Source organism: uncultured Pseudomonas sp. (assembly GCF_913777995.1).
Taxonomy (GTDB): domain Bacteria; phylum Pseudomonadota; class Gammaproteobacteria; order Pseudomonadales; family Pseudomonadaceae; genus Aquipseudomonas.
In genome coordinates this window covers 112,639-224,707 of sequence record NZ_CAJYVE010000034.1, presented here as the reverse complement: position 1 = coordinate 224,707, position 112,069 = coordinate 112,639, and the positions used below count along the sequence as shown (strand labels likewise).

The following is a 112,069-nucleotide window of genomic DNA, read 5'->3' as shown; positions in this document are numbered from 1 at the left end:
TTGGCGAAGCGACCACGGTGCCGTTGAGTTTCGGGGCGGCCGGTGCGGCGTCGGCGGCTGGAGCGGCAGCAGCAGGCGCTGGCGCGGCAACCGGTGCGGCGGCAGGGGCTGGAGCGTAGTAGGTCTGGGCCGGAGTCTTGCTGTGACGGCTGATTCGTACGGACTCTTCGCCTTCACGGATTTCCAGTTCGTCGATACCGGACTCTTCCAGCAGCTCGATCAGTTTCTTGACTTTACGGATATCCATTAATCATCAACTCCCAAAGGGTTTTCAATGTGCGGTTCGGCAGGCGTCCAGGTCATGCCAGGCTGTTCGACGGCGGGCTGGTTGCCAGCAATGTCGCGCAAACCGTCGTGACGGTCTGCGTTGCCTGACGCGGCGTGGTCACGCTCGTGCCGGTCAAGGCTTGGCGTTCTTGGCCAAATGTTCCAGGGCGGCTTCGAGGGCCATGCGGTAACCGCTGGCGCCGAGGCCGCAGATCACTCCTACCGCAACGTCGGAGAAGTAGGAGTGATGACGGAAAGGTTCGCGTTTATGTACGTTCGACAGATGCACTTCGATGAATGGGATGCTCACTCCCATGATCGCGTCACGTATTGCCACACTTGTGTGCGTGAACGCCGCCGGATTGATGATGATGAAATCCACGCCTTCGCCGCGCGCGGCATGGATGCGGTCGATCAGCTCGTACTCGGCGTTGCTCTGCAGGTACATCAGATGATGGCCGGCGTCGCGGGCCCGCTGCTCGAGATCCTGGTTGATCTGGGCCAGGGTCGTGGTGCCGTACACGCCGGGTTCACGGGTGCCCAGCAGGTTCAGATTCGGGCCGTGCAGGACCAGCAAGGTCGCCATCGTCAGTTCCTTTTTGTTGTTCACGAACGTTTGGTGCCCGCGACTATGCCGCAAGGGGCTTTAACTGTCCAGTTAACAACAGTAGCCAACACGATAAGCGATATTCGCGAAAAGTTTGTGACCCGGACGTTAAATCTGGTCATTTGCCCCTTTCAGACGCTCGATCAGGCCCTGAGCGTCGATTTCGCCGACAACCCGCACGTTTTCCAGCTCTTCGCCGCTTTTGCTGAAAAATAGCAGTGCGGGAGGGCCGAAAAGTTTGTAGCGATCAAGCAGGGCGCGTTGCTCCGCATTGCTTTCGGTCACATCCATGCGAATTCGCTCCAGACCCGACAGGCGGGCCTGCACGGCAGGATCGGGGAGTACTTCGTGCTCGATGACTTTGCAGCTGATGCACCAGTCGGCGTACCAGTCCAGTACCAGCCCCCGGCCTGCGTCACGGGCCTGCGCCAGCGCCTGGTCCAGTTCTGCAGCGGTGCGCACGGTCTGCCACTGGCTGGCCGGCTGCGCACCTGGCGATGCTACCGCCACGACCTGGGGGTGGCCTAGCGGGCGCAGGGGATCGGTTTCACCCTTGAGGGCGCCGTACCAGCATGCCAGAGCGTAGACCAGTAGAAACAGGCCGAGTAGTTGCGCGAGGGTTTGCCGGGTGGTTTTTTCGCTGAAATTCAGTGTGCCGAGGAACAGCGCCACCCCGGCGGCCAGCAGGCCGATCAGCAGCAAGGTCAGCGCGCCGGGCAGGACGCGACTGAGCAGGCCGATGGCCAGGCCCAGCAGCAGTACGCCGATGGCGTTCTTCACGGTGACCAGCCAGGCGCCGCTCTTGGGCAGCCAGGCCGCGCCGCCGGTGCCAACCAGGATCAGCGGCAGGCCCATGCCCAGGCCCAGGGCAAACAGCTTGAGCGCGCCGCCCAGGGCGTCGCCGGTGGCGCTGATGTACAGCAGCGCGCCGGCCAGCGGTGCCGACACGCAGGGTGAAACCAGCAGGCTGGACAGCACGCCGAGGACCGCTGCGCCCCACAACGAACCGCCCTGGGTCTTGCCAGCCAAGCGGTCGAGGCGCGAACTCAGGGCCTGCGGCAGGCGCAGTTCGAAGGCGCCGAACATCGCCAGGGCGAAGACCACGAAAAACAGCGCGAAAGGCACCAGCACCCAGGCCGATTGCAGGCGTGCCTGCAAGTTCAGGCTAGCGCCGAATACGCCCATCAGTGCGCCCAGCACCGCGAAGCAGGCGGCCATTGGCAGTACGTAGGCCAGCGACAGGCTCAGGCCACGCAGGCCACCGACCTGGCCACGCATCACCACGCCGGACAGGATCGGCAGCATGGGCAGTACGCAGGGGGTGAAGGTCAGGCCGATACCGGCCAGCAGGAACAGCGCCAGTTCCTTCCAGCTCCAGGAAGCCGTTGCGGGGTGTGGGGCTGCGGCGCTGAGGGCGCCGCCGGCCGTGTCGCCGTCGATGCTCAGGCGCTCGGTTTCCGGCGGGTAGCACAACCCGTGGTCGGCACAGCCCTGGTAGGTGACCGCCAGGGTGAAGCCGCGCCGCTCTTCGGGCTTGCGTGGCAGTTCGATGTCGAGAATGCCGTGGTAGACCTCGACATCACCGAAGTATTCATCGTGCTTCTGCTCGCCGTCCGGCAGGCGCGCCTCACCCAGACCGATGTCGGCAGGCTCGGTGCGGAACTGGAAGCGATGGCGGTACAGGTAGTAGCCGTCGGCGGCCACCAGGCGCAGCTTGATGCTCTGCTCGGTGGTTTCGACCAGGCTGAGCTGGAAGGCCTGGCGCACGGGGAGAAATTGCTTGCTGTTATCCAGCGTCGAACCGCCCAGGGTGGCGGAGGGCCGGCTGTCCAGCAGGCTGGAGGCATGGACGGGCAGGGCGATGAGCAACAGCATCATCAGAAGCAGGCGGCGCATGGCAACCTCGGGTCGCGGAAGATCGGCGCATGATAACCAAGTGTGCCGATGCCTGCTGGATGCAGATGTGTAAGAGCAAATGTTGGCTGCGCTGCCCGGTGCGACGACGCCGAACTGTCATCCGCGCTCAGGCGTCGACCGCCGGCAGTTCGACATGATAAGGCGCGGCGTTGAGCGCCGACTGCACCTGGTTGCGCCCGGCCTTCTTGGCCCGATACAGCGCCCCGTCTGCCTGGGCGGCGAGGGTCTGGCTGTCGTCCTGCGTCCCGAGGGTCACCAGGCCGGCGCTGAACGTACAGGCCAGGCTCACCGGGTCGGCCGGATAGCGGATTTCCGAGAAGCGCTGGCGAATCTCTTCGAGCACCTTGTGGGCATTGACCAGCTCGGTATCGGGCATGACGATGGCGAACTCTTCGCCGCCGTAGCGGCCGATCAGATCGTTCTTGCGCAAGCGTTGCTTGAGAAACAGCGACAGACTCTTGATCACCCGGTCGCCCATGGGGTGGCCATGGCTGTCGTTGACCCGCTTGAAGTGGTCGATGTCGAGCATGGCGAAGCACAGCGGCCGGTTGTCGCGCCGCGCCTGGAAGCAGCTGTCGTCGAGCAGCTGCAGGATGTGCGTGTGGTTGTACAGGCCGGTAAGGCTGTCGCGCACCATGCGCGCCTTCAGGCGGCGGGCGCGGGCGGCACGGTTGCGCACCGTGCTGACCAGGTGCCGGGGCTGGATGGGCTTGGTCAGGAAGTCGTCACCGCCTTCGCTCATGGCGTCGAGCTGCTTGTCCAGGTCGTCTTCGGCAGACAGGTAGATGATCGGCACGCTGACATAGCGGTCGTTGTGGCGAATCACCTTGGCCAGTTCGGGACCGGTGCAACCGGGCATGTACATGTCGAGGATGATCAGGTCGGGCTGGAAGTGCGACAGCTCGGTCATGGCCTGGATCGGGTCGAGCAGGATGCGCGTGACGATTCCGGCATTGTTGAGCACCCGCTGGGTAAAGGCGGCCTGGGCTCGTGAGTCGTCGACGATCAGCACCTTGATCGGGTCGTAGCGATCGGCACGGCCAAGCAGTTCGATCTTTTCCAGCAGCACCGATGCGTCGAGCGTGCCGCAGAGAAAGTCCTGGCCCCCCGAGCGCACGGCGGCCAGGCGGGTCGGGGTGTCGGCGTCGGTCTCGCTGAAGAACAGCAGCGGCAGGGTATTTTCCAGCCCTTGCTGAATGCGCGCCGCCAGGTTCAGGCCTTCGCCGCGGCCGGCGAAGTCCACGTCCATGACCATCGCCGCCGGCAGGCATTGCTGCAGTGCCGCGCCCACGCAAGCGATGCTCTCCAGTGCCAGGGCCGACCAGCCGAAGAACTCCAGCTGACGAGCCAGCTGCTCGCCGGCTTCCTGATCCTGTAGCGCGATGTACACCGGTTTGCGCAGCGGCGGCAGCACCGTGCGCTCCAGTTGGTCGCCCTGGCGCAGGCCGGTCTGCGACAAGGCTTGCATCAGGTGGCTGAGCTGGTTGATCAACTCGCTGTTGAGCCGCCCCCGGTTGGCCTGCATGGCGTCGAGAAGCTCGTTGAGTTGCTGGGCGAGGCGGATGTGCTCGGGCTGCTCGAAACGTTCCGCGAAGCGTAACAGGCCCAGGCTGGCCTCACGCAGTTCGGCCTGGTCCTCGGCGCTCCATTCGCGACGATGCAGGCGTTGCCAGATCTCCAGGATCTGCCGCGCCTGGTGAATGACCCGTTGGGCGAAATGGTGCTTGAGACGCTCGCGACTGGGGTCAAGTGCTTCGGTCATAGGCTGGCGTCTGCTGGGCGGCTGAGGAACGTTGATGGCCGCATGCTATCACCGTGCTGGCGGCTGTGGCGCGCTGCAAGTCAACAAATTGTCAAAAAAATGCTGTCCGTTTTTCGGCGGTTCGCAATGTTTTCGACCATTTTCATTGGAATCAATGGCTTAGCCGCTACTGCCGTTCATCGCGCAAAAAAAGGCCGCCCGGTAGTAGGCGGCCAATCGGGGTCGAACAGGTTAGGCGACGGCTTTACGCGGGGTTTCAGCCGTTGCTGGGGAAGGCGAACTGCGCCGCTTCATGGCTGGTACGCTGCGGCCAGCGCTGGGTGATGGCTTTCTTGCGGGTGTAGAAACGCACGCCATCCGGGCCGTAGGCGTGCAGGTCGCCGAACAGCGAACGCTTCCAGCCGCCGAAGCTGTGATAGCTCACCGGGACGGGCAGTGGCACGTTGACGCCGACCATGCCCACTTCGATCTCGTCGCAGAACAGCCGCGCCGACTCACCGTCACGGGTGAAGATGCAGGTGCCGTTGCCGTATTCATGGGCATTGATCAGGGCGATGGCCTCTTCCAGGCTGTTGACGCGTACCACGCACAGCACCGGGCCGAAGATCTCTTCCTTGTAGATGCGCATTTCCGGGGTCACGCGGTCGAACAGGGTGCCGCCGACGAAGAAGCCGTTCTCGTTGCCGGCCACCTGGTAGCCACGGCCGTCGACCACCAGCTCAGCGCCGTTGGCCAGGCCGTCGTCGATGTAACCGACCACCTTGTCACGCGCTGCCGCTGTCACCAACGGGCCCATGTCCAGGCCGCTGCAGGTGCCGGCGCCGATTTTCAGGGCCTTGATCTGCGGCACGATCTTCTGCACCAGGGCGTCGGCGATCGCGTCGCCCACGCACACGGCCACCGAAATGGCCATGCAGCGCTCGCCGCACGAGCCGTAGGCCGCACCCATCAGAGCGCTGACCGCGTTGTCCAGCTCGGCATCAGGCATCAGCACCGCATGGTTCTTGGCGCCGCCCAGGGCCTGCACGCGCTTGCCGCGCTTGGTGCCTTCGGCATAGATGTATTCGGCAATCGGGGTCGAGCCGACGAAGCTCAAGGCACGGACTTCCGGCGCTTCGATCAGCGCGTCCACGGCTTCCTTGTCGCCGTGCACCACGTTGAGCACGCCTTTGGGCAGGCCCGCTTCGTGCAGCAGCTCGGCGATCAGCAGGGTCGAGCTGGGGTCGCGCTCGGAAGGCTTGAGAATGAAGCAGTTGCCACAAACGATGGCCAGCGGGTACATCCACAGCGGCACCATGGCCGGGAAGTTGAACGGGGTGATGCCGGCGACCACGCCGATCGGCTGCAGGTCGCTCCAGGCATCGATGTTCGGGCCGACGTTGCGGCTGTACTCGCCCTTGAGAATCTGCGGGGCGGCAGTGGCGAACTCGACGTTCTCGATGCCGCGCTTGAGTTCGCCGACGGCGTCTTCCAGGGTCTTGCCGTGCTCTTCGCTGATCAGCTGGGCGATGCGCGCTTCATTGGCTTCCAGCAGTTGCTTGAAGCGGAACATGACCTGCGCGCGCTTGGCCGGTGGGGTATTGCGCCAGGCCGGGTAAGCGGCCTTGGCCGCGTCGATGGCCTGCTGCACGGTGGCACGGCTGGCCAGGCCGAGGCTGTGGATAGCCTCGCCGGTGGACGGGTTGAAGACGTCGGTGGTGCGGCCTTGCGCGACGACGTGTTCACCGTTGATCAGGTGCGCGATGGTGCTCATGCGTTGGGTTCCCGTAATGCGTGTTGTTCGGGCCGCGCCTTCAGAGTTGCGGCCGTTTGAGTTCGGTTTCGACAAAGATCACCGGGTGGTCACTGGCATTGACCACGTTGTGATCGACGCCGGCCTTGCGAAAGTAGGACTGCCCAGCGACCAGCGGGGCGAAGCGGTCGCCCTGCGGGGTTTCCAGCAGCAGCGTGCCGTCGGTCATCGGCACCACCACGTAGTCATAGCCGTGGCAGTGCCGGCCGGTTTCCGCGCCGGGCGCGAAGCGCCATTCGGTGACCACCACTTCGGCGGTGTCGACCTGGACCGTGGCGATCGCCTTGGGGCGCAGGCTCATCAACTGACGCCTTGCAGGGCCTGGCCGACGGCGTCGAAGACGCGGTCGAGGTCTTGCGGCTTGGCGTTGAAGGCCGGGCCGAACTGCAGGGTGTCGCCGCCGAAGCGCACATAGAAACCGGCTTTCCACAAGGCCATGCCGGCCTCGAACGGACGCACCACCGGGTCGCCGTCACGCGGTGCCAGCTGCAGGGCGCCGGCCAGGCCGCAATTGCGGATGTCGACCACGTGTTGCGCGCCTCTCAGGCCATGGATGGCCTTCTCGAAGTAGGGCGCCAGCTCGGCGGCCTGCTGAATGAGGTTTTCCTTTTCCAGCAGTTCCAGCGAGGCGAGACCGGCGGCGCAGGCCACCGGGTGGGCCGAGTAGGTGTAGCCGTGGGCGAACTCGACCGCGTGCTCGGGCAGCGACTGGCTCATGAAGGTGTCGTAGATCTCGCGGCTGGCGATCACCGCGCCCATGGGGATGGCGCCATTGGTGATCTGCTTGGCGACGTTCATGATGTCCGGGGTCACGCCGAAGTACTCGGCACCGGTCCACTTGCCCATGCGGCCGAACGCGGTGATGACCTCGTCGAAGATCAGCAGGATGTTGTGCTGGTCGCAGATTTCTCGCAGGCGCTTGAGGTAGCCCACAGGCGGCACGATGACACCCGCCGAACCGGACATCGGCTCGACGATCACCGCGGCGATGTTCGAGGCGTCGTGCAGTTCGATCAGCTTGAGCAGCTCATTGGCCAGGGCCACGCCGCCAGTGGCGGCCGCGCCTGGAGTGAACGCCAGGTCCGGTTGCAGGGTGTGCGGCAGGTGGTCGACGTCCATCAGTTGGCCGAACATCTTGCGGTTGCCGCCGATGCCGCCCAGCGAAGTGCCGGCGACGTTGACGCCGTGATAGCCACGGGCGCGGCCGATCAGCTTGGTCTTTTGCGGCTGGCCTTTCAGGCGCCAGTAGGCGCGGGCCATTTTCACCGAGGTGTCGGCGCTTTCCGAGCCGGAGCCGGTGAAGAACACATGGTCCAGGCCGGCTGGGGTGTGCTCGACCATTTTCTCGGCCAGGCGGAACGACAGCGGATGGCCGTACTGGAAGCCCGGCGAGTAGTCCAGGGTGCCCAGCTGTTTGGCTACCGCCTCCTGGATTTCCTTGCGCGAGTGCCCGGCACCACAGGTCCACAGGCCCGACAGGCTGTCATAGATCCTGCGCCCCTGGTCGTCGGTCAGCCAACTGCCTTCAGCGCTGACAATCAGTCGCGGGTCGCGCTTGAAGTTGCGGTTGGCGGAGAACGGCATCCAGTGCGAGTCCAGCTTGAGCTGGCTGGCCAACGGCGGGGTTTGCTGCAGGATCTGGTTCATGGCGGGGCGAATCCTGTTGTTGGGGATGGGCAGAGCTTGTGCTTGGGCGATGGGTGGGTTAAATCCATTTTTTCTCACGTTCAGTTATTGGAAAACTCACCCATGTCGCGCCAGCCTCCTTTCAGCCAGGTCAGTGATTTCGACCTGCGTTTGCTACGGCTTTTCAAAACGGTAGTCGAATGCGGCAGTTTTTCCGCTGCCGAGGGCGCACTGGGCATCAGTCGCTCGGCCATCAGCCTGCACATGAGCGACCTGGAGAAACGTCTGGGTATGCGCCTGTGCCAGCGCGGGCGCGCCGGCTTCGCTTTGACCGACGAAGGCAGCGAGGTGCTGCGTGCCAGTGAAACGCTGCTGGCGGCCATCGAGGGGTTTCGCAGCGAGGTCAACCTGCTGCACCGGCAACTGCGTGGTGACCTGAACATTGGCATCGTCAACAACCTGGTGACGCAACCGAAGATGCGCATCACCCGCGCGCTGAAGGCCGTACGCGGAGCCGGCGCCGGGGTGCGTATCAACCTGAGCATGAGCACCCCTGGGGAGATCGAGCGTGGCCTGCTCGACGGGCGTCTGCATGTCGGTGCCATTCCGCTGATCTCGCCGCTGTCGGGCCTGGACTACACCCAGTTGTACGAGGAACGCTCCAACCTTTACTGCAGCCATGAACACCCGTTGTTCGCACGGGCGGCTCAGGTGACCGACGAAGAGCTGCTCAGCGCCGACGCCGTGGTGCCCAGCTACCGCATGCCGGTGGAAGCCATCGGCCTCTACCAGTTGCTCAACTGCGTAGCTTCGGCCAGCGACCGTGAAGGCATCGCGTTCCTGATCCTGACCGGCAGCTACATCGGCTTTCTGCCCGACCACTACGCCGCCGCCTGGGTGGAAAAGGGCCTGATGGCGCCCATGAGCCCGCACCGCCTGTCATTCGACACGCGCCTGGCCGTCGCCACCCGCAAGGGGCGTCGGCAGAACCTGGTGCTGGACCGCTTTCTCGAAGCGCTGCAGCACACGCAATGAGTACGCTGCAACGCAGGCAGCCCCGTTCGCCGATAGCGACGCCCAGTCGCCGGTCAGCGACAGGCACACAGAAAAAGCCGTCAACCGGTGATCGTGGGATGCACCTTGGGGTAAGGTTGCGGTCACACTCCCTGAGCACTGTTTATCAAGACCGAAAGGACACCTGACATGCTGGATTGGAAGAACCGGGCAGGCAGCGCACAAGAACGGCCCGCCGACACTGCAACGGTCAAGCGCCGCGGCTACCTGGGCAGCATTTTCTTCAGCCGTGCGCTGGGCCTGCTGGTACTGGTCTACCTGCTGATCACCCTGCTGATCGGCTGGTACTGGAGCAAGGAGCCAGCCCTGTTCCCGGTGCAGCAGAATGCCCAGGCGGCTGCCGAGCGCGAAGGCAAGCAGATGGTGATCGGCTACACCACCGTGGAAACCCTCAAGTCGGTGACCGCCACGCTGCTCGACAAGCCGGGCGGCTACCTGTCCAACGACCGCATGCCACCCGGCGTGTGGCTGGACAACATGCCCAGCTGGGAGTACGGCGTGCTGGTCCAGGTGCGTGACCTGAGCCGTGCGCTGCGCAAGGACTTCGCCCGCTCGCAGTCGCAATCGGCCGAAGATGGCGACCTGGCGCGCGCCGAGCCGCTGTTCAACTTCGACAGCCGTAGCTGGCTGATGCCCTCCAGCGAGTCGCAGTACCGCGAAGGCATCAACGCACTGAGCCGCTACCAGGCGCGCCTGAGCGATCCGAACCAGAAGACCGCGTATTTCTATGCCCGCGCCGACAACCTCAACAACTGGCTGGGTGACGTCGGCACCCGCCTGGGCTCGCTGTCCCAGCGTCTGTCGGCCAGCGTCGGGCGGGTCAAGCTCAACGCCAACCTGAAGACCGAGAGCCTGGCGCTCAAGCCCGGTGAGGTGCCGCAGGTCGACGAGGAAATCGTCGAGACCCCATGGATGCAGATCGACAACGTGTTCTACGAGGCCCGTGGCCAGGCGTGGGCGCTGTCGCACCTGCTGCGTGCCATCGAGGTGGACTTCGCCGACGTGCTGGCCAAGAAGAACGCCACGGTCAGCGTGCGGCAGATCATCCGCGAGCTGGAGGCCTCCCAGGAGGCAGTGTGGAGTCCGATGATCCTCAACGGCAGCGGCTTCGGCGTGCTGGCCAACCACTCGCTGGTCATGGCCAACTACATTTCCCGCGCCAACGCTGCCGTCATCGACCTGCGCCAGCTGCTGTCCCAGGGCTGAGTCGTGAGTTCTTCCCTCGACATCTCTGCGCAAGAGGCCGCCCACCGGGCGGCTTCGGACGCCGAGCGGGTGGCCTGGGTCGATGAACAGGATCGCTTGCTTGGCGGTGTGCCGCGTGCCGAGCTGCGCGAGCGCGGGCTGATCGGCCGCGGTACGTTCATTCTGCTGTTCAACACCGCCGGCGAGCTGTGCGTGCACCGCCGTACCCTGAGCAAGGCCGTCTATCCCGGATACTGGGACGTTGCCGCTGGCGGCATGGTCGGGCCGCAGGAGAGTTACGCCGAGTCCGCCGCCCGCGAGCTGGAAGAGGAGCTGGGTGTTGCCGGCGTATCCCTGCGCGAGCATGGCCGCTTTCTCTTCGATGAACGTGGCAACCGCCTGTGGTGCGCGGTGTTCTCGGCGGTTTCGGACAGCCCGCTGCGCTTGCAGCCCGAAGAGGTACTGGAAGCGCGCTTCCTGGCTCTGGACGAGGTGCAGCGCCTGGCCCGTGAACAGCCCTGCTGCCCGGACTCCCTGGTGGCCCTGGCCACCTATCTGCAACAAGTCGCAAAAGCTCAGTAAATTGGCGCATTCCCACCCTTAGCAAGCAGGTGGTTTGCCGTTACACTGCGCGGCCTCTGGGGCCGTAAGCGCCCTCTTTAGTGCTGCCCCTGCCCGAGTGGGGCTTCGCCGCCGATGCCCAGTGCATCGGCTCATCATCAGGTCCTCAAGCAGAGGATTTCCCATGGCCAAGAAAGCCACTTCCTTCGCAGCCCTTGGCGGCCTGGTGTATTCCACCGATGCCGGGCGCCATTGCCCTGATTGCAGCCAGCCCGTCGATGCCTGCATCTGCAAACAGACCGTCGTCCCCGCTGGCGATGGCATTGCGCGTGTGCGCCGTGAAACCAAGGGCCGTGGTGGCAAGACCGTGACCACCGTCAGCGGCGTGCCGCTGGCCGAAGACGCCCTCAAGGACCTGGCCAAGGCGCTCAAGCAGCGCTGCGGCACCGGCGGCTCGCTCAAGGACGGCGTGATCGAGATCCAGGGCGATCATGTCGAACTGCTGGTGGCCGAGCTGGTCAAGAAAGGTTTCAAGGCGAAGAAATCCGGCGGCTGAGCCGGATTCTCAAAGCGCCAGGGCCGCAGGCCTGGCGGCCGCCAAATCGTAATTTGCGCACCCTACACTGCGCCCAGTCGGCCCCGTGCCGATGTCACCGACTTATCTATAGGGGACTTCGATGTCCGTACGACGCACACGTAAAGACGATGGCAGCCAATGGACCGTTGCGGACAGCCGCAGCGTTTACGGAATCCGCCATTGGGGCGCCGGTTATTTCGCGATCAACGACGCAGGTCGCGTCGAGGTTCGTCCCAACGGTGAAGGCAGCACGCCCATCGACCTCTACGAGCAGGTCGACAACCTGCGCAAGAGCGGCCTGAGCCTGCCGCTGCTGGTGCGCTTCCCGGACATTCTGCAAGACCGCGTACGCCAGCTCACCGGCGCGTTCGACGCCAATATCGCGCGCCTGGAGTACCAGAGCCGCTACACCGCGCTGTACCCGATCAAGGTCAACCAGCAGGAAGCGGTGGTGGAGAACATCATCGCCACCCAGGACGTCTCCATCGGCCTGGAAGCCGGCTCCAAGCCGGAGCTGATGGCCGTGCTGGCGCTGGCGCCGAAGGGCGGCACCATCGTCTGCAACGGCTACAAGGACCGCGAGTTCATCCGCCTGGCGCTGATGGGCCAGAAGCTCGGCCACAATGTGTTCATCGTGATCGAGAAGGAGTCCGAGGTCGAACTGGTCATCGAGGAAGCCGCCGACCTGAAGGTCGCGCCCCAGGTCGGCCTGCGCGTGCGCCTGTCGTCGCTGGCGTCGAGCAAATGGGCCGACACCGGCGGCGAGAAGTCCAAGTTCGGCCTTTCGGCGGCGCAGCTGTTGTCGGTGGTCGAGCGTTTCACCAAGGCCGGCCTGGACCAGGGCATCCGCCTGGTGCACTTCCACATGGGCTCGCAGATCGCCAACCTGGCGGACTACCAGCACGGCTTCAAGGAAGCCATCCGCTACTACGGCGAGCTGCGCAGCCTCGGCCTGCCGGTGGACCACATCGACGTCGGCGGCGGCCTGGGCGTGGATTACGACGGCACGCATTCGCGCAATGCCAGCTCGATCAACTACGACATCGACGACTACGCCGGTGTGGTGGTGGGCATGCTCAAGGAGTTCTGCGATGCCCAGGGCCTGCCGCACCCGCACATCTTCTCCGAGAGCGGCCGCTCGCTGACCGCCCATCACGCCATGCTGGTGGTGCAGGTCACTGACGTCGAACGGCACAACGACGACGTGCCGGAGATCGCCGACAAGGAAAGCCTGCCGGAAACCGTGCAGTGGCTGATCGACCTGATCGGCCATAACGACATCGAGATGGTCACCGAGACCTACTGGCGCGCCACCCACTACATGAGCGACATCGCCGCGCAGTACGCCGATGGCAAGATCACCCTGGCCCAGAAGGCCCTGGGCGAGCAGTGCTACTTCGCCCTGTGCCGCCGCCTGCACAACTCGCTGAAGGCGCGCCAGCGCTCGCACCGCCAGGTGCTCGACGAACTCAACGACAAGCTGGCCGACAAGTACATCTGCAACTTCTCGGTGTTCCAGAGCCTGCCCGACACCTGGGCCATCGGCCAGGTCCTGCCGATCATCCCGCTGCATCGCCTGGATGAAGAGCCGGTACGCCGCGCGGTGCTGCAGGACCTGACCTGCGACTCGGACGGCAAGATCAACCAGTACGTCGACGAGCAGAGCATCGAGACCAGCATGCCCGTGCATGCCCTCAAGGACGGCGAAGACTACCTGCTGGGCATCTTCCTGGTCGGCGCCTACCAGGAAATCCTCGGCGACATGCATAACCTGTTCGGTGACACCGACTCGGTGAACATCTACCAGAACCAGGACGGCAGCGTGTACCACGCCGGTATCGAGACCCACGACACCATCGAGGACATGCTGCGCTACGTGCACTTGTCGCCTGAAGAGCTGATGACCCACTACCGCGACAAGGTCGCCAGCGCGCGCATCACCCCGCGTGAACGCACTCAGTACCTGGACGCCCTGCGCCTGGGCCTGACCCGCTCCTCCTACCTGTCGTCCTGATCCACACCACAGAGCCGCTCCGACCGGGCCTCCATGGCCGGGTGGGGGCGGTTTGAGCGACGAGGGTGCGGCTGCGCCCCTACCGCTTGCTCATCTATGCCGCTCAGGGCAACGCCTTGATCAAGGCCGGGTTCTTGGCCGAGGCGGCGTTCTCGAACAGGAACGAAAAATCCGAGGCCAGGCCGCTGGGACCGGCGATGGTTGCGCCCTTGTGGCAGGCATCACACGACTTGTTCTGGATATAGGTCTCCAGGGTCGTGTTGGCCACGGGCACGCTGGCATCGCTGTTGAAGGTGCCATACACCAGGGGAGGCTTGGCGTTGGCGCCAGGTTCATGGACGGGTGGGTTGGGCGAGCCGTCCCACAACACGTTGATCAGCTTGTAGTACTGAAACACCGACTGACCGCTGGTCTGCTGCGCGATGGCTTGCTGCACGGCGCTGTTGAGGGCGTTCATGTTGCTGCTCAGCGGGTACTCGCGGGTCACCTGTACCGGTTCGCTGCGGGGGTAGTTGTCCTTGCATCCCGAGGCATCGCAGGTAATGCGCTCCTGGTTTGGGGTGCAGTCATTGCCGGTGCAGTTGGGGTTGTTGAAGGTATAGCCGGCCGCCGGCTTCGGACCACCGTCGGGAACGTTGTCCACGTGCTCGAACGTGGTCCAGACGAAATCCGGCAGGCTTTCCGTCTTGTGGATGATGTGCAGTCCGACCAGACCCACCACTTCCTGAGAACATTCGCCGGTATCGGGGCGCTGGAGCCAGGTCACGCTGGTGAGGTAGCGCGGGTACAGCTGTGGCTTGCCGGTGAGGATGCGCCAGGCAGCCTTGAGCTCGAAAGCGCCCAACTGCTCTTGCGCGACCGGGGTGGCCGGTGGGTTGCGAAAGTGAGCGCCGGCCGGCAGCGAAATGCCTTGCGGGCTCTGGCCGTCCTGGTTGCTGGCCACGCGCAGTTGATCGGCCGCATCGTACAGCGAGTTAGCGACGATATAGTCGAACTCGGCCTTGCCGACCTTGCGCTCGAAGTAGATTAGGTTGCCGGCCTGGTCGGTCAGCCAGCCGCCGGTGGCCTCCAGGGTGGAGTCGGGGGTGGTCACCGGTGTGCTGGAGGAAACATGGAAGCGGTGCCGGGCGCTCACCGCGCTTTCCGAGGTGGCGGTGAGGAACTTGCGCGCGCCGCTGCGCAGGTTGCGCAGCGCACTCTTCGGCTGGCAGCCCACCGGTGCCGGCGCCTGTACACCCCAGCCGCTGGGCGTGGCCGCACCCGGTAGAAAGATGTCGTTGGCATCCTTGTAGCTGGCCCATAGCGGCGCGATGCTCATCGGCTGCCCCGCTGTGCCGGGCACGCCGAACCGAGCGGCCGGGCTGTGCCTATCAGGCTCGCCGGCCAGCGACGGGTTGGCGGGCCAGCCCGGGTTCACCGGCCAGTTCATGGCGATGAACATCTGCCAGGCGTAGCAGTTGAGTGTGTTCTGCGACAACAGAAAGGGGTTGTCGCTGGTCAGGAAGCTGCCGCTAGTAGGGTCGAAGACCAATTGCTGGACGCACTGGGCGGGCGTCTGTGGATTGGCTGCGGCCTGGCTGTCCGGCATGGACAGCACGCCGGCCAGTGCCGTCAGGATGATGGCGCACAGGCTGCTGCGGCCCTGGGCAGACGAGGTGCTCGTAGACATGTCCTACTCCTTGGAAAAGCCGAGGCCTGCCCCGACGAAGCAGGGCAGGCCATCTGTCGACGCTCGAACGTCGTGGATCACACGCCCGGCACGACCGCGAGGGCGCTGGCCCAAGGGTGCTCGGCGGCGCTGGGGTTGGCGGACTCGTCAGGATTCAGGGCACGCAGTTGTACCAGGCCTGGCGCGGCATCCTTGGCCACACTGATGGTCAGTACATAGCCCTGGGTGCCGCTGTCAGTGGTCTTGCCCGGTACTGGCGTAGCGTTTTCCAGGAACTCGGTCACCTGCGCTGTCACCCCCGGGTTGGAGAACTGGATGCGCGCATTGGCGGCAGTGGTGTTGGCCGCAGCGCCCTGGACCACCAGCACGAAACTGTGGCTCGTACCCGGTGCCAGCCAGGCCGGGAGGTCACTGGGCGAGGCACCGTAGAACAGCTCCAGTGGCACGAGTTGCACCGGATACGGCTGGATACCCGTGGTGCGGTCGGCTACACAGGGGGTGATCGCCGGGCTGAGGTTGCCCATCCCGGTGGCGGACAGGGCAACCTTCATCTGATTGGCTATCTGTCCAACGTATTCGATGGGCTGGCCATCGATGGTGATATCGTTGATCGAGAAGCCGGCGCTGACCGGTACTTCGAGCACGGCGTGGAGAATCTGGTCCTTGCCGTTGGGGCCGGTGCCGGCGGTGCCGCGGGTGATTTTCCAGTACTGGCTGACATCCTGGCCCTGCGGACCTTTCCAGTTGGCGAAGCTCAGCGGCTGCTGTAGATACAGGCCGACCGGGTTGGTCAGCGAGATGCGTGTGCTACCAGCCAGCTGGTTGGCGTTGAAGCCGATGGTCGGGTCCGAGTTACGGAAGTTCTGCCCGTATTGGGAGCAGCAGATCAGCGCCTGCGGGTTGGCGCTGCTGGCATCCGGACGCTGGATGGTCGCGGCTCCGGCGAGGTAGATTTCGGCGCTCAGCGTGTTGGGCGCGGATGTCAGGTGCAGGGCGCCGCCATACTGGCCGGGAACCCGGGCAGTGCCCGAGTTCCACTTGTTGGTCACGTCGTAGGCTGGCTGCCCGGTGGTGGGGTCCAGGACCGGCTCGCCTTTCTTGCCGGTGGGCTGGTCGTACTGGTAGCGCAGGTACAGGTCTTCGAGCTGCACAGCCGGATCGATGTATGTCTGATACAGACCCAGCACCGCCCGCGGATCGATACGCCACATGGTCAGGTAGTAGGCCGGGTTCTCACAGGTGAACATCACACTGCGCATCTTGCCGTCCGCGTCGCGGGTGATCGACCACTCGCAGTACTCGTCCAGCCAGCCGCGCGGGCCGTAGGGGCTGAAGGGTTTGTAAGGGCCGTTCCAGTCGATCTGCGGGCAGCGGATGGTCGGCAGATTGAGCAAGGTGCCGCTCGCTTGCGGATCGTAGAGACTGAGGGTGGTGCCGTTGACCTCGATTTCGCCGTTGTCGGCCAGGGCCATGACCTGCTGCATGCTCAGAGGGCTGCCGCCGAGCTGCGGGTTGGCCGCTGAACCGGGCTGGGTGAGGTAGGCGATCAGTCGGTTGGGGAAGGGCGTCCACTCGATCGGTGCGACATCATCCCCGAACCCCTCCACGAGCGGGTTGTAGTAGCCCGAGCGAGGTGCATCGTTGAGGCCGGTCCAGGGGTTGCCGATAATGGCCGACTCGGTCCAGCCGGCCAGGTTGTTGTTCCAGTCGGTCTCGAATTGCGGCAATTCCTGTTCCAGACCCAGTTGCTGGTAGTCCTTTGGGGCCTGCTCGGCGGGCGAGGTGAATTGCTTGAAGGGTGTGCTCATCAACTATCTCCAATGGCGAATGATGCGTCTTGGGGGAGCAGCGACCGGCGTCGGAAACGAGCCGGCCAGGAACGGGAGCGCATCCTTTGCGCACCCGCAGAAAAACAACGGCCAGGTGGCGGGGGGTGTTCAGAGGTGCTCTGTCGCTCTGGGGGTTTCGCGGATCGGCACGTGACGCGCAGGCAGGGTGAGTTCCAGCGGTCTGATCGTGAATGCCTTGCGACCGTGGGACGCCAGGCGGGCATGGCCCTGCCAGGGATGTACGGGGGGCAGCGCCACGCCGTGGCCCCGGGCAATCCGCTCAGCCATCTTCACCGGGGCCTCTGGATCCAGGCGCCAGCCCTGATTGACCCAGCGGCGGAAGATTTCCAAGGCGTCTTCGAGACGAAACGACGAGCATGTCGGTGCAGGACAGGGCGGCTGACTGGCCAGGTGCTGGTAGATCAGCAATGACCACTGCCTAATGGCTGTCGGGTTGTGGAGGTCGACGGCCTGTCGTTCCAGGCGTTCCTGCCAGCCAGACTCGCGAAGAGCCTGTTGCAGGGGCTGCAGCCAGCAAGGATTGCTGAACAGCCGGTGGATATCCGTCGTCCATGTCGGTCTTGTCGCGCTCATCGGTCCATCTCCGGGTCATGCCTCTTCAATAGGGCTGACGGTGGGTCGCATGATGATGTTAATTTGATGTTGCGAAGGTTTTTTGCAAAGAGTTCCATTCGAATGCAGGATTCATTGCATTCTTTTCAGGGAGTGCGCAGCACCATGGCAGACGCGATTGACCTCAGGATTCTGGGCCGGCTGCAGAAGGATTGCACCCAGAGCCTTGAGCTGCTCAGTGACAACGTGGGGCTGTCGGCCACCAGTTGCTACCGGCGCATCAAGCGCTTGGAAGACAACGGTGTGATTCGCGCCCGAGTGGCGGTGTTGGACGAGAAGAAGCTGGGGCTGCAAGTGACCGCGATGTTCATGATCAAGCTGGACAAGGACACGCCCGACATCGACCGGCGCATGCAGCAGATCCTGGCCACCCGGCCCGAGGTGCAGGAGTGTTATCTGGTCACCGGGGAGTTCGATTTCGTCATGATGACCAAGTTGCGTGATGCCAATGAGTACACCGACTACATCTATCACTTTCTGGAGACCTATCGGGATATCCCGATCAGGAACTACTCCTCGACCCTGGTGATTCGCACCGTGAAGAAATCCTTCGAACTGCCGCTCGGCGGACTGGAGCAGGCACAGTAGGGGCGCCTGGCTGGTTGGCGGGCGGCTCTGAGCCGGGTCGCCAGATCCGTTCCGGTTTCAGCCTGCGCGGCTGGACACGCTGCGGCTGGCCAGCAGGCCCACTTCGAAGAGCATCCACATCGGCACCGCCAGCAGGGTCTGCGAGAACACGTCGGGCGGGGTGAGGATCATGCCGACCACGAAGCAGCCGACGATCACGTAGGCGCGGCTGCGCGCCAGGGTCTGAACATCGATCATGCCGGCCCAGACCACCAGGAAAGTCGCCACGGGAATCTGGAACGCCAGGCCGAAGGCCAGGAACAGCGCCAGGATGAAGTCCAGATACAGGACGATGTCGGTCATCATCGCCACGCCCTCCGGGGTCACGCTGGCGAAGAACCCGAACATCATCGGGAACACCAGAAAGAACGCGAAGGCCATGCCGCCATAGAACAGCGACACGCTGGCGATCATCAACAGCACCGCGATGCGGCGCTCGCGGCGATACACCACCGGTGCCAACAGGCCCCAGGCCTGATAGAGAATCACCGGCATGGCGATGAACAGCGCCAGCATCATGCTCAGCTTGAATGGCGCCATCAGCGGCGAGGTGACGCTGGTAGCGATCATGCTCGCGCCCGCTGGCAGGTAGGCGCGCAGCGGCGCGGAAATCGCCGTGTAGATCGTCTGTGCGAACGGAAACAGCGCGGCGAACACCACCAGAATCGCCAGCAGGCAGCGCAGCAGGCGCGTCCTGACCTGGCGCAGGTGGCCGACCACCGCCAAGGGCGCCTGGTATTCGATGGCCTTCATGGTGTGTGCTGTCCTTGGCTGGCCGGGGCTTGCGCATCCAGGCGAATGCCTTCGCGCAGTTCCTGTTCAAGCTTGAGCAGCGGCTGCTGGTCAAGCTCCTTGCGCAGCTGCTCGGCATCCAGTTCGCGTTCGACCTGAGCCTTGATGCCGCCGAGCATGCGCTTGCCCTGGCCGATCCAGCGGCCGGCAGTTGCGGCAGCCTTGGGTAGCCGTTCAGGGCCCAGTACCAGCAGGGCGACGATGCCGACCAGCAGCAGTTCGCTGAAACCGATCTCGAACATCAGTGCTTGTTATCCACAGGCGACTGTGGCGCGCGATTGGCGTCGTTCAGGCTCGCGGTGCGGGCCATGTTGTCGTCGCCCTTGGGGTCATCGCTGCCCATGGAGTTACGAAAACCCTTGATGGTTTCGCCCAGGTCCGAGCCCAGGGTCTTCAGGCGTTTGGTGCCAAACAGCATGAACACCAGCAGAAGAACGATCAGCAGTTGCCAGATTCCGATACCACCCATGTGCAGCGCTCCAGGTCATTGATTTACAACGTGAGCAGGCATCTTGCCGGGGCTTTGTGACGCCAGCGTGACGTTTTTGCGTGCTTTACATGAGCCTGCAACATTTGCTGTGTTGACTGATGCCTCGCAGCACGGGAGCGGGCGGGATGAGCGACGGCAACACACAGAAAGGCGCGGCGCTGCTGATGGTGCTGGTCGCCCTGGCGATGCTGGCTGGTGGCCTGACCTGGCTGGCGCAGCAGGGGCGTGAGGAGGTGGAGGGCGTACGGCTGGTGCAACAGCGCATCCAGGCCCGCGCCATCGAAAAGGCCGCCCTGGCCTTCACCGAGCAGGCGCTCAAGGACCCTCTGTGGCGGGCCAGCCCGATGTTCTGGCAGGCGCTGCGTGGCCAGCCGCTGAGCTACGACTTCAAGGGCGGGCGTTCGAGCATCCGCATCATCGACCTGCACACCTGTTTCAACGTCAACAGCCTGATCGGCCCCGAAGCCGAGCGCGCCCGCGGGCAACTGCTGCATCTGCTGGGTGGCGACATGGCCGCCCAGCGTTACGCCGACAGCCTCAGCGACTGGCTGGACAGCGATCACCAGACGCGCCTGATGGGCGCCGAGAACCACGAATATGCTCGTGTGTCGCCGCCACGCCTGGCCGCCGATCAGCCAATGGCGGATATCAGCGAACTGGGCCTGCTGCCCTTGCCGCTGCCTGTGGCCGCCGCTGCATTGTGTGCCCTGCCGGACACCGAGGGCTGGCGCCTGAACGCCAACGCCCTGAGCCTGACGCACCTGCCATTGCTCGAGGCGCTGTACCAGGGCGAGGTGCCCCGCGCCCAGCTCACCCGCCTGATCACCGCACGCCCCGCCGGTGGCTACAAGGACGCCAGCGACCTGCGCCAGGCGTTCGGCACCGTCGACGACGCCACCTTCGCGCGCCTGAGCGAGGGGCTGCTGCTCAACGGTGACCATTTCCTGCTGCAGATCGAAACCCGCCTTGACGACCAGGTGTTCCGCAGCCAGTACCGTGTCCAGGCCCGCGGCGTGGTCAAATGGCACAGCCGCGTACCCGCGCAGCAGATGCGCGTGTGGGGGCGGGAGGTAGGGATATAGCGAGCCTCGGCCGGGATACGAAGGCGCTACGGGAAGAACCGGCTTTAGCCGCAATGCTGGTCAGTTAGGCCGGGTAGGAGCGGCTTCAGCCGCGAAGCGATCGCCTGTTCACCACAGATGCAGTGAGTCTCCCGGCGCTTTCGCGGCTAAAGCCGCTCCCACCGGTCCACAAGCCGCTTAACCAAACAGTATTGCGGCTAAAACCGCAGGTATTCAGCGGCGCAAGCCGCGCCCACCAAGGTGGGGCGGTTTGCGCGAGCGAGGCGGGGTATCAGACGCCCAGCTCACCACCATCGGCGCGCTGGATCACCACGGTCGAGGAGCGCGGACGCACCGTGCCGACGGTCACGTCGGTGGCCACTTGGGTGGACGGCCAGTTATCCGGGTGCTGGATATTGATGAACACGCTCTTGTTGTCCGGGGTGAAGGTCACGCCGGTCACTTCGCAGCCATTGGGGCCGACGAAGAAGCGGCGCAGGTCGGCCTGGTTGCTGGCGTTGACCGGTACCTGCTTGCCGTTGGCATCGACCAGGTTGCTGGGGATTACCGCCAGCATCTGGTCGTTGGTGTAGCTGGTGATGGTCGACTCGCCATTGTCGGTCTGGATCCACAGGATGCCGCGGCTGTCGAAGGTCATGCCGTCGGGGCTGGCGAACTGGTTCAGTTCGGTCAGGCCGGAACGGTTGAGGTCGGCAGTACCGGAGGCGTTGGCGCCGTAGACGAAGATGTCCCAGGTGAAGGACGTCTGGTTGTCGGCGTCATGCCAGCGGATCACGTGGCCGTGGCGGTTGGGCACGCGCGGGTTGGCCGGGTTGGCGGTGGTACGGCTGGTGTTGTTGGTCAGGGTCAGGTACGCATCGCCGTTGAGCGGGTTCACGGCGGTCCACTCCGGGCGGTCCATCGGCGTGGCGCCCACGGCGTCGGCAGCGCCACGGGTATTGAGGATGATGCCCGGCAAGTCGGTGAACTTGGCGCCCAAGGTGCTGCCATCGGTGGTCGGCGAGGTCACGTCGAGCAGCAGCCAGGTGCCGGTGCCGTCAGCGTTGAACTTGGCCACATAGAGCTTGCCGCTGTCCATGTACTTGGCGCCGGTGGCCAGGCGGTCGGTAGGGTTGGCGTCTGCCGCGCTCCACAAGGCGGTGGAGACGAACTTGTACAGGTACTCGTTCTGCGAGTCGTCACCCATGTAGAACACCACCGGCTTGCCTTCGGTCACCAGCCCTGGCCAGCAGCCTTCGTGACGGAAGCGGCCCAGGGCGGTGCGTTTGACCGGCGTGCTGGACGGGTTGTACGGATCGATCTCGACGATGTAGCCGTAGGTGCTGGCTTCGTTGCGGTAGTCGGCCGTGGCACTGGCACCGGTGGGGGTGATGTCGAAGCGGGCGAACTCGTCGTTGACCTCGGAGCTGTCACCGGCCGCGGTTTCCCAACGGTAGTTGGTCTGTGAGGTGGCGACGCCGATGCGGCGCTGGTCGGCCGGCAAGGTGCCCTTGTTGATGAAGATGCCTGGCCAGTTCTCTTCACAGGTCAGGTAGGTGCCCCATGGGGTGTAGCCGTTACCGCAGTTGTTGTTGGTGCCACGGGTACGGGTGCCGTCTGCCGAGAACTTGGTCTTCACGTGGTCGGTGCCACGCAGGGGGCCGGCAATGTTCATCACCGAAGCGGTGGTGAAGCGGCGGTTGAGCGGGTCGTTGTTGACGATCTGCCAGCGGCCGTCGACCTTGCGCACGTGCATCACACCGGCACCGTGGGCGTTGATTTCCTTGCGCACTTCTTCCACCGGGCGCTTGCCGCTGACCGTGGTGGCACCGTTGGGGTGCAGGGCGGCCTGGTCGATGTATTCGTAGTTGATGGCGATGATGCCGTCGGTGGAACTGCCATTGATCGGGAAGTAGCGGATGCCGTCATGGTGCATGCCCGCTGCGTTGGCCTGGTCGGTGGAAGTGTTGGTGCCGTCGCTCTTCCAGGGGTTGGCAGTGGCGTTGAACGGCGTGCCCCACGGCGCGAGGATGTGCGCGACGTAACCGGCGGCCACCACGCAGGCGTCGGTGCGCGAGCCGGGGATGGAGTTGAAGCCCAGCTTCAGCTTTGGCTGCTCGGGGGTTGGTGTGACCGGATCGGTCGGGGTCGCCGGCGCATCGTTGGAACTGCCGCCACCGCTGTCGAAGCAGCCGGTCAGGCCGGTGCCGGCGATCAGCGCGATGGCACCCGCCAGGCCACCACGAACCACGCTGCGGCGGCTGAGGTAGGTGTCGATCACCGACGCCATGGGTTCGTTGACGCTGGGGTTGCGGTTCAGGTTATCGCCGGTATCACGACTCATTCATCAGGTCCTTTTTTTGAAGTCAGGATTGGATAAGGAGACGCGGACTTTAGGTGGCGAGTGTGATGATTAGTTGGCAGTTTGGTTAAGTTATGCAACGGCTCGGCCTGTATATGTTTCAAGTTGTAACTGGCCTGACAAAAAGACGATCTTGCGAGTGGCCATATGCAAGCCACTGACCTGGATAGGGTTTTCCAGAGCGCCCGGCGCAGGGCGCTGTTATTCGTCATGGCTGATTTATTCAATGAAAGTTCCGCCTGATTATTTCCTACTTGCGCGCGTCATATGGCTGCTCGGTTGTAAAACTGCCATCAAACTGTCATTTGCCCTCGCCAATATGCCGCCCCTGTACTGCAACGGCCACAAGGTGCGCGAACGATGGTTTCAATGGGGCGGCGCGATGTTCTGGGATGGATGACGGTCGGTGCCATGGCGCCCTGGCTGTCGGCCTGCTCGACGCTGCCGAGTGCTGGCGGCAGCGGCGGCAGCCTGGACCTGCTGTACGTTGCCGATACCCTCGACGCACGCCAGCCCGGCCTGCCGGTGGTGCCCGCCACGCGCCTGGGGCCGGCAACGCGTATTGGCCAGGCACCCTGGATCAGCGGCCAGGACGCCCGCGCTGCTGGCAGTGTGGATGCCAGTCTCGCCGGGCTGCTGGATGCCAGCCTGGTCGGCCAGGTGCAAACCGGCGGTTATCCGGTGCTGGGTGCTGTGCTGCAGCGTCTGCGCCGTGAGGCGGGCGAGGGCAACAGCCTGACCCTGGAGAACGGCCAGTGCTGGAATGGCAGCGGCCTGGCCTACCTGACCCAGGGTGTGTCTGGTGTGCAGGGCAGTGCGCTGCTGGGCAGCGAGGTGCGAGTCAGCAGTGACGAGCGCCTGCTGTGGCCCGAAGCCTGCGCCGGGTTGTACCGTCAGTTCGCCCAGCCGGTGCTGGGCGCGGGCCTGGAGCCTGGCCTGGCGCAGCGCCTCGGCACCCGGCCCGTGACATTTTTCAAACGCGGGGGCGTGCGCATCGCCGTCGTCGGCATCACCGACCCTTATGCCCGTGACCAGAAGGCTTCACTGCGCCAGTGGCTGGGCAGCCTGCGCCCGGCCTTCGAGCAGGCGCGCGCCGAAGCGGAGTTGGTGGTGGCCCTGGCTGACGTCGGCACCGGGCCGGGTTTGTGGCTGGCCGAGCGGGTCAGTCACGTCGACCTGTTGCTCTGCGCCCGTGGCCAGGACTTCTGGCCGCAACCGGTGCAGGCCCTGCAGGCCTCCGGCAAGCGCGTGCCGGTGCTGTTCGGCGGCAGCCGAGCCAGTGGCGCGTTTCGCATTCGCTGCCAGCAGGCTGGCGGGCAATGGCAATTCACGGCGCAATTCCAGCCGGCCTTCGAGGGCGCCCTGGGCGTGTCGGAACAGGCCGAAGCCCAGCGCCTGCGCCAGCTGGCCCACCAGCAGCGCGCCGCACATGCTGGCTGGCTCGACCAGCCGCTGGCGCGGGCACCGGAGCACCTCTGGCGCCGCGATGTGCGTGGCGGCAGTTGGGACCGCCTGCTGCACCAGGCCCTGTCCGACCAGTCCGAGCGTGCCGTGCTGCTGCCGGGCCTGCGCTACGACAGCCCGCTGCCCCGTGGGCAGATGATTACCCGCGAGCACCTGCTGAGCCTGACCGGTAGTTATCCGGCACCGGTGGTCGAGGTCTCCGCCAGCCAGGTGCCGCAAGTGCTGGAGAATGCTGCCGAGCAGCTGTTCGGCGAGCCGTTGCTGCTGGACAACAGCCAGGACCTGCCGCGCTGGTTCGGTCACCCCTGGGAAGTCACCTACAGCGCCAGCGGCCAGCGTGTCAGTGGCCTTGGCCAGCCGGCCGGTGCCTGCCGCACCTTCGGCCTGGGCTTCGATGCCCGTGCCGGCCAGCCGTTGTGGCAACACCTGGAAGCCTGGCTGCGCGAGCGGCCCGAAAGTTGGCAACTGGCTGCACAGACGCCGCCGCCCATGCGTTACGTGCAGGGGCACCCTGGCTGGCATCCGCGTGAGGTGGCCGGTTGAGCCGCCTGCGCAGTGCCAGCCATCTGTTGCTGGTCGCCCTGTGCGGCTGGCTGGCGGCGCAATGCGTGCTGCAGCTCACTGACGGCCAGGCCGTCGCAGCGCTGCCGGCGCCCGCTCTGGTAGCGCTGCCGCAGTTGCTTGACGGGCATTGGCATGGCCGCGCCGCGAACAGCGGCGAGCTGCCCCTGACCCGCCTGCCGGTGGAATACATCGGCAGTTTCAAGGCTCGCGAACTGGCCGCCACGGTGGTGGTGCTGCGCTTCGAACAGCGCCAGCGCACCCTCACGCGCGGCCAGCGCCTGGCGCCCGGCGTGGTGCTGCAGGACATCGACGAGCGCGGGCTGATCTTCGACAACCACGGCCAGCGCGAGCGCCTGCCGTGGCCGGCGCAACGTCCTCCATTCGGCATCAAGCAACAGGGTTGAACATGGTCCCCACTCGCATTCGTCACCCACTGCGTATCGCCCTGCTGTGCGGCCTGCTTGCCACCGGCGGGGTCGGCGCCGAAGAAGAGCCGGTTTACGAGGTCAATTTCGTTGACACCGAGCTGTCCGAGTTCATCGACAGCGTGTCGCGCATCACCCACACGACTTTCATCGTCGACCCCCGGGTCAAGGGCAAGGTCACCGTACGCAGCCTGGAGATGCTCGGCAGCGACGAGATCTACGCCATCTTCCTCTCACAATTGCGCGCCCAGGGCTTTGCTGCCGTGGACCTGCCCAATGGCAACGTGAAGATCGTCCCCGACGAATCGGCGCGCCTGGAGCCGGTGCCGGTGGAGTCGCGGCGCAGCAACGGCCAGGCCAACGACGGCATGGCCACCCGGGTGTTCAACGTGCGCAATGCCGCCAGCGAGCAGATGCTCAACATCCTGCGCCCGCTGATCGACCCCCGGGTCGGGGTCATCACCCCATATCCGTCGGCCAACCTGCTGGTGGTTACCGACTGGCGCAGCAACCTCGACCGCATCGACAACCTGCTGGTGCAGCTCGACCAGGTCAGCCAGGAGCCGCTGGAAGTGGTGCCGCTCAACCACGCCAGCGCCAATGACACCGCGCAACTGGTCACCCGGCTGCTGGCCCGCGAACAAGGCGCCGACAGCGCCCAGGTGGTCGCCGACCCGCGTAGCAACGCCTTGCTGGTGCGCGGCAGCAACGACAGCCGCCAACGCGTGCGCGCACTGCTGCGCCAACTGGACAAACCGCGCGACGCGCAGCACAACAGCAACACCGTGGTGATGTACCTGCGCCACGCCAACGCCGCCGAAGTGGTCAAGGTGCTGCGCGGCCTGGGCCAGGAGGACAGCGCCGCGCCGCCCGGCACCGCTGCCGAGGGCGAGAGGCCGCTGCTGGTGAGCGGCAATGGCGTGCGCATGGAATACGAAGAGGGCACCAACGCGGTGGTGATGGTCGGCCCGGACAGCGAGCTGGCCAATTACCGCAGCATCGTCGAGCAACTGGACATTCGCCGTGCCCAGGTGGTGGTCGAAGCGATCATCGCCGAGGTCTCCGACACCCGCGTGCAGGAGCTGGGCGTGCAGTGGCTGTTCCAGCACGACAGCCTGGGCGGTGGCACGGTGAACTTCCCGGGCGGCACCACGCCGAGTGTGGCGGCGGTCGGCGCCCTGGCCCAGGACCGTGACACCGCCGGGCTGGCGCAACTGCTCTCTGGCGTGCAGGGCGCAGCGGCCGGGGTCGGGCACATCGGTGGGGGGCTGAACTTCATCGCGCTGATCAACGCCCTGAAGGGACAGAGCGGTTTCAACCTGCTTTCCACCCCGACCCTGCTGACCCTGGACAACGCCGAGGCGTCGATTCTGGTGGGCCAGGAAGTGCCCTTCGTCACCGGCTCGGTGACCCAGAACAACGCCAACCCCTACCAGACCATCGAGCGTCGCGAAGTGGGTGTGAAGCTGCGCATCAAGCCGCAGATCAACATCGACAACACCGTGCGCATGGACATCGTCCAGGAAGTCTCGTCCATTGCCGAAAGCGCGGCGGCCAGTGACGTGATCACCAACAAGCGCGAGATCAAGACCAAGGTCATGGTCGCCGACAACGGCCTGGTGGTGCTCGGCGGGCTGATCGGTGACCAGACCACCGACAGCGACCAGCGCGTGCCGCTGCTCGGCGACATCCCTGGCCTGGGCCGGCTGTTCCGCTCCAACGCCACGCAGCGGGTCAAACAGAATCTGATGGTGTTCATCCGCCCGCGCATCGTGCGTGATGACCAGACCCTGGCGCAGTTGAGCAGCGAGAAGTACCAGAACCTGCGCAGCACCACTCGCCTGGCTCTGCCCGAACGCCAGGACGCTGAGCGCCTGCTGCAACTGTTCCCGGCCAGCCGCGAGCGCCTGGACGCGGCCAGCACAGGGTTGGCCTGGTGAGCGGCCTGTTGCCTTATCGCCTGGCACGCCAGGCCGGCGTGGCGCGGGTGCCTGACGGAGCGGGCTGGCAACTGCTGCTGCGCGCCGGTGCCGACACCGACACCTTGCAGGAAGTCTTGCGTGTGCATGGCCGTCCCCTGGCGGTGCAGCATCTGGCCGCCGCCGACTATGACAAGCACTTGGGCAGCCTGTACCAGGCCGGCGAAGCCAGCACGGCGGCGCTGATCGAGGGGATCGGCGAGCAGGTCGACCTCGACAGCCTGATGAGTGAACTGCCCAAGGTCGAAGACCTGCTGGAAAGCGACAACGACGCGCCGGTGATCCGCCTTATCAATGGCCTGTTCGGCGAGGCGCTGCGGCTGCAGGCTTCGGACATTCATGTGGAAACCTTCGAGGCCAGCCTGGTGATCCGCCTGCGCGTCGACGGTCACCTGCGCGAAGTGCTGCGCCCACCCCGCGCACTGTCGGCGATGCTGGTGTCGCGAATCAAGGTCATGGCGCGCCTGGACATCGCCGAGAAGCGCCAGCCGCAGGACGGGCGTATCACCCTGCGTGCCGCTGGCCGCGAAGTGGACATCCGCGTTTCGACCCTGCCGGGCATCCATGGCGAACGGGTGGTGATGCGCGTACTGGACAAGCAGGCCAGCCTGCTCGACCTGGCCAACCTGGGTATGCCCGAAGCCGTCGAGCGTGGCCTGCGTGCCTGCCTGGCGCGGCCCAATGGCATCGTGCTGAGCACCGGGCCGACCGGCTCGGGCAAGACCACCACGCTGTACGCCAGCCTCAACAGCCTCAACGACGGCGCGTGCAACATTCTTACCGTCGAAGACCCGGTGGAGTACGCCATCACCGGCATCGGCCAGACCGCCATCAACCCGCGTGCCGGGCTGACCTTCGCCAGCGGCCTGCGCGCCATCCTGCGCCAGGACCCGGACGTCATCATGCTGGGTGAAATCCGCGACCAGGAAACCGCGCAGATCGCCGTGCAGGCCAGCCTCACCGGACACCTGGTGCTGTCTACCCTGCACACCAACAGCGCCGTGGGCGCGGTGACCCGCCTGCGCGACATGGGCGTCGAGCCATTTCTCATCGCCTCCAGCCTCAAGGGCGTGCTGGCCCAGCGCCTGGTGCGCCGGCTGTGCGCCTGCGCCCGGCCTCAGCCGTTGCAGGCCGCCGAGCGTGCGCTGTGGCCGGAGCTGGCCGGGCTGCACGAGACCTGTCACCCGCAGGGTTGCGAGCAGTGCCAGGGCAGTGGCTATGACGGGCGGATCGGTCTGTACGAGTTCATCGAGTTGGACGACGGTCTGATTCGCCTGCTCTACGACGGCGCCAGCGAAGTGGCGATGCTCGATTACCTCAAGGATCGTCGCCAGAGCCTGGCGGCGATGGCCAGCGACTGCCTGCGCCAGGGCCGCACCAGCCTGGCCGAAGTGCTGCGCGCGGTGCGGGGCTGACGCATGCCGACCTATGCCTACCAGGCCCTCGACCAGGCCGGGCGTGTGCGCAAGGCCAGCCTGCAGGCCGAGAACGAGCGCCATGCCCGACAACTGCTGCGCGAACAGGGGCTGTTCGCCCGCCAGTTGCAACTCCAGCAACCCCGGGCACGGCGGCCCCGTGGCCAGCGCCTGAGCCATGCGCAGTTGTGCGAGCTGACCCGCCAATTGGCGACGCTGTGCAGCGCCGGCATTGCGCTGGTGGACGCCCTGGCGACCCTGGAGCGGCAACTGGCGCAGCCGGCGTTGCGCAACCTGCTGGTGGCGGTACGCGGCGCCCTGGGCGAAGGCCACAGCCTGGCGCAGAGCCTGCGTCGCCAGGGCGGCCTGTTCGATGAACTGTATTGCGCGCTGGTCGAGGCTGGCGAGCGCTCCGGCAAGTTGGCCCCGGTACTGGAGCGCCTGGCCGAACATCTTGAGCAGGTCCAGCGTCAGCGCCACAAGGCGCGCACGGCGCTGATCTACCCGGCGGTGCTGATGCTGGTGTCGTTCGCCGTGGTGATCGGCCTGATGACCTTCGTGGTGCCCAAGCTCACCGAACAGTTCAGCCATACGGGGCAGACCCTGCCGCTGGTGACTCGGGTGCTGATCGGCATCAGTGATGCGCTGGTACTGGCCGGCCCCTGGCTGCTGAGCCTGGCCCTGCTGGGCGGTGCTGGCGCGGCCTGGCTGCTGCGCAAACCGTACTGGCGCCTGCGCCGTGACCGCAGCCTGTTGCGCTGGCCGAAGCTCGGCGACCTGCTGGCGGTGCTGGAGAGTGCACGCCTGGCGCGCAGCCTGGCGATTCTCTGCGGTAGCGGCGTACCGCTGCTCGAAGCCTTGCAGGTGGCCACCGCGACGGTGGGCAACCGCGAGGTGCATCGCGCCCTGCAAGGTGTGCGCGAGCAGGTCGAGGGTGGCGTCAGCCTGCACCGCGCCCTGAGCGGCGCCGGGCACTTCCCGCCTCTGCTGCTGAACATGGTGGCCAGCGGCGAGGCCAGTGGCACGCTGCCCGACATGCTCGAACGCGTTGCCGACAACCAGGAGCGTGGCTTCACCCGTCAGGTGGACACGCTGATGGCGCTGTTCGAACCCCTGATGATTCTGCTGATGGGCGCCGTGGTGTTGTTCATCGTGCTGGCAGTGCTGTTGCCGATCATGCAGCTCAACCAAGGCCTGTCCTTCTGAACCATGGAGACTTTCGTTATGCCTCGTTCACGCAATCAGCGTGGTTTCACCTTGATGGAAATCATGGTGGTGATCTTCATCATCGGCCTGCTGATCGCGGTGGTCGCGCCCAGTGTGCTGGGCAACCAGGACAAGGCCATGCGCCAGAAGGTGCTGGCCGACCTGGCGACCCTGGAGCAGGCGCTGGACATGTACCGCCTCGATAACCTGCGCTACCCCAGCAGCGAGCAGGGCCTCAGCGCGTTGGTCAAGGCGCCCACGGTCGAGCCACTGGCCCGTGCCTGGCGCGCCGACGGCTACATCCGCCGCCTGCCGGACGACCCGTGGGGCAACCCGTATCGCTACCGGGCGCCGGGTCAGCACGGGCGCATCGACATCTACTCGCTGGGCGCCGATGGCGTGGAGGGCGGCGAGGGCAGTGACGGCGATATCGGTAACTGGAGCCTGTAAGGGTGAATGGCAGCCGCGGCTTTTCGCTGCTGGAACTGCTGGTGGTGCTGCTGATCGTCGGCCTGCTCAGCGGCCTCAGTGTGGCCTGGTTGAACGCCGGGCGCAGTGCGGCGTTGCAGGCCCTCGATGGCCTGGCTGCGCAAGTGCAGCTGCATGCCGCCCAGGCGCGGCACAGTGGTCAACTGCTGGGCTTGCGCTGGAACGGCCGGCAGCCGGAATTCGTGCGTCTGGAGCAACAGCGCTGGGTGGCTGATCCCTGGCGGCCCGCTGCCTGGCCGACCGAACTGCGTGCCGACTGGCCCGCAGGCATGGTACCGCCGGTGATCTTCACCCCCGATGGAGTGGTGGCGCCGCAGCTGAAGTGGCAATGGCCGGACGGGCAGCAGCATTGGCATTGGCTGGGCGACGGCCGCCTGGCGCGTGCGGAGGTGCCATGAGCCGGGCGGCGAGACGGCAGCGGGGCTTCACCTTGCTGGAGGTGATGGTGGCGCTGGGCATCGCTGCGCTGATGACGGTGATGGTCAGCCAGCTGCTGCGCCAGCGCATCGCCACGCACCAGGCCGTGCAGCAGCATCGCCTGGGCAGCCTGTGCGCCCGCGAGCTGGAAGCGCGATTCACCCTGGAGCGTTACTGGCCGACGGCCAACCAGGTCCGCGGCGAGTTGCGCCAGGGTAACGGCCTGTGCCACTGGCGCCTGGACCTGGGCATGACCGGCGTGCACAACCTGCGGCGTGGCGAGCTGGCGTTGTTCGCCAGCCGCGACGAGCGCGAGCCGCTTGGCCACTTCACCCTGTTTCTGGTGCGCCCGCAATGAATCGCCAGGCCGGCCTGACGCTGATCGAGTTGCTGGTGGCCCTGGCCCTGACCGCCGTGCTCGGCGTGGTGCTGGCGGCCCTGGTCAACGGCTGGGTGACGGTGCGTGAGCGCCTGGCCGAAGCCGCCGAGCCACCGCCGGTGCTGGAGTTCTGCCTGGCCCTGGAGCGGCGCTTCGACAGCCTGGTACTGCGCCAGCTCTACGAGCAGCGTCGGCCACTGGCGCCTGCGCCACTCGACTGGCAGCCGAGCGCTTGGCAACTGGGCTGGGTGGCGCTGAGCGCCTGGCCGCAAGCAGGCGCGCCGTCACGCCAGGAGCGTCAGCGCCTTAGCTTCGACGCGCGCGCGCGGCGCCTGAGCCTGGACACCTCGGCAGACCTGTACGCCCCTGGCGAACCGCGCTGGCAGGCGCGTGAGCGGCTGGCCGAGGTGGATCATGTGAGCTTCAGCTTCTACCAGGCCAACCGCTGGTTGCCTTACCCGTCCACCAGCCCCGGCCTGCCGACCCAGGGCGTACGCCTGGAATTCGAGTGGCGCGCCGCGCCTTACGTCTGCACCTTCAATCTGCCGGACCCCACCCCTTGACCATGGCCGCCACGCCCCGCGAGACACCTATGCCTGCATCTTTCACTTTTCGGCGCCGCGCTCCCCGCCACTGGCTGCTGGTGCGCCCCGCCGACGACGGCCAGGCCTGGCAGTGGCGACGCCTGCCCGGCCATGAACAGGGCGCCTGGCCACCCCCGGCCGACTATCTGCACGGCGACCGCCATGCGCTGGTGATTCCGGCGGCGCTATGCAGCCACTTTCACCTGGCCGCTCCCCCAGGCCTGAAGCGCCATGAGTGGCCGCTGCTGCTGGAAGAACAACTGCAGCAACCCCTCGACCAGGTGCAGGTGCATGCGCTGTCGCGCCAGGGCCAGTACTTGGAGCTGCTGGTGGTCGACCGGGCATGCCTGCAGGGCTGGCGTGCCGAAGCCCAAGCCTTGGGACTCGACCTTGAAGCGGCCTGGGCCGAAGCGCAGTTGCTCGGCGTGGTGCAGCCCGGCGAGCAGCTTGGCTGGCGGCAGGGCGAGCAGTGTTGCCTGGTCCGCTGCGACGCGCAGGGGCGTCGGCAATGGCTGGTCTGGCCAGACGCCTTCGGTGCCCTGCCGGATGGCTGGCACAGCGCCGATGACCTGCACAGCGGTGCCTGGCCGCAGCCTTGCACCGTGCCGCCACTGTCGGCCAGTTGCCTGGGGGCGCAGCGCCAGCGCCGGCCGATGCAGCTGCCGATCAGCCGCCTGCAACGTCGCCTGCTGACCGGCGCCGCCGTGCTGGGCCTGTGCTGGGCGAGCCTGGCGCTGGTGCAGTGGGTGGGTCAGGTGCCGGCCTGGAAACGCCAGGTCGAAGCGCTCACCGGGCCGGTGAGCAACGTGCAGCAGGCCCGCCGCAGCCTGGCGCGCCTGCAGGCCGAGCAGACCGACTGGCGCATTCGCCAGCAGCAGTTGGTGAGCCTGGAACAGCAGGTTGGGCAGTGGTTGCAGGCGCATCCGGACTGGGGCGTATCGGCCAGTCAGTTCGATGGGCGTACCTGGCGCCTGGTGCTCAACGGCGATCAGGCACCGCCCGCCGAGCAGCACTGGCAGACCCTGGCCGACGCCGGCGGCGCGGTGGCCAGTGCCGAGCGCAGTGAGAACGGCGCCTTGCTTACCGTGCGTTTCGATCTGGGAGGTCAGCCATGAATGCCCTTTTACAGCGTTTTTCCCACGCCTATGTCAGCTTGCCGGCGCCCCGTCGCTATGGCCTGCTGGCCGGCTGGGTAGTGGTGCTTACCTTACTGCTGGTGCTCAGTGGTCGACCGTTGATCGACTACGCCAGGTCGGTGCATCAGTGGCAGGCGCTGGCGCAACAGGCCCAGGCACTCATGCCCGTGGCTGTGCCAGGCGAAGAGCGCTGGCAGGCCCTGGCCAGCGCCCGGGGCGTGACGCTGACCGGCGTCGAGCGGCGCGGCGACGTCTGGCTGCTGCGCGGCGAGGTGGCGCGTGCCGAGCCGCTGGCGCAACTGATGCGCAGCATCCAGGAGCAGGGCGCGCGACCGTTGCGCTGGAGCCTGGAGCAGAGCACCGGCGGGCTGGTGTTCCAGCTCGATGTCGGGCAGGGCGGGCGCCAACCATGAGCCGAAGTCTGTGGCTGGCTGGCGGCCTGGCGTTCGTCTTCACGCTGCTGGCGAACCTCCCTGCCGCCTGGGTGCTGGGAAGTATCGCCTGGCCCTCGGGCTGGCAGGCCGAGGCGCCAGGCGGCACGCTGTGGAGGGGGCGGCTCAGGCGTCTGGGGCCGCTCGGGCCGCTGGCCTGGCAGGTCAGCCCCTGGCGTGGCCACTTGCAGGTCGAAGGCGTCTTTCAGCAGCAGGCCTGGACGCTCAGGGCATCGGGCTGGCCGTGGAACTGGCAGGCCCGCTTGTCTCCCGGCGCGGCGGCGGTCGGTGCTGCCGGTGATTATCTGATCGATGGACGCTGGCAGGGCGAGCTGCGCCTGGCCGGGCAGGGGGGCCGCTGTCTGCACGCCGAAGGGCAGCTGCAGGCCAGCCAGGTGGCGATGCTGACGCCCTGGAACCTGGCCCTGGGCGACGTGCGGGTCACGCCGAGCTGTGCAGCGGGCCTGCAACTGCTGGCGCACATCCAGCGCGCCGGCGAGCACCGCATCGAGGCGCGTCTGGAGCTTGCCAGCCACCGTCTGCGCCTGGACGGTCAGGTGCAGGCAGACGCCGCCCTCCTGCCACCGCTGGCCCAGGCCGGCTGGGTCAAGCCGGGTTCCACAGTGCTCGCGGCGCAACTGCGCCTGCGCTGACTCCACTCCCCCTGCCGTTATCTGGCAACGACACCGACGATTGGTCTTTTCCCCTATTCACTGGCGTTTCAGGGACTTGCCTCGTCCAGGAAAGAAGCGCTCTTGTCTGGCAGCGACATGCGCGGAAAATCCCGTAGACACATTGTCTAACAGGATTTTATATTTTCGTTATTCAATTTGTAGACACAGCCTTTCGGCGCGAAGAATAACGTCCATGAATGCCTGTCACGAAGCGCTTCACAGCACTGCAGACGCGTCCGTCGATCGCAAGGCGGCACTCGTCGATGCCCTGCGCCAGCGCATCCTCAACATGCAACTGGCGCCGGGGCAGGCCCTCGACGAACTGCAGCTGGGCCTGGAGTTCGGCCTGTCCCGTCCGCCGGTGCGTGAACTGCTGCGTCAGCTGGCCATTGAGGGCTATATCGAGCTGGCCGCCAACCGCGCGCCGCAGGTTGCACCCATGGCCCACGAGTCGCTGTGCGGGTTCTTTCGTGCCGCGCCGCTGATCTACAGCGCCACGACGCAACTGGCCGCCAGCCATGCCAGCACCGCCGAGATCGCCGGCCTGAGGACCATTCAGGAACGCTTTCGCCGCGCCATCGCCGAGCACGACGTCGAGGGGCGAGTGCTGCACAACGATGCCTTTCATCTGGAGATCGGTCGCATGGCGCACAACGACTACCTGTTGCCCAGCCTGCGCCGCCTGCTCATCGACCACGCGCGGCTGGGACGCACCTTCTATCGCCATCCCAGCACGCCCGACATGCAGCGCGACCTTCAGCTGGCCTGTGAGCAGCACGACCAGATGATCGAGGCCATCGAGCAACGCGACCCACAGCGCGCCGCCGAGGTGGTACGCGAGCACTTCGAACTGTCGCGGCGGCGTATGGCCGAGTACGTCACGCCACCCTTCGATCCGCCGGGGCGCGGCGGCTGAGCCAGCCGGCCCGTTTTCTTACCTGGTGAACAACCAGACCGTCGAACAATAAAACCCAGGTCCCCGACATGACGAAAGTAACCCACCTGCCCGCCGACGACGCCACCTGTGGCTGGTACCACCTCAGCCGTCCACGGCAGCCTCAGCCCGCGCACTACGGGCACAGTTCCGCGCGCTGGGTGGTAGTCGGTGCCGGCTTCACCGGCCTGGCGGCGGCACGCCAGCTGGCGCTGAACTTTCCGGATGACTCGATCGTGCTGGTCGAGGCCCAGGAGGTCGGCCTGGGGACTTCCGGGCGCAATGCGGGCTTTGCCATCGACCTGCCCCACGACATCGGTGCCGACGACTACATCGGCGACCTGGACACCGCGAACATCAACATGAAGCTCAACCTCACCGGCCAGTCCATCCTGCGCCAGCTGGTGGAGCAGCATGGCATCGATTGCCAGATGAAGGCCTGCGGCAAGTACCAGGCGGCGGTGGAAGACCGGGGCATCGCGGTGCTGGACGCCTATCGACGCGGGCTCGACAAACTCGGCCAGCCTTACGAGGTGATCGACGGCGCAGACCTGCCGGAGCACATCGGTACGCATTTCTACCGCAAGGCGCTGTTCACCCCGGGCACGGTACTGATCCAGCCGTCGGCGCTGGTCAAGGGACTGGCCGACAGCCTGCCGAGCAACGTCACCCTCTACGAACACACGCCGATCACCGACGTGGAATACGGCGACAAGGTTGTCCTGCGCCACGCCAACGGCAGCATTACCGCCGACCGCCTGGTCCTGACCAACAACGCCTTCGGCATGAGCTTCGGTTTCCTCAAGGGGCGCATGCTGCCGGTGTTCACCTACGCCAGCATCAGCCGCGTGCTGACCGAAGAAGAACAGCAGCGCCTGGGTGGCAAGCCCTTCTGGGGGTTGATCCCGGCCGACACCTTCGGCACCACGGTGCGACGCACACCGGACAACCGCCTGCTGATCCGCAACAGCTTCAGCTTCAACCCCGACGGGCGTAGCAATCCCAAGTACCTGAAGCGTTTCGTGGAGCGCCATCGGCGCTCGTTCGCCGCACGTTTTCCGATGCTGCCGCAGGTCGACTTCGAATACACCTGGGGCGGAGCCCTGGCGCTGTCGCGCAACCACATGGGGCACTTCGGGCAACTGGCGCCGAACATTTACGGCGCGCTGTGCTGCAACGGCCTGGGCATCACCCGCGGCACCGTGACCGGCACCCTGCTGGCCGACTGGCTGGCCGGCAAGCGCAACGACATGACCGATTTCCTGCTGGGTTCGCCAGCGCCGAATCGCAACCCACCGCAACCGTTCCTGTCGCTGGGCGTGAACGCCAACCTGATGTGGGGGCAATACCGCGCCGGCAAGGAGAGCTGAGCCGGGGATACCGCTCAGGAGGGGTAGGGCGGCTTGTGCCGCGAACAGGCCAGGATTTACTGGCGAACATGAGGCCGCCTCGCTTGAGGCCGCCCCTACCGCCGCCGAGCAAGGCCCTCGGGCAGTCGAGGACCACAGCGTAGGGAAGTTTCGCGTGACCCGGGTGGCGAGCCCTTCATGCAGGTTCGTTCCCCCGGCTTTTCAGAGTCTGGAGAAAAACAATGACAACGTTCCACACCTCTATCGAGGATGTTCCTCTCAATGCATTCCACAAGCGCCTGACCATTCGCTCGGGCGGTGGCTCGTTCGTGGACGGCTACGTGCTGAGCATCATTGGCGTGTGCATGCTGCAGATGACCGCCGCACTGGGGCTGAGCACCTTCTGGCAGGGCATGATCGCCGCTTCGGCACTGATCGGCATCTTCTTCGGTGGCTTTCTCGGCGGCTGGCTGACCGACCGTTTCGGCCGCAAGCGGATCTTTTTCGTCGGCCCGACCCTGTTCGTGCTCGCCTCGGTGACCCAGCTGTGGGTGGAGTCTGCCGTGGTGCTGTTCTTCCTGCGCTTCATGATCGGCGTCGCAGTGGGTATCGAGTACCCGGTCGCCACCTCGCTGCTGGTGGAGTTTCTGCCCAAGAAATACCGTGGTCCACGCCTGGCGACCCTGACCATCCTGTGGTTCGCCGGTGCGGCCTGCGCCTATCTGTCGGGTGATTTCATCCTGCGTCATGGCGGCGAAGACGGCTGGCGCCTGGTGCTGGCCAGCTCGGCGGTCATCGGCGCGGCGCTGTTCCTGATCCGCCTCGGGACGCCCGAGTCGCCCCGCTGGCTGCTCGGCAAGGGCCGTGCAGCCGAGGCCGAGGCCGTCATCAAGCAGGTGTATGGCCCTGGCTTCTCGTTGCGCAACCTGCCCGAGCAGCCCGAAGAGAAAAAACTCTCGGTGCTCAGCCTGCTGCACTCGGGCTACGGCAAGCGCATGCTGTTCGTCGCCATGTTCTGGGCCTGTTCGGTGATCCCGGTGTTCGCCGTCTACGCCTTCGCCCCGACGGTGCTGGCCGCGCTGAACCTCAAGGGCGACTGGGCGTCGCTTGGCTCGATCGCCATCACGTTCCTGTTCGTGATCGGCTGCATCGTTGCCACCAACCTGATCAACGGCATGGGTCGGCGCAGCATGCTGATCTACAGCTTCCTGCTCTCCGGGCTGGCGCTGCTGGGCCTGGCCGCGTTCCACGACGCCTCCGAAATGCTGGTGCTGACCCTGTTCGGCGCCTATGCGCTGTTCATTGGCGGCGCCCAGGTGCTGCAACTGGTCTACCCCAACGAACTGTTCCCCACCGAGATTCGCGCCTGCGCCGTCGGCGTCGGGACTTCGCTGTCGCGCGTCGGTGCGGCCATCGGCACCTGGCTGGTACCCATGACCCTGGACAGCTACGGCATCGGTTTCACCATGTACGCCGCCGCCGCCGTGACCCTGGTCGGCCTGCTGTTCTCCCTGGCGCTGGCGCCGGAAACCCGCTCGCTCAACCTGCAGCAGGCGTCCTCGCTTACCTGAAAACAACCCGCCGCGCCTACGAGCGCGGCGTCTCAACCTGTGGAGGTTAACCCCGTGAAATTCGAAGGCATCTATACGCCCGCTGTCACCCCGCTCAAGGCCGACGGTTCGATCGACTCGTCGGCCTTTGCCGAGGTCCTGGAATACCTGATCGCCCAGAAGGTGCATGGCATCATCATCGGCGGCTCCACCGGTGAGTACTACGCGCACACCGCCCAGGAGCGTTTCGACCTGGCGGCCAAGGCCAGGGACGTGATCGGCGGCCGCCTGCCGCTGATCGTCGGCACCGGCGCGATCCGTACCGAAGACTCGGTGGCCTTCGCCGCCCATGCCAAGGACATCAAGGCCGACGCCCTGCTGGTCGGCACGCCGCCCTACGCGCTGCCCACCCAGCAGGAGATCGCCATCCACGTCAAGGCGGTGGACCGCGCTGCCGGGCTGCCGATCATGCTCTATAACTACCCGGGCCGCATGAGCGTGGCGATGGACGACGAGTTCTTCGATGCCGTGGCTGACGTGCAAAACATCGTGGCCATCAAGGAAAGCTCGGGCGACATGAACCGCCTGCACCGCACCGCGGTGAAGTACCCGAAGATCGCGCTGTCCTGCGGCTGGGATGACCAGGCCCTGGAGTTCTTCGCCTGGGGCGCGCAGAGCTGGGTGTGCGCCGGCTCCAACTTCATCCCGCGCGAACACGTGGCGCTCTACGAGGCCTGTGTGGTCGAGAAAGACTTCAACAAGGGCCGTCGCATCATGGCCGAACTCATGCCGCTGATGGATTTCCTGGAAGGTGGCAAGTTCGTTCAGTCGATCAAGTACGGCGTCGAACTCAACGGCCTGTCCACCGGTGGCGTTCGTGCGCCGCTGCAAGGCCTGAGCGCAGAAGAACAGGACACCCTCGCCGGCGTCATCGCCACCCTCAAGCGCAACATCGCGCAGATCACCGGAGCTGCCTGACATGGCCGAATTGCTCAGCAAGGAACAGTACAAGGCCCTGGCCGCAGAACTGAAGTTCCCCACCCAGGCATTCATCGACGGTGAGTTCCGCGACGCGTTGTCCGGCGCCACCTTCACCACCACCAATCCGGCCACCGGCCAGGTACTGGCCAACATCGCCGCTGGCAGCAGCGCCGACGTCGACCTGGCGGTGGCCGCAGCCAAGCGTGCCTTCGACGACGGGCGCTGGAGCAAGCTGGCGCCGTCGGCGCGCAAGCACATCCTGCTCGACTTCGCGCAACTGCTGGAAGACCACGCCCACGAGCTGGCGGTGCTGGAAAGCCTGGACAGCGGCAAGCCGATCCAGGAGTGCCAGAACGTCGACGTGCCGGAAACCATCCACACCCTGCGTTGGCACGCCGAGCTGATCGACAAGATCTACGACTTCAGTGCGCCTACCGGTGCCGGTGCGGTGACCATGGTGGTGCGCGAGGCCATCGGTGTGGTCGGCCTGGTGTTGCCGTGGAACTTCCCGCTGCTGATGCTGGCCTGGAAGATCGGTCCGTCGCTGGCCGCCGGCTGCTCCATCGTGGTCAAGCCCGCCAAGGAAACCACCCTGACCGCCCTGCGCGTCGCCGAGCTGGCGCACCAGGCCGGTATCCCGGCAGGCGTGTTCAACATCGTGCCGGGCGGTGGCCGTGAAGTCGGCGAGCCGATCGGTCGCCACCCGGACATCGCGGCGGTGAGCTTCACCGGTTCCACCGACACCGGCCGGCTGTTCCTCAAGTACGCGGCAGAATCCAACATCAAGCGCGTGGTGCTGGAACTGGGCGGCAAGAACCCCGCCGTGGTGATGAACGACGTCGAGGACCTCGACGAAGTGGCCCAGTACCTGGTGGCTGGCGCGTTCTGGAACATGGGCGAGAACTGCTCGGCTTCCTCGCGGCTGATCGTCCACGCCGACGTCAAGGACAAGCTGCTCGAACGCATCAAGGTGCATGTTCGCGACTGGCAGCTGGGCGACCCGCTGGACCCGGCCAACCGCCTTGGCGCGATGGTCAGCAAGGCGCACTTCGAGAAGGTGCGCAGCTACCTGGAATACGCCGTGCAACAGCAACTGCCGGTGGTCGAAGGCGGCAGCACCCGTGACGGCGTGTTCATCGAACCGACCATCGTCGATGGCGTGAAGGCCGACAGCAGGCTGTTCGTCGAGGAGATCTTCGGCCCGGTGCTGAGCGTCACCACCTTCCAGACCCTGGACGAAGCCATCGCCCTGGCCAACGACACCGTCTATGGCCTGGCGGCCTCGGCCTACACCAGCAACCTGCGCAACGCGCTGCGCCTGTCGCGCGAGATCCGCGCCGGTATCGTCACGGTGAACTGCTTCGGCGAAGGCGATGCCTCGACGCCGTTCGGGGGCTATGGCGAGTCGGGTTTTGGCGGTCGCGACAAGTCGCAATGGGCGCATGATCAGTACACCGAGCTGAAGACCATCTGGATCAACGCTCAATAAGGTTTCGGGCCTTCTGGCCCGATTCTGCCGCCCCCAGGCACCACGCGGCCCGTGGGCGGCAATGGCCGGTGTACTTCGGTACGCCGGCCAGCAATATTCTGGCGAACTTGCATCAAAGCTCAGGGAAGAGCCTTTCAATGTTGCGGCGCCATGGCACCAGGCTGTATCGGCTGCCAGACCAGCTTCCGAATGATTGAAATTAACCAGTGCGCAAGCTGGCACAGACCGGCTGCGTTCGCCTTTTATCTGAGTTGACTGCCATGATCGCTTCTTCCAATGTCGCGCAGCCCGCCTGCGCGTCAGTGCATCGCAACGCCCTCGTTTCGGCCCATGTCGCGGCCATCCTGTTCGGCCTCACCGGCATTCTCGGTGCCTTGATCCAGGCCGACTCCAGCATCATCACCTTTGCTCGTGCAGCCTTCGCCGTACTGGCCTTGGGCGCCTTCGCGCAGTTGCAGGGGCGCCCGGTGTTTCGCGGCCTGGACGGGCGCCGGCTCGCTGTGCTGGTCGCTTCCGGCGTGTTCCTGACCTCGCACTGGATCAGCTTCTTCATTGCCGTGAAGGTCGGCGGCGTGGCAGTGGCCACCCTCGGTTTCGCCAGCTTCCCGGCTTTCATCGCGCTGATCGACCGGCTGGTGTTCCGCGAGCGCATCGCGTTCGGCGAGGCGTTGCTGGTGGCCATGGTCACCTTTGGCCTGGTGTTGGTGGTGCCGTCCTTCGACTTCGCCAACCAGGGCACCAAGGGCCTGCTGTGGGGCCTGGCCTCGGGCTTCTCCTTCGCCGTGCTGGCGGTCATCAACCGCCGCTACATCAAGGGCCTGGACTCGATGCAGGTGGCCTTCTGGCAAAACCTCACGGTGTCACTGCTGGTCGCGCCGTTCGTGGTCAACAGCTTGGGTCAGCATGTACTGAGCACCCTGGACTGGATCTACCTGGCGGTCCTCGGGGTGTTGTGCACCGGGCTGTCGCAGTACCTGTTCGTGCGCAGCCTCAAGGTGCTCGACGCCCGCAGTGCCGGGCTGATCATCGCTCTGGAGCCGGTCTATGCCATCGCCTGTGCCTGGGCGCTGTTCAGTGAAGAGCCGTCGCTGCGCATGCTGCTGGGCGCGGCGATCATCATCTTCGCCACGGTGATTTCGGCGCGCGGCAAAAAGGCGGTGGAGGCAAGCACCCACTGATACGCACTGGATTGGTGCCAGCGCTGCGCTGTCGAGGTGCGTGGCGCGCTTATGTGTTGCAAGAAATATCGCGTGCCAGCCTGGGCAAGGATTCGCTCAAGGTGTCTGGCGCGCGCCTTGCATCTGTTGAGAGCCGCTACCCGGCAGATTTTGCGTGCAGGCAAGAGCCGGGTGGGGGCGACCTAACACATTGATTTTTATTTCGAACAGATTGTGCTGACACTAAAGCGCCACTATGTTGCGAGGCTGAGTTTTGTCGTCCGGCTAATCAAGGAGAGTGCCGTTGAAAATCGTTCATAAAGTCAGCATGGCTGCTGCCGCTGTATTGTTTCTGACCACCGGGCTGTTATCGGTCTATCAGGTCACCCAAGTGCGCAATTCGCTGGACCGCCAGGTCTCGGCCAGCATCGCCGAGTCGAGCAATGTCCTGGCCCGGCAGATCGAGAACTGGCTGGGCGCTAAGCTCAAGCTGATGGACCTGATGGTGCAGAACCTCGACACCGACTACAGTCCCGCCCAGGTGCAGCGAGTCATTCACAGCCCGATCCTCATCGATGAATTCATCATGATCTTCGGTGCCCTGCAAAGCGACGGAAAGCCCATCGCCAACCTGTCGTCATGGAAGCCCAAGGCCGACTGGGACGGCCGCACGCGACCCTGGTACGCGACCGGCAAGAACGCCGACAAGGCTGTACTGAGCGACCCCTATATCGACTCGACGACTCAGGAGACGCTGATTTCCGCCGTGGTACCGCTGCGTGACAAAGGCCAGTTCCTGGGCGTAATGGGCGGCGACATTCGTCTCAAGGCCATCAGCGACGCGATCAACACCCTGGATTTCAATGGCGCCGGTTACGCGTTCCTGCTCGACAAGAACGGCAACATCATTTCCCACCCTCGAACCGAGCTGAATGCCAAGCCCTACACCGAGCTGTTCGCCGGCCAGCAGCCCGCGCTGAGCGGCGGCCTGCAGTCGGTCAAGGTCGACGGCAAGACTTTGCTGGTGTCCTTCACCCCGTTGACCAACCTGCGCGGCGCCACCTGGTACATCGGCGTGGTGCTCGACGAGGACATCGTGATGGCCGAAGCCAACAGCCTGAGCCTGTGGGCCGCCATCGCCACGATGCTGGGCGTACTCATTAGCCTGGTGCTGCTGAGCACCTTCATGAAGCAACTGCTCAAGCCACTGGAACTGCTGCAGCGCTCGATCAAGGAAGTGAACAGCGGCGAGGGTGACCTGACCCGCCGCCTGCCTGCGCAAGGCAACGACGAAGTGGCGAGCGTTTCTCGCGAGTTCAATACCTTTCTGGAAAACCTGCAGGGCCTGATCGGCCAGGTGCTGGGCTCGTCCCGGCAGGTTCGCGAGAGCACCGTGGCGACCTCGCACGAAGCCGCCCAGGCCGACAGCCGACTGCAGCGTCAGTTGCAGGAGCTGGACCAGCTGGCCACCGCCATGCAGGAAATGTCCTCGACCGCCGACGACGTGGCGAGCAACGCCCAGGCCGCCGCCCAGGCCGCGCTGGCGGCCAACCATGAAGCCGAAAGCGGCGAGCACGTGGTACTGCGCTCCACCGAAGCGATCCGCCACCTGGCGGCGGAAATGGAAGAGGCCGGCCAGGCCATCCTCGACCTGGCACGCTTCAGCGACAACATCGAGTCGATCCTGTCGGTGATTACCAGCATTGCCGAACAGACCAACCTGCTGGCCCTCAATGCCGCCATCGAGGCCGCGCGGGCGGGTGAGTCAGGGCGCGGCTTCGCCGTGGTGGCCGATGAAGTGCGTACCCTGGCTTCGCGCACCCAACAGTCGACCCAGGAAATCCGCCAGATGATCGACCAGTTGCAGTCCGGTGTGCATCAGGCCGAGACGCGCATGCAGAAGAGCCGCGACAGCGCGAGCAGGACCGCCGAACAGGCCGGTGCGGCCAACGACATGCTGGCGCGCATCCGCGAAGCGATTCTGCGCATCAACGACATGAACACGCAGATCGCCGCTGCCGCCGAGCAGCAGAGCGCGACCACCGAAGAGATCAACCGCAACACCACCAACATCCGCGACCTCAGCCACGAAGTGGCGGCCGGTACCGAGGAGCAGGTGCGCCAGTGCTCGATGATGGTCGAGCAGGTTCAGCAGCAGAGCCACCTGTTGGGCCGCTTCAACGTCTGAGGCATCAGGGTCGAGTGCGGCGACGACGTTCCTGGGGACGTCATCGTCGTACATTCCTCGGCCTGCCGCAGGTGTTCGCACCGGGTTAGCCGTTCGGCAATCGTTACCTTGTCCAATCGCAGAGCTTAATTGCAGGCGTTTCCTACACGTTGTGGTGAGGGCGCCTGACATTCGTCTTTTCAGCCATCCCCGATCATAGCGATACCCGACTGTTTATAACCGTTTGTGTCCAGGTGTTCCCGTCTGTAAGCCGGTCAAGCCAGGCAAACGGTTAGGCGCTGTCTGTTTATCCGTCGTGTACGAATGACCCGGGCGGTCTTTGCGGGCCGCGTCGCAGGTCAATGATCATTGCTTGGCTGGAACACTATGTCTTCATGCGTAAAGCCTGGTTTCACGCTCTGGCGAGACCTGGTCATCAATCTCGTCTTCAAAGAAATCAGAGTTCGTTACATGGGCGCGACCCTGGGATTCTTATGGTCCCTCGGCAATCCGCTGGCCGTAACCCTGACTTACTACCTGGTCTTCACTTACATCCTGCCCAGCGCTCAGGAGCGCTTCGCGCTGCACCTGATCACCGGGCTGGTGCACTGGATGCTGCTCACGCAGATGCTGTCGCAAAGTGGCGAGTGGCTGACCGGCAACGCCAACCTGATCCGCAAGCTGCGTTTCCCGCGCATCCTGCTGCCAGTGACCGGTGCGCTGACCATCCTGGTGTTCTGGCTGGGGGTGATGCTGATCTACGCGGCGCTGTTCCCCTTGCTGGGTGGTGTTCCCAGCCTCGCCTTGCTGGTCTATCCACTGATTCTGGCGTCATTCATGGCCTTGCTGATGGGGCTGGGGCTGGCCCTCAGTGTCATCCAGATCACCGTGCGCGATGCCCGGCACCTGGTCGAGGTCTTCGTACCCCTGCTGTTCTGGATGACACCCATCGTCTGGGTCGCCTCGTCGTTGCCGACAGCGGTTGCCAAGTGGATGGCGTTCAATCCGCTGGCCCCTTATTTCAAGAGTTTCAAGGCCATTCTGCATGAAGGGGTGATGCCATCTGCCGGCGACATCGGCCTCTGCGTGATGCTGGGAGTGACCAGCCTGCTGGCCGGGCTGCTGGTGTTCAGAAAAGCCGACAGCCAGGTGGAGTACCTATGAGCCAGAGGGTCATCCAGGCGCGCAACCTGTCCAAGCAGTTTCTGCTACGGCATAACGGTGGTGGGCTCAAGCAGAAGTTCCTCGGGCTGTTCGACAGCCGTCATCGTGAACGTCATGAACGATTCAACGCAGTGGATGACGTATCGCTGACCCTGAACAGGGGGGAGTCGCTGGCCTTGATCGGCCATAACGGTTCGGGCAAGAGCACCTTGCTGCAACTGTTGTCCGGCATTCTGCTGCCGACCTCGGGCACTGTCGTGAGCAGCGGCCGCGTGGCGCCGCTGATCGAACTTGGGGTGGGCTTTCATCCCGAGCTGAGCGGTGCGGAAAACATTTATCTGAACGCCAGTCTGTTCGGCCTGAGCAATCGCCAGACCCGTTCACGCTTCAACGACATCGTCGATTTTTCCGGCCTCGACCGCTTCATCCATACCCCGGTCAAACATTATTCGTCAGGCATGTACATGCGCCTGGGCTTCTCCGTCGCCGTGCATGTGGAACCGCAGGTACTCCTGGCGGATGAGGTCCTGGCCGTGGGCGACGAGGATTTCCGAAACAAGTGCCATGAACGCATTCGGGCCCTGCAGAGCGAAGGCATGGCCCTGATTCTGGTGACCCATGCCATGGAGGAGGGGCGCAGTTTCTGCCAGCGCTACATCACGCTTGAGCACGGTCGGATGGTCGATCAGGGCTCTTTCTGAAGCTCAACTTCCACAGGTTGAGCATTTAAAACCGCGCCGCTCAATGAGCGACAAAGAGTAATCCGCATGTTGCAAATCATCGTTCCCATGGCAGGTGCCGGAAGTCGCTTCGCGGCTGCCGGGTATCAGGATCCCAAACCGCTCATTCCCGTGCACGGCGTGCCGATGATCAAGCTGGTAATCGAAAACCTCACGCCCTCATGGCCCCATCGTTTCATCTTCGTCTGTCAGGCCGAACATGTCGCCGCCTATGGTCTTGAGGAACGACTCAAGGTCTGGGCGCCAGATTGCGCGATCGTCGAGCTGCACGGCCTGACCGAAGGGGCTGCGTGCACCGTGCATGCCGCCCGGGACGTGATCGACAGGTCGCAGCCGGTGATGATCGCCAACAGTGACCAGTATGTGGACCTGAAGATCGACGACTACCTCCAGGCCATGGACGACAAAGGTCTCGATGGCCTGATCATGACCATGAAGGCCGATGACCCGAAATGGTCCTTCGTAGGCTTCGACGGCCAGGGGCTGATCGACCGCGTGGTCGAAAAACAGGTCATTTCCGACGAGGCCACCGTGGGTATCTACAACTTCCGCAGTGGCGCCCAGCTGCTCGATGCCATCGAAGCGATGCTACGCAAGAACCTGCGGGTCAACGGCGAGTTCTACGTGGCCCCGGTGTACAACGAGATCATCGCTCAGGGCGGACGAGTCAGTCATTACAGCGTGGGCCATGAGGGCCAGGGCATGCACGGCCTGGGCATACCGGCCGACCTTGACCACTTCCTGAGCCTGCCCGTCAGCCGCCGGGCGACGGCCACGGAGGCGGACTGACATGCAGATCCTCAGCCATCGCGGCTATTGGCGACATCCCGCCGAGCGAAACCAGGCGATGGCCTTCAGGCGCTCGTTCGACCTGGGTTTCGGCACCGAGACCGACGTGCGTGACCTGGCAGGCCAACTGGTGATTGCCCACGACATGCCCGGCGGCGCCGAGATGACCCTTGATGAGCTACTGCAGCTCATGGCCGGCCGCAACCTGCCGCTGGCCATCAACGTCAAGGCCGACGGCCTGGCCGAGGCCCTGCAGGCGACCTTTGCCCGGCATGGTCACGACAACTGGTTCGCATTCGACATGGCCGTGCCCGACATGCGCCGCTACCTGCAGGCGCGCCTGACCACCTTCACGCGCCTGAGCGAGGTGGAACCGTCTCCTGCCTGGCTGGAACAGGCGTGTGGGGTATGGCTGGATGCCTTCGAGGACACATGGTTTTCCAGTGAATTGATCGACGACCTGCTGGCCGCCGACAAGCAGGTCTGCGTGGTGTCTGCGGAACTTCATGGTCGCGACCCGGAGCCGCTGTGGCGGCAACTGCGACCGCTCAACACCAGGGAGGGCCTGATGCTGTGCACTGACCGGCCCGAAGAAGCCAATCGTTTCATCAAGCAGGAGCGACAATGATCAAGGCCATCATCTTCGACATGGACGGCGTGCTGATCGAGGCCAAGGAATGGCACTACGATGCCCTGAACAAGGCCCTCAACCTGTTCGGCTACCACATCAGCCGCCACGAACACCTGACCGCGTATGACGGGCTGCCGACCTCGCGCAAGCTCGACATGCTCAGCGTCGAGCACGACCTGCCAGTGGCGCTGCATCCTTTCATCAATGAGATGAAGCAGCAGTACACCATGGAAATCGTGCATGCCCAGTGCAAGCCGACCTTCGTGCACCAGTATGCGCTGTCCTCGCTCAAGCGCATGGGCTATCGCCTGGCGGTGGCCTCCAACTCGATCCGCCATACGGTGCAGGTGATGATGGACAAGGCCAACCTGGGCCAGTACCTCGACTTGCAGCTTTCCAACGAGGACGTCGCCAGGGCCAAGCCGGCGCCGGATATCTACCTCAAGGCCATCGAAACACTGGGGCTGACGCCACAGCAATGCCTGATCGTCGAGGACAACGATAACGGCATCAAGGCTGCCAAGGCCTCCGGTGCGCATGTGCTGGTAGTTGGCGAGACGACCGACGTCAACCTCAGCAACATCCTGGGCAAGATTGCCTCCATCGATCCTCAGCCGCTCAGGGAGGGCCGCGCATGAGCGCATTGAACATCGTGCTGTTATCCGCCCTCGCTGGTGAGAGCTGCGAGGAGCATGGTCCGTATCCCGACTACCTGGCCGAACGCAGCGGCAAGCCGCTGATCCAGTCATTGATCGACGACTGCGCCGGGCTGGAGCCCGCGCGGATCATCTGCACCTTCACCGATACCGATATCGCCCGGTTGCACCTGCGCAACATGGTTCAGCAGATGCACCCGGCGGCCAGTGTGCTGCCGGTTCATGGCATTACGCGTGGCGCGGCCTGCACCGTGCTGCTGGCCAGCGAGCAGATCGACAACCAGGATGAGCTGCTGATTCTCAGCACCAGCGACCGGGTGGAGATCGATCTCGAGGACGTACTGGGCGGGTTGCGTGGCAATGGCAACGACGCTGGCGTGGTGATCTTCCGCTCCCTGCACCCGCGCTACTCTTTCGTGCGCCTCGATGCCGACGACCGAGTCGTCGAAGCGGCCGAGAAGAACCCGATCAGCCCGCATGCGATAGCCGGTGTCTACTGGTTCCGCCACGGCGCGGCCTTCGTGGCGGCTGCCAAGGAAATGATCCGCAAGGATGCGCGGGTCAACGACAGCTTTTTCATCGCTCCGGTACTCAACGAGCTGGTGTTGCAGCATCGTCGTATCGGCGTCTATCGCATCGAGTCCGCTCGCTACCATCCGCTGAAGACCGCCAGCCAGCTTCAGGCTTTCGAAGCCGGGAGTGCCCGATGAAAACTGCCCACTTGCACGACATGGTAAAGGGCTGGTTCGTGGGTGATTTTCACCCCGTGGCCCTGCGTTCCAGTGCCTGCGAGGTCGCCATCAAGCACTACCAGGCCGGTGATCGCGAGGCGGCCCACTACCACAAGGTGGCGACCGAGGTGACGGCGGTGGTGTCAGGCTCGGTGCGCATGGCTGACCGCGTATGGACGGCGGGTGACATCATCGTGCTTGAACCTGGGGATGTCACGGCGTTCGAGGCGTTGGTCGATACCGTGACCGTGGTGGTCAAGGTGCCGGGCGTGCTCGACGACAAGTATGTGGTCTGACCGATGAAGACCATCCATCTCCAGCATCATCGGCGCCTGGGATACCTGTCGACAGAGCAGTTGCGCGTTCTGCCGCAGCCCCTGTCACTGGAGCCTCCCTGTGCCCGGCTGGTGTCTTTTCGTCGGCCTGTTGTGGGCAAGCCCGATCAGGTCATCCGCAATGTCCATGCGGCCATGCGTGTGCAGATTCCTGGCGCCGGCAGTGTCTGCTTTCACAATGTGCAAAGCGACTCGCCACTGGCGCCCTTGCTGCTTTGGGATGCCGCGCATTTCCTGGCCGTTGGGGAACACATCACGCTCGTCGAAGACACCCCGACCGGGCATTACCTCGATCGCGCGTATTTCGCAGAGGGCCTCGAGCCGGTGGCGCGCTCGGCGTCGTCAGTGACCTACCGCAAGGTTGCCAGGCTGCTGGCCGAAGGCGACGATGACCTGGATCACTGGACCTTCGGCATTCCCGTCGGTCCCGAAGACGCGACCATCCTCAATGCGGTGGTCAGGCGCATCCTGGAGCTCGACATTCCTCACAAGGAAATCCTGCTCTGCGGCACCCCGGGCAGCAATTTTGCCTACCCAGACCAGGTGCGTCTCGTTGGGCAGAACATTGCCGCACCACCTGTGCAGATCTGCAAGAAGAAAAACCTCCTCGCTCGAGAGGCGCGCTACGACAACCTGGTCATTCTGCACGACCGGGTATTTCTGCCACGGCACTTCGGCGACATGGTTCGCCGATTCGGTCCGCGCTACCCGCTCATGACCCTGCAGAGCCTGTTTTTCGACAATCCCTGGAGCCTGTATCCGCGACGCTATTCGGACCTTTGTGTGGGGATGGGGGATGTGGCTGGCGGCTTGCAAGGCTTGCCACGCCGTGGCAAGAGCACCGCCACTATCGTCCCAGCGTTGTTCGGTGAGGTGGAGAGAACGGGCTTTCCATACGCCAACCCGATGCGCTACAGCAAGGACCAGAGCTACCCCACCGGCAGCCTGTACATCTGCCGCAAGGACGTCTGGAATGCCTGCCCCCTGGATGAGGACCTGCACTGGACAGAGTTCGAGGATGTCGAACATGGGATTCGTGCTTCACGCATGGGCATCCCGAACCGGATCAACCCTTATGGGATCAGCCAATCGATAACTTCTCGTGCCTTGCTGGGCGGGGAAAACCTGGCACAGGGTATCGATGGCGGGTTCAGGAAGGCGGGGCCGTACAATCTTTCGCTGCTGAAGAAGAAACCCTTGCTCAGAGTGCCTACCGACGTGGCGCTGGCCAGGCTGCGGCAGTTCGAGTCGCGCTACGCCTTCGATCCCGCCGTGCTGGTGACCCCCACCGGTTTGAAGCGTGTACCTGCCCGGGAGTGGGTCGAGCTGATCAATCGGGTGATCCAGCGCACCGCCTTCAGTAATGAACTGCAGGCCGTGCGGCAATTCATCGCCGATTTCGAGAGGCTGGTGCTGTTCGATCAACTGCCGGAGATCCGCCGGGAGTATCTGACTCTGCGCTTTCTGGAAGACCCCGTACAGGCCAAGCAGCACCTCATCTGCGAAAGCGGTGAAATCCGCAACATGCTCTGCCAGCGTGCCAGGCAGAGCTGGTTCGCCGACGACCTGCAGGATTTCTTCCACCCCCGGTGGCGGGCCTCGCCTGGCATCCTGATATCCGCCTTGCGCCTGTATCTCGATCGCAGCCGATTGTTCTATTTCCCTGGCTTCGGCTCGGCGATCAAGGCGATCTACAACTCCACCCCTTTCAGGTCCTACGGGCGGGAACAACCGTGAACATTTTCGCTGTCTCGTATCCGGCTCCGGCTGTCCGCGATCCGGAACTGGTCCGCCAGTTGTCAGGTATCCGCTTCTCGCGCCACATCACCACTCCGGTGATCGTGGTCGACGACCGTCGGGATCTGGAGAAGCTCGAGGCGGACGGACCTGGTGTCAGCCATGTGCGTTTCAGCCTCGACCTGTTCATTTCCCGCCGACATCTGGAAACCGTATCGATGAACAGGATCGCCCGGCTCATGGACCTGGTCGACGTCGACTGGGTGCTGGTGGACCTGGGGCATCACCCTCCGGCAGTCTGCAGCGACTTCGTTCACAAGCTGGCGCGCTACAACTTTCTCAACACCGGCCTGCGCCAATGCAACCTGGTGTTCCTGATGCCGGGGCTGTTGCTCTGTGCCAATGCCCGGTTGCTCAACGAGACCTTCAACAACCGGCCGGGGCGCGGCGACGCAGCGTTCCAGGCGCGCCAGCTGCGTCGGTTGTTTCTGGTGACCGACGTGCAAAGGGTGCCCTGGCTGTCAGCCTGTGTGCGCAGGCTGAAGGCGCGTTGCCCCGGCCTGTTTCGACGTCTGCTTGGAGGTGGCTGATGGCCGCACCGGTCTCTCCTGTCGCGGTCGATTCTGCCCTGATCAGCGTGGTGATCCAGGGCCCCCTGTGTCGTGAACTGGGCCAGGAACGCAATATCCTTTCCTGCATCGCCTCGGTGCGTCGGCATCTGCCCCAGGCCCGGATCGTCGTTTCGACCTGGCGGGGGGAGGACACCGCGGGCCTGGAAGTCGAACAACTGGTGCTGCTGGACGATCCGGGTGGTTTGCGCGATGTCTCGGGCAACCCGGTGAACACCAATCGGATGATCCTTTCCACACGGGCCGGCATCCAGGCCGCCGACCGGCCCTATGTGATGAAGCTGCGCGCCGACCACAACCTGCGCAGTGCAGCCCTGGCGGTGATCGGCCAGCCAATACCGGTCGCAAGCGATGGGCTGAGCCTGTTCGATGCGCCCATTACCCTGACCAACCTCTACATGCGTGACCCCGAGCGGGTACCCATGCTGTTCCACCTCTCCGACCTGGTGCAGTTCGGCACCCGGGAAGCGATGCTCGCCTTGTGGAACCAGCCGCTGTTCGCCGAGCGCGAGCTGCTTCACCCCGGCCCGTCACGCAACCCGTTCGGCAACTTCCTGGGTTACTCGGCCCTGCGCATGATTCCCGAGCAGGCGCTGCTGCTGGGCTGCCTGCGCCAGCGCGGTATACATCTGACGCTCACGCACCCCTGCCGGGTGCGCCTGGCCCCTTTGAAGTTGTGGGATACACTGCTGACGCGCAACTTCACCGTGCTCGACCATGCCCAGGCCGGTGTGGACTTTCCCGAGCGATTCCTGGCCCATGAAGCGGTGCTCAGGACCCTGTACACCCCGCATGCCATCGCCCGGCTGGCCCGGCGCGAGGGCCAGGGCTGTCGGTTGAGGCTGCTGAAAATCTGGGTCAACCAGCACCTGCTCAGCTTCACGCGGCCCGGCTGGTGGGTGGCGCTGGCCTCCATGGTGCTGTTCAACATGTCGCCGGCCTTGGCGCGGCGGTTGCGTGCCGGCTGGCGCAAGGCCAGGGGCACGGGAAGCGACGCTGGATAGCGGGTCATGGGCAAGGCGCTGTACAAAACCCAGCACATAGCCTGCAAAACCCGGATAATGCCCGCCAAATGTGCTCGTTATTCTGGTAGTCCCGCATGGAAATCAAGGTCAACTTTCTCGACAACCTCCGCCTCGAAGCCAAGTTCGATGACTTCACGGTGATCGCCGACCAGCCGATTCGCTACAAGGGCGATGGCTCGGCACCGGGGCCGTTCGACTACTTCCTGGCGTCTTCGGCGCTGTGCGCGGCCTATTTCGTCAAGCTGTACTGCCAGACCCGCGACATTCCCACCGAGAACATCCGCCTGTCGCAGAACAACATCGTCGACCCGGAGAACCGCTACAACCAGATCTTCAAGATCCAGGTCGAGCTGCCCGCAGACATCTCCGAGAAGGACCGCCAGGGCATCCTGCGCTCCATCGATCGCTGCACGGTGAAAAAGGTGGTGCAGACCGGCCCGGAATTCATCATCGAGGAAGTCGACAACCTCGACGCCGATGCCCAGGCCCTGCTGCTGCCCAGCGGTGAAGCTGGCGCCAGCACCTACATCCTCGGCAAGGACCTGCCACTGGAGCAGACCATCGCCAACATGTCCGGGCTGCTGGCCGGGTTGGGCATGAAGATCGAGATCGCCTCGTGGCGCAACATCGTGCCCAATGTCTGGTCGCTTCACGTGCGCGACGCGCATTCGCCAATGTGCTTCACCAACGGCAAGGGCTCGACCAAGGAGAGCGCGCTGGCATCGGCGCTGGGCGAGTTCATCGAGCGTCTGAACTGCAACTTCTTCTACAACGACCAGTTCTGGGGCGAAGACATCGCCAACGCGCCGTTCGTGCATTACCCCAACGAGCGCTGGTTCAAGCCGGGGCGCCAGGACGCCCTGCCCAAGGACATCCTCGACCCGTACTGCCTGGAAATCTACAACCCGGACGGCGAGCTGCGCGGCTCGCACCTGTACGACACCAACTCCGGCAACATCGAACGCGGCATCTGCTGCCTGCCTTATGTGCGCCAGTCCGACGGCGAGACGGTGTACTTCCCTTCCAACCTGGTCGAGAACCTGTTCCTCAGCAACGGCATGAGCGCCGGCAACACCCTGGCCGAAGCCCAGGTACAGTGCCTGTCGGAAATCTTCGAGCGCGCGGTCAAGCGCGAAATCCTCGAAGGCGAGCTGGCTCTGCCAGACGTTCCGCAGGAGGTGCTGGCGCGCTACCCCGGCATTCTCGCCGGTATCCAGGGCCTGGAAGAGCAGGGCTTTCCGGTGCTGGTCAAGGATGCCTCGCTGGGCGGTGAGTTTCCGGTGATGTGCGTGACGCTGATGAACCCGCGCACCGGCGGCGTGTTCGCCTCGTTCGGTGCGCATCCGAGCTTCGAGGTGGCGCTGGAGCGCAGCCTCACCGAACTGCTGCAGGGGCGCAGCTTCGAAGGCCTGAACGACCTGCCGCAGCCGACCTTTGAAAGCCAGGCACTGATGGAACCGAACAACTTCGTCGAGCACTTCATCGACTCCAGCGGTGTGGTGTCGTGGCGCTTCTTCAGCGCCCGCGCGGACTACGAGTTCGTCGACTGGGACTTCTCCGCCGCAGGCGAAGACGCCAACGCGCAGGAAGCCGCGACGCTGTTCGGCATCCTCGAAGGCATGGGCAAGGAGGTCTACATGGCCGTCTATGAGGATCTCGGCGCCAAGGCCTGCCGCATCCTGGTGCCGGGCTACTCGGAAATCTACCCGGTGGACGACCTGATCTGGGACAACACCAACAAGGCGCTGTTCTTCCGCGAAGACATCCTCAACCTGCACCGCCTGGACGACGAAGCGCTGGGCGACCTGCTACAGCGCCTGGAAGAAAGCGAGCTGGACGAGTACGGCGACATCACCACGCTGATCGGCATCGAATTCGACGACAACACTGCCTGGGGCCAACTGACCATCCTGGAGCTGAAACTGCTGATCAACCTGGCCCTGCAGCGCTTCGAAGAGGCCAAGGAGCAAGTGGAGATGTTCCTGCAGTACAACGACAACACCGTCGAGCGCGGGCTGTTCTACCAGGCCTTGAACGTGGTGCTGGAAGTGCAGCTCGACAGCGACCTGGAGCTGGACGACTACGTGGTCAACTTCCGCCGCATGTTCGGCAGCGAGCGCCTGGACGCGGCGCTGGGTTCGGTGGACGGCAGCGTGCGCTTCCACGGCCTGACACCAACCAGCATGGCCCTGGAAGGCCTCGACCGGCATCAGCGGCTGATCGACAGCTACAAGAAATTGCATGCGGCGCGGGCGCGTGCCGCAGGGCTGGCCGGTTGATGGGCGTTGCGTGAAGAATTCTTAATGCACCGCAAGGCCTGGTGACAGCTGCGCGTCTTTAGAATCAGGTTCTTTACCCCTAAAGGACCTGATGATCATGCTCAGAACGCTGTCTTGCACAGCCTTGCTGCTGGCTACCTTCACCGTTGCGGCGGCCGAGGCGCCAGCCGCGCAACCTGAAACCCTGACCATTCTCAGCTCCGGCGGCATCATGGGCGCCATCCGTGCCGTCGCCCCGGCCTACGAGAAAAGTCACGGCATCAAGCTGGATATCCAGGCCGCGCCGTCCATGGGCGATACGCCCCAGGCCGTGCCCAACCGCCTGGCGCGTGGCGAGAAGGCCGACCTGGTGCTGATGGTCGGCTCGGCCCTGGACAACCTGGTCGACAAAAACCTGGTCAACAAGGCCAGCCGCGTCGACCTGGGCGAGTCGTACATTGCCATGGCCGTGCGCAAGGGTGAGCCCAAACCGGATATCAGCGACATGAAGGCCCTGCGCAAGACCCTGCTCGACGCCAAGTCCGTGGCCTATTCCGACAGCGCCAGTGGCGTGTACCTGTCCAAGACCCTGTTCCCGAGCATGGACCTGGGCAAGGCCTTCGACGCCAAGGCGCACATGATTCCTGCCGAGCCGGTCGGCGCCGTGGTGGCGCGGGGCGAAGCACAGATCGGCTTCCAGCAACTGAGCGAACTCAAGCCGGTAAGCGGCATCGACATCGTCGGCCTGATTCCCGCCAAGGCGCAGAAGATGACCCTGTACTCCGGTGGCGTGGTCAGTAACAGCACTCATCAGAGCCAGGCCCAGGCCCTGTTGGATTACCTGGCCTCGCGCCAGGCCGATGCAGCCATCGAAGGCAGCGGCCTGAAGCCCCTGGTGCACAAGACCGCGCAGTAACCGTCAGCGCGCCCTCTGTGACCTCCCAGCAGCCGGCTTCCCAGCCGGCTGTTTGGTGAGGGCCGTTCGCGTCGATGTATTGCGGTCCAAGGCGGCGTGGGCAAGGTGTATGGCGCGCGTCAGCATGACTCGCTACAACCTCGTCTCGGCGCACCGGTTGTTAATGCTCAATTAATCCACGCCGGCTACCCTGCCTGTTTTTGACGTCTAGACCTACCGTCGCATTCGCCACGGTGACAGCGCTCCAGGAATTCAGCATGCGTGTACTGCTATGTGAAGACGATGCCTTGATCGCGATCGGCATCACCGAAGGGCTGCGGCTGCAGAGCCTGATCGTCGATCATGTGGAAACGGCTGCGGCGGCCTGGGGGTTGCTGACGACCACGGCATTCGATGTGCTGATCCTCGACCTGGGCCTGCCCGATGAGGATGGCCTGCAACTGCTGTCGCGAATGCGCCGCGAAGGGCATGACCTGCCGGTGCTGATCCTGACCGCCCGCGACAGTGTCAATGACCGGGTGCTGGGCCTTCAGGCCGGTGGCGATGATTACCTGCTCAAACCTTTCGACCTGCGCGAGCTGGCCGCACGCTTGCATACCCTGGTCAGGCGGGCGGCGGGGCGGGCGGCCAACGTCATCGAGCACGGCGCCTTGCGTTTCGATCCGGTTTCCCGTGATACCCGACTGGATGGACAGCCGGTGGAGCTTGCCCGACGCGAGCAGGCTCTTCTGCTGGCGTTGTTGAACAACCCGGGGCGCGTGCTTTCCGGCGACCAGATCAAGGATGCCATGTACGGTTTCGACGACGATGTCGGCAGCAACGCCCTGAACGTGCACATCCATCACCTGCGTCGCAAGCTGGGCAACGACATCGTCGAGACCATCCGCGGGGTCGGCTATCGCCTGGGGCCGCCGCTGGCGACGGCGGAGCGCCAGTCATGAGTATTCGTGCACGCCTTGCGCTGATTCTCAGCACGGTGTTTTTCCTGATGTGGGGGTTCACCGCCTTGTGCATCTCCAAGCAGCTCGATGGTCAGCTGAGCAGCCTGCTGGATCATCGGCTGATCGCCTCCGCGCGCCTGGTCGCCGGGTTGATGGACCATGTGCCGACCGCCGATGGCGCACGTAGCCGCACCGCGTCGCCTGCTCGCAACCTGGCGCTGAACGACCTCATCGCCTGTGAAGTCAGCTCGCTGCAAGGCGATGTGATCGCCAGCTCCAACCTGCCCATCGACGCCAACTTCAACCTGAGCCACGAAGGCTTTGCCGACATGACCTATGCGGGCGAGCGATGGCGGACCTACACCACGGTGCATGGCCAATACCGCATCACCACGGCGGATCGGCTGCAAGAGCGTGATGCGCTGATCGGGGCCACGCTGAAGTCTGCCGGTTTGCCGATCATCATCGCCCTGATCGTGTGCCTGGTCATGCTCAGCCTGGCGATCAAGAACGGCCTCAAGCCGCTCAGGCTGATGAGCCACGCGCTCAAGTCTCGGCAGATCGACTCGGTGGAACCGCTGGACATCCACAAGGTGCCTCGGGAGTTGCAGCCATTGCTGAAGGCGCAAAACCAGCTGTTGCTCAGGGTCGCCAATGCCATCGAGCGCGAGCGGCGCTTTACCGGCGACGCGGCGCATGAACTGCGTACCCCGCTGACGGCGGTCAAAACCCATCTGCAATTGGCCGGCTTGTGCAGCGGTGAAGCTCAGGTGCGCGCGCTGCAGCATGCCGAGCAAGGTGCTGACCGCTTGCAGCACACCCTTGAACAATTGCTCATGCTGGCCAAAGTGGAAGGCAGCCTGTCGTTCGACGACGGCAATGATTACACGACCCAGCAGATCGCGACCTTCGCCATTCAGGATGCCGAGAACCCGTCGGCGTCACGGGTGAAATTGACATTGAGTGAGCCGACGCGCGACCTCAGGCCAGCCATGCCTTCGGCGCTGGCCATCGTGGCGCTGCGCAATCTGCTGGACAATGCGCTGCGCTACAGCCCACCGGGCAGCCCGGTGGAACTGGACGTGGCGCTGCACGAGGGGCACCTGGTATTCGCTGTGCGCGACTACGGTGACGGGGTGCAGGACGCGGATCTGGTCCATTTGTCCGAACGCTTCTGGCGAAATTCCAGAAGCAAGGGCTGCGGCCTGGGCTTGGCGATCGTCGATGCGATCATCCGCCGCTGCGCTTGTCGGCTGGTCTTTTCCAATGTGCCGAATGGCTTCCTGGCCCGGCTCGAAGTTCCCATCAGAAAAGCGTCATGAGCCTGCATGGCGCTCAACGGGCGTGAAGTTTTCGGTTTTTCTGCGGGCGTCGAAGAAGAATTGGAGAAGCGTTAATTCTGACTTAATTCCAGCTGCTGAAACTTGCCTGGAATCAAGTCGGGCTTCGGCATTGACTTGAGTTCATCAAAAGATGAATCGCCCACGACCCGATGATGGGTCCGGGCACATTCTCATTTCAAGCAGGAGTCCTTTATGAAGTATCTGCCGCAATCCCTCGCCCTGATCCTGGCACTGGCCGTTTCCCATGCTGCGCAAGCTGCCGATGGTGCTGCAGCACTGCAGCGTTTCCACGAGCGTGGCTGGCAGGCCAGCAACACTCAGGGGCAGCACGAGGCCAAGCCGGAAAAGCTGGCGCAGACGCCGGAAGACGCGTCTCGCAGCGCTGAGCAGAAGACCGTGGAGAAGCGTAAGTCCGACAGTTGATTCATCGTGCTGACGGCGGTTTGAAACGGATCGTTTGAATACGGTCGACCCGCGCCCTGCGCAGAACAATGCCAATAATCCGCGGGGCTGCTTTTGTGTCACAGCAGAACAGGTGAAGCATGCAATGGCGTAATACCAAAACCGGTTTTGGCCTGATTTCAAAATTCTTCCATTGGACCAGCGCGGCCGCCTTCATTGGCTGCTACCTCGTTGTTTATTACGTCATCTGGTTCATGAATGACAGCATGCCGACATTATTGCCGGTCCTTAACATTCATTGGGCACTGGGGCTGCTGGTGGGCTTTCTGGTTTTGCCACGCCTGGTCTGGCGCCTGTTGGAAAAGCAACCGGCCGAAGTACCGGCCCCCGTGTTTCAACAGCGTCTGGCCCATGTCGCCCATTGGGGTCTCTACGGGCTTTTACTCATCATGCCGCTGACCGGCTACCTGGGCACCGGGGCGCCGACCCGCTTCGGGCTGTTCAGCGTGCCAGGGTTCAACGAAACAGCGCTGTTCGACAGCATCAGTCGACGCTTCAGCCTCAGCTGGGAAGCCTTCGAGGCCCCGATTGACGTTGTTCATCACTTCATCGGCAAATGGGTGGCCTGGGGCGTTGTCGGCCTGCATGTGGGCGCGGCGCTTTTCCATCACTGGGTGCGTGGTGATGAGGTACTGACACGCATGCTGCCAGGCAAGTCCGGGCGGGCTGTAAGCCGTCGATAACGGCCAGCCCGGCGACTCAAGGCTCACAGTCGCCGCCCGGCCTGTTGGATCTGCAACTGCGCCGATCGGCGAATACCCGTGTGTTTCAGACCGCCAGAGCGACATCCGGGGTCAGCGAGGTTACGCGCCGCCGCAGCTTCGCCAGCGAGTGCTCCAGGCGCTGTTGCAGCTCTTCGGCCAGGCGGTGCCCGAGGTCGCCGTGCTCGATCTGGCGTTCCTCGGCAAACACGCTGTGGACGATTTCCTCGGCCTTGAGGAACGACAGCACCGGTTTGAGTGCGTAATCCACCGCCAGCATGTGCGCGAGACTGCCGCCGGTGGCCAGGGGCAGGACGACCTTGCCTTCCAGGGCGCGCTCGGGCAGCAGATCGAGAAGGGTCTTCAGCGCCCCGGAGATCGAAGCCTTGTACACCGGGGTGCCGATCAGCACGCCATCGGCAGCGGCGATGTCGCTGACCAGGCGTTTGATCTGTGGACTGTCGAAGCGGGCATGCAGCAGGTCTTCGGCGTCGAAGTCGCGTACGCCGTAGCTGCGCACCTCGATACCGTGGCGTTCAAGCCATTTGCGCGAGTGTTCGAGCAAGGCGCCCGAGCGGGATTTCAGGCTGGGACTGCCAGCCAGTGCAACGATCAACATGACTAAATTCTCGTTCTGGGTGGGAGAGGGCCGAGCCTGTACCCGGCCGCTTCTGCGTCAGCGTGCGGTGATCACCGCCAGCTTGGTGATGCCGGCGCGTTCGATGGCCGCCATGGCGCGCGCCACTTCGCCATAGTTGACGCCGTCGTCGGCCTGCAGCTGCACGCGCAGCCCGGCGTCTTCGGCCTTGGCCTGGCTCAGCCGGGTTTCCAGCAGGTCCGGCTTGATCTCGTCTTTGTTGATGTACAGCTTGCCCTCGCCGTTGATGCTCACCACCAGCGGGTCTTTCTGGTCCGCCGGGGCGACGGCCTCGGTCTTCGGCAGGTTGATCGGGATCGAGTTGGTCAGCAGCGGCGCGGTGACGATGAACACCACCAGCAGCACCAGCATCACGTCGACCAGGGGGGTGACGTTGATTTCGGAAAGGACTTCGTCGTTGTCCTGGGTCGAGAAGGCCATGTCAGACGGCCTCCTTGGTCAGGTGGGCGGCATTGGCGCTCTTGCCAGGGTGCGGGTTGACGATGACCTTGAACGCGCTCTTCTGCGCCAGGCTGTAGAAGTCGTGGGCGAAGTCGTCGAGGTCGGCGGCGTTGAGTTTCAGACGCCGCAGGAAGTAGTTGTAGACCAGCACGGCCGGTACGGCGACGGCGATTCCCACGCCGGTGGCCACCAGCGCGGCACCGATGGGCCCGGCCACGGTTTCCAGGCTGGCGTTGCCGGCGGCGCTGATGCCCTTGAGCGCTTCCATGATGCCCCATACGGTGCCGAACAGGCCGATGAAGGGCGAGGTGGAGCCGATCGAGGCGACCACCGCCAGGCCCGACTCCAGCGAGCGGCGCTCGCGCTGGATCTGCTGGCGCAACGAGCGCTCCAGACGATCCTGATGATTGATCGAATGGGCCAGGTCAGCGGGTTGGCCCCCTTGTACTTGGATGGCCGCGAAACCGGCCTGGGCCACTCGGGCCACGGCGCCGCTTCGTTCGGCGTTCTGTTCGGCGGCACTGTCGAGGCTGGTGGCAGCCCAGAAGCGTTTCTGGAAAAGGCGGTCCTGATGGCGCTGGCGGGTGAACTGGATGACCTTGATCAGGGCCAGGCCCCAGGTGACCACGGAAAAGCCGATCAGCAGCCAGATGACGGAGTGTTCGACCGATTGGAAGGGCGAGTCTGCAAGCAGGTTCATGGTGTGTTCCTCGAAGTCAGTCAGTGGGGCGGCGTCTGCACCGCCCCTGTGGGCAATCAGTTCAGGCGAAATTCCAGCGGCACCGAGACCCAGCCGGCGATGGCCTCGTTACCCCGCTTGGCCGGTACGAAGCTCCAGCGCTTGACCGCGCTGATCGCGGCGTTGTCCAGCGCGTCGCGACCGCTGCTTCGCTGGATCTGGATATCGCTCGGCTTGCCGTCGGCCTGCACATGCACACGCAACAGCACGGTGCCCTCCCAGCCACGGCGCTGGGCCAGGCTCGGGTACTCGGGGGCCGGGTTCTTCAGGTAGCCGGCATTGGCCGAGGGCGGGGTTTCCACCGGTGGCACGGGTGGCGCGGCCGCCGCCGGTGCAGCAGGCGCCGGGGCCGCAGGGGGTGGCGCCTCGACCGGCTTGGGCTGCGGCTTGGCTTCTTGCTTGGGCGGTAGCGGCTTGGGTTTGGGTTTGGGCTGTGGCTTGGGCGGCGGTTTGACCGCCAGCTCGTCCACCACCGGTGGTGGCGGCTCGACCACTGGCGGCGGAGCAGGCACCGGGGGTGGTGGCTCCACGGCGGGCGGCGCGGCGCTGGTGAATTCGATGGTCATCGGTGGGATTTGCACCGGCACCTCGGGCAACACCGGTTCGGGACGGCTGGCCAGCCAGGCAAGGGCGCCAACATGCAGGGCCAGGGCGAAGGCGCCAAGCAGTATCGCCTCACGGCGGCTCAGCGCGGGCTTGCCGGTGACTGGACTCAGACGCTGCAGGCCCAATGCCTGGCGTTGCGAAACGCCGATATCGAGGACGTCGCCTGATCGGCGCGGCTGCGACCAGGCCTCTAGCTGAGGCGCGGAGGATCGAAGACTGTTCATGACCAATACGTACCTGGAAATACCCGCCAAAGGCTGGTTTGAAAATGGGATTTCCAGTTGTCTGGTGCGCTGAGAATGATGGCTGTCAGATATTTCTCAAAATATCTTTTTCTTTGTTTTTTATTCGTTTTGGGGATATGCGAGGTGCGGGCTGGGAGGAGAGGCGGGATGGGTAAGGAGGGCGAGTAGCCCGATCTAGAGGATTGTGCGGGCTGGGCACTACAAGGAATCGCTGGGCCGATAAGCTGAGCCAGTGGCGCAGAGCGTCACCACGTCCATCGAAATGCCTGCACAAAGCGTGGCTTAGAGTCTTTACCACTCGCATGTAGGCCGTCGTTCAGGACGGCCTTACACGAACTCGTCAACCCTAGCCGCAGTGTTGCCGAGTAGCCGGCAGATAGTTCTCTACCGTACGTGCCAGCCACTTGGATCGGGCTTCTGATCGCTAAGTTATTGAGCGTTTTTCAGCTTGATAACGTCACCGGAAACAGTCGTCGTGTAGCCGTTCAGAACCCACGCCCAGAACCACTTTTCTTGAACTTGGGTATTAATCAGCGCGTCGCCACCCTTCGCCTGAATCGCAGCGTTTTGCGCGCGAACAAACCGATCGTTCTGACGAATAGGGATCAGGCCAAATAGCATCAAACCGGTAGCTTTCGCTTCGCTATGGCCAATGACGGTGTATTGATTGCTTTCGTACTGCTGAGTTTTCATAGGGGTGCCGGTGCAGCCGGCCAAGATCAGAGCACAGGTCGCAGACAGGATGGTTTTGCTGAGGTATTTCAAAGACGGCTCCTTAAAGTTGAGACCCGGATCCAATTCGCGGGCGGCAATACTTTACCGTTTTGAGTCGCATTTGTAATGCCAGCGATAAGCGCGTCACTGATCGCCATTATTTGATCTGACTAGTCTGACGCTCGAAGGATAAGTCCGGCTCGAAACGCTATAGCTGAATCCAGATATGAACTATTCAGCGCCTGCGTCTTGTGTGGCCCCAACCCAATACAGTTCGATTAAGCGCTTTGCGGCCGGTAGGAGCGGCTTCAGCCGCGAAGCGACCGCCTGTTCACAACAGATGCAGTGAATTTCCTGGCGCTTTCGCGGCTAAAGCCACTCCCACCGGGTCACATGCCGCTTGAGCGAACAGTATTGGGCCTGAACCAGGCGAGGAGTGAGTCATTGTCCAATTCGTTGGAGGTGTCGCTTGGCTCGACCGCGCTTTGCAGCCTGAATTTCGGACAATTAAAAAGCCGGCTTGTGGCCGGCTTCTCGTCGACGATTCTGACTTATTTTTGGTAAGCCGTAACCGCCTGCAAAAGGTGCATTCGCAAGGAATGCCAGTCTGGAATCCGGCGGGGTCGTGTGGACCCTGCCGAGGGCCGTGGCGCGGGGCGTCGCGGCCTGAAGTGGCGCACAGGATACCGGGATTGAGCGCCGATGCCCAGCCTTGAAATGCTTTGCAACAGGCCGGGATCCATCGATTCAGCGCAACACGGGCGGGGTCTTGCGCTGGTTGAGGGTCGACCACCAGAACACCCAGCCCAGCACACGTATTGATTGCTGGTGGATCTGTTCGGCGCTGAAGGATTCGTCCGGGTACTCATGACCATTGTGGCTGCGCAGGCGCAGGCCGCCGTTGGGCAGGCGATACAGGTAGCGAATGCGCAGCAGGCCGCCGTGTTCCAGGGCGTACATCTCGCCATCGATGACTTGGGTGGTGCGGCGGTCGATGCCCAGCAGCGAGCCGTTCTGCAGGCGCTCGGCCATACTGTTGCCCTTCATGGTCAGGCAGATCGCGTCTTCCGGTTCGATGTTCATCTCTTCCAGCACCTGGCGCGGCAGGCGGATCTTGCGGCCCGGTACTTCCTGCAACGCGTTGTGGCCGTCCTGCGCTTCCTTGAACACTTGGATTTCCACGTCCGGGTTGTCACCCGTGCCGGCCTGCGAGGCCTGGCCTGAGGTGCGCTCGCCCACGGCATCGTTGGGGTGCTTGGGGCCTTCGCCGGTGCGCAGCCAGCGCGGCGTGACGCTGAGCAGTTCGGCGACCTCTTCGAGGCGCGCCATAGGAATACCGCGTTTGAACCAGTTGTTCACGTGCTGGGGCGTGACCTTGCGGTTGGCGGCGAAGTCGGTTGCGGAGAGATGACACTCGCGCAGGAGGGTACGTAGTCGATCACCTGATGTATTCATGGGCGCCGAGTGTACGAGGGGCCGCGCGGCGTTTAAATGAACGATGCGTTCAAATGTGCGCCATTTCCAGTCGCTGGTGTTTAGCGAGGTTGGTGAGTGATGGGTGGTTTTTGTAGGCGTTTTCCTGCATTTTCAGGAAGGGCATGAAGTGCGGAGGGGCTGCGCGCCGCCTGCGGTTGGCCGTGCGCTGTGTTTAACCGGGGCGGTGGGATAAACACATTTTTAAACAGGCCGAACGGCCTCGGGCGGGATGCCGAAGCGCCCAAGCGGGCGCTTGGCAGGATGAAGCGCGATCAGCCCTTGAAGGCCTCGACCGACTTCTTGATCTCGGCGCGGGCGGCGTCTGCGTTGCCCCAGCCTTCGATCTTGACCCACTTGCCTTTCTCGAGATCCTTGTAGTTCTCGAAGAAGTGCTTGATCTGCTCCAGCAGCAGGGCTGGCAGGTCGGTGTATTCCTTCACGTCGACGTACAGCTGGCTCAGCTTGTCGTGAGGAACCGCGATCACCTTGGCATCGCCACCGCCGTCGTCGGTCATGTGCAGGATGCCGACCGGACGGGCACGGATGACCGAGCCTGGCGCGACTGGGTAAGGGGTGACCACCAGCACGTCCAGCGGGTCGCCGTCGTCAGCCAGGGTGTTGGGGATGAAACCGTAGTTGGCCGGGTAGAACATCGGGGTGGCCATGAAACGGTCAACGAACAGGGTGTCGGAGTCCTTGTCGATTTCGTATTTGATCGGCGCGTGGTTGGCCGGGATCTCGATCGCGACGTAGATGTCGTTTGGCACGTCTTTGCCAGCCGGAATCTTGCTGTAGCTCATTGGACAATGTCCCCGTGGTTGAACAGACAGAGTTTGGCGCTCACCGCCAAAAAGTGGCCCGGATTATAGGCATATTCACTTGGCGTTGCCATGCGCGGGCCTCCAGGCGCCAGGCGGTGCGTGCAGGCGTCATGGTTTACCGGGGCAGTGAGCGCCCTTGGCCGCGAATAGACCTCGGAAAGCTGCGAATGTGCCGTCGCGGTGGCCGTTCAGTCTGCTTGGCCCGCGTTAGCCGCGATACTGGTCAGTTAGTCGTTATGGGGCTCGGTGGGAGCGGCTTTAGCCGCGAAAGCGCCAGGAAATTCACTGCATCTGTTGTGAACAGGCGGTCGCTTCGCGGCTAAAGCCAATACTGGTCAGTTAGACCGTGGGAGCGAGCTTGCTCGCGAAGGCGGCGTCACGTTCACAGCAGATGCATTGGGTTTGCTGACCTGTTCGCAAAAGCCAAAGAGCTCTTAACTGACCAGTATTGGCGTTAGCCGCCATGCATCCAGCTCACCGGCGTTGCCGCTGATGTCAGCTGGCAGCCTCTGGCTGGTAGGCCGTGTGGTGGGCCTGCAAGTGGAGCAGGCGGGCCAGTGGGTCCTGGCGGTAGAACAGCTGCAACTGCGCGTAGACCGCCGGGTAGGCCTGGTGCAGCAGGTCCGGTGCGGTGAAGAAATACTCGCTGGTGACGGCGAAGAACTCCGCCGGGTTTTCCGCAGCGTAGGGGTCGATGGCGGTTTCGGCGTCGGGGTCGGCATCGAGCTGGCGGTTCATGTCGTCGAAGGCGCCCTGCATGGCGCTGGCCCAATCGCTGACGCGCATGTCGCGGTGCAGCGGCGGCAGGCCGTTGGCGTCGCCGTTGAGCATGTCGAGCTTGTGCGCCAGCTCGTGGATCACCAGGTTGTAGGCTTCCCAGCCGCCGCCGGCTTCCACGCCGGCCCAGGCGAGGATCACCGGACCCTGGTACCAGGCCTCGCCACTGTGCTCGGCATCGTACTGATGCTCCACGCCGCTGGCATCGCGGTAGCGCTGCGGGCTGAGGAAGTCGTCGGGGTAGATCACCAGCTCATGGAAACCGCGGTACCAGTCCAGGTCGCCAAGGGCCAGCAACGGCAACTGCGCCTGGGCGGCCAGCAGCAGGCGCTGCTCGTCATCCAGCACCACGCCGGGCAGGGTGGTCAGGTGCTTGGCCTGCAGGAACAGCACGCTGGCGTCGCGCAGCCAGGCCAGTTGCGCATCATCCAGCCCATCGAGCAGCGGCAGGCGTTCCAGCACCCGCTGCCAGAGGCCGTCGGGTACCGGGTTGCGGCGCAGGGTGCGTTGACGACGCCAGTTGGCGAACCACCCCATCGCTCAGCGGGCGTCCGCCGAGCGCGTGAAGCGGGTGCGCAGCAGGCCGATGATCATCGGCAGCAGCGACAGCAGGATGATCACCAGCACGCCGAGGGTCAGGTGTTTCTTGATGAACGGCACGTTGCCGAAGTAGTAGCCCAGGGTCACCAGGCTGCCGACCCAGACCACCGAGCCCAGCACGCTGAAACCGAAGAAGCGCAGATAGGGCATGTGCGCGATACCGGCGACGAAGGGCGCGAAGGTACGGAAGATCGGCAGGAAACGCGCCATGGTCACGGTCTTGCCGCCATGCCGCTCGTAGAACAGGTGGGTCTTGGCCAGATAGTCGCGGCGGAAGACTTTCGAGTTCGGGTTGGTGAACAGCTTCTCGCCCATGGTTCGGCCGATCACGTAATTGGTGCTGTCACCCATGATCGCCGCGAGCATCAGCAGCCCCCCCAGCAGCACCGGGTCCATGCCGCCGCCGGCAGCCACCGCACCGGCGATGAACAGCAGCGAGTCGCCGGGCAGGAAGGGGAAGATCACCAGCCCCGTTTCGCAGAAGATGACCGCGAAGAGGATCGCGTAGATCCAGACGCCGTAGTTGGCTACCAGTACTTCCAGGTAGGCATCGAGGTGCAGAATGAGGTCGAACGGGTTGAAATCCATTGAGGTACCTGAACTGTCAGCATGGTTTTACAGCCGATCTCTAGGTTTTGTATGAAATGTGTCTGCGCTCGGCCATGCTGCGTTGAAAAACCGGTCGGAATGCTCATTTACTGCAGTAAAGTTGCCCGCGACTCCGACCGTTCCTCGCCTGTTCTGGCCTTGCCTGGCCTTCGCTCGCCGACTTTTCGTACAAAACCCAAGACGCGATCAAAGACAGACGCGCGGCATTATAGAGCCAGAACTGAGCCAGCGGGTGCGAGCAGGTGTGGCGACAGGTTACAGATTGATGCAAAGCGCAGGGCAGGCTGCGACAGCGGGCAGCCGCCGCCACAGCCTGTAGGCTGTCAGCTTTCGCTGATGGGCAGGACGTAGTTCTTGAACTGGCTGTCTTCCTTGAAGCCGATGGACTCGTAGACTTTCTGGGCGACCTCGTTGCTGATGCTGGTCGACACCCGCATGCGCACGGCCTGGGTCTCCTTGGCCATCTTCTTGGCGTGTTTCATCAGGTGGTCGGCGACCAACTGGCGGCGGGCGTCTTCGGCGACGTAGATGTCATTGAGGATCCACACGCGCTTGAGCGACAGCGAAGAGAAGCTGGGGTACAGCTGGCAGAAACCGAGCAGGCGGCCTTCATCGTCGTCCGATACCGCCAGGTAGATGACCGACTCGTCGCGGCGCAGGCGTTTTTCCAGGAAGTCGCGCGAAGAGTCCGGGTAGGGCAGTTCGCCATAGAACTCACGGTATTTGACGAACAGCGGCGTGAGCTGGTCCAGATGGTCGAGCGTGGCTTTGATGATCCGCATGGTTGGGCCTCAACTTCAGTATGGGCTGGTGCGCACAGACAGTGCCGATGCTGCGGCCCCGGTTTAGAAAGCGCAATCTAAAGCTGGGATTGATGATAGGAGACCCTGGTAACCGGGGCGAGGCGCCGGGCGAAATGCCCCCTCAGCGATAAGTGTGTGGCCGGGGGGCATGCTGCAGGATCGGCTTGAGCCGCGAACGGCTTCATTCCCGGCTCAAACCGGTCCTGCAGGCGCCGCCGGCGTTTAGAAGAAGCCCAGCGGGTTGATGTCGTAGCTCACCAGCAGGTTCTTGGTCTGCTGGTAGTGGTCGAGCATCATCTTGTGGGTTTCACGGCCCACGCCGGACTTCTTGTAGCCGCCGAACGCCGCGTGCGCCGGGTACAGGTGGTAGCAGTTGGTCCACACGCGACCGGCCTTGATGCCGCGCCCCATGCGCCAGGCGCGGTTGATGTCGCGGGTCCACACCCCGGCACCCAGGCCGAACTCGGTGTCGTTGGCGATGGCCAGGGCTTCGGCTTCGTCCTTGAAGGTGGTGATGCTCACGACCGGGCCGAAGATCTCTTCCTGGAACACGCGCATCTTGTTGTGGCCTTTAAGCAGCGTCGGCTGGATGTAGTAGCCGGTCGCCAGGTCGCCTTGCAGGGCTTCCACCTTGCCGCCGGTGAGCAGCTCGGCGCCCTCTTCCTGGGCGATGTCGAGGTACGAAAGGATCTTGTCGAACTGCTGCTGCGAAGCCTGGGCGCCGACCATGGTGTCGGTGTCCAGCGGGTCGCCGCGCTTGATCTGCTGGATCTTCTTCATCACCGCCTGCATGAACTGCGGGTAGATGGATTCCTGCACCAGGGCGCGGGACGGGCAGGTGCATACCTCACCCTGGTTGAAGAACGCCAGCACCAGGCCCTCGGCGGCCTTTTCGATGAACGCCGGCTCGGCGTTCATGATGTCTTCGAAGAAGATGTTCGGGCTCTTGCCGCCCAGCTCCACGGTGCTGGGGATGATGTTCTCGGCGGCCAGTTTCATGATGTGCGAGCCCACCGGCGTAGAGCCGGTGAAGGCGATCTTGGCGATGCGTTTGCTGCTGGCCAGGGCCTCACCGGCCTCGCGGCCGAAGCCCTGGACGATGTTCAGCACGCCGGGCGGCAGCAGGTCGCCGATCAGTTCGACCAGTACGGTGATGCCCAGCGGGGTCTGTTCGGCGGGCTTGAGCACGATGGCGTTGCCGGCGGCCAGGGCCGGGGCGAGCTTCCAGGCGGCCATGAGGATTGGGAAGTTCCACGGGATGATCTGCCCGACCACGCCCAGTGGCTCGTGGATGTGATAGGCCACGGTGCCGGCGTCGATCTCGGCGGCGCTGCCTTCCTGGGCGCGCAGGGCGCCGGCGAAATAGCGGAAGTGGTCGGCGGCCAGCGGAATGTCGGCATTCAAGGTTTCACGAATCGCCTTGCCGTTGTCCCAGGTCTCGGTGAGGGCCAGGGTTTCCAGGTTGGCTTCGATGCGGTCGGCGATCTTCAGCAGCACCAGGGCGCGGGCCTGGGCGCTGGTCTTGCCCCAGGCCTCGGCAGCGGCGTGGGCGGCATCCAGGGCCTTGTCGACGTCTTCGGCCGTGGAGCGGGGGAACTCGGCGATCGGCTTGCCGTTCACCGGCGAAGTGGTGGTGAAGTACTGACCCTTGACCGGCGGCACGAACTCGCCGCCGATGTAGTTACCATAGCGCTCCTTGAAGCTGACGATGGCGCCTTCGGTACCGGGATGAGCGTAACGCATGGTGTTGCCTCCTGAGCGGGTTCTTATTGTGGGTTTCAGTCAATCAGTCCCCAAGCGTAGGCCATAAAGGCGTGCCGGGTGAGCTGAACTTTAGGCGTAGAACCGGTCGAACGTGCCGACAAACACCGGGTGCGGTTTCAGCGTGTGTGGGCTACCCTGCGCGGATGATTTAAGAGGTGGTCATGCATATTCATATTCTTGGTATCTGCGGCACGTTCATGGGCTCGCTGGCGGTCCTCGCCAAGGAGCTGGGGCATCGGGTGACCGGTTCCGACGCCAATGTCTATCCACCGATGAGCACCCAGTTGCAGGCACAGGGCATCGAACTGACCCAGGGCTACGACCCGGCGCAGCTGGACCCGGCTCCGGACCTGGTGGTGATCGGCAACGCCCTGGCGCGTGGCAACCCGGCGGTGGAGCACGTGCTCAACCGTGGCCTGCCTTATGTGTCCGGTCCGCAGTGGCTGGCCGACCACGTGCTGCAAGGCCGCTGGGTCCTGGCAGTGGCCGGCACCCACGGCAAGACCACCACCAGCAGCATGCTGGCCTGGGTGCTGGAGCACGCCGGCATGGCGCCGGGCTTCCTGATCGGTGGCATTCCGCAGAACTTCACCGTGTCGGCGCGCCTGGGCGGCACACCGTTCTTCGTGGTCGAGGCCGACGAGTACGACAGCGCGTTCTTCGACAAACGCTCGAAGTTCGTCCACTACCGTCCGCGCACGGCCATTCTCAACAACCTCGAATTCGACCACGCCGACATTTTCCCCGACCTGGCGGCCATCGAGCGGCAGTTCCATCACCTGGTGCGTACCATCCCCAGCGAAGGCCTGGTGATTCACCCGACCACCGAGACCGCCCTGCAGCGCGTGCTGGACATGGGCTGCTGGACCCCGGTGCAGACCACCGGTGAAGGCGGCCAGTGGCAGGCGCGGCTGCTGCGTGACGACGGCTCGCGCTTCGAAGTGCTGTTCGACGGCGAGGTGCAAGGCACCGTGGAATGGGCGCTGACCGGCCAGCACAACGTCGCCAACGCCCTGGCGACCCTGGCTGCCGCACGCCATGTGGGTGTGCTGCCGGCCCAGGGCGTGCAGGCGCTGAGCGCGTTCAAGAGCGTCAAGCGGCGCATGGAAGTGGTCGCCGAAGTACAGGGCATCACCCTCTACGACGACTTCGCCCACCACCCGACCGCCATTGCCACGACCCTCGATGGGCTGCGCAAGAAGGTCGGTGATGCCCCGATCATCGCGGTCATCGAGCCGCGCTCCAACTCCATGAAGCTCGGCGCCCACCGTGACGGCCTGCCCGAAAGCGTGCAGCAGGCCGACCAGGTGGTGTGGTACGCGCCGCCGAACCTCGGCTGGGACCTCGGCGCCACGGCGGCGCAATGCCCGGTGCCAGCGGTGGTCTGTGACTCGCTGGAGGCGATCATTGCGCGGGTCAAGAGCCAGGCCCAGCCCGGCACCCATGTAGTGATCATGAGCAATGGCGGCTTCGGCGGCCTGCACGGCAAGCTGGCCGAGGCCCTGCAATGAGCGGCCCGGAGCGCATCACCCTGGCGGTGACCGGCGCCTCCGGGGCGCAATACGCCTTGCGCCTGCTCGACTGCCTGGTGCGTGAAGACCGCGAAGTGCACTTCCTGATCTCCAAGGCCGCGCAACTGGTCATGGCCACCGAGACCGACGTGCGCCTGCCGCCCAAGCCGGCGATGATGCAGACCTTCCTCACCGAGTACACCGGTGCCGAAGCCGGGCAGATTCGTGTGTACGGGCGTGACGACTGGATGTCGCCGGTGGCCTCCGGCTCCGGCGCACCCGGTGCCATGGTGGTGGTGCCCTGTTCCACCGGCAGCCTCTCGGCCATCGCCAGCGGCGCCTGCAACAACCTGATCGAACGCGCCGCCGACGTGACCCTCAAGGAACGTCGCCAGTTGATCCTGGTGCCGCGCGAGGCGCCGTACTCCAGCATCCACCTGGAGAACATGCTCAAGCTGTCGAACATGGGTGCGGTGATCCTGCCGGCCTCGCCAGGCTTCTACCACCAGCCGCAGACCATCGACGACCTGGTCGACTTCGTGGTGGCGCGAATCCTCAACCTGCTCAACATCCCGCAGGACATGCTGCCGCGCTGGGGCGAGCACCATATGGTCAGCGATGAATAAGCCTGGGCTGCTGCTGGTACTGCTGCTCAACCTGGGCGGCTGTGCCACGGTCGGCACCTTGAACGCGGCCCAGCCGGGCGCGCCGGTGGTCTACGCCGGCACCCGTCTGGACCTCTATGCGCTGCAGGGTGGTTGTTGTCCGGCCGACCACTTCGGCGCCGAAGCGCCGCGCTACCCGGCGCTGGCCGGCAGGTCCAGCGCCGCGCTACCCGGCGCTGGACCTGCCGGCCAGCGCCTTGCTCGACACCCTGCTGTTGCCGTTGTCGCTGCTGACTGCGGCGGGCTTCGGGGTGCAGGCGACTGGCGGGTTGTAGGGCTGGCGGCTGGCCCTAAGAGGCCAGGTGCTGTCAGCGACCTGGGGCATGTTAATCTCCCCGCCACTTCCCTCCCGCCGAGACGTTTTGCATGTCCATTGCCGATAACCTGCTCGCTTTCACCCTTGCCGCTACTCTACTGACCGTCACGCCTGGCCTGGACACCGCGCTGGTGCTGCGTACCGCCGCGGTGGAAGGGCGTGCCCAGGCGTTGCGGGCGGCACTGGGCATCAATGCCGGGTGTCTGCTGTGGGGCGCGGCGGTGGCGTTCGGCCTGGGCGCGCTGCTGGCCGTATCGGAGCTGGCCTACAACCTGCTCAAGTACTGCGGCGCGGCCTACCTGTGCTGGCTGGGGCTGAACATGCTGTTGCGGCCACGCACGCAGATCGCCGCTTCGGCTGAAGCGGGCGGCAAGACCACCAACTGGTTTCTCAAGGGGCTGCTGGGCAACCTGCTGAATCCCAAGATCGGCGTGTTCTACGTGTCGTTCCTGCCGCAATTCATTCCCCAGGGCGCGCCGCTGGTGAGCTGGACCTTCGGCCTGGTGGGCATTCATGTGGTGCTGGGGCTGAGCTGGTCGCTGGCGCTGATCGGCGCCACCCGGCCGTTGGCCGGCGTGCTGCGGCGCCCGGCGGTGATCCGCTGGATGGACCGTACCACCGGGGTGATCTTCATGGCGTTCGCCGCGCGCCTGGCGCTGAGCCGGCGCTGAGCGCTCAGCGGCGCAGCCAGCGCTGGCGGCTCCAGGCGCTGAAGGCGTCCACCGCCAGTACCAGGCCGAGCATGGCGATGATCACTGTTGCAGCGCGGGCTTCCTGAAACAGGCTGAGGCTGACGTACAGCATCTGCCCCAGCCCGCCCGCGCCGACGAAGCCCAGCACGCTGGCCATGCGAATGTTGTTCTCCCAGCGGTACAGGATGTAAGCCAGTAGCTGCGGCCAGAGGTTGGGCAGCGTGCCGTAACAGAACGCCAGCCAGGCACTGGCACCTTGCAGGCGGATTGCCGCAGCGGGCGCCGCTGGAGTGTTTTCCAGTGCTTCGGCGAACAGCCGGCCGAGTACGCCGGTGGTATGCAGCGCCAGTGCCAGGGTCCCGGCATTCGGCCCCAGACCCGCAGCCAGAACCATCAGCACCGCCCAGACCAGTTCCGGAATCGCCCGCAGGGCGTTGAGCAGCAGGCGGCTTGCCGCGTGCAGGGGCCAGCCCAGGCGCCCGGCAGCCGGAATGGCCAGCAGCAGACCAGCCAGCGCCGCCAGCAGCGTGCCGAGGGCGGACATCGCCAGGGTTTCCAGCATGCCGTGACCGATGGCTTGCAGGTGAGGCGCGCTGAAGTCTGGCTGCAGAAAACGCTGCGCATAGCTGCCCATCTGCCCCAGGCTGTGTGCGTCTCCCAGGTCCAGTTGCAGGTAGGCGAAGGACGCCACCACGGCCAGCAGTACCGCCAGCAGGATCAGGCCATTGACCGGGCCTCTCATGTGAACCTCCCGCGCAGCACACGGCTGAGCTGATCGGCCAGCAGCACCAGGAGCAGAAAGGTGAGCAGCATGCTGGCCACTTCCGCCCCGGCGAACATGCGCATCGACACATCGATCTGCTGGCCCAGGCCGCCGGCCCCGACGAAGCCCATCACCACCGAGGCGCGCACCGCACATTCCCAGCGATACACCGTGTAGGAGGTCAGCTCGGCGGCAGCGTTGGGCAGAATGCCGTACAGCCAGGCACTCAGCCGTCCGGCGCCGGACTGCATCAGCGCCTGGGCTGGGCGCTGCTCCACCGATTCGTAGATTTCCGCATAGACCTTGCCGAGCATGCCGGCATAGGTGATGGCAATGGCCAGCACCCCGGCAGTCGGGCCCAGGCCCACGCCGCGCACGAACAGCAAGGCCCAGACGATCTCTGGCACGCTGCGCAGGAAAATCAACAGGCCACGAACTGGCCAGCGCACCCACTGCCCGAGCATTCGCGGGCGGCCCTGGGCGGCGGCGGAAAGCGACAGGGCTTGGCTGGCCAACAGGCTGGCCGGTACCGCCAGCAGCAGCGCCAGGGCCATGCCGGCAGTGGCGATGGCCAGGGTCTGCAAGGTGGCATTGAGCAACAGGGTGAGAAAGTCGCAGTCGTGAGCCGGCGGCCAGAAGTCGCCGACGAAGCCGCCCATGGTGCGCAGGTTGTCCGCTTGCAGCAGCACCGCCGGATTCAACTCTGCCAGGCGGATGCCCGGCCAGATCAGCAGCAAGGCCAGCAGGGTCAGCAACAGGCGCGGCAGCGCAGCCGGGTCGCGGTGCGGCGTGCTCAGCATCGCGGTGCCCAGTTGGCCTGCGGTGCGGCAGGCGGGGTATTGCCCAGTTGTTCGTTGGCGTACAGGGCATCGAGGCGTTGACGGTCTACGGCGGCGGCCGGCAGGTCGAACAGCACGCGGCCTTCACGCACCCCGATGATCCGCGGAAAGTGCGCCAGGGCCAGCTCCACGGCATGCAGGCTGACCACCAGCGTGACCTGCTGCTCGGCGGCATACCGACCCAGCAGGCCGAGGGTATGCTCGGCCAGGCGCGGGTCCATGGCGCTCACCGGCTCGTCGGCCAGCAGCAGTTGCGGTGCCTGGTACAGCGCCCGGGCGATGCCGACACGCTGCAACTGGCCGCCAGACAGCTGCTGGCAGCGGTCGAAGAGGCGTTCGCCGAGGTCCAGGCGCGCCAGTTCCCGGCGTGCGCCGGAGATATCCAGTGGGCGCACTAGGTTGAGCAGGCTCTTGGCCAGCCCCCATTGCCCCAGACGTCCGGCCAGCACCGCGGTGACCACGCGCTGGCGCGGCGGCAGGGGCGGGCTCTGGTGAATCAACCCGATGTGCGCGCGCAGGCGCTGGCGCAAGCGCGGCGACAGCTGCCAGGGGGCGGTATCGAGTACCTGCAACTGGCCCTGGCTGGGCTGCAGCGCGGTGGCCAGCAGGTTGAGCAGGCTGGACTTGCCGGCACCGGACGGGCCGATGATCGCCACCTGCTCGCCGCGCCCGATGACCAGATCGATGTCGCGCAGCGCCTGCGTGCCATTGGCATGGCGCAGGCTGACGGCGGACAGGCGCAGGGTCATTTCAGCAGGTCGGCGGAGCGGGCGGCCTCTTCGAGGCTCTTGTAGTTCTCCGGGCGGGTTTCGATGAAGCGGCTGGCCGCCTGCAGGTCGAGAATGGCCTTGTCTTCCGGCTTGGCCGGGTCGAGGTCGAGGAAGGCCTGTTTGATCTTGGCGGCCAGGGTCGGGTCGAGGGTGCCGCGCACGGTCCAGTTGTAGTCGAAGTAGGTCGGGGTGGTGGCGAATACGTGCACCTTGTTGGTGTCGACCTTGCCGTTGGCCACCAGCTTGTCCCACACGCTGGCGTTCAGCACCCCGGCGTCGACCTTGCCGGCCTGCACCCAGGCGGCGGTGGCGTCATGCGCACCGGAGTAGGCCACGCGGCTGAAATAGGTTTCCGGCTTGATCTGCTCCTGCAGCATGAAATAACGCGGCATCAGGCTGCCGGAGGTGGAGGAGATCGAGCCGAAGGCGAAGGTCTTGCCCTTGAGGTCGGCCAGCGACTTCACGTTGGGGTCGCTGGTGATGAATTTGCTGGTGAAGCGCGCGTCCTGTTCGCGCTGCACCAGCGGTACGGCGTTGCCGGTCTTGAGGTTGAGCTGCACGAAGGTGAAACCGCCCAGCCAGGCCAGGTCCAGGCGATCGGTGGCCATCGCCTCGACCACCGCCGGGTAGTCGGCCACCGGCACGAACTCGACCTTCATGTTCAGCTTCTGTTCCAGGTAAGCCCCCAGAGGCTTGAACTTGCGCAACAGCTCGGTGGGCGCTTCGTCGGGGATGGCCGAGACCCGCAAGGTGTCGGAGGCGAAGCTGGTGAGGGCGGAACAGGCCAGGGCGATGCCGGCGGCCAGCGCCAGGGTGCGCTTGAACATGGGGGGACGTCTCCGGTGGATGCAGCGGTGCTGCATGAATGCACGAGGCGCGATTATAGGTGAAGTGGCTGGCCCTGTGCCGACCCTTGGCAGCTTCCTGCCAGTGCCTGGCGGCTTTTGCTAGACTCGCCCCCCTGTTTCCTCTCTGTGCGAGAACCTTGCGATGAACGAGCCGATCCGTCTGACCCAATACAGCCATGGTGCCGGCTGCGGCTGCAAGATTTCGCCCAAGGTGCTGGAGGTGATCCTCGCCGGCAGCGGCGCGCAGAACCTCGACCCGCGCTTGTGGGTGGGTAACGCCTCGCGCGATGATGCCGCCGTGTATGCCCTCGACGAGCAACGCGGCGTGGTCTCGACCACCGATTTTTTCATGCCCATCGTCGATGACCCGTTCGACTTCGGGCGCATTGCCGCCACCAATGCGATCAGTGACATCTATGCGATGGGCGGCGACCCGTTGATGGCCATCGCCATTCTCGGCTGGCCGGTCAACCTGCTGCCCCCTGAAGTGGCTCGCGAAGTGATTCGGGGTGGCCGGGCGGTGTGCGATGCCGCCGGTATCCCATTGGCCGGCGGGCATTCCATCGACGCCCCGGAGCCGATTTTCGGCCTGGCGGTGACCGGCGTGGTCGATCGCCAGCACATGAAGCGTAACGACACCGCCCAGGTCGGCGATACCCTGTACCTGACCAAGCCGCTGGGCATCGGCATCCTCACCACCGCCGAGAAAAAGGCCAGGCTGCGCGAACAGGATGTGGGCCTGGCCCGCGACTGGATGTGCACCTTGAACAAGCCCGGTAGCCGCTTCGGCAAACTGGCCGGGGTCACCGCCATGACCGACGTGACCGGCTTCGGTCTGCTCGGCCACTTGGTGGAGATGGCCGACGGCGCCGGCCTGACCGCGCAGCTCGACTACGCCGCCGTACCGCGCCTGCCGGGCGTGGAGCACTACCTGGCCGAGGGCTGTGTGCCGGGCGGCACGCAGCGCAACTTCGACAGCTACGGCGAGCGCATCGCCGCGCTCAGCGAGGAACAGCGGCACTTGCTCTGCGACCCACAGACCAGCGGCGGGCTGCTGGTGGCGGTCAGCCCGGCCGGGCAGGCCGAGTTCCTCGCCGTAGCCGCCGAGCTGGGCCTGCACCTGGCGCCCATCGGCACCCTGGGCGAGCGACAGCGTCATGCGGTCGAGGTGCGGTAATGGCAGTCAACTGCAGTGATTACGCAAGCCTGTTCCTCAATGACGTGCCGATGATGGACACCCGCGCCCCGGTTGAATTCACCAAGGGCGCGTTCCCCGGCGTGGTCAACCTGCCACTGATGACCGACAGCGAGCGCCAGCGCGTGGGCACCTGCTACAAGCAGCAGGGCCAGCAGGCGGCCATCGAGCTGGGCCATCGGCTGGTCAGCGGCGTCATCAAGGAACAGCGCCTGGCCGCCTGGGCGGCATTCGCCGAGGCGCATCCCGAGGGTTATCTGTACTGCTTCCGAGGCGGCCTGCGTTCGCAGATCGTCCAGCAGTGGCTCAAGGACGCCGGGGTCGACTACCCGCGAGTGACCGGCGGCTACAAGGCCATGCGTACCTTCCTCATCGACACCCTGCAGGCGACGGTGCGCGAGTGCGATTTCGTGGTGCTGGGCGGTATGACCGGCACCGGCAAGACCGACGTGCTGGCGCACCTGCCCAACGACCTCGACCTGGAAGGCCACGCCAACCATCGCGGTTCCAGCTTCGGCAAGCGCGCCAGCGGCCAGCCCAGCCAGATCGACTTCGAGAACCGTCTGGCCATCGACCTGCTCAAGAAGCGCCACGCCGGCATCGGCCAGTTCGTGCTGGAAGACGAGGGCCGCATCGTCGGCAGCTGCAACGTGCCGCTGGAGCTGCACCAGGGTATGCAGCAGTACCCGCTGGTGTGGCTGGAGGACCGCTTCGACAGCCGTGTCGAGCGCATCCTGCGCGACTACGTGACCAACCTGTGCGCCGAGTTCGTCGCGCTGCACGGCGAAACAGGCTTCGAGGCCTTTGCCCAGCGCCTGTGCCAGAGCCTGGACAACATTCGCAAGCGCCTGGGCGGCGAGCGTCACCAGCGTCTGCTGGCGCTGATGCAGGCGGCGCTCGACGAGCAGCGGCGCAGCGGCGCGGTGGACCTGCACCGGGCCTGGATCGAGGGCCTGCTGCGCGAGTACTACGACCCGATGTACGCCTACCAGCGCGACAGCAAGGCCGAACGCATCGAGTTCGTCGGCGATCAACAGGCAGTGGTGGAATACCTGCTGGCGCGCCGGCCTCAGTAGAAGTCGTAGTACAGGAACCAGTCGCCGGTGGTCTTGTGCTTCCAGAACATCAGGCTGCCGTTGTCCACCACGTTGAGCTGGATCTTGTCGTCGGTGGAAATCTGGAAGACGAACTCGTAGTCATCCAGCGGCTCGATGCCAGACTGGCAGAACGACGGGTAGCCGCCGATCTTGTGCTCGTAGCAGTGGGTGGTGAGGTCGTAGTAGCAGCTGATGGTGCCGGCGTGCTCCAGCGCCAGTACGGCGTCTTCCACCGCCCGCGGCACGCCGCCGCCATCCCACAGCGGGTAGTCTTCCTCGACCAGGCTGGCGCTGAGCGGGAAGGGCTTGAGGAAGGCATCCGGGGCCGAGAGGTCCTTTTCCACCAGTTCGTCGAGGTCGCGGTATTCGCGGATCAGCCAGTTATCGCCCATGTCTTCTTCGGGGCGCGGAAATGGCCAGGCGACGAACAGGGTCAGCACCTTCACGCTGTCGAGCATCGGGCTGACCCAGGGCAGGGCGGGCAGGTAGAACTGCGCATAGGGGTGCAGGGTCTTGCCCGCCCTGTTCACCGGCAGGTCTTCGTCCGGGCGGTACAGCGACACCCGGCCCAACCAGCTTTCCTCGCGCGCGTAGGTGGGGCGAAAACCGCCGACGCTGAATCGGGTGGCTGGCCTGGCCAGGCGGCGTTTGATTTCCGGAATGTCCATGAGGCGTCCTGGGGCAGGGAAACGGGAGAATTGAGACAGGCTCGGTCTGCGGATGTTCGCGAGTATGGCCGAACGCGTGTGGCAGCGAGCCTGAATTCCGGGCAGCCTGGGCGTCAGGCGTCCAGGCGATCGAGGGTGTGATTCAGCAGCGACTGCGCCAGCTCGATCAGGTGGTGGGTGGAAAACGCCAGGTCGCGCTGCTGGCCGCTGAGGCCGTCGGCGCATTCGTAGGCGGTGGCTGCGGCGCTGCGCAGCACGTTGAGGACATGCACCAGGGAGTCTTCGAGGCTGGGTGGATCGGGGACTATCTTCTTCATCGCAAGTTACTCGGTTGGGCCACCGCCTGCCCGCCGCTAAACGAGCAAGGGTGGCGGCTTCGACGCGGGTTAGCAGACCGGGAGAACATGCGAAAGACCGGCGCACCCAAGGGTGCCCCACGCGAAGCCGCCATGACAGGCTGCTTGCGTGTCGCACGTATCTCACCGGGCTGCTAAACCCGATCGCTGGGTTTTCAGCGACGAACGCAGCCTAGTGTCCGAAATTTGCCCACGCAAGCGCTCTGGATTCTCTCGGAAATACCCCTCGAAATAAAGCGAAACGGCTGTAGGAAACGTCTTAGAGCTAGCGTTTTTTGTCTGCCGAAGTAACCACGCCACGACTGCCTATTGAGCAGCAGGCCGCCATCCCGGCTGAAGCCAATACTGTTCGATCAAGCGTTTTGCGGCCGGGTAGGAGCGGCTTCAGCCGCGAAGTGACCGCCTGTTCATAACAGATGCAGTGAGTTTCCTGGCGCTTTCGCGGCTAAAGCCGCTCCCACCTGTCATTCTCCGGCAGCGCGTTCATCCGCAGCGGCCAGGGCCTCCACCAGTTGCCGGACGTAGCCGGGCAGGGCGGCGAAGTCGTTGGCGCACAGCAGCAATTGGCGGTTGGCCCAGGCATCCGCCAGAGGCACGGCTTCGAAGGTCCGTGCTCCCGCCCAGCGTCGCACCGCCGCCTGCGGCACGATGCCCAGCCCGGCGCCGTGGGCGACCATGCGCATCACCCCATCGAAGCCCTCGGCGCGCACGCGGATGCGCAGGCGCTTGCCGCTGTGCAGGGCCTGCTCCTCCAGGTAGATACCCAGGGCGCTGCTGGCCGCCAGGGCAACGAACTCGTGGTCGAGGGTCTGGCTGAAGCGAAGGCTGGCGTTTGCCTGCAACGGATGCCCTGGAGGAATCAGCAGGGTCAACGGGTCGGCGCGAAAAGCGCGGGTCTGCAGGTCACTGGCGTCCACCGCGTCGGTGATGATGCCCAGGTCGGCGCTGCCGTGGCGCAGCGCATGCAGAATGCGCAGGCTGGGTTGCTCCTGCAGGTCGATGTCGACATGCGGGTGCTCGGCGAGAAAGTCCGCCAGTGGCTCGGGCAAGTGCTCGCTGAGGGTCGAAGTGTTGCACAGCAGGCGCACCTGACCCTTGAAGCCTCGGGCGTAGTCGGCCAGGTCGTCCTGCAGGCGCTCGACCTGCTGCAGGATCAGCCGTGCATGCCGGCCCAGTGCCTGGCCCGCTGGCGTTGGTATCACCCCGCGCCGTTCGCGCAGCAGCAACGGGCTGTGCAGCGAGTCTTCCATGGCGCGCACGCGGGCGCTGGCCGAGGCCAGCGACAGGTGGCTGCGCTGCGCGCCGGCGGTGATATTGCCGGTTTCCAGGATGTTGAGGAAAAGCCGCAGGTCGGTGAGGTCGAAATGCATGGTCAGTCGATACCTTGTGGGAACCAGCCTCTGTCTGTGCCGAAGGCTGCCTGAGTGTATGGCAGATTTTCAATGTCGGCCGACTCGATCATGCTCACCCCCATGAACACACTCATCGATTTCTATCAGCAACTGGGCTGGGGCTTGAGTGCCCTGGTGATCGTCACCTTCCTGCTGGCCGGTACGGTCAAGGGGGTGATCGGCCTGGGCCTGCCCACCGTGGCCATGGGCATGCTGGGCCTGGCCATGGCACCGGCGCAGGCAGCGGCGCTGCTGATCATCCCGTCTACCGTCACCAACATCTGGCAGCTGGCCAACGGCGGTGGCTTGCGAGCCCTGTTGCAGCGCCTGTGGCCGATGCTGCTGATGATCGCCGCCGGGACCCTGCTCGGTGCCTGGTGGCTGGGGGATGTCGGCGGCGCGGCGATGACCCGTGCACTGGGCGCGGCACTGTTGCTCTATGCGTTGAGCGGCCTGGCGATGCCGACGCTGCGGGTGTCGGCGCGTGTCGAGTACTGGCTGGGTCCGCTGTGTGGCTTGCTGACCGGCTTGGTGACTTCGGCCACCGGCGTGTTCGTGATTCCGGCGGTGCCTTACCTGCAGGCGCTGGGCCTGGAGCGTAACCAACTGGTGCAGGCGTTGGGCCTGTCGTTCAGCGTCTCGACCCTGGCGCTGGCGGCCGGGCTGGCCGGTAACGGCGCGTTGGGGGGCGCCGAGCTGGGCGCGTCCTGGCTGGCCCTGCTGCCCGCACTGCTGGGCATGCTGGCCGGCCAATGGCTGCGTCAGCGCATCAGCGCGGCGCTGTTCAAGCGGGTGTTCTTCATCGGTATGGCTGGGTTGGGGCTGCATCTGCTGGTGCAGGGTTGAGTGCGCTGACGAAGCGAAATTCGAAGTCGCGGGTCAGGTAGTCCATGCGCTGTTCGAAGAACGCCTTCATGTGCGGCAGCGCCGAGTGCACGTCCAGGTCGGCCTGGCTTGCCCAGGTTTCGAAGAAGATGAACAGGGTCGGGTCTTCACGGTCGCGCAGCATGTGGTACTGGATGCAGCCCGGCTCCTGGCGGCTGGCAGCCAGGTGACCACGGAACAGCGCTTCGAATTCGGCGGATTTTTCCGGGCGTGTGTAGGCGTGGAGGATGAAGCTGACAGGTTCGCTCATGGTGATCTCCAGATCAGGAAAGCCTTGAATGGTAATTCACTAATCAAGCGCCTATTCGTGACTATTGCTCAAAAGTCATTTGCCGCCGGTCCTCTTGGTCCGCCGCGCTCGGCTGTCTACTCTGCGCCCCATTGCTTATCGACGCCCGCAGGCGGGCAGACAGACCGAGGTCATTCACATGCAAAAGATCCTGTTCATCAATGGCGGCAAAGCCTTCGCCCATTCCAACGGCCGCTACAACGCCACCCTGCACGAAACCGCCGTGGCGCACATGGACCGCGCCGGTTTCGACGTGAAGGAATCCTTCATCGACGGCGGCTACGACGTGGCCGAGGAAGTGCAGAAGATCCTCTGGGCCGATGTGGTGGTGTGGCAGATGCCCGGCTGGTGGATGGGCGCACCCTGGACGGTGAAGAAGTACATCGACGAAGTGTTCACCGAAGGCCACGGCAGCCTGTACGCCAACGATGGCCGCACCCGCTCCGACGCTTCGCAGAAATACGGCAGTGGCGGCCTGTTGCACGGCAAGCGCTACATGTTGTCGCTGACCTGGAACGCCCCGCAACAGGCGTTCGACGACCCTACCGATTTCTTCGAAGCCAAGGGCGTGGACGCGGTGTACTTCCCGTTCCACAAGGCCAACCAGTTCCTCGGCATGCAGCCGCTGCCGACCTTCCTGGCGGTGGACGTGATGAAACGCCCGAACATCGAAGCCGACGTGCAACGTTACGAGCAGCACCTGAGCGACGTGTTTGGCGGCCAGGCCTGATTGCGAGCCGGCTACCAGGCGCCTGTAGGCGCGAGGGGGCGCTGGCAGGCCGGTCTTGCGGCTAAGTCCAATACTGGTCAGTTAGGCGCGCTCTGGCTCGTGGGAGCGAGCTTGCTCGCGAAAAGCTGGCAAAGTCTCTGAGTTTGCTGTGAACGTGACGCCGCCTTCGCGAGCAAGCTCCCACAAAGCCACATAACGACTAACTGACCAGTATTGCGGCTAAGCCAGGGTCACGACCTGGGCTACTATCGCGGGGTTGTTCACTGAGGCGATGCGATGAAAACCCGCTCTGATGAATTGCAGGTGTTCGTGGCGGTGATCGAGGGCGGCTCGATTTCCGCCGCGGCTGAGCAACTGGGCCTGACGCCGTCCGGCGTCAGCCGCACCCTGTCGCGGCTGGAAAGCCGTCTGCAAACCACCTTGCTAAACCGCACCACGCGGCGCATGGAGCTGACCGAAGAAGGGCGCTTCTTCCTCGACCAGGCGCGCGACATCCTCGAACGCATGGGTGCCCTGGAAGAGCATCTGGTGCAAAGCCGGCAGCGGCCTTCCGGACGCCTGCGGGTCAATGCCGCTTCGCCGTTCATGCTGCACATGGTGGTGCCGCACATCGGCGAGTTCCGCCAGCGCTACCCGGATATCCAGCTGGAGCTGACCAGCAGCGACTGGAACATCGACCTGCTGGAGCAGAACACCGATGTGGCGATTCGTATCGGCGAACTGAGCGACTCTTCGCTGCGCGCCCGGTCGCTGGGCTGCTGTGCGCTGAACGTGGTCGCCAGCCCGGCCTACCTGACGCGGCACGGTCGCCCCAGTTCGGTGGCTGACCTGGCCGGGCATACCCTGCTGGGTTTCACTCAGGTCGACAGCCTGAATGCCTGGCCATTGCGCCACGCCGGCGGCGACCGTCTGCAGATCCGCCCGACCATTGCGGCCTCCAGCGGCGACACCCTGCGGCATCTGGCCCTGGCCGGCGAAGGCATCGCCTGCCTGTCGCACTTCATGACCCACGAAGACATTCGTCTCGGGCACTTCGAGGTGCTGCTGGCCGATGCCAACAGCGGCTACCGCCGACCGATCAACGCGGTGTATTACCGCAATTCCCGATTGGCGCTGCGCATCGAATGCTTTCTGGATTTTCTGCAGGAAAAGCTGGAGGCGTATGCCTGTCGGTAGGTTTCGCGGCTCGTGACAAAAGTCGGTGTGAGCGCCATGGGATTTTGAGATGTTTCATACAGGCTTTGCAGGGGGGCGTAGTCCCTGAGCATTCATAATGCTTGGTACCGTAACCAAATTGATTTGGGTAGTATCGCGGGTTGTATAGCTTCTTCAGCTTATCCCCGGAAACTGCTGCCATCGCTTTGGATCAGGCAGGTTCATGATGAAGACACGATACAAGAAGTTTAATTTGAAGCGGCGCGTCGCCTCACGTGACACATTGTCTCCTGAACGCCTCACGGAACTGGCAGGTCTCATCTCGTATGGTGGCAATCCAGAGCACAAGAAAAATCCAGGAGATTTCGGTTTGACGCCTCCTGCGGACCCGCGTCCTGGAAAATCTCTGTGCGATATCGCGAATGTTTTTTCTCGAGACCAGGCTTTACACCTGCTTATCCAGGGCGTTGAGCGAGGGTTGGTCAGCGACAGAGAGGACAATGTTTGGCCAAAGAACATCTGGTCTGTCGCTGCGGGGTCCATTGCATTGGAAGCCCAGTTGGAGAATCCGGAAACGGGTCGTTACCACGGTTATCCCATGCCCGGAAGTGATCCTTTGGCTGCAGAGATTCTGGGGCTTTGGAGGCGGCATGGATAAAATCGACATTTCAATGGCCTGGTCATCATCAGGTTCAGAATCCTCCGAGTTCAGTGACACCACTGGGCAGTTGAAGATGTGCGTAGGCGAGACCTGTCTTACTAAGAATGAAGATGTGTGGTCTCGAACGGTCAATGACTCTGTCCTCGTCTCCGCTTATCCCTTGGCGCTATGGTTGGCGTCTTCATGGTGGCGGCTGAATTATGAGGCGTTGCCAACTAGTGGCCTTGTTCCGAAGATCGACTGGCGAATGAGTCACGAACTGGGCGCGGTCAATCATGGATATGTATGGCCCCGAGTGATTATCGCTTCCGACGGGGAGGGGGTTAAGGTCTGGGCAGAACAGGGCGTCATGCAAGGGCAGTCCGTTCAGTACCTGTATGGACTGGATGTACCGCGAGTTATCGCTCTTGAATCGTTCCAGTTGTGTGCGAGCGTTTTTATCGAGAGTGTGCTGGGAAGGTTGAACGCTACAGGGCATTACGACAATGAACTGGCTGAACTATGGTGTTATGTCCAGCAGGGTCTCGCAGACCCCGAGATGCGTGCACGCAGAATTCTGGAAGCGCAGATGGGCTTCGACCCTGAAGAGTGCCCTGAGGGTATTCTCGACAGAGCTTTGCTGTTACAGCGCATGACAGGTGCCGGCGCGATGGCGGAGCTGGCACCCTTCATTGGGCAGCAGCATATGGACGGGCAGGGCATCCCGCTGATTGATGGACTGGTTTCACAATCCGGAATTCAGGCTCACCCCGAGCTGCCCAATCACTTTGAAGTAACGAATGGCCGTCCATGGCAACGAGGCAGACAAGCGGCCAAAAAGCTCCGAGCTGCGATGGATAATATGAATAAGCCGTTTAAGGATATCGACCTTTACCACCTGTTGGGTGTAACTCAGAAACAAGTCGACGGCTTTTCAATTGACCAGCAGCAAAGCGTCGCAGTTATCAAATCTACCGAATCAGGACAGATCAGTCTGATACCGCGTAAACGGCACCCTGTTGCAAAGCGCGTTGAATATGCTCGCTTTATCGCCAGCGTTTACGAAGTGTCGGGTAGCCAGGAAGGGTGGATGGTTTCGACCGATCTCACGACGGCCAAGCAGCAGTATCAACGTGCCTTTGCTGCCGAGTTTCTTTGTCCGATTGATTCTTTACTGGACTGTCTGGCAGGAGATTTTTCCGAGTCTGCACGCGAGGAAGTCGCCGATCATTTTGGTGTGAGCGAAAAAACCGTAGAGGCGTTGCTCATCAATAATGGTTACCTGGGGGGCTCTTCGGTGGAGTCCAAAGTGCCTTACCAGGACGCTTCAATCGAAGCGCGGGTCGCCTAAGGGAATTGCCTCAAAACCGCTTGCGGCCGGGCAAGCATGCTGAGGCTCAAAGCAAGCCTGGCGAATACGGTGATGTAATGACAGGCTTGCTTCAGCGTGGTTGTCTCAATGATGCTCGCGGGTCGCGCGGAATTTCACGTCGGGCCAGCGTTCTTCCATCAGGCTCAGGTTCACGCGGGTCGGGGCGAGGTAGGTCAGGTGACCGCCGCCGTCCACCGCCAGGTTTTCCATGGCCTTGTTCTCGAAGTCTTCGAGCTTCTTCTTGTCATCGCACTCGATCCAGCGGGCCGACCACACGGTGATCGGCTCGTAGGCGCACTCGACCTTGTATTCCTCTTTCAGGCGGCTGGCCACCACATCGAACTGCAGCACACCGACGGCGCCGAGGATGATGTCGTTGCTGCGCTGCGGGAAGAACACCTGGGTGGCGCCTTCTTCGGCCAGCTGTTGCAGGCCCTGGCGCAGTTGCTTGGACTTGAGCGGGTCTTTCAGGCGCACGCGGCGGAACAGCTCCGGGGCGAAGTGCGGGATGCCGGTGAAGCCCAGGTTCTCGCCTTCGGTGAAGGTGTCGCCGATCTGGATGGTGCCGTGGTTGTGCAGGCCGATGATGTCGCCGGCCCAGGCTTCCTCGAGCATTTCACGTTCCGAGCTGAAGAAGGTCAGGGCGTCGCCGATGCGCACGTCCTTGCCCAGGCGCACGTGGCGCATCTTCATGCCTTTCTCGTAGCGGCCCGAGCAGATGCGCATGAACGCCACGCGGTCGCGGTGCTTGGGGTCCATGTTCGCCTGGATCTTGAACACGAAGCCGCTGAACTTCTCTTCCACCGGCTCGACGGTGCGCTCGTGGGCGGCGCGGGCCAGCGGGCGCGGCGCCCAGTCGACCACGGCATCGAGCACGTGGTCGACACCGAAGTTGCCCAGTGCGGTACCGAAGAACACCGGAGTCATCTGGCCGTCGATGAAGGCCTGCGGGTCGAACTCGTGGCAGGCGCCCTGCACCAGCTCCAGCTGTTCGACGAAGTCGTCGTACTGGTCGCCCAGGTGCGCGCGGGCTTCGTCCGAGTCCAGCTTCTGGATGATGCGGGCCTCGGTGCGTTCATGGCCGTGGCCGGGGGTGTAGACGATGATGTAGTCGCCTGAAAGGTGGTACACGCCTTTGAAGTCGCGGTAGCAGCCGATCGGCCAGGTGATCGGCGCGGCCTTGATCTTCAGTACCGCTTCGATTTCGTCGAGCAGTTCGATGGGGTCGCGGATGTCGCGGTCGAGCTTGTTGATGAAGCTGACGATGGGCGTGTCGCGCAGGCGGCACACGTCCATCAGCGCGATGGTGCGCGGCTCGACGCCCTTACCGCCGTCCAGGACCATCAGTGCCGAGTCGACGGCGGTCAGGGTGCGGTAGGTGTCTTCCGAGAAGTCTTCGTGGCCCGGGGTGTCGAGCAGGTTGATCATGTGCTCGCGATACGGGAACTGCATGACCGAGGTGGTGATGGAAATGCCGCGTTGCTTTTCCATTTCCATCCAGTCGGAAGTGGCGTGACGGTCGGATTTGCGCGACTTGACCGTACCGGCCACGGAAATGGCCTTGCCCATCAGCAGGAGCTTTTCGGTGATGGTGGTCTTACCGGCGTCCGGGTGGGAAATGATGGCGAAGGTGCGGCGTTTCGCGACTTCGGCGGCCTGTTGGGTCATGGGCAATCGCCTGAAAAGGGAGTCAAAAAAGGGTGCGGATTATAGCCCAAGTCAAGGGCAAATCCGAACCGCTTGGTCAATTCGGAGTGGCCAAATGATTTCCCACATGGGAACCTTTGCGCCCCCGGAGACGTCCATGCTCTTGTAACAGGCCATGTCAGCCTGGCTTCAAGAGCCTGATTCTTAAGCAATTCGGCTTGACGAAGCTGTGCTCATGGCATGTGTTTTTCGCCTTGACGGCGACCCACCTGCTGCTCTTCGCAAATCTCTGCCGTGACCGTTCGTTCGGTCGCACCAGGCGAGCTTTGCCGACTGAAAACAAGGAGTCCGCCCGTGGCAAATCGCTATGGCAAGGGGCTGTTGGGAGGCGCGGCGATCGTCGTACTCCTCGCCCTGCTGGTCCAGTGGATCGGCACTGAAACGTTCATGAAGTACAAGGGTGACCTGCTGTTCTACCTGCAGGCGCATCTGGTTCTGGTTCTGGTCTCCATGCTGGCGGCCCTGCTGGTCGGTATCCCCGCCGGCATTGTGCTGAGCCGGCCTTCCCTGGCTGGCAGCGCCGAACGCTTCATGCAAGTCTTCAACATTGGCAACACCATTCCCCCTCTCGCGGTACTGGCCATCGCTCTCGGCATTCTCGGGATCGGCAGCGGCCCCGCCATCTTCGCGCTGTTCCTGGCCTCGTTGCTGCCCATCGTGCGCAACACCTACGAAGGCCTGAAAAACGTTCCCGCCTCGCTCAAGGAAGCCGCCACCGGCATCGGCATGACTCCACGTCAGGTGCTGTTCAAGGTCGAGCTGCCCAATGCCGTGCCGATCATCGTCGGCGGCGTGCGCGTGTCGCTGGCGCTCAACGTTGGTACGGCGCCGCTGTCGTTCCTGATCGGTGCGAACAGCCTGGGCAGCCTGATCTTCCCCGGTATCGCCCTGAACAACCAGCCGCAACTGGTGCTGGGTGCGGTGTGTACGGCGCTGCTGGCCCTGGTGCTCGATGGCCTGGTCATCGTGACCAGTCGTGTCTGGCTGGAGCGCGGCCTGAGCCGCTGAGAGAAAGGAATTGCCATGAAAAAGCTAGCTTTGTTACTGAGCCTCGGGCTGCTGTTCAGCGGCGTTGCCCAGGCCGCCGAAAAGCCCCTGTTGCGCATTGGCGCACGGGTATTCACCGAGCAGACCGTGCTCTCGGAAATCACCGCGCAATACCTGCGCAGCAAGAACTACGACGTGCAGATCACCGGCGGTCTGGGCAGCAACCTGGCGCGCAGCGCCCAGGAAAGCGGCCAGCTTGACCTGCTGTGGGAGTACACCGGTGTGTCGCTGGTGGCCTACAACCACATCGATGAAAAGCTCGACAGTGAACAGACCTATGCGCGGGTGAAGGAGGTGGATGCCAAGAAAGGCCTGGTCTGGCTTTCGCCGTCGCGTTTCAACAACACCTACGCCCTGGCGCTGCCGAAGAAGGTGGCCGACCAGTACCCGCAGATCAACACCGTGAGCGACCTGACCCAGGTGCTCAAGGATGAAGCCAAAGAGGGTCATGTCGTAGCGCTGGATACCGAGTTCGCCAATCGCTCCGATGGCCTGATCGGCATGGTCAAGCATTACGACATGAATCTCGGCCGCGAGAACATCCGCCAGATGGACGCCGGGCTGGTCTACACCGCCTTGCGCAACGGGCAGGTCTTCGCCGGGCTGGTGTACACCACCGACGGCCGCCTGAACGCCTTCAAGCTCAAGGTGCTGGAAGACGACAAGCACTACTTCCCGGACTACACCGCCGCGCCGGTGATCCGCCAGGCGTACCTGGATGCCCACCCGGACATCGCCACGCTGCTCAAGCCCCTGGCCGACCTGCTGGACACCCAGACCATGATCGAGCTCAACGCTCGCGTCGATGTCGGACATGAAAGCCCGGCTGCGGTCGCCGCCGATTTCCTGCGCCAGCATCCACTCAATTAAGGAAGGAGACGATATGAGTTTCTTTGACGCCTTCTCCCATCTGGACTGGGCTCAGGTCATGCAACTGACCTGGCAGCACGTCATGCTGGTCGGCACTGCCGTGACCCTGGCGATTATCGTCGGTGTGCCCCTGGGCATTCTGATGACCCGCTTCCCGGTGGTCGCCGGGCCACTGCAGGCCAGTGCCACGGTGCTGCTGACCGTGCCGTCCATCGCGCTGTTCGGCCTGCTGCTGCCGTTCTACTCGAAGTTCGGCCAGGGCCTGGGCCCATTGCCGGCGATTACCGCCGTGTTTCTGTATTCGCTGTTGCCGATCATGCGCAACACCTACCTGGCGCTGACCGGCGTCGAGCCTGGCATCCGTGAGGCGGCCAAGGGCATCGGCATGACCTTCGGCCAGCGCCTGCGCATGGTCGAACTGCCGATCGCCGTGCCGGTGATTCTTGCCGGTGTGCGCACCGCCGTGGTGATGAACATCGGTGTGATGACCATCGCCGCCACCATCGGCGCCGGTGGCCTCGGCGTTCTCATCCTGGCCTCCATCAGCCGCAGCGACATGTCGATGCTGATCGTCGGCGCGGTCCTGGTCAGCATCCTGGCCATCATCGCCGACCTGCTTCTGCAGTGGCTGCAACGTTCGCTGACTCCCAAAGGACTCCTGAAATGATCGAACTCCAGAACCTCACCAAGACATTCCAGAGCAACGGTAAAGAAGTGAAGGCGGTCGATTCGGTCAGCCTCACGGTCAACGAAGGCGAAATCTGCGTGTTCCTCGGCCCTTCGGGCTGTGGCAAGAGCACCACGTTGAAGATGATCAACCGCCTGATCGAACCGACCTCCGGCAAGGTGCTGATCAACGGCGAAGACACCACTGCGCTGGACGAAGTGACCTTGCGCCGCAACATCGGCTACGTGATCCAGCAGATCGGCCTGTTTCCCAACATGACCATCGAAGAAAACATCATGGTGGTGCCGCAGTTGCTGGGTTGGGACAAACAGAAGTGCCGCGAGCGGGCCCGCGAGCTGATGAACATGATCAAGCTCGAACCCAAGCAGTACCTGCACCGCTACCCGCGCGAGCTGTCCGGTGGCCAGCAACAGCGTATCGGGGTGATCCGCGCCCTGGCCGCCGAGGCGCCGCTGCTGCTGATGGACGAGCCGTTCGGTGCGGTCGACCCGATCAACCGCGAGATGATCCAGAACGAGTTCTTCGAGATGCAGCGGGCGCTGAACAAGACCGTGATCATGGTCAGCCACGACATCGACGAAGCCCTCAAGCTGGGCGACAAGATCGCCATCTTCCGTGCTGGCAAGCTGATCCAGATCGACCACCCGGACACCCTGCTGGCCCACCCGGCCGACGAGTTCGTGTCCAACTTCGTCGGCCAGGACAGCACCCTCAAGCGTCTGCTGCTGGTCAAGGCCGAAGACGCCGCCGACAACGCGCCGTCGGTCAGCCCGGAAACGCCGGTGGCCGACGCCCTGGAGGTGATGGACGACAACGACCGCCGCTACGTGGTGGTCACCGATGCCGAGAACAAGGCCATGGGCTATGTGCGCCGCCGTGACCTGCACCGCCAGACCGGCACCTGCGCGCAGTACCTGCGCGAGTTCAACGCCACGGCGGTGCATGACGAAAACCTGCGCATCCTGCTGTCGCGCATGTACGAGTTCAACCGCGCCTGGCTGCCGGTGCTGGACGCCGAGCGGGTGTTCCTCGGCGAGGTGACCCAGGAGTCCATCGCCGCTTACCTCAGCTCCGGTCGTTCGCGCGGCGCCAAGACCAGCATCGTCTCGCCAGCGGAGCTGGCGGCGTCCTGATCGGCGGCTTCCTGTGGGGCTTCAGTCGCGAAGCGATTCCCGGCTGAAGCCGACCCTCCTGGGTCAGGCGGCTGTATTCGAACGAGGTCGGCCGCAGGCATTGTCTGTGGTCAGGCCAGCGGATCGTCGATGGCGATCTGCTCGACCGTCATCATCATGCGAATGGGCACGGTATTAGCCGACAGCAGCGGCTCGCCGCTGCGTGCGCAAGAAATGTACGCCCACCATTGCTGGCCGAAGTTGCGGCGGTCGTAGACGCCTAGCGGGTTGCCATTGGGCGCGATGATCTGTACTGGCCCGACCTCGCCGGTCCGTAGTGAGGTTTCATCGAGCAGCTTGTCGTTGAGCAGCACATGCCAACCCGGGTTGCTCTTCAGGGCTTTCTCGGGGCGGATGTAGAGCATCACGTCACGGAAATTGAACGGATCGACCGCCACGCGCTGAGAGGTGGTGGTCAGATTGCCCAGCGACTGCCGGTTGTCGACGAACATGGCGTGCCGGGCCTTGATTTCATAGCTCTCGCTAGCGTTGTCCCAGCTTCGCCACAGAAACCAGAACTTCAGGGTCTCGCGCGGTTGCGTGGTCGCGCTGAGATAGGCGTATTCATCGCTGCGGATGAATACAGGCGGTGCGGTATTGCCTTGGACGACCGTACCCCGCTCCTCGACCTGGCGCGAGAAATCCAGTTGTGCCTCATAGGGGGCCATGGCGCGCAGCGAGGCGACGAACGAGCGCTCTTTGATATACCTGGACATGTCGATGCTCCCAGCATGTTCGGGCTGATCATGGCGCAGGTGCCGGTCGGCTGTTACTGGCACAACCTGCAGGTGAGGCGGCGGTGGCCAGCGCATTTGCCCGGCGAGGGGAACATCTGCCTGTCATGTGAGTCGGTTACACAGGTGGGTGTGATGAACGGTCTGGAAATCTCGTGCGAAAACGCGACATTTTTAGTTGATCTAAAGCCCTTCAGGTCCTAAAGTTCGCGCCGAACGTCCATGCTGGAAACGATCCATCCGGCTCAAGTACTGACGACGAGACAGCAAGGCCAAGGGGAGCTGCCCCATGGCCTTTTTGCTTTCGGCGACATGCCTTGGGAAGTAGGCGAACCAAAGTGGGGATACGGAGGGCGTTCATATTCACCCATTTATTCACTTGTTTGCCCCCAGGAGTCCCTGAGCATGTCGATCAAGGTCGAAGACTATTTCGCACCCGAAACCTTCAAGAAGATGAAGTCCTTCGCTGACAAGCAGGAAACCCCCTTCGTGGTCATCGATACCCAGATGATCAGCCAGGCCTACGACGACCTGCGCGCCGGTTTCGAATTCGCCAAGGTCTACTACGCGGTCAAGGCCAACCCTGCGGTGGAAATCATCGAACTGCTGCGTGACAAGGGTTCGAGCTTCGACATCGCGTCCATCTACGAGCTGGACAAGGTGATGGGCACCGGCGTAGGCCCGGAGCGCATCAGCTACGGCAACACCATCAAGAAATCCCGCGACATCCGTTACTTCTACGACAAAGGCGTACGCATGTTCGCCACCGACTCCGAGGCCGACCTGCGCAACATCGCCAAGGCCGCGCCAGGTTCGAAGGTCTATGTACGTATCCTCACCGAAGGTTCCACTTCGGCCGACTGGCCGCTGTCGCGCAAGTTCGGCTGCAACCCGGACATGGCCCTGGACCTGCTGATCCTGGCCAAGCAACTGGGCCTGGTGCCGTACGGCGTGTCGTTCCACGTAGGCAGCCAGCAGCGCGATATCGACGTCTGGGACGCCGCCATCGCCAAGGTCAAGGTGATCTTCGAGCGCCTCAAGGAAGAAGACGGCATTACCCTGCAGATGATCAACATGGGTGGCGGCTTCCCGGCCAACTACATCACCCGCACCAACAGCCTGGAAACCTACGCTGAAGAGATCATCCGCTTCCTCAAGGAAGACTTCGGTGACGAACTGCCGGAAATCATTCTTGAGCCTGGCCGTTCGCTGATTGCCAACGCCGGCATCCTGGTCAGTGAAGTGGTGCTGGTGGCGCGCAAGTCGCGTACCGCCGTCGAGCGCTGGATCTACACCGACGTGGGCAAGTTCTCCGGCCTGATCGAAACCATGGACGAAGCCATCAAGTTCCCGATCTGGACCGAGAAGAAAGGCGAAATGGAAGAAGTGGTCATCGCCGGCCCGACCTGCGACAGCGCCGACATCATGTACGAGCATTACAAGTACGGCCTGCCGCTGAACCTGGCCATCGGTGATCGCCTGTACTGGCTGTCGACCGGTGCCTACACCACCAGCTACAGCGCGGTGGAATTCAATGGCTTCCCGCCGCTCAAGGCGTTCTATCTGTAAAGAACCCGTGCGGTAAAAAGAACCCATGAGCGATCATGGGTTTTTTTATGTCCCTGTTTGATAAAGGGTCCTAGGAGAGAACAAAGGTTTTCCTTTGCTTTGGATCCAGTGTTCTGCTTGTCTTGCGCAGGCCGTTAAACTTCCTTAGTTGCCGTGGCTTATTCCTACAGTTTGGGTCGGTACCTCTTGCTGTTTATTAGTTTGTTCGTTTGCTAGTTTCTAATGGCCTTGCAAGGAGATGTTTTGGTCTTGATGACCGCTCAAAACAATAAGGACGTTAAAACATGAAAAACGAAGCTATGGAACAGACGCCCGACGCGTCCGGGCATCATCTCGATGACCTGAGTCAGGTCGGTAAAGACTTCATCAATGCCGCCGCCGGCAAAGGCGAAGGTGCTTTTCGTGACCCGGGCTTATTAGTAACCAATGAAGATGTCCGGGCTATTCGTCGCTATGTGAACACCGGCCTGGCGCTGCCCACCGACCTGCAGCAGATCCGCCAGTTGCTCGGCAACTACGAAAGCACCGTGGCTGGTCTAAGCCCTGAAGACATCCAGAGGCTCTACGGCGACATTCGCGAACATGCCGCGAGCTGGAGCGGCTTGGAAGACGATATGCGCGCCGTGGGCAGTGACCTGCATGTCTTCGCTGGCAACCTGGTCAGTACCACCCAGGACACCATCGAATTCATCCAGCATCTGGACTCCTGGCGCACGCTGGGTCTGGAGGACCTCACGCCCGAACAACTCGAGCAGATGCCGCCGACCGAGTTGGTCGAAGGCGACCGCAAGAAGCTGCCGGGGCTGCTGGCGCTGGTCGGCGAGCTAAAGCGCCATATCCAGGTGCACAGCGCCAGTACCCTGCGTGTCCGTGATGGCGCGGCGCAATTCAAGGGGCGTCTCAGGGAAGAGATCGCTCCTGGTGTGGCCTTGAAGATCCAACTGGCCAACTCGGTGGAGGCGGGCAACGAAGTCACTGAGCTCAGGGAAGAGCTGCGGCGCCTCAACGAACGCATTGATCAGAAAACCAAGGAGTACGAGGAGTACTGCAAGTATCGCTGGGTCGGCTTTGTCTGGGGGGTTATTGGTGGAGCGATTTCCTTGTCCATCTATGGCCCCAAGGCCTCTGCTGTTCTCAAGGAGAAAGACCAGCTGGTCAAGGAAAGAAACAGCCTGGAAACCAAACTTCGCCGGCTCGACAAGTTTCTTGCTGACCTGCATGAGTTCGAAACCCACCTGCAGGATTTGAAGATTCGTATCGACGGCGCGATCAGCGGCGTCAGCAATGTGGAAAGTCTTTGGGTGTTGTTGAAAGATCTGGTGGACTCGTCGTACCGGCAACTTGAGAGCATGGACGATGTAAAGTTGCTGGTGATCTTCGTGTCGCGCTTCAGAACCATGATCGCCAACTGGCAGGAAATTCAGAAACAAGCACTCGACCTGCTGACCGCCTTTAATAAAGCCGTCGAAGACAGTCGTCGCTGATGGAAAACCGATAATTATAAAGGATGATGAAACCATGACCGTACACGTTCTGGATATACCCTTCCAGTTGCCGAATATCGATCTGATTGCCGCCAATACCCATCGCGCGCAGATCCGCCATACTGCTGAGTCGCTGGCTGATATCTATTTGCCTGTGAAGCGCGAAATCCTCTTGAGCCTGCTTCAGGAGCTCGCTGGGGTTGATCATGCAGCCCTGGACACGCTGTCCTCGGTGCCAGGCCTGCTGAACAGTGAGGGGGTGGAAGATCTGCTGAGCGCCATCAAGCGGCTCAAGGGCGAGCCCCCTGATGAGCAGACCCTTGGCGCTATCGCAGCCATTGCCGCCGAGATCCAGGAGCAAATGCAGCAGCAGTTGGGCGATATCGGACGCAAGGCCAGCGCGCTGGACGACGCGTTGGTCAATCTGGCGCACGTCAGCGTTGGCGACGTCGATCACCTGATCGCTCCGATCGAGGCCGACATTGTCCGTATCGATGCGCAGCTGGCCGCCGATGAGTCACCGCTGGCCAGGCTCATCGAGGAGGAGAAGACGGTCAACAAGCTGATCGCCGAGATCGAGGCCATCAGCCTGTGGGACAAATTCAAACCGCTGGTCGAGTCGTTGAAGGTGCTGATGGAGTTCGACCCGAAGAACCCGCTGATCGGCTCGATCAAGGCTGGTATCGAGGGTATTTCCAATATCCTCAACCTGGGCAGCAGCCATCTGAAGTATGAACACCTCACCCGTCATCGTGATCGCCTGCAGGCGCAGCTGGACGAACTGGCTGGGCATACACGCGAGCTGCGTCAGCAGCGCCTCCTCGAGAGCCGCAAGTTGGAACAATTGAATCAGCTCAAGCTCATCGACGCGCCGAAGCAGGGCTACACACTGGAGATCGGTAAGCTGTTAGAAGCGCTGAGGCGTTTTATCAGCCTCCATCCTGCGTCGCCCCTCAATGATGTCGAAACGGCCGCTTCGACGTTCCTGGCTCAGGGCCGGCTGCTCAGTGACTACCTGAACGACCTGCGCCGCACCTGGCGAAGCTGAGCCTGCCCTGGCGGAAGCAGACACGGAGGTCACTCGCCCTGCGGCGGGGCGCTGCCGCCAGGTGTGAGCTTCGGCAGGATTGGCCGGATGCAGGCCCGGCCAGGACCTTGCCAGTTTTCAGGAGACCGCCCAGTAGGGCGGTTTTCCTGTTTATTGAAGGGCGACCACTGCATTCAGCCTATGCATGACCTATAAGTGAAAAAAATTTGCAAACGGCAATTCATCTCAATTGCTTGTGGCGCTCGTTTGCAATATGTTTCGCGACCGGCCTGACAGGCGCTTGCATAGCGGTTCAGGCCACTGCCTGGCGCGTTTGCGACGGGTCGATGAGGCTGCGGTGTACCGATCGAGTCGCGCAAGGTACGGGGTGCGCGCCATGACGCAAGTGAGGTGTGGTGGTGTTCAAAAAGGTCCTTTTCCAATTGCACTGGTTTCTGGGTATCAGTGCTGGCTTGGTGCTGGCGGTGATGGGCGTGACAGGCGCGTTGTATGCCTTCGAGGATGAGATTCTCGATGCTCTGAACCCGGACGTGCTGCGGGTGGAAAAGCGTGGCGAAACGCTGCCGCCGGCCGAGCTGGCGCGTCGGCTGGAAGCCGCCCAGGGCATGACCGTCGCCATATTGCGCGTAGAGTTGGACAGCGGTCGGGTGGCGACGGCCTATTTCCAGCCCAAGCCGGGTGAGCGACGCGGGCCGCGCGTGAATTTCGACCCGTACACCGCTGAGGTACGGCCCGAAGGCGTGGGCGAGGATTTTTTCGGCGTGGTACTGGACCTGCACCGCTTCCTGGCCATCGGCCCCTTCGGCCGGCAAATCACCGGCGCCTGCACCTTGATCCTGATCTTTTTCTGTCTGTCGGGCCTTTACCTGCGCTGGCCACGCAAGGTACTGGACTGGCGGGCCTGGCTGACCCTGGACTGGGCCAGGAAGGGCCGCAGCTTCAACTGGGACCTGCATTCGGTGTTCGGCACCTGGTGTTTGCTGGCTTACCTGTTGTTCGCCGTCACCGGCCTGATGTGGTCCTACTCGTGGTGGAACCAGGGCATGACACGCCTGCTCAGCGATACCCCGCCGACCGGCGAGCCGCGTCGTGGGGGCGCGATGAACGGCAAAGGCGCGCCACCCGCCGGCCCGTTGGTGGTGGACTACGACGCGGTCTGGCAGAGCATCCGCGAATCCGCCGGGCCGGGGTTGGCCAGCTACAACCTGCGCCTGCCCAACGGCGCCGGCCTGCCGGCCACGGTGTTCTACCTGCTCAAGGATTCGCCGCACCCGCGCGCCTTCAACACCCTCAACCTGGACCCGGCCAGTGGGCGTATCCATGCGCTGGACCGTTATGCCCACAAGTCCCTGGGCGACCAGCTGCTGACCAGCAACTACGCCCTGCACGTGGGCAGCTACTTCGGCTTGCCGGGGCGGATCATCCTGGCGGTGGCCTCGCTGCTGATGCCGCTGTTCTTCATTACCGGTTGGCTGTTGTACCTCGACCGGCGGCGCAAGAAACGCCAGGTTCTGCAGGCGCGCAGTGGGCTGCAGAACACCGGTGCGGACCACGCATCGGCCTGGCTGGTGGGCTTCGCCAGCCAGAGTGGCTTCGCCGAGCAACTGGCCTGGCAGAGCGCCGGGCAGCTGCAGGCCGCCGGCCTGCCGGTGCGCGTGGAGCGCCTGGCCGACCTGACCGGTGAAGACCTGCAACGCAGCCACAATGCCCTGTTCGTGGTCAGCACCTTCGGCGACGGCGAGGCTCCGGACAGCGCCCGCGCCTTCGAGCGCCAGTGGCTTGGCCAGCCGTTGGCCCTGGAGCACCTCAACTATGCGGTGCTGGCCCTGGGCGACCGGCAGTACACGCAGTTCTGCGGTTTCGCCCGGCGCCTGCATGGTTGGCTGCTGGAGCGAGGCGGGCGCTCGTTGTTCGCGCCGGTGGAGGTGGACAACGCCGACCCGCAGGCCCTGCAGAGCTGGCAGCAGCAGCTGGGCCAGGCCACCGGCAGCCAGCCATTGGCAGCCTGGCAGGCGCCGGCATTCGAAAGCTGGACCCTGAGCCGCCGTGAGTGGCTCAACCCCGGCAGCCAGGGCGCCAAAGTGTTCCTGCTGAGCCTGGCCCCGCCCGAGGCCGTACGCTGGGCGGCCGGTGACCTCGTCGAAGTGCTGCCGCGCCATGGCGAAGCGGTGCTGCGGCGCCTGCTCGATGGCCTGGGCCTGACGGGGGACGAGCCGGTAAGCGTCGACGGCCTGCAGGAGACGCTGTTGCAGGCGCTGGGCAGTCGTCAGCTGCCGCAACACCGTGCGCACTTGGTCGGGCTGCATGCCCAGGCGCTGGTGGATACCCTGGTACCGCTGGCAGCGCGGGAATACTCCATCGCCTCGATCCCTGAAGACGGCAGCCTGCAACTGATCGTGCGCCAGGAAATCCACAGCGATGGGGACTTTGGCGTGGGGTCTGGTTGGCTGACCGAGTACCTGCCGGTGGGCGCGCAGGTCAGCCTGCGCCTGCGCCGCAACAGCGGCTTCCACCTGCCCGAGGCGGGCGTGCCGATGATTCTGGTCGGCAATGGTACCGGGCTGGCCGGGCTGCGCAGCCTGCTCAAGGCACGTATCCAGCAGGGCCAGACAGGTAACTGGCTGCTGTTCGGCGAGCGCAACCGTGCTCATGACTTCCTCTGTGGCGAAGAACTGCAGGGCTGGCTGGACAACGGCCAGCTGCAGCGCCTTGACCTGGCCTTCTCCCGCGATCAGGCGCACAAGGTCTACGTGCAGGACAGGCTGCGCGAAGCTGGTGACGAAGTGCGCGCCTGGCTGGCCGAGGGTGCCGCCATCTACCTCTGTGGCAGCCTGCAGGGCATGGCCAGCGGCGTGGACCAGGTGCTTCGCGAGCTGCTGGGCGAACTGGCAGTGGCCGAGCTGATCGAAACCGGGCGTTACCGGCGCGACGTCTACTGACTCGGATTTGCTGGGACAAGCGGCTTTAGCCGCACTGCTGTTCGGTTAGGTGTCATGGGGCCCTGTAGGAGCGGCTTTAGCCGCGAAAGCGCCGGGAAATTCACTGCATCTGCTGTGAACATGCGACCGCTTCGCGGCTGAAGCCGCTCCTACCCGGTCTAACTGGCCATGATGCCTTCAGAACTGGTACTCGACCCCCGCCCCGGCATACCACGAGCGGCCGGGAGCGGCTTCGTAGTAGCGGCCGTTGCCGTCGCCGACGATCACCGAACCGACGTACTGGCGGTCCAGCAGGTTGTCCAGGCGCACCAGTTGGTGGAAGGTCCAGGGACCATAGCGCTGCTCGAAGCGGGTCCGCCAGTTGAACACCGCGTAGCTGGGCGCGGCTTTGTCCTGGTTGCTGTCCTCGACATACACCTTGCTGCGGTACTGCCCCTCGACGCCCATGCTGATGCCTTGTAGCGGGCGCCAGACCAGCTCGCCGAACAGGCTGCTGCCCGGCACGCCTGGCAGGTGGTTGCCCTTCTCGATGGTCTGCCCGCTGGCCACGAAGGCCTGAGCGTAGGTGGCTTGCAGACGGGTATAGGCCAGGGTCGCTTCCCACTGTTCGCTCAACTGGCTCTGCACGCCCAGCTCGAAACCGCGACGCAGGGTTTTGCCGGCGTTCTGGTAGCTGGTGCGGCCGTCGGTGGAACTGGCGACGACGATCTCGTCGTCGGTGCGGATTTCGAAGATCGCTGCATTGATGCGGGTATTGCCGGCCACCTTGGCCTTCAGGCCGATTTCGTACTGGGTGCTGGTCGCCGGAGACAAGCCGAAGTTGAAGCTTTCCGCCAGGCCCGGCGCGTAGGCCATTTCTGCCTGGGTGGGGGTCTCGAAGCCTTTGCCGGCGCTGATGTAGGCGTGCAGGTCGGGGGTGAAGGCGTACATCACCGACAGCGACGGGGTGTTGCGCTGGTAGGTCTTGGAACCGCTGGAGTCGCCATTGGCCAGGTAGTGGTCGTCGACTTCCATTTTCATGCTGCTGTGCCGCAGGCCGGCCTCGAAGGTCCAGTTGTCCAGCAGCCAGCGCGCCTGAATATAGGGGTCGAGGCTGGTGGCGGTGTCGATCTCGTCGCGGCGCAGTTCGCCTTTGACACCCAGTTGGTCGCCGCTGAAGTTCTGGAAGCCGCGGCGGTCGTCGCGGCTGCGGTCGTAGTCCACCCCGGTGGTAACGGTCAGCTCGCCGGGCACGCCCTGGATCGGCTGGATCCAGCGCAGGGTACCGCCGTGGAACTCGCGGTCGAAGTCCACCACGCCACCGCCGCGCTGGCTGTTGGAGGCCACTGTGCGCGGAATCGACAGGTATTGCACCACGCTGCGCTGGCCGGCGTAGAGGTTGAATTGCAGGGTCGCGTCGCCGAAGTGGCGCTCGTAGTTCATGCCCACCTGCTGGTGGTCGATGCTCTTGCGCGTGTCGTAGGTCAGCGCGGGCGCCGCTACCGAGCGCGGGTCGGCGCGGTAGCCGGCCCAGGTCTGGCCCAGCGGGTCCTGGGTGCCGTTCTGCTCCAGGCTGCTCCAGGTCAGCGCCAGGCGGCTGTCTTCATCGGGCTTCACATGCACCTTGGCGAAGGTCTGGTCGCGGCGCGCGGCGCTGTGGTCGCGGTAGCCGTCGGTGTCCATGCGCGAGCCATCGACCAGAAAGCCGGCCTTGTCGTTGCCGCCTTCGGCATACAGGTGGTTCTTGTTATAGCCGTCGCTGCCGAAGGTGGTCTCGGCGCCGACCTTCGGGCTGCCCTGGCCATCGCGGGTGAACATCTGGATGACCCCGCCGGCGTTGCTGCCGTAGAGGGTCGAAGTCGGGCCACGCAGCACTTCGATACGGTCGGCGACGTCCAGGTTGAGGGTCGCGGCCTGGCCTTGGCCGTCTGGGGTACTGGCCGGAATGCCGTCCATCAGCAACTTCAGCCCGCGAATGCCGAACGCCGAGCGGGCGCCGTAGCCGCGCGAGGAAATCTGCAGGTCCTGGGCGTAGTTCTGGCGGTTCTGGACCACCAGGCCCGGCACGCGCGGCAGCACCTCGGAGAGGTTGACACCCAGTTGGCCGTCGCTGATCTGCTGCAGTTGTACGGTGTCGACGGAGAACGGCAGGTCGTAGCCGGACATCGGGGCGTAGCTGCCGGTGACCACGATGGGGGTGAGAATCTCGTAGCTTGCCGCCGGGCTGTCGTCGGCCAGGCTCAGCGCGCTGGCGCCCAGCCCGCAGGCGAGGGCGTGGATCTGCAGGGCCAGGCGGCCGGGGTGGAGTCGAACGGGCATGCGAACCTCTCGGTTGAACGGGACACAAAAGCCCCGGCCAGCCGGACGTCGCGTGACGGATGTGCGAGGACGCTAGAGCAGACCGCGCCAGAGGCGGAACGTGCACATCCGCTGTGCGAAAGGGCCGGAGGCCCGGAGCGGCCCGCCCCGGAGGGCGGGCAAGAAGGGGATTATGGCAGGGCGTAGGCGATCACGTAGTCGCCACGCTGAGTGGCCTGGCGGGCGCCGCCAGCGGTGATGACCACGTACTGCTTGCCGGTCTTGGGCGACACGTAGGTCATCGGCCCGCCCTGGCTGCCGACTGGCAGGCGGGTTTTCCAGACTTCTTCGCCGTTGGCGCTGTTGAAGGCGCGCAGGTAGAAGTCCTGGGTGCCGGCGATGAACACCAGGCCGCCCTGGGTGGACAGGGTGCCGCCGAGGGTCGGCAGGCCGATCTTGATCGGCAGGCCCATGGCGATGCCCAGCGGGCCGGTGTCTTCGACGGTGCCGACCGGCACTTGCCAGGCAATCTGCTGGGTCTTCATGTCGATGGCGGTCAGGGTGCCGAACGGCGGCGCCTGACACGGAATACCCGCCACCGAGAGGAAGCGGTTCTTGTTCACCGCGTACGGCGTGCCCTTGAGCGGTACCGCGCCCATGCCGGTGTTGATCGCTTCACCACCGCCCGCGGCCTGGCCCTTGTTCTGCGACGGGATCATTTCGACCCACAGGCCCAGGCGCATGTCGTTGACGAAGATGAAACCATGCACCGGGTCGGTAGACAGACCACCCCAGTTCATGCCGCCCAGCGAGCCGGGGAAGCTCAGCGAGCGGTCGGTGCCCGGTGCGGTGTACAGGCCGTCGTAGCGCATCTTCTTGAAGTCGATGCGGCACAGCAGTTGGTCATACGGGGTGGCGCCCCACATGTCCGACTCGGTCAGGGTCTGTGCGCCGATCTGCGGCATGCCCAGCGACTTGGGTTGGGTCGGCGCGTACGGTTCGTTGGGGATGTTGCCGGCCTTGACCGGAACTTCCTCGACCTGGGTCAGCGGCTGGCCGGTGGCGCGGTCGAGCACGTAGATCTGCCCGGCCTTGGTGCCGATCACCAGGGCAGGCACGGACTGGCCGTCCTTCCTGGTGAAATCGATCAGGCTCGGCTGCATCGGCAGGTCGAAGTCCCACAGGTCATTATGTACCGTCTGGTACACCCACTTTTCGTTGCCGGTGGTGGCATCCAGCGCCAGGATCGAGGCGCCGTAGGTATGGTCCAGGCGGCTGCGCTCTACACCGTAGAGGTCGGTGGACGAGCTGCCCATCGGCAGGAAGACCGTGTTCATCGCCGGGTCATAGGACATCGGCGCCCAGCTGTTGGGGGTGCTGCGTACGTAGGTCTGGCCGTCGGCCGGGGCCTGGCGGTCTTGCGGATTGCCCGGGTCGAAGGCCCAGCGCATCTGCCCGGTGATGACATCGAAGCCGCGGATCACCCCGCCTGGCATGTCGGTCTGCACGTTGTCGGCGACGCGGCCGCCGACCACGACCGTGGTGCCGGCCATCAGCGGCGCGGAGGACAGCTGGTAATGCGAGTCCGGCACGTTGCCCAGGCCGGCCTTGAGGTCGACCTGGCCGTTGTTGCCAAAGCCCTGGCAGAACTCACCGGTGTCGGCGTCCACGGCGATCAGCCGGGCGTCGATGGTGTTGGTCAGCAGGCGGCGCTGGCAGTTGGCGCCGGGCGCCACAGTGGCGGCGATGATCGGCGAGTTGCCGGGCTGGCTGGGCTGTGCCAGGGGCGCCGTGGCGTCGAAATAGGCCAGGCCGCGGCAGCGCTGCCACACGGCGGACTTGGCGTTGATCGCGTTTTTCCACAGTTCCTTGCCGGTGTCGGCGTCCAGCGCGATGAGGTTGTTGTGCGGGGTGCAGATGAACACCTTGTTGCCGATCTGCAGCGGGGTGAGCTGGTCTTCGGCACCATTGCCGTTGCTCTCGGCGATGTCACCGGTGTGGTAGGTCCAGGCCACCTTCAGTTTGTCGACGTTGCCGCGGTTGATCTGGTCCAGTGCGGCGAAGCGGCTGCCGCCTTCGGTATTGCCGTAGTGCGCCCAGTCTTTCTGCGCCTTGGCCGGATCCACCGGGGTCAGGCCAGGGCCACTGCCGGTGGGCGCGACGCTGGGGTGGGCGACGAACATGTTGCCCACGGCGATGGCCAGGACGATCGCCAGTACACCGGCGATGCCGTAGGGCGCCTTGCCGGGTTGTGCACCGCTGGCGCGGACCAGTTGTGGATAGACCAGCGCGACCACCAGGCCCATGGCGCCGAACATGAACAGGCGCGAGAACAGCGGCCAGAACTGCAGGCCGACATCGGCCAGTGCCCAGGCCGCCGTGCCGAGCAGAAACGCCGCGAACAGCCAGGCGCCGGCGCGCTTGCGTGCGGTGATGAGCAGGCCGGAAACGGCCATGGCCAGGCCGCCGAGCAGGAAATACCAGCTGCCGCCCAGGCGTACCAGGGAGAAGCCGCCCGCTGCCAGGGCCAGGCCGAGCAGCGCGATGACGATACCCAGCCCGAGCAGGATGAACCTGGCCAGGCCGGAAAGAGGTTGTGGCTGTGTCATTTTGAAGCACCCATGTGTGAATGGGCGCGATTATAGAGCGCAAAATTAACTGGATGGTTAATTGTGCGAATATCGCCCGGTTTTTTTGGCCGAAATGCCCTGTCCGCATTTTTTGTTGCAGCGGTGGTGCTGTTGATTTTTTGAACGGCCAGTTAGACCGGGTAGGAGCGGCTTCAGCCGCGAAGCGACCGCATGTTCACAACAGATGCACTGAATTTCCTGGCGCTTTCGCGGCTAAAGCCGCTCCCACCAAGCCTGTATTGCCCGTAAGGCCGACACCTTTGCTGCGCCCGTGCCGCCGCCTTCGCAGCTGGAATCGCCATGGCAAGCGCCAGCCGAAGTCGTCAGTGGGCTTGCTGCAGCCAGTCGAGAATGCCCTGCGCGGCGGTGCGACCGCTGGCGAAGCAGGCGGTGAGCAGGTAGCCGCCGGTGGGGGCTTCCCAGTCGAGCATTTCGCCGGCGCAGAACACGCCGGGCAGGGCGTTGAGCATCAGATGCTCGTTCATGGCCTCGAAGCGCACGCCACCGGCGGTGCTGATTGCCTCGTCCAGCGGCCGTGTGCGCAGCAACTGCAACGGCAGTGCCTTGATCGAAGCGGCCAGCCGCTGTGGATCATCGAACTGGCCGGCGGGCGCCAGTTCGCGCAGCAGGGCGGCCTTCACACCGTCCAGGCCGAGCTGGCCGCTCAGGTGACGGGCCATGGAGCGCGAGCCCCTGGGCTTGGCCAGGGCCTTCTCGACCTGGGCCACAGACTTGCCCGGCAACAGATCGATCAGCAGCGTCGCGTGGCCGTCGCGTGCGATGCGTTCGCGGATCGGCGCCGACAGCGCATACACCAGGCTGCCTTCCACGCCGGTCTCGGTGACCACGCATTCACCGGGGCGCATCTGTTCACGATGCAGGCCCATGGCGATGTTCTTCAGCGGTGCGCCGGCGAAGCGGCTGCGCAGCAGCTCGCTCCACGCCGTCACTTCGAAGCCGCAGTTGCTCGGCCGCAGCGCCGCCACCTCGACGCCTTTGGCTTGCAGCCACGGCAGCCAGGCGCCGTCGGAACCCAGGCGCGCCCAGCTGGCACCGCCCAGGGCCAGCAGCAGGGCGTCTGTACTGACTGCGCGCTCACCGTCGGGGCCGGCGATGCGCAGGCTGCCGTCGCTGTTCCAGCCCAGCCAGCGATGCCGGGTGTGCAGGTTCACCCCGCTTTCGCGCAGGCGCTTGAGCCAGGCGCGTAGCAGCGGGGCCGCCTTCATGTCGGTGGGAAACACCCGGCCGGAGCTGCCGACGAAGGTCTCGATGCCCAGCCCGTGGATCCACTGGCGCAGGCTGCCGGCATCGAAGTCACGCAGCAGCGGCTCGACCTGCGCCGCGCGTTCGGCATAGCGCGAGATAAAGGCTGGCCAGGGTTCGGAATGGGTGATGTTCATGCCGCCGACGCCCGCCAGCAGGAATTTGCGCCCCACCGAAGGCATGGCGTCGTAGAGATCGACCTGCATGCCCGCCTGGCTCAGCACCTCGGCCGCCATCAGGCCGGCGGGGCCGCCACCGATGATCGCGATGGAGGAGGGCGTAGTGGGGTTCGAAGCGGTCATGGGCGAGCGTGCTGCGTGGTGGTCTGGGCCGGGCATTCTACCTGAGATTCAGGGTCAGGCCCGGCCCCTGTGCCGGGTCGCGATCATTTGCCTAGTTTGCGCAGTTCATCCGACTCGACGATGCGCACGCCATCCTGCTCCTCCAGCGCCAGACGCCAGAGTGCGCGGGCCAGGCTGCACACTTCGATGGCGCCGTACTTGCCGGGCAGCAGCTTGGCGAAGGGCGCGGCGATCTGCTCGGCCCAGCGCGTTTCCGGGCGGCTGCCGACCAGCAGGGAGGGGCGGGCGATGGTCAGTTGCGGCCAGTCCTGATCTTGCAGGGCTTGTTCCATCTCGCCTTTGATGCGGTTGTAGAACACGCTGGACTTGGGGTCGGCGCCGATGGCGCTGATCACCAGCAGATGGCGGGCGCCCAGGGCACGGGCGCGGGCGGCGAAGGCCACCACCAGGTCGAAGTCGACGGCGCGGAAGGCTTCCTGAGACCCGGCCTGCTTGATGGTGGTGCCCAGGCAGCAGAAGGCGATGTCGACCCGGCCACTGAGGTTCGGCAGCAGGCTGGCGAGTTCGCCGACCGGATTTTCCAGGTGCGGGTGGCTGGCCAGTGGCCGCCGGGTGGGGGCCAGCAGCCGGCTGACGGTGGGTTCACTGAGCAGGCGATCGAGCAGGTGTTCGCCGGTCAGGCCTGTGGCGCCTGCGAGCAGGATGTGTTGCGGCGTCAAGTACATGATGTTTCTCCCTTGATACTGAAAGCCTAGGCCATGCGCAGCGACATGGGGTCTGGGCCTAGCGACTGCCGGAGGTTTTCGCGTCCTTGCGCGTCAACGTCGTATTAAGCGCACGTTCTGCCTGGTTCTTGCGCAGTTGCTGCCAGCGGGCGAGCACTGCCTTGGGGGCCCATATCTGGGGTTCGGATGCTTCGTAGTTGTCTTCTATCTCACGTTGCGCCACATAGGCGCTGGCTTGCTTGAAGGCTTGTTGCAGGTCATCGGTTTCGACCAGTGCCCGGGCGAATAGTGCGTCGCCGAAGTAGGTGAAGTCGGCTTCTTCCGAACAGCCGAAGGACACCCGGTCGGCCCGCGAGGCGGTCATGACCAGGGTGTGCTCGTCTTTCAGGGCCGGAATGAAACCGCCGGAATAGCAGGCCGAGATGACGATGATCTTGTCGCGGTTCTTCAGCGGCGCGAGTACCGACGCCAGCTCGTCGGCGGGCAGGTCCGACAGCGACAGGCGCGGTTGGTCCAGAACCAGTTCGTGGTCGTGGGTGCCATGGCTGGTCAGGTAGATGAACACCAGGTCTTCCGGGCCGCTGCGTTGCGCCAGTGCCTGAATGGCGCGGCTGATGCTTTCACGGGTGGCCAGGGGGCGGTCCTGCATGTGGTCGCGGTGGTTGACCAGACTGACCTGGCCGTAGGCGCCGAAACGGGTCTTGAGCAGGTTGCCGACGTAATCGGCCTCGCGCATGAACACGCTCTGCTTGCCGTCGCCGCCGACCACCAGGCTGTACAGCTCCACCGCCGGGGTCGAGGCGGGCAGGGCGGCCAGGGCGTTGTCGAGCAGCTTGCCCTGAGCCAGCAGGCCGGTTTCCAGGCTGTCGGGCAGCAGGTTGCCCTGGGCGTCGCGCACGCGCTGGCCATTGGCCCAGACACCGCGCTGCACACTGCCGTCGGGCAGGGTCAGGGTGCCGTTGCCCTGGTAGGTGTCGTTGGCGAAACCGCCCACGTAGCTGCTGCCGTCGGCCAGTTGCAGGCGGCCTTCGCCGTTGAAGCGCCAGTTGTTGAAGTGACCCTGGTAGCGGCTGCCGTCGGCGCCGACCAGTTCACCCTTGCCGGTGAGCGCGCCCTGGCTGAACTGGCCGGTCCATACGTCACCTTCGCTGTTCTCGTAGCGGCCGCGGCCGCCCAGCTGGCTGTCGTGGAAGCCGCCGACGTACTGGTCGCCCTCGGCGCTGTTGAAGGTCCCGTTGCCTTGCAACTGACCGTGCACGAAGCGTCCGCTGTACTGGTTGCCGTTGGCGTCGCTGCGCACCCCTTCGCCATGCGGCTTGCCCTGGCTGAACTGGCCCTGGTACTGGGTGCCGTCGTCCAGCTCCAGGCGGCCGGCACCGTCGTACAGGTCGGCCTTGAACTCGCCGCGATACAGCAGGCCCTTTTCCTTGTAGGTGCCTTCGCCGTCGCGGCGGCCCTGCTTGAAGCCGCCGATGTAGCTGCTGGTGCGGGTGGTCAGCATGCCCTGGCCGTCGTACAGCCCCTGCTTGAAACCGCCCTTGTAGACGTCACCGTTGCTGGCGTGCCATTCGCCCTGGCCCTGCCACAGCCCGGCTTCGAACTGGCCCTGGTACCAGCTGCCGTTGGGGTAGTCGACACGCCCCTGGCCTTGCATCAGGCCGTTGACCAGGTCGCCCCGGTAGCGACCGCCATCCGGTAGGCGGCCATCGGGCGGCAGCAGCGACTCGCCGTCTCCGCAGCCAGCGATCAGTAAGGTCAGTGCCAGTGGAGCGAGCGCACGCATGTCCAGGTCTCGAGGAGGAGTGAATCCGGGGGGAACGGATACGGAGCCGTATCACGCTTGAGAAGAGTATGCCGCAGGCTGTCAGGAGGACGAAACAGTCTGTTACGACTGTTTCGTGTCAATCGCGGTCAGGTAAAACAGAGTGTGAGCGGCTCGGCAATATAGGCCGGCTTTTCCTGGCCCTCGATTTCCAGCGTGGCGGTACCCTTGAGCAGCCACTGGCCGGGTTTCTTCTCGGTGACCTCGGCGAGCTGCAGCTTCAGGCGCACCCGCGAGCCCACCGCCACTGGCTGGATGAAGCGCACGCTGTCCAGGCCATAGTTGACCACCATCTTCAGGCCTTCGGGCAGCACCAGCAGCTCGCCCATCAGCTTGGGAATCAACGACAGCGAAAGGAAACCGTGGGCGATGGTGCCGCCGAAGGGCGTCTTGGCGGCTTTTTCGGGGTCGACGTGGATGAACTGGAAGTCTTCGGTGGCCTCGGCGAACAGGTTGATGCGTTCCTGGTCGATGGTCAGCCAGTCGGAGTGGCCAAGGTCCTTGCCGATATAGCTTGCGAGCTGGTCTGCCGGTACATAGGGCATGTATCTCTCCTTGATAGGGACAACCTACTGCTGGCGCAGTGGACCGCAGAAGATCAGCAGACTCGGGCGGCCTGGTCAAGTCGCGCCAGGGGGCTTGGCTGGCAAACCGCCTGGCATGCTTATAATGGCCGCCGCTGAATGCTCATCCGGGAGAGTCTGCATGTTGCTACGAGGATTGACGGCGCTGGTGCTGTTCCAGCTGCTGGGCACCGCGCTCAATCACCTGTTCATCCCGATCCTGCCGGGGCCGATCATCGGCATGATCCTGTTGCTGGCCTTCCTGATGCTGCGTGGCGAGGTCGACGAGCCGCTCAACCAGGCGGCCAGCAGCCTGCTGCGTTATCTGCCGCTGCTGCTGGTGCCGCCGGCGGTGGGCGTAATGGCCTACGCCGGCGCCATTGCCCGTGACTTCTGGGCGATTTTCGGCACTCTGGTGGTGTCGCTGGTGCTGTCGATGGTGTTCGTCGGCGTGCTGATGCAGAAACTCATCGAGCGCCAGGCCCGGCGCCGGGAGGCGTGACGATGTTCGACTGGCAGGGCGCCTGGGCGTCGGTCATCCACCATCCGCTTTTCGGTATCGGTATCACCCTGGGTGCCTACCAGGTGGCGGTAGCCGCCTATGAGAAGACCCGCTGGTTGTTCCTGCAGCCGGTGCTGGTATCGATGGCGATCCTCATCGGCGTGCTGCTGGCCTGTGGCCTGAGCTATGACGAATACCGCAGCAGTACGCAGATCCTCGGCGTGCTGCTGGGGCCGGCCACCGTGGCGCTGGCGGTGCCGCTTTATCTGAATCTGCGCAGGATTCGCCAGTTGTTCTGGCCAACCTTGGCTACGCTGGTGCTGGGCGGCGTGTTCGTCACCGGGCTGTGCCTGATGCTGGGCTGGCTGCTGCGTGCCGAGCCGATGATTCTCATGACCATGGCGCCCAAGTCGGTCACTTCGCCCATCGCCATGCTGGTCGCCGAGCAGCTGGGTGGGGTGGCGGCGCTGGCGGCGGTGTTCGTATTGATTACCGGGGTGCTGGGGGCGATCTGTGGTCCTGCGCTGTTGTCATGGGCCGGCGTGAACGTCCCGGCGGCCAGGGGCATGGCGCTGGGCCTGACCGCCCACGCGGTGGGCACCTCCCAGGCGTTGCAGGAAGGTGAGGAAACCGGCGCCTTCGCTGCGCTGGCGATGAGCCTGATGGGGGTGGCGACTGCGCTGTTCCTGCCGTTGGCCGTTTCTTTGGTCGTATGAAGGAGCTTGTTATGACGTTGCCGCTGTTTCCGCTGAACACCGTGTTGTTCCCCGGCTGCGTGCTCGACCTGCAACTGTTCGAGGCGCGTTACCTGGACATGATCGGGCGCTGCATGAAACGCGGTGAAGGCTTCGGCGTGGTGTGCATCACCGAAGGCAGCGAAGTCGGCGTGGCGCCGGCGGGCCACTCGCTGATCGGTTGCGAGGCACTGGTGCGCGATTTCCAGCAGCAGGACAACGGCCTGCTGGGTATACGGGTGGTGGGTGGCCGGCGGTTCAGGGTGGTGAGCACCGAGGTGCAGCGTGACCAGTTGCTGGTCGCCGACGTGCACTGGCTGGAGGACCTGCAGGAACAGCCGCTTCAGGAAGAAGACGCCGATCTGCTGGCGCTGTTGCATGCCCTGGCCGAGCACCCCATGGTCGCCTCGCTGGACATGGGCCTGGATGCCGAGGGCCAGCAGTCACTGGCCAACCAGCTGGCCTACCTGCTGCCGTTCGACGAGCAGGACAAGCTCGAGCTGCTGGAAATCGACGACCCTGAAGAGCGCCTGGGGGCGATCCAGAGCCTGCTCGACGAGATGCAGGGTGACCTGCAAGCCTGAGGAAAACCTACGTGCGTTGGCCAGCTCGCTTGGCAGCGTCACGTTCGCAACAAATGCGCTGACGTTACCGCCTTCTTCGCGGCCGAAGCCACTGCTAGCCGTTTTTCACTGCAAGTACTGGTAGCGCAGCACGGCGTGGGACAGGCCGTGAACGGCGAAGCCGCCCAGCAAGGCGGTCACCGCCGGAACCATCAGCCACCACACCCGTGGCGACATGGCCGGCAGTGGCTGGCGATGCTGCACCAGGGTCAGGCTGGCGGCGCAGACACTCAGGGCGAGCATCATGCCGGCGAGGATGTCGGTCGGCCAGTGCACGCCCAGGTAGACCCGCGACAGCGCGATGGCCAGCGCCGGGATGCCGCCCAGTACCAGCCAGGCCAGGCGCAGGCGCACCGGCTGGCTGCGACCGGCCAGTACCGCCAGGGTCATGAACAGCGCGAAGGCCGCTGAACTGTGGCCGCTGGGCATGCTGTAGCTGGTCAGTGGGTCGACCAGTACTTCAGGCCGGGCACGCGCGAAGAAGGCCTTCAGCGCGCCGTTGGCCAGCGCCGTGCCGAGCAGCGTGGCCAGGGCGAAAGCCGCATGCCGCCACTGCCGGGCGACCAGCAGCACCAGCACCACCAGGGCGGCGGCGAGAAACTGCACCTTGAAGTCGCCGATGCTGGTCACCAGCAGCACGATGTTCTGCGCCGCTTCGCTGCGGTGCTCCTGCACCAGGGTCATCAGGCCGTGGTCGAAGCGGTCCAGGTGCGGCCAGAAGACGAACAGCGCCACCATGGCCGCCAGGCACAAGGCGCTGATCAGCTTGGTCGCATACCGTTGCTGGCGCAGGCTGCTCTGCACGCTGACGCCGGCCAGCACCGCCAGTACGGCGCCGACCACCGCCGCTTCGCTCCAGAAGCCTTCGGGCAGCGGCAGGCGCACTGCCGCACCGGCGGCCCAGCCCGGCAGCAGGTAGGCGATCGACCAGCCGATGGCGGCGACGATGCTGACGGCGAGAAAGCGCGGGAAGGGCATGTCGCACATGCCGGCGATCATTGGCAGCATGGGCCGCAGCGGGCCGATGAAGCGCCCGACCAGCAGGCTGGCGATGCCGTAGCGCTGGAAATACGCCTCGGCGCCGCTCATCCATTCCGGGTGGCTGCGCAGGCCGGGTAACTGGCGAATGTTCTGATGGAAGCGGCGGCCCAGCACGTACGACACCAGGTCGCCCAGCAGGCCACCCGCAAAGCCCAGCAGCAGGACTGTGCTGAGGTCGAGGATGCCGCTGCCGGCCAGCGCCGCGATGGCGAACATCAGTACGGTGCCGGGCACCACGATGCCGGCGATGGCCACGCATTCGACGAAGGCGACGATGAAGATCGCCACGGCGACCCACGACGGGTTGGCACCCAGCCAGCCGGTAATGCTGTCGAGCCACTGGCCCATGCTCAGTTTCCTTGATCCAGAAGAAGGTAATCGCGGCCTTCGACTTGGCCGCGGCGTAACGGGTTCTGCGTACAGAAACGTGCCTGTTCGGCGTCCACGAAGCGGTACATCAGGTGTTCGTCGCGCCCGGCAGGAATGCCCAGGCGCGTGGTCTGCACGATGCGCGGCGGGCGCAGGCCGACATCCTCGACATACAGACGCTGCGGGTCGAAGCGCTGGGCGTCCCACATCGGCACCTTCAGGCCTAGAGCCCGGCACAGCAGGGTCTGGCCGGCGCAGAGACGCTCGGGCGGGCGCAGCGCGCCGCTGGCGTCGGGATTGTTCAGTTGCATGCGGGCCAGGGCGTTGGCGTCGCTCTGGGCGTCGACCCAAGGCATGCCGGACTTGATCAGCACCGCATTGCCGGGGCCCTCGGCGCTGAAGTTCAGCGAGTCGCCGCCGCGTGCGTAATACATGTAGATGTGCCCGCCATCGAGGAACAGCGCCCGGCGTTTCTCGGTGTAACCCAGCGAGGCGTGGCTGCCTTTCTCGGCCAGGTAGTAGGCTTCGGTCTCGATGATGCGCGCCGCCAGCCACAGATCGCCGACCTTGTGGCGGATGATCTTGCCCAGCAGGTCGCGGGCCAGCACCTGGGGATCGCGGTTGAAGAAGCTGTCGGGCAAGGCGTTGGGCATGGGCTGTCGCAGGCAGGGCAGGGATGCCGATCATAACAAGTGCGTGGCTGTCGTCATCCTGACAGCGGTGACGCTTTGTTGTTTCTGAAAATGACAACCGGTGTTACAGAATGCATCCGAGGTGCGATGCAGAGCCTCGCGGCAGGCGGTTGATGAAGTTTTTGCAAGGAACGCAACCA

The 112,069-nt window shown here is 64.2% G+C and carries 105 protein-coding genes and 2 pseudogenes (1 of these 107 cut by a window edge); 64 read left to right on the top strand and 43 right to left on the bottom strand.

Annotation, left to right across the window (positions count from 1 at the left end; genetic code table 11):
• The 7 genes from accB to QZ497_RS15440 all read right to left on the bottom strand — a co-directional run.
• Positions 1 to 247 carry the 5' portion of an acetyl-CoA carboxylase biotin carboxyl carrier protein gene (accB, locus tag QZ497_RS15470; RefSeq protein ID WP_295476596.1) on the bottom strand. The gene continues 212 nt to the left of window position 1, outside the view, so the window shows 247 of its 459 coding nt (coding positions 1-247); the start codon lies at positions 245 to 247; the stop codon falls past the left edge of the window.
• Between the two features lie 153 nt (positions 248 to 400).
• Positions 401 to 853 carry a type II 3-dehydroquinate dehydratase gene (aroQ, locus tag QZ497_RS15465; RefSeq protein ID WP_295476595.1) on the bottom strand — a complete coding sequence of 151 codons (453 nt, stop codon included), beginning with the start codon at positions 851 to 853 and terminating at the stop codon, positions 401 to 403.
• Positions 854 to 982: 129 nt separating this feature from the next.
• Positions 983 to 2,770, bottom strand: coding sequence for a protein-disulfide reductase DsbD (locus tag QZ497_RS15460; RefSeq protein WP_295476594.1), 1,788 nt, complete (start codon positions 2,768 to 2,770; stop codon positions 983 to 985).
• Between the two features lie 127 nt (positions 2,771 to 2,897).
• Positions 2,898 to 4,553: a diguanylate cyclase gene (locus tag QZ497_RS15455; RefSeq protein WP_295476593.1), complete on the bottom strand. Its 1,656-nt coding sequence runs from the start codon at positions 4,551 to 4,553 to the stop codon at positions 2,898 to 2,900.
• A 256-nt stretch (positions 4,554 to 4,809) separates the two neighbouring features.
• Complete coding sequence (locus QZ497_RS15450) at positions 4,810 to 6,306, bottom strand: CoA-acylating methylmalonate-semialdehyde dehydrogenase (RefSeq protein WP_295476592.1); 1,497 nt, start codon at positions 6,304 to 6,306, stop codon at positions 4,810 to 4,812.
• A 40-nt stretch (positions 6,307 to 6,346) separates the two neighbouring features.
• A complete protein-coding gene (locus QZ497_RS15445; protein ID WP_295476591.1) occupies positions 6,347 to 6,646 on the bottom strand; it encodes a cupin domain-containing protein in 300 nt (99 codons plus the stop codon).
• Positions 6,646 to 7,992, bottom strand: a complete 1,347-nt coding sequence (locus QZ497_RS15440) for an aspartate aminotransferase family protein (RefSeq protein WP_295476590.1) — start codon at positions 7,990 to 7,992, stop codon at positions 6,646 to 6,648. The genes QZ497_RS15445 and QZ497_RS15440 overlap by 1 nt, the downstream gene beginning before the upstream one ends.
• A 102-nt stretch (positions 7,993 to 8,094) precedes the next feature.
• Here QZ497_RS15440 and QZ497_RS15435 point away from each other — a divergent pair, with 102 nt between their 5' ends.
• From QZ497_RS15435 to speA, 5 genes are all read left to right on the top strand, one after another.
• Positions 8,095 to 9,006, top strand: a complete 912-nt coding sequence (locus QZ497_RS15435; protein ID WP_295476589.1) for a LysR family transcriptional regulator — start codon at positions 8,095 to 8,097, stop codon at positions 9,004 to 9,006.
• A gap of 168 nt (positions 9,007 to 9,174) precedes the next feature.
• Complete coding sequence (locus QZ497_RS15430; RefSeq protein WP_295476588.1) at positions 9,175 to 10,251, top strand: DUF2333 family protein; 1,077 nt, start codon at positions 9,175 to 9,177, stop codon at positions 10,249 to 10,251.
• A 3-nt stretch (positions 10,252 to 10,254) separates the two neighbouring features.
• The gene (locus QZ497_RS15425) at positions 10,255 to 10,812 is read left to right on the top strand and encodes an NUDIX hydrolase (protein WP_295476587.1); all 558 of its coding nucleotides are present in this window, start codon (positions 10,255 to 10,257) and stop codon (positions 10,810 to 10,812) included.
• 163 nt (positions 10,813 to 10,975) lie between these two features.
• Positions 10,976 to 11,347 carry a translation initiation factor Sui1 gene (locus QZ497_RS15420; protein WP_295476586.1) on the top strand — a complete coding sequence of 124 codons (372 nt, stop codon included), beginning with the start codon at positions 10,976 to 10,978 and terminating at the stop codon, positions 11,345 to 11,347.
• Positions 11,348 to 11,468: 121 nt separating this feature from the next.
• Positions 11,469 to 13,382: an arginine decarboxylase gene (gene speA, locus QZ497_RS15415; protein WP_295476585.1), complete on the top strand. Its 1,914-nt coding sequence runs from the start codon at positions 11,469 to 11,471 to the stop codon at positions 13,380 to 13,382.
• 103 nt (positions 13,383 to 13,485) lie between these two features.
• Here the strand turns inward: speA and QZ497_RS15410 are convergent, their stop codons facing one another.
• The 3 genes from QZ497_RS15410 to QZ497_RS15400 all read right to left on the bottom strand — a co-directional run bounded on the left by QZ497_RS15410 (position 13,486) and on the right by QZ497_RS15400 (position 17,474).
• Positions 13,486 to 15,051, bottom strand: a complete 1,566-nt coding sequence (locus QZ497_RS15410) for a hypothetical protein (RefSeq protein ID WP_295476584.1) — start codon at positions 15,049 to 15,051, stop codon at positions 13,486 to 13,488.
• 77 nt (positions 15,052 to 15,128) lie between these two features.
• Positions 15,129 to 16,859 (bottom strand): hypothetical protein, encoded by a 1,731-nt coding sequence (locus QZ497_RS15405; RefSeq protein WP_295476583.1) that lies wholly within the window; start codon positions 16,857 to 16,859, stop codon positions 15,129 to 15,131.
• A gap of 129 nt (positions 16,860 to 16,988) precedes the next feature.
• On the bottom strand, positions 16,989 to 17,474 hold the full coding sequence (locus QZ497_RS15400) for a hypothetical protein (protein WP_295476582.1): 486 nt from the start codon (positions 17,472 to 17,474) through the stop codon (positions 16,989 to 16,991).
• Positions 17,475 to 17,618: 144 nt separating this feature from the next.
• Here QZ497_RS15400 and QZ497_RS15395 point away from each other — a divergent pair, with 144 nt between their 5' ends.
• Complete coding sequence (locus QZ497_RS15395; RefSeq protein WP_295476581.1) at positions 17,619 to 18,101, top strand: Lrp/AsnC family transcriptional regulator; 483 nt, start codon at positions 17,619 to 17,621, stop codon at positions 18,099 to 18,101.
• Positions 18,102 to 18,158: 57 nt separating this feature from the next.
• Here QZ497_RS15395 and tatC read toward each other — a convergent pair whose 3' ends face one another.
• The 3 genes from tatC to tatA are packed head-to-tail and all read right to left on the bottom strand — an operon-like array spanning position 18,159 to position 19,401.
• Entirely contained in the window at positions 18,159 to 18,893 is a 735-nt protein-coding gene (gene tatC / locus QZ497_RS15390; RefSeq protein WP_295476580.1) for a twin-arginine translocase subunit TatC, read from the bottom strand.
• Complete coding sequence (gene tatB, locus QZ497_RS15385) at positions 18,890 to 19,174, bottom strand: Sec-independent protein translocase protein TatB (protein WP_295476579.1); 285 nt, start codon at positions 19,172 to 19,174, stop codon at positions 18,890 to 18,892. Before tatB ends, tatC begins: the two co-directional genes overlap by 4 nt.
• Entirely contained in the window at positions 19,174 to 19,401 is a 228-nt protein-coding gene (tatA, locus tag QZ497_RS15380) for a twin-arginine translocase TatA/TatE family subunit (RefSeq protein ID WP_295476578.1), read from the bottom strand. The genes tatB and tatA overlap by 1 nt, the downstream gene beginning before the upstream one ends.
• Before the next feature lie 146 nt (positions 19,402 to 19,547).
• Here tatA and gspK point away from each other — a divergent pair, with 146 nt between their 5' ends.
• Positions 19,548 to 20,504: a type II secretion system minor pseudopilin GspK gene (gene gspK / locus QZ497_RS15375; protein WP_295476577.1), complete on the top strand. Its 957-nt coding sequence runs from the start codon at positions 19,548 to 19,550 to the stop codon at positions 20,502 to 20,504.
• Positions 20,505 to 20,775: 271 nt separating this feature from the next.
• On the opposite strand, the gene QZ497_RS15370 is transcribed toward gspK, so the two are convergent.
• On the bottom strand, positions 20,776 to 22,827 hold the full coding sequence (locus QZ497_RS15370) for a PhoX family phosphatase (RefSeq protein WP_295476576.1): 2,052 nt from the start codon (positions 22,825 to 22,827) through the stop codon (positions 20,776 to 20,778).
• Positions 22,828 to 23,205: 378 nt separating this feature from the next.
• Between QZ497_RS15370 and QZ497_RS15365 the strand changes: the two genes are divergently transcribed.
• From QZ497_RS15365 to QZ497_RS15195, 35 genes are all read left to right on the top strand, one after another.
• A complete protein-coding gene (locus QZ497_RS15365) occupies positions 23,206 to 24,852 on the top strand; it encodes a lipoprotein UxpA (RefSeq protein WP_295476575.1) in 1,647 nt (548 codons plus the stop codon).
• A gap of 5 nt (positions 24,853 to 24,857) precedes the next feature.
• Entirely contained in the window at positions 24,858 to 25,277 is a 420-nt protein-coding gene (locus tag QZ497_RS15360; RefSeq protein WP_295476655.1) for a pilus assembly protein PilZ, read from the top strand.
• Positions 25,278 to 25,279: 2 nt separating this feature from the next.
• The gene (gene gspD / locus QZ497_RS15355) at positions 25,280 to 27,238 is read left to right on the top strand and encodes a type II secretion system secretin GspD (protein ID WP_295476574.1); all 1,959 of its coding nucleotides are present in this window, start codon (positions 25,280 to 25,282) and stop codon (positions 27,236 to 27,238) included.
• Between the two features lie 5 nt (positions 27,239 to 27,243).
• The gene (locus QZ497_RS15350) at positions 27,244 to 28,692 is read left to right on the top strand and encodes an ATPase, T2SS/T4P/T4SS family (protein WP_295476654.1); all 1,449 of its coding nucleotides are present in this window, start codon (positions 27,244 to 27,246) and stop codon (positions 28,690 to 28,692) included.
• A gap of 3 nt (positions 28,693 to 28,695) precedes the next feature.
• The gene (gene gspF / locus QZ497_RS15345; protein WP_295476573.1) at positions 28,696 to 29,898 is read left to right on the top strand and encodes a type II secretion system inner membrane protein GspF; all 1,203 of its coding nucleotides are present in this window, start codon (positions 28,696 to 28,698) and stop codon (positions 29,896 to 29,898) included.
• An 18-nt stretch (positions 29,899 to 29,916) separates the two neighbouring features.
• Entirely contained in the window at positions 29,917 to 30,348 is a 432-nt protein-coding gene (gene gspG, locus QZ497_RS15340; RefSeq protein WP_365356235.1) for a type II secretion system major pseudopilin GspG, read from the top strand.
• Positions 30,349 to 30,350: 2 nt separating this feature from the next.
• Complete coding sequence (locus QZ497_RS15335; RefSeq protein WP_295476571.1) at positions 30,351 to 30,785, top strand: prepilin-type N-terminal cleavage/methylation domain-containing protein; 435 nt, start codon at positions 30,351 to 30,353, stop codon at positions 30,783 to 30,785.
• Positions 30,782 to 31,162: a type II secretion system protein gene (locus QZ497_RS15330; protein ID WP_295476570.1), complete on the top strand. Its 381-nt coding sequence runs from the start codon at positions 30,782 to 30,784 to the stop codon at positions 31,160 to 31,162. Before QZ497_RS15335 ends, QZ497_RS15330 begins: the two co-directional genes overlap by 4 nt.
• Positions 31,159 to 31,746, top strand: coding sequence for a type II secretion system protein J (locus tag QZ497_RS15325; protein WP_295476569.1), 588 nt, complete (start codon positions 31,159 to 31,161; stop codon positions 31,744 to 31,746). Before QZ497_RS15330 ends, QZ497_RS15325 begins: the two co-directional genes overlap by 4 nt.
• Before the next feature lie 29 nt (positions 31,747 to 31,775).
• Complete coding sequence (locus QZ497_RS15320; RefSeq protein ID WP_295476568.1) at positions 31,776 to 32,882, top strand: type II secretion system protein GspL; 1,107 nt, start codon at positions 31,776 to 31,778, stop codon at positions 32,880 to 32,882.
• The gene (gene gspM, locus QZ497_RS15315) at positions 32,879 to 33,316 is read left to right on the top strand and encodes a type II secretion system protein GspM (protein ID WP_295476567.1); all 438 of its coding nucleotides are present in this window, start codon (positions 32,879 to 32,881) and stop codon (positions 33,314 to 33,316) included. Before QZ497_RS15320 ends, gspM begins: the two co-directional genes overlap by 4 nt.
• Positions 33,313 to 33,987, top strand: a complete 675-nt coding sequence (locus QZ497_RS15310) for a hypothetical protein (RefSeq protein WP_295476566.1) — start codon at positions 33,313 to 33,315, stop codon at positions 33,985 to 33,987. Before gspM ends, QZ497_RS15310 begins: the two co-directional genes overlap by 4 nt.
• A 214-nt stretch (positions 33,988 to 34,201) precedes the next feature.
• The gene (locus QZ497_RS15305) at positions 34,202 to 34,924 is read left to right on the top strand and encodes a GntR family transcriptional regulator (protein ID WP_295476565.1); all 723 of its coding nucleotides are present in this window, start codon (positions 34,202 to 34,204) and stop codon (positions 34,922 to 34,924) included.
• Positions 34,925 to 34,992: 68 nt separating this feature from the next.
• On the top strand, positions 34,993 to 36,312 hold the full coding sequence (locus tag QZ497_RS15300) for an FAD-binding oxidoreductase (protein ID WP_295476564.1): 1,320 nt from the start codon (positions 34,993 to 34,995) through the stop codon (positions 36,310 to 36,312).
• Between the two features lie 221 nt (positions 36,313 to 36,533).
• Positions 36,534 to 37,862 carry an MFS transporter gene (locus QZ497_RS15295; protein ID WP_295476563.1) on the top strand — a complete coding sequence of 443 codons (1,329 nt, stop codon included), beginning with the start codon at positions 36,534 to 36,536 and terminating at the stop codon, positions 37,860 to 37,862.
• Between the two features lie 54 nt (positions 37,863 to 37,916).
• Entirely contained in the window at positions 37,917 to 38,819 is a 903-nt protein-coding gene (locus QZ497_RS15290; protein WP_295476562.1) for a dihydrodipicolinate synthase family protein, read from the top strand.
• A gap of 1 nt (position 38,820) precedes the next feature.
• Positions 38,821 to 40,311 carry an aldehyde dehydrogenase gene (locus QZ497_RS15285; RefSeq protein WP_295476561.1) on the top strand — a complete coding sequence of 497 codons (1,491 nt, stop codon included), beginning with the start codon at positions 38,821 to 38,823 and terminating at the stop codon, positions 40,309 to 40,311.
• A 260-nt stretch (positions 40,312 to 40,571) separates the two neighbouring features.
• A complete protein-coding gene (locus tag QZ497_RS15280; RefSeq protein ID WP_295476560.1) occupies positions 40,572 to 41,489 on the top strand; it encodes a DMT family transporter in 918 nt (305 codons plus the stop codon).
• A gap of 283 nt (positions 41,490 to 41,772) precedes the next feature.
• On the top strand, positions 41,773 to 43,656 hold the full coding sequence (locus QZ497_RS15275) for a methyl-accepting chemotaxis protein (protein WP_295476559.1): 1,884 nt from the start codon (positions 41,773 to 41,775) through the stop codon (positions 43,654 to 43,656).
• Positions 43,657 to 44,022: 366 nt separating this feature from the next.
• Complete coding sequence (locus QZ497_RS15270; protein ID WP_295476558.1) at positions 44,023 to 44,799, top strand: ABC transporter permease; 777 nt, start codon at positions 44,023 to 44,025, stop codon at positions 44,797 to 44,799.
• Positions 44,796 to 45,500 (top strand): ABC transporter ATP-binding protein, encoded by a 705-nt coding sequence (locus QZ497_RS15265; protein ID WP_295476557.1) that lies wholly within the window; start codon positions 44,796 to 44,798, stop codon positions 45,498 to 45,500. Before QZ497_RS15270 ends, QZ497_RS15265 begins: the two co-directional genes overlap by 4 nt.
• Before the next feature lie 66 nt (positions 45,501 to 45,566).
• On the top strand, positions 45,567 to 46,328 hold the full coding sequence (locus tag QZ497_RS15260; RefSeq protein ID WP_295476556.1) for a glycosyltransferase family 2 protein: 762 nt from the start codon (positions 45,567 to 45,569) through the stop codon (positions 46,326 to 46,328).
• A gap of 1 nt (position 46,329) precedes the next feature.
• Positions 46,330 to 46,956 (top strand): phosphodiesterase, encoded by a 627-nt coding sequence (locus QZ497_RS15255; protein WP_295476555.1) that lies wholly within the window; start codon positions 46,330 to 46,332, stop codon positions 46,954 to 46,956.
• Positions 46,953 to 47,597 carry an HAD family phosphatase gene (locus tag QZ497_RS15250; protein ID WP_295476554.1) on the top strand — a complete coding sequence of 215 codons (645 nt, stop codon included), beginning with the start codon at positions 46,953 to 46,955 and terminating at the stop codon, positions 47,595 to 47,597. Before QZ497_RS15255 ends, QZ497_RS15250 begins: the two co-directional genes overlap by 4 nt.
• Positions 47,594 to 48,325, top strand: a complete 732-nt coding sequence (locus tag QZ497_RS15245; RefSeq protein ID WP_295476553.1) for a glycosyltransferase family 2 protein — start codon at positions 47,594 to 47,596, stop codon at positions 48,323 to 48,325. The genes QZ497_RS15250 and QZ497_RS15245 overlap by 4 nt, the downstream gene beginning before the upstream one ends.
• Positions 48,322 to 48,642 carry a hypothetical protein gene (locus QZ497_RS15240; RefSeq protein WP_295476552.1) on the top strand — a complete coding sequence of 107 codons (321 nt, stop codon included), beginning with the start codon at positions 48,322 to 48,324 and terminating at the stop codon, positions 48,640 to 48,642. The genes QZ497_RS15245 and QZ497_RS15240 overlap by 4 nt, the downstream gene beginning before the upstream one ends.
• A gap of 3 nt (positions 48,643 to 48,645) precedes the next feature.
• The gene (locus QZ497_RS15235) at positions 48,646 to 50,418 is read left to right on the top strand and encodes a hypothetical protein (protein ID WP_295476551.1); all 1,773 of its coding nucleotides are present in this window, start codon (positions 48,646 to 48,648) and stop codon (positions 50,416 to 50,418) included.
• Positions 50,415 to 51,008, top strand: coding sequence for a hypothetical protein (locus tag QZ497_RS15230; RefSeq protein WP_295476550.1), 594 nt, complete (start codon positions 50,415 to 50,417; stop codon positions 51,006 to 51,008). Before QZ497_RS15235 ends, QZ497_RS15230 begins: the two co-directional genes overlap by 4 nt.
• The gene (locus QZ497_RS15225; protein ID WP_295476549.1) at positions 51,008 to 52,051 is read left to right on the top strand and encodes a WavE lipopolysaccharide synthesis family protein; all 1,044 of its coding nucleotides are present in this window, start codon (positions 51,008 to 51,010) and stop codon (positions 52,049 to 52,051) included. The genes QZ497_RS15230 and QZ497_RS15225 overlap by 1 nt, the downstream gene beginning before the upstream one ends.
• Positions 52,052 to 52,146: 95 nt before the next feature.
• Positions 52,147 to 54,351 carry an OsmC domain/YcaO domain-containing protein gene (locus QZ497_RS15220; protein ID WP_295476548.1) on the top strand — a complete coding sequence of 735 codons (2,205 nt, stop codon included), beginning with the start codon at positions 52,147 to 52,149 and terminating at the stop codon, positions 54,349 to 54,351.
• A gap of 97 nt (positions 54,352 to 54,448) precedes the next feature.
• Positions 54,449 to 55,246, top strand: coding sequence for a substrate-binding domain-containing protein (locus QZ497_RS15215; protein ID WP_295476547.1), 798 nt, complete (start codon positions 54,449 to 54,451; stop codon positions 55,244 to 55,246).
• Positions 55,247 to 55,503: 257 nt separating this feature from the next.
• Entirely contained in the window at positions 55,504 to 56,187 is a 684-nt protein-coding gene (locus QZ497_RS15210; protein ID WP_295476546.1) for a response regulator, read from the top strand.
• The gene (locus QZ497_RS15205) at positions 56,184 to 57,509 is read left to right on the top strand and encodes an ATP-binding protein (RefSeq protein ID WP_295476545.1); all 1,326 of its coding nucleotides are present in this window, start codon (positions 56,184 to 56,186) and stop codon (positions 57,507 to 57,509) included. Before QZ497_RS15210 ends, QZ497_RS15205 begins: the two co-directional genes overlap by 4 nt.
• 213 nt (positions 57,510 to 57,722) lie before the next feature.
• Positions 57,723 to 57,953: a hypothetical protein gene (locus QZ497_RS15200; protein WP_295476544.1), complete on the top strand. Its 231-nt coding sequence runs from the start codon at positions 57,723 to 57,725 to the stop codon at positions 57,951 to 57,953.
• 119 nt (positions 57,954 to 58,072) lie between these two features.
• Positions 58,073 to 58,675, top strand: coding sequence for a cytochrome b (locus QZ497_RS15195; RefSeq protein WP_295476543.1), 603 nt, complete (start codon positions 58,073 to 58,075; stop codon positions 58,673 to 58,675).
• 142 nt (positions 58,676 to 58,817) lie between these two features.
• On the opposite strand, the pseudogene ssuE reads toward QZ497_RS15195, so the two are convergent.
• The 11 genes and pseudogenes from ssuE to QZ497_RS15140 form a co-directional block, all read right to left on the bottom strand.
• Positions 58,818 to 59,312, bottom strand: a pseudogene (ssuE, locus tag QZ497_RS15190) (NADPH-dependent FMN reductase); the annotation flags it as partial.
• Between the two features lie 57 nt (positions 59,313 to 59,369).
• A complete protein-coding gene (locus tag QZ497_RS15185) occupies positions 59,370 to 59,771 on the bottom strand; it encodes a biopolymer transporter ExbD (protein WP_295476542.1) in 402 nt (133 codons plus the stop codon).
• Between the two features lies 1 nt (position 59,772).
• Positions 59,773 to 60,492, bottom strand: coding sequence for a MotA/TolQ/ExbB proton channel family protein (locus QZ497_RS15180; protein ID WP_295476541.1), 720 nt, complete (start codon positions 60,490 to 60,492; stop codon positions 59,773 to 59,775).
• Between the two features lie 56 nt (positions 60,493 to 60,548).
• Positions 60,549 to 61,361: an energy transducer TonB gene (locus QZ497_RS15175; protein ID WP_295476540.1), complete on the bottom strand. Its 813-nt coding sequence runs from the start codon at positions 61,359 to 61,361 to the stop codon at positions 60,549 to 60,551.
• 450 nt (positions 61,362 to 61,811) lie between these two features.
• Positions 61,812 to 62,147 carry a hypothetical protein gene (locus tag QZ497_RS15170; RefSeq protein WP_295476539.1) on the bottom strand — a complete coding sequence of 112 codons (336 nt, stop codon included), beginning with the start codon at positions 62,145 to 62,147 and terminating at the stop codon, positions 61,812 to 61,814.
• 696 nt (positions 62,148 to 62,843) lie between these two features.
• On the bottom strand, positions 62,844 to 63,551 hold the full coding sequence (locus QZ497_RS15165) for a helix-turn-helix transcriptional regulator (protein WP_295476538.1): 708 nt from the start codon (positions 63,549 to 63,551) through the stop codon (positions 62,844 to 62,846).
• A gap of 293 nt (positions 63,552 to 63,844) precedes the next feature.
• The gene (gene ppa / locus QZ497_RS15160) at positions 63,845 to 64,372 is read right to left on the bottom strand and encodes an inorganic diphosphatase (RefSeq protein WP_295476537.1); all 528 of its coding nucleotides are present in this window, start codon (positions 64,370 to 64,372) and stop codon (positions 63,845 to 63,847) included.
• Between the two features lie 516 nt (positions 64,373 to 64,888).
• On the bottom strand, positions 64,889 to 65,707 hold the full coding sequence (locus QZ497_RS15155) for a M90 family metallopeptidase (protein ID WP_295476536.1): 819 nt from the start codon (positions 65,705 to 65,707) through the stop codon (positions 64,889 to 64,891).
• Positions 65,708 to 65,710: 3 nt separating this feature from the next.
• Complete coding sequence (locus QZ497_RS15150; protein WP_295476535.1) at positions 65,711 to 66,358, bottom strand: DedA family protein; 648 nt, start codon at positions 66,356 to 66,358, stop codon at positions 65,711 to 65,713.
• Positions 66,359 to 66,702: 344 nt separating this feature from the next.
• Positions 66,703 to 67,161 carry a GNAT family N-acetyltransferase gene (locus QZ497_RS15145; protein WP_295476534.1) on the bottom strand — a complete coding sequence of 153 codons (459 nt, stop codon included), beginning with the start codon at positions 67,159 to 67,161 and terminating at the stop codon, positions 66,703 to 66,705.
• 243 nt (positions 67,162 to 67,404) lie between these two features.
• The gene (locus tag QZ497_RS15140) at positions 67,405 to 68,925 is read right to left on the bottom strand and encodes an aldehyde dehydrogenase family protein (RefSeq protein ID WP_295476533.1); all 1,521 of its coding nucleotides are present in this window, start codon (positions 68,923 to 68,925) and stop codon (positions 67,405 to 67,407) included.
• A gap of 182 nt (positions 68,926 to 69,107) precedes the next feature.
• Between QZ497_RS15140 and mpl the strand changes: the two genes are divergently transcribed.
• The 4 genes and pseudogenes from mpl (at position 69,108) to QZ497_RS15120 (ending at position 72,109) form a co-directional block, all read left to right on the top strand.
• Complete coding sequence (gene mpl / locus QZ497_RS15135; protein WP_295476532.1) at positions 69,108 to 70,457, top strand: UDP-N-acetylmuramate:L-alanyl-gamma-D-glutamyl-meso-diaminopimelate ligase; 1,350 nt, start codon at positions 69,108 to 69,110, stop codon at positions 70,455 to 70,457.
• A complete protein-coding gene (ubiX, locus tag QZ497_RS15130; protein ID WP_295476531.1) occupies positions 70,454 to 71,083 on the top strand; it encodes a flavin prenyltransferase UbiX in 630 nt (209 codons plus the stop codon). Before mpl ends, ubiX begins: the two co-directional genes overlap by 4 nt.
• A pseudogene (locus QZ497_RS15125) lies at positions 71,076 to 71,397 on the top strand (YceK/YidQ family lipoprotein). The gene ubiX and the pseudogene QZ497_RS15125 overlap by 8 nt, the downstream one beginning before the upstream one ends.
• A gap of 91 nt (positions 71,398 to 71,488) precedes the next feature.
• Positions 71,489 to 72,109 carry a LysE family translocator gene (locus QZ497_RS15120; RefSeq protein ID WP_295476530.1) on the top strand — a complete coding sequence of 207 codons (621 nt, stop codon included), beginning with the start codon at positions 71,489 to 71,491 and terminating at the stop codon, positions 72,107 to 72,109.
• Between the two features lie 4 nt (positions 72,110 to 72,113).
• On the opposite strand, the gene phnE is transcribed toward QZ497_RS15120, so the two are convergent.
• The 4 genes from phnE to QZ497_RS15100 are packed head-to-tail and all read right to left on the bottom strand — an operon-like array spanning position 72,114 to position 75,329.
• Complete coding sequence (gene phnE, locus QZ497_RS15115) at positions 72,114 to 72,872, bottom strand: phosphonate ABC transporter, permease protein PhnE (protein ID WP_295476529.1); 759 nt, start codon at positions 72,870 to 72,872, stop codon at positions 72,114 to 72,116.
• Positions 72,869 to 73,693 (bottom strand): ABC transporter permease, encoded by an 825-nt coding sequence (locus QZ497_RS15110; protein WP_295476528.1) that lies wholly within the window; start codon positions 73,691 to 73,693, stop codon positions 72,869 to 72,871. The genes phnE and QZ497_RS15110 overlap by 4 nt, the downstream gene beginning before the upstream one ends.
• The gene (locus QZ497_RS15105; RefSeq protein ID WP_295476527.1) at positions 73,687 to 74,481 is read right to left on the bottom strand and encodes an ATP-binding cassette domain-containing protein; all 795 of its coding nucleotides are present in this window, start codon (positions 74,479 to 74,481) and stop codon (positions 73,687 to 73,689) included. Before QZ497_RS15105 ends, QZ497_RS15110 begins: the two co-directional genes overlap by 7 nt.
• On the bottom strand, positions 74,478 to 75,329 hold the full coding sequence (locus tag QZ497_RS15100; protein WP_295476526.1) for a putative selenate ABC transporter substrate-binding protein: 852 nt from the start codon (positions 75,327 to 75,329) through the stop codon (positions 74,478 to 74,480). Before QZ497_RS15100 ends, QZ497_RS15105 begins: the two co-directional genes overlap by 4 nt.
• A 163-nt stretch (positions 75,330 to 75,492) precedes the next feature.
• On the opposite strand from QZ497_RS15100, the gene selD reads away from it, so the two are divergent.
• Positions 75,493 to 76,527 (top strand): selenide, water dikinase SelD, encoded by a 1,035-nt coding sequence (selD, locus tag QZ497_RS15095; RefSeq protein WP_295476525.1) that lies wholly within the window; start codon positions 75,493 to 75,495, stop codon positions 76,525 to 76,527.
• Positions 76,527 to 77,621, top strand: coding sequence for a tRNA 2-selenouridine(34) synthase MnmH (gene mnmH / locus QZ497_RS15090; protein WP_295476524.1), 1,095 nt, complete (start codon positions 76,527 to 76,529; stop codon positions 77,619 to 77,621). The genes selD and mnmH overlap by 1 nt, the downstream gene beginning before the upstream one ends.
• Here the strand turns inward: mnmH and QZ497_RS15085 are convergent.
• The 3 genes from QZ497_RS15085 to QZ497_RS15075 all read right to left on the bottom strand — a co-directional run bounded on the left by QZ497_RS15085 (position 77,615) and on the right by QZ497_RS15075 (position 80,036).
• Positions 77,615 to 78,310 (bottom strand): DUF1963 domain-containing protein, encoded by a 696-nt coding sequence (locus tag QZ497_RS15085; protein WP_295476523.1) that lies wholly within the window; start codon positions 78,308 to 78,310, stop codon positions 77,615 to 77,617. The genes mnmH and QZ497_RS15085 overlap by 7 nt on opposite strands.
• 113 nt (positions 78,311 to 78,423) lie before the next feature.
• Entirely contained in the window at positions 78,424 to 78,627 is a 204-nt protein-coding gene (locus QZ497_RS15080) for a DUF3077 domain-containing protein (RefSeq protein ID WP_295476522.1), read from the bottom strand.
• A gap of 503 nt (positions 78,628 to 79,130) precedes the next feature.
• Positions 79,131 to 80,036: a LysR family transcriptional regulator gene (locus QZ497_RS15075; protein ID WP_295476521.1), complete on the bottom strand. Its 906-nt coding sequence runs from the start codon at positions 80,034 to 80,036 to the stop codon at positions 79,131 to 79,133.
• A gap of 102 nt (positions 80,037 to 80,138) precedes the next feature.
• Here QZ497_RS15075 and QZ497_RS15070 point away from each other — a divergent pair, with 102 nt between their 5' ends.
• On the top strand, positions 80,139 to 80,903 hold the full coding sequence (locus QZ497_RS15070; protein ID WP_295476520.1) for a sulfite exporter TauE/SafE family protein: 765 nt from the start codon (positions 80,139 to 80,141) through the stop codon (positions 80,901 to 80,903).
• On the opposite strand, the gene QZ497_RS15065 is transcribed toward QZ497_RS15070, so the two are convergent.
• Positions 80,857 to 81,192 (bottom strand): putative quinol monooxygenase, encoded by a 336-nt coding sequence (locus QZ497_RS15065; protein WP_295476519.1) that lies wholly within the window; start codon positions 81,190 to 81,192, stop codon positions 80,857 to 80,859. The two genes, QZ497_RS15070 and QZ497_RS15065, sit on opposite strands and share 47 nt — an antisense overlap.
• 178 nt (positions 81,193 to 81,370) lie before the next feature.
• On the opposite strand from QZ497_RS15065, the gene QZ497_RS15060 reads away from it, so the two are divergent.
• From QZ497_RS15060 to QZ497_RS15045, 4 genes are all read left to right on the top strand, one after another.
• A complete protein-coding gene (locus tag QZ497_RS15060) occupies positions 81,371 to 81,961 on the top strand; it encodes an NAD(P)H-dependent oxidoreductase (RefSeq protein ID WP_295476518.1) in 591 nt (196 codons plus the stop codon).
• 276 nt (positions 81,962 to 82,237) lie between these two features.
• Positions 82,238 to 83,137: a LysR family transcriptional regulator gene (locus QZ497_RS15055; RefSeq protein ID WP_295476517.1), complete on the top strand. Its 900-nt coding sequence runs from the start codon at positions 82,238 to 82,240 to the stop codon at positions 83,135 to 83,137.
• 202 nt (positions 83,138 to 83,339) lie between these two features.
• Positions 83,340 to 83,774, top strand: coding sequence for a hypothetical protein (locus tag QZ497_RS15050; protein WP_295476516.1), 435 nt, complete (start codon positions 83,340 to 83,342; stop codon positions 83,772 to 83,774).
• Positions 83,767 to 85,107 (top strand): hypothetical protein, encoded by a 1,341-nt coding sequence (locus QZ497_RS15045; RefSeq protein ID WP_295476515.1) that lies wholly within the window; start codon positions 83,767 to 83,769, stop codon positions 85,105 to 85,107. Before QZ497_RS15050 ends, QZ497_RS15045 begins: the two co-directional genes overlap by 8 nt.
• Before the next feature lie 105 nt (positions 85,108 to 85,212).
• Here QZ497_RS15045 and QZ497_RS15040 read toward each other — a convergent pair whose 3' ends face one another.
• Entirely contained in the window at positions 85,213 to 86,796 is a 1,584-nt protein-coding gene (locus QZ497_RS15040) for a peptide chain release factor 3 (protein WP_295476514.1), read from the bottom strand.
• A gap of 333 nt (positions 86,797 to 87,129) precedes the next feature.
• On the opposite strand from QZ497_RS15040, the gene QZ497_RS15035 reads away from it, so the two are divergent.
• Genes QZ497_RS15035 through QZ497_RS15020 form a run of 4 tightly spaced genes read left to right on the top strand, consistent with a single transcriptional unit; the run spans position 87,130 to position 90,573 of the window.
• Positions 87,130 to 87,843: an ABC transporter permease gene (locus tag QZ497_RS15035; protein ID WP_295476513.1), complete on the top strand. Its 714-nt coding sequence runs from the start codon at positions 87,130 to 87,132 to the stop codon at positions 87,841 to 87,843.
• A 15-nt stretch (positions 87,844 to 87,858) separates the two neighbouring features.
• Positions 87,859 to 88,752: a glycine betaine ABC transporter substrate-binding protein gene (locus tag QZ497_RS15030; RefSeq protein WP_295476512.1), complete on the top strand. Its 894-nt coding sequence runs from the start codon at positions 87,859 to 87,861 to the stop codon at positions 88,750 to 88,752.
• A 13-nt stretch (positions 88,753 to 88,765) separates the two neighbouring features.
• Complete coding sequence (locus QZ497_RS15025) at positions 88,766 to 89,419, top strand: ABC transporter permease (RefSeq protein WP_295476511.1); 654 nt, start codon at positions 88,766 to 88,768, stop codon at positions 89,417 to 89,419.
• Complete coding sequence (locus QZ497_RS15020) at positions 89,416 to 90,573, top strand: ABC transporter ATP-binding protein (RefSeq protein ID WP_295476510.1); 1,158 nt, start codon at positions 89,416 to 89,418, stop codon at positions 90,571 to 90,573. Before QZ497_RS15025 ends, QZ497_RS15020 begins: the two co-directional genes overlap by 4 nt.
• A 110-nt stretch (positions 90,574 to 90,683) precedes the next feature.
• Here QZ497_RS15020 and QZ497_RS15015 read toward each other — a convergent pair whose 3' ends face one another.
• Positions 90,684 to 91,328 (bottom strand): hypothetical protein, encoded by a 645-nt coding sequence (locus tag QZ497_RS15015; RefSeq protein ID WP_295476509.1) that lies wholly within the window; start codon positions 91,326 to 91,328, stop codon positions 90,684 to 90,686.
• A 423-nt stretch (positions 91,329 to 91,751) separates the two neighbouring features.
• On the opposite strand from QZ497_RS15015, the gene QZ497_RS15010 reads away from it, so the two are divergent.
• From QZ497_RS15010 to QZ497_RS14995, 4 genes are all read left to right on the top strand, one after another.
• Positions 91,752 to 92,915 carry a type III PLP-dependent enzyme gene (locus QZ497_RS15010; RefSeq protein ID WP_295476508.1) on the top strand — a complete coding sequence of 388 codons (1,164 nt, stop codon included), beginning with the start codon at positions 91,752 to 91,754 and terminating at the stop codon, positions 92,913 to 92,915.
• A gap of 284 nt (positions 92,916 to 93,199) precedes the next feature.
• A complete protein-coding gene (locus tag QZ497_RS15005; protein ID WP_295476507.1) occupies positions 93,200 to 94,399 on the top strand; it encodes an alpha-xenorhabdolysin family binary toxin subunit A in 1,200 nt (399 codons plus the stop codon).
• A 34-nt stretch (positions 94,400 to 94,433) separates the two neighbouring features.
• A complete protein-coding gene (locus tag QZ497_RS15000; RefSeq protein ID WP_295476506.1) occupies positions 94,434 to 95,447 on the top strand; it encodes an alpha-xenorhabdolysin family binary toxin subunit B in 1,014 nt (337 codons plus the stop codon).
• Between the two features lie 398 nt (positions 95,448 to 95,845).
• Positions 95,846 to 98,386, top strand: coding sequence for a sulfite reductase flavoprotein subunit alpha (locus QZ497_RS14995; RefSeq protein WP_295476505.1), 2,541 nt, complete (start codon positions 95,846 to 95,848; stop codon positions 98,384 to 98,386).
• Positions 98,387 to 98,563: 177 nt separating this feature from the next.
• On the opposite strand, the gene QZ497_RS14990 is transcribed toward QZ497_RS14995, so the two are convergent.
• The 6 genes from QZ497_RS14990 to QZ497_RS14965 form a co-directional block, all read right to left on the bottom strand.
• Positions 98,564 to 100,684 (bottom strand): TonB-dependent receptor, encoded by a 2,121-nt coding sequence (locus tag QZ497_RS14990; RefSeq protein WP_295476504.1) that lies wholly within the window; start codon positions 100,682 to 100,684, stop codon positions 98,564 to 98,566.
• A 170-nt stretch (positions 100,685 to 100,854) separates the two neighbouring features.
• Complete coding sequence (locus QZ497_RS14985) at positions 100,855 to 103,272, bottom strand: glucose/quinate/shikimate family membrane-bound PQQ-dependent dehydrogenase (RefSeq protein WP_295476503.1); 2,418 nt, start codon at positions 103,270 to 103,272, stop codon at positions 100,855 to 100,857.
• Between the two features lie 344 nt (positions 103,273 to 103,616).
• A complete protein-coding gene (locus tag QZ497_RS14980) occupies positions 103,617 to 104,858 on the bottom strand; it encodes a TIGR03862 family flavoprotein (RefSeq protein ID WP_295476502.1) in 1,242 nt (413 codons plus the stop codon).
• 83 nt (positions 104,859 to 104,941) lie between these two features.
• Positions 104,942 to 105,583 carry an NAD(P)H-binding protein gene (locus tag QZ497_RS14975; RefSeq protein ID WP_295476501.1) on the bottom strand — a complete coding sequence of 214 codons (642 nt, stop codon included), beginning with the start codon at positions 105,581 to 105,583 and terminating at the stop codon, positions 104,942 to 104,944.
• A 58-nt stretch (positions 105,584 to 105,641) separates the two neighbouring features.
• Positions 105,642 to 107,366, bottom strand: coding sequence for a C13 family peptidase (locus QZ497_RS14970; RefSeq protein ID WP_295476500.1), 1,725 nt, complete (start codon positions 107,364 to 107,366; stop codon positions 105,642 to 105,644).
• 128 nt (positions 107,367 to 107,494) lie between these two features.
• A complete protein-coding gene (locus QZ497_RS14965) occupies positions 107,495 to 107,950 on the bottom strand; it encodes a MaoC family dehydratase (RefSeq protein ID WP_295476499.1) in 456 nt (151 codons plus the stop codon).
• A gap of 160 nt (positions 107,951 to 108,110) precedes the next feature.
• Here QZ497_RS14965 and QZ497_RS14960 point away from each other — a divergent pair, with 160 nt between their 5' ends.
• From QZ497_RS14960 to QZ497_RS14950, 3 genes are read left to right on the top strand one after another with little or no spacing between them, the layout of a single operon-like run.
• Positions 108,111 to 108,470, top strand: coding sequence for a CidA/LrgA family protein (locus tag QZ497_RS14960; RefSeq protein ID WP_295476498.1), 360 nt, complete (start codon positions 108,111 to 108,113; stop codon positions 108,468 to 108,470).
• Between the two features lie 2 nt (positions 108,471 to 108,472).
• Complete coding sequence (locus tag QZ497_RS14955; RefSeq protein ID WP_295476497.1) at positions 108,473 to 109,186, top strand: LrgB family protein; 714 nt, start codon at positions 108,473 to 108,475, stop codon at positions 109,184 to 109,186.
• 11 nt (positions 109,187 to 109,197) lie between these two features.
• Complete coding sequence (locus QZ497_RS14950; RefSeq protein ID WP_295476496.1) at positions 109,198 to 109,788, top strand: LON peptidase substrate-binding domain-containing protein; 591 nt, start codon at positions 109,198 to 109,200, stop codon at positions 109,786 to 109,788.
• A gap of 105 nt (positions 109,789 to 109,893) precedes the next feature.
• Here the strand turns inward: QZ497_RS14950 and QZ497_RS14945 are convergent, their stop codons facing one another.
• Positions 109,894 to 111,216 carry a bifunctional DedA family/phosphatase PAP2 family protein gene (locus tag QZ497_RS14945; protein ID WP_295476495.1) on the bottom strand — a complete coding sequence of 441 codons (1,323 nt, stop codon included), beginning with the start codon at positions 111,214 to 111,216 and terminating at the stop codon, positions 109,894 to 109,896.
• Between the two features lie 2 nt (positions 111,217 to 111,218).
• The gene (locus QZ497_RS14940) at positions 111,219 to 111,890 is read right to left on the bottom strand and encodes a DNA-3-methyladenine glycosylase (RefSeq protein ID WP_295476494.1); all 672 of its coding nucleotides are present in this window, start codon (positions 111,888 to 111,890) and stop codon (positions 111,219 to 111,221) included.
• Between the last annotated feature and the right edge of the window lie 179 nt (positions 111,891 to 112,069).

Excerpts from the sequence above, each read along its gene's own strand:
- aroQ (WP_295476595.1), bottom strand. The coding sequence starts at position 853 with ATGGCGACCTTGCTGGTCCTGCACGGCCCGAATCTGAACCTGCTGGGC.
- QZ497_RS15460 (WP_295476594.1), bottom strand. The coding sequence starts at position 2,770 with ATGCGCCGCCTGCTTCTGATGATGCTGTTGCTCATCGCCCTGCCCGTC.
- QZ497_RS15455 (WP_295476593.1), bottom strand. The coding sequence starts at position 4,553 with ATGACCGAAGCACTTGACCCCAGTCGCGAGCGTCTCAAGCACCATTTC.
- QZ497_RS15450 (WP_295476592.1), bottom strand. The coding sequence starts at position 6,306 with ATGAGCACCATCGCGCACCTGATCAACGGTGAACACGTCGTCGCGCAA.
- QZ497_RS15445 (WP_295476591.1), bottom strand. The coding sequence starts at position 6,646 with ATGAGCCTGCGCCCCAAGGCGATCGCCACGGTCCAGGTCGACACCGCC.
- QZ497_RS15440 (WP_295476590.1), bottom strand. The coding sequence starts at position 7,992 with ATGAACCAGATCCTGCAGCAAACCCCGCCGTTGGCCAGCCAGCTCAAG.
- QZ497_RS15435 (WP_295476589.1), top strand. The coding sequence starts at position 8,095 with ATGTCGCGCCAGCCTCCTTTCAGCCAGGTCAGTGATTTCGACCTGCGT.
- QZ497_RS15430 (WP_295476588.1), top strand. The coding sequence starts at position 9,175 with ATGCTGGATTGGAAGAACCGGGCAGGCAGCGCACAAGAACGGCCCGCC.
- QZ497_RS15420 (WP_295476586.1), top strand. The coding sequence starts at position 10,976 with ATGGCCAAGAAAGCCACTTCCTTCGCAGCCCTTGGCGGCCTGGTGTAT.
- speA (WP_295476585.1), top strand. The coding sequence starts at position 11,469 with ATGTCCGTACGACGCACACGTAAAGACGATGGCAGCCAATGGACCGTT.
- QZ497_RS15410 (WP_295476584.1), bottom strand. The coding sequence starts at position 15,051 with ATGTCTACGAGCACCTCGTCTGCCCAGGGCCGCAGCAGCCTGTGCGCC.
- QZ497_RS15405 (WP_295476583.1), bottom strand. The coding sequence starts at position 16,859 with ATGAGCACACCCTTCAAGCAATTCACCTCGCCCGCCGAGCAGGCCCCA.
- QZ497_RS15400 (WP_295476582.1), bottom strand. The coding sequence starts at position 17,474 with ATGAGCGCGACAAGACCGACATGGACGACGGATATCCACCGGCTGTTC.
- QZ497_RS15395 (WP_295476581.1), top strand. The coding sequence starts at position 17,619 with ATGGCAGACGCGATTGACCTCAGGATTCTGGGCCGGCTGCAGAAGGAT.
- tatC (WP_295476580.1), bottom strand. The coding sequence starts at position 18,893 with ATGAAGGCCATCGAATACCAGGCGCCCTTGGCGGTGGTCGGCCACCTG.
- tatB (WP_295476579.1), bottom strand. The coding sequence starts at position 19,174 with ATGTTCGAGATCGGTTTCAGCGAACTGCTGCTGGTCGGCATCGTCGCC.
- tatA (WP_295476578.1), bottom strand. The coding sequence starts at position 19,401 with ATGGGTGGTATCGGAATCTGGCAACTGCTGATCGTTCTTCTGCTGGTG.
- gspK (WP_295476577.1), top strand. The coding sequence starts at position 19,548 with ATGAGCGACGGCAACACACAGAAAGGCGCGGCGCTGCTGATGGTGCTG.
- QZ497_RS15370 (WP_295476576.1), bottom strand. The coding sequence starts at position 22,827 with ATGAGTCGTGATACCGGCGATAACCTGAACCGCAACCCCAGCGTCAAC.
- QZ497_RS15365 (WP_295476575.1), top strand. The coding sequence starts at position 23,206 with ATGGTTTCAATGGGGCGGCGCGATGTTCTGGGATGGATGACGGTCGGT.
- gspD (WP_295476574.1), top strand. The coding sequence starts at position 25,280 with ATGGTCCCCACTCGCATTCGTCACCCACTGCGTATCGCCCTGCTGTGC.
- gspF (WP_295476573.1), top strand. The coding sequence starts at position 28,696 with ATGCCGACCTATGCCTACCAGGCCCTCGACCAGGCCGGGCGTGTGCGC.
- gspG (WP_365356235.1), top strand. The coding sequence starts at position 29,917 with ATGCCTCGTTCACGCAATCAGCGTGGTTTCACCTTGATGGAAATCATG.
- QZ497_RS15330 (WP_295476570.1), top strand. The coding sequence starts at position 30,782 with ATGAGCCGGGCGGCGAGACGGCAGCGGGGCTTCACCTTGCTGGAGGTG.
- QZ497_RS15325 (WP_295476569.1), top strand. The coding sequence starts at position 31,159 with ATGAATCGCCAGGCCGGCCTGACGCTGATCGAGTTGCTGGTGGCCCTG.
- QZ497_RS15320 (WP_295476568.1), top strand. The coding sequence starts at position 31,776 with ATGCCTGCATCTTTCACTTTTCGGCGCCGCGCTCCCCGCCACTGGCTG.
- gspM (WP_295476567.1), top strand. The coding sequence starts at position 32,879 with ATGAATGCCCTTTTACAGCGTTTTTCCCACGCCTATGTCAGCTTGCCG.
- QZ497_RS15310 (WP_295476566.1), top strand. The coding sequence starts at position 33,313 with ATGAGCCGAAGTCTGTGGCTGGCTGGCGGCCTGGCGTTCGTCTTCACG.
- QZ497_RS15305 (WP_295476565.1), top strand. The coding sequence starts at position 34,202 with ATGAATGCCTGTCACGAAGCGCTTCACAGCACTGCAGACGCGTCCGTC.
- QZ497_RS15300 (WP_295476564.1), top strand. The coding sequence starts at position 34,993 with ATGACGAAAGTAACCCACCTGCCCGCCGACGACGCCACCTGTGGCTGG.
- QZ497_RS15295 (WP_295476563.1), top strand. The coding sequence starts at position 36,534 with ATGACAACGTTCCACACCTCTATCGAGGATGTTCCTCTCAATGCATTC.
- QZ497_RS15285 (WP_295476561.1), top strand. The coding sequence starts at position 38,821 with ATGGCCGAATTGCTCAGCAAGGAACAGTACAAGGCCCTGGCCGCAGAA.
- QZ497_RS15280 (WP_295476560.1), top strand. The coding sequence starts at position 40,572 with ATGATCGCTTCTTCCAATGTCGCGCAGCCCGCCTGCGCGTCAGTGCAT.
- QZ497_RS15270 (WP_295476558.1), top strand. The coding sequence starts at position 44,023 with ATGTCTTCATGCGTAAAGCCTGGTTTCACGCTCTGGCGAGACCTGGTC.
- QZ497_RS15265 (WP_295476557.1), top strand. The coding sequence starts at position 44,796 with ATGAGCCAGAGGGTCATCCAGGCGCGCAACCTGTCCAAGCAGTTTCTG.
- QZ497_RS15260 (WP_295476556.1), top strand. The coding sequence starts at position 45,567 with ATGTTGCAAATCATCGTTCCCATGGCAGGTGCCGGAAGTCGCTTCGCG.
- QZ497_RS15255 (WP_295476555.1), top strand. The coding sequence starts at position 46,330 with ATGCAGATCCTCAGCCATCGCGGCTATTGGCGACATCCCGCCGAGCGA.
- QZ497_RS15250 (WP_295476554.1), top strand. The coding sequence starts at position 46,953 with ATGATCAAGGCCATCATCTTCGACATGGACGGCGTGCTGATCGAGGCC.
- QZ497_RS15245 (WP_295476553.1), top strand. The coding sequence starts at position 47,594 with ATGAGCGCATTGAACATCGTGCTGTTATCCGCCCTCGCTGGTGAGAGC.
- QZ497_RS15240 (WP_295476552.1), top strand. The coding sequence starts at position 48,322 with ATGAAAACTGCCCACTTGCACGACATGGTAAAGGGCTGGTTCGTGGGT.
- QZ497_RS15235 (WP_295476551.1), top strand. The coding sequence starts at position 48,646 with ATGAAGACCATCCATCTCCAGCATCATCGGCGCCTGGGATACCTGTCG.
- QZ497_RS15225 (WP_295476549.1), top strand. The coding sequence starts at position 51,008 with ATGGCCGCACCGGTCTCTCCTGTCGCGGTCGATTCTGCCCTGATCAGC.
- QZ497_RS15220 (WP_295476548.1), top strand. The coding sequence starts at position 52,147 with ATGGAAATCAAGGTCAACTTTCTCGACAACCTCCGCCTCGAAGCCAAG.
- QZ497_RS15215 (WP_295476547.1), top strand. The coding sequence starts at position 54,449 with ATGCTCAGAACGCTGTCTTGCACAGCCTTGCTGCTGGCTACCTTCACC.
- QZ497_RS15210 (WP_295476546.1), top strand. The coding sequence starts at position 55,504 with ATGCGTGTACTGCTATGTGAAGACGATGCCTTGATCGCGATCGGCATC.
- QZ497_RS15205 (WP_295476545.1), top strand. The coding sequence starts at position 56,184 with ATGAGTATTCGTGCACGCCTTGCGCTGATTCTCAGCACGGTGTTTTTC.
- QZ497_RS15200 (WP_295476544.1), top strand. The coding sequence starts at position 57,723 with ATGAAGTATCTGCCGCAATCCCTCGCCCTGATCCTGGCACTGGCCGTT.
- QZ497_RS15195 (WP_295476543.1), top strand. The coding sequence starts at position 58,073 with ATGCAATGGCGTAATACCAAAACCGGTTTTGGCCTGATTTCAAAATTC.
- QZ497_RS15185 (WP_295476542.1), bottom strand. The coding sequence starts at position 59,771 with ATGGCCTTCTCGACCCAGGACAACGACGAAGTCCTTTCCGAAATCAAC.
- QZ497_RS15180 (WP_295476541.1), bottom strand. The coding sequence starts at position 60,492 with ATGAACCTGCTTGCAGACTCGCCCTTCCAATCGGTCGAACACTCCGTC.
- QZ497_RS15175 (WP_295476540.1), bottom strand. The coding sequence starts at position 61,361 with ATGAACAGTCTTCGATCCTCCGCGCCTCAGCTAGAGGCCTGGTCGCAG.
- QZ497_RS15165 (WP_295476538.1), bottom strand. The coding sequence starts at position 63,551 with ATGAATACATCAGGTGATCGACTACGTACCCTCCTGCGCGAGTGTCAT.
- ppa (WP_295476537.1), bottom strand. The coding sequence starts at position 64,372 with ATGAGCTACAGCAAGATTCCGGCTGGCAAAGACGTGCCAAACGACATC.
- QZ497_RS15155 (WP_295476536.1), bottom strand. The coding sequence starts at position 65,707 with ATGGGGTGGTTCGCCAACTGGCGTCGTCAACGCACCCTGCGCCGCAAC.
- QZ497_RS15150 (WP_295476535.1), bottom strand. The coding sequence starts at position 66,358 with ATGGATTTCAACCCGTTCGACCTCATTCTGCACCTCGATGCCTACCTG.
- QZ497_RS15145 (WP_295476534.1), bottom strand. The coding sequence starts at position 67,161 with ATGCGGATCATCAAAGCCACGCTCGACCATCTGGACCAGCTCACGCCG.
- QZ497_RS15140 (WP_295476533.1), bottom strand. The coding sequence starts at position 68,925 with ATGCGTTACGCTCATCCCGGTACCGAAGGCGCCATCGTCAGCTTCAAG.
- mpl (WP_295476532.1), top strand. The coding sequence starts at position 69,108 with ATGCATATTCATATTCTTGGTATCTGCGGCACGTTCATGGGCTCGCTG.
- ubiX (WP_295476531.1), top strand. The coding sequence starts at position 70,454 with ATGAGCGGCCCGGAGCGCATCACCCTGGCGGTGACCGGCGCCTCCGGG.
- QZ497_RS15120 (WP_295476530.1), top strand. The coding sequence starts at position 71,489 with ATGTCCATTGCCGATAACCTGCTCGCTTTCACCCTTGCCGCTACTCTA.
- phnE (WP_295476529.1), bottom strand. The coding sequence starts at position 72,872 with ATGAGAGGCCCGGTCAATGGCCTGATCCTGCTGGCGGTACTGCTGGCC.
- QZ497_RS15110 (WP_295476528.1), bottom strand. The coding sequence starts at position 73,693 with ATGCTGAGCACGCCGCACCGCGACCCGGCTGCGCTGCCGCGCCTGTTG.
- QZ497_RS15105 (WP_295476527.1), bottom strand. The coding sequence starts at position 74,481 with ATGACCCTGCGCCTGTCCGCCGTCAGCCTGCGCCATGCCAATGGCACG.
- QZ497_RS15100 (WP_295476526.1), bottom strand. The coding sequence starts at position 75,329 with ATGTTCAAGCGCACCCTGGCGCTGGCCGCCGGCATCGCCCTGGCCTGT.
- selD (WP_295476525.1), top strand. The coding sequence starts at position 75,493 with ATGAACGAGCCGATCCGTCTGACCCAATACAGCCATGGTGCCGGCTGC.
- mnmH (WP_295476524.1), top strand. The coding sequence starts at position 76,527 with ATGGCAGTCAACTGCAGTGATTACGCAAGCCTGTTCCTCAATGACGTG.
- QZ497_RS15085 (WP_295476523.1), bottom strand. The coding sequence starts at position 78,310 with ATGGACATTCCGGAAATCAAACGCCGCCTGGCCAGGCCAGCCACCCGA.
- QZ497_RS15080 (WP_295476522.1), bottom strand. The coding sequence starts at position 78,627 with ATGAAGAAGATAGTCCCCGATCCACCCAGCCTCGAAGACTCCCTGGTG.
- QZ497_RS15075 (WP_295476521.1), bottom strand. The coding sequence starts at position 80,036 with ATGCATTTCGACCTCACCGACCTGCGGCTTTTCCTCAACATCCTGGAA.
- QZ497_RS15070 (WP_295476520.1), top strand. The coding sequence starts at position 80,139 with ATGAACACACTCATCGATTTCTATCAGCAACTGGGCTGGGGCTTGAGT.
- QZ497_RS15065 (WP_295476519.1), bottom strand. The coding sequence starts at position 81,192 with ATGAGCGAACCTGTCAGCTTCATCCTCCACGCCTACACACGCCCGGAA.
- QZ497_RS15060 (WP_295476518.1), top strand. The coding sequence starts at position 81,371 with ATGCAAAAGATCCTGTTCATCAATGGCGGCAAAGCCTTCGCCCATTCC.
- QZ497_RS15055 (WP_295476517.1), top strand. The coding sequence starts at position 82,238 with ATGAAAACCCGCTCTGATGAATTGCAGGTGTTCGTGGCGGTGATCGAG.
- QZ497_RS15050 (WP_295476516.1), top strand. The coding sequence starts at position 83,340 with ATGATGAAGACACGATACAAGAAGTTTAATTTGAAGCGGCGCGTCGCC.
- QZ497_RS15045 (WP_295476515.1), top strand. The coding sequence starts at position 83,767 with ATGGATAAAATCGACATTTCAATGGCCTGGTCATCATCAGGTTCAGAA.
- QZ497_RS15040 (WP_295476514.1), bottom strand. The coding sequence starts at position 86,796 with ATGACCCAACAGGCCGCCGAAGTCGCGAAACGCCGCACCTTCGCCATC.
- QZ497_RS15030 (WP_295476512.1), top strand. The coding sequence starts at position 87,859 with ATGAAAAAGCTAGCTTTGTTACTGAGCCTCGGGCTGCTGTTCAGCGGC.
- QZ497_RS15025 (WP_295476511.1), top strand. The coding sequence starts at position 88,766 with ATGAGTTTCTTTGACGCCTTCTCCCATCTGGACTGGGCTCAGGTCATG.
- QZ497_RS15020 (WP_295476510.1), top strand. The coding sequence starts at position 89,416 with ATGATCGAACTCCAGAACCTCACCAAGACATTCCAGAGCAACGGTAAA.
- QZ497_RS15015 (WP_295476509.1), bottom strand. The coding sequence starts at position 91,328 with ATGTCCAGGTATATCAAAGAGCGCTCGTTCGTCGCCTCGCTGCGCGCC.
- QZ497_RS15010 (WP_295476508.1), top strand. The coding sequence starts at position 91,752 with ATGTCGATCAAGGTCGAAGACTATTTCGCACCCGAAACCTTCAAGAAG.
- QZ497_RS15005 (WP_295476507.1), top strand. The coding sequence starts at position 93,200 with ATGAAAAACGAAGCTATGGAACAGACGCCCGACGCGTCCGGGCATCAT.
- QZ497_RS15000 (WP_295476506.1), top strand. The coding sequence starts at position 94,434 with ATGACCGTACACGTTCTGGATATACCCTTCCAGTTGCCGAATATCGAT.
- QZ497_RS14990 (WP_295476504.1), bottom strand. The coding sequence starts at position 100,684 with ATGCCCGTTCGACTCCACCCCGGCCGCCTGGCCCTGCAGATCCACGCC.
- QZ497_RS14985 (WP_295476503.1), bottom strand. The coding sequence starts at position 103,272 with ATGACACAGCCACAACCTCTTTCCGGCCTGGCCAGGTTCATCCTGCTC.
- QZ497_RS14980 (WP_295476502.1), bottom strand. The coding sequence starts at position 104,858 with ATGACCGCTTCGAACCCCACTACGCCCTCCTCCATCGCGATCATCGGT.
- QZ497_RS14975 (WP_295476501.1), bottom strand. The coding sequence starts at position 105,583 with ATGTACTTGACGCCGCAACACATCCTGCTCGCAGGCGCCACAGGCCTG.
- QZ497_RS14970 (WP_295476500.1), bottom strand. The coding sequence starts at position 107,366 with ATGCGTGCGCTCGCTCCACTGGCACTGACCTTACTGATCGCTGGCTGC.
- QZ497_RS14965 (WP_295476499.1), bottom strand. The coding sequence starts at position 107,950 with ATGCCCTATGTACCGGCAGACCAGCTCGCAAGCTATATCGGCAAGGAC.
- QZ497_RS14960 (WP_295476498.1), top strand. The coding sequence starts at position 108,111 with ATGTTGCTACGAGGATTGACGGCGCTGGTGCTGTTCCAGCTGCTGGGC.
- QZ497_RS14955 (WP_295476497.1), top strand. The coding sequence starts at position 108,473 with ATGTTCGACTGGCAGGGCGCCTGGGCGTCGGTCATCCACCATCCGCTT.
- QZ497_RS14950 (WP_295476496.1), top strand. The coding sequence starts at position 109,198 with ATGACGTTGCCGCTGTTTCCGCTGAACACCGTGTTGTTCCCCGGCTGC.
- QZ497_RS14945 (WP_295476495.1), bottom strand. The coding sequence starts at position 111,216 with ATGGGCCAGTGGCTCGACAGCATTACCGGCTGGCTGGGTGCCAACCCG.
- QZ497_RS14940 (WP_295476494.1), bottom strand. The coding sequence starts at position 111,890 with ATGCCCAACGCCTTGCCCGACAGCTTCTTCAACCGCGATCCCCAGGTG.